104 protein-coding genes, 5 tRNA genes and 1 pseudogene (1 of these 110 cut by a window edge) are annotated in these 115,343 nt (G+C 61.2%); 58 read left to right on the top strand and 52 right to left on the bottom strand.

Translation table 11 applies throughout. The features are described from left to right. Positions 1–305: 305 nt before the first annotated feature. On the top strand, positions 306–1,544 hold the full coding sequence (locus EV700_RS09740; protein ID WP_130413202.1) for an oxygenase MpaB family protein: 1,239 nt from the start codon (positions 306–308) through the stop codon (positions 1,542–1,544). Between the two features lie 80 nt (positions 1,545–1,624). Further along, entirely contained in the window at positions 1,625–2,824 is a 1,200-nt protein-coding gene (locus tag EV700_RS09735) for an acyl-CoA dehydrogenase family protein (RefSeq protein ID WP_130413200.1), read from the top strand. 4 nt (positions 2,825–2,828) lie between these two features. Here EV700_RS09735 and EV700_RS09730 read toward each other — a convergent pair whose 3' ends face one another. Next, entirely contained in the window at positions 2,829–3,431 is a 603-nt protein-coding gene (locus EV700_RS09730; protein ID WP_130413198.1) for a pseudouridine synthase, read from the bottom strand. Between the two features lie 157 nt (positions 3,432–3,588). Here EV700_RS09730 and icd point away from each other — a divergent pair, with 157 nt between their 5' ends. The 3 genes from icd to clpA all read left to right on the top strand — a co-directional run bounded on the left by icd (position 3,589) and on the right by clpA (position 7,715). After that, the gene (gene icd / locus EV700_RS09725) at positions 3,589–4,851 is read left to right on the top strand and encodes an NADP-dependent isocitrate dehydrogenase (RefSeq protein ID WP_130413196.1); all 1,263 of its coding nucleotides are present in this window, start codon (positions 3,589–3,591) and stop codon (positions 4,849–4,851) included. Between the two features lie 179 nt (positions 4,852–5,030). Continuing rightward, on the top strand, positions 5,031–5,399 hold the full coding sequence (gene clpS / locus EV700_RS09720) for an ATP-dependent Clp protease adapter ClpS (protein ID WP_130413193.1): 369 nt from the start codon (positions 5,031–5,033) through the stop codon (positions 5,397–5,399). Positions 5,400–5,423: 24 nt separating this feature from the next. After that, entirely contained in the window at positions 5,424–7,715 is a 2,292-nt protein-coding gene (gene clpA / locus EV700_RS09715; RefSeq protein ID WP_130413191.1) for an ATP-dependent Clp protease ATP-binding subunit ClpA, read from the top strand. Between the two features lie 91 nt (positions 7,716–7,806). Here clpA and infA read toward each other — a convergent pair whose 3' ends face one another. Next, a complete protein-coding gene (infA, locus tag EV700_RS09710) occupies positions 7,807–8,028 on the bottom strand; it encodes a translation initiation factor IF-1 (RefSeq protein WP_130413189.1) in 222 nt (73 codons plus the stop codon). Positions 8,029–8,150: 122 nt separating this feature from the next. Continuing rightward, complete coding sequence (locus EV700_RS09705; protein ID WP_130413187.1) at positions 8,151–9,293, bottom strand: alpha/beta fold hydrolase; 1,143 nt, start codon at positions 9,291–9,293, stop codon at positions 8,151–8,153. A gap of 216 nt (positions 9,294–9,509) precedes the next feature. Between EV700_RS09705 and trhO the strand changes: the two genes are divergently transcribed. After that, positions 9,510–10,409 carry an oxygen-dependent tRNA uridine(34) hydroxylase TrhO gene (trhO, locus tag EV700_RS09700; protein WP_130413185.1) on the top strand — a complete coding sequence of 300 codons (900 nt, stop codon included), beginning with the start codon at positions 9,510–9,512 and terminating at the stop codon, positions 10,407–10,409. Here trhO and EV700_RS09695 read toward each other — a convergent pair. The 5 genes from EV700_RS09695 to EV700_RS09675 form a co-directional block, all read right to left on the bottom strand. Then, a complete protein-coding gene (locus tag EV700_RS09695) occupies positions 10,400–11,065 on the bottom strand; it encodes a glutathione S-transferase family protein (RefSeq protein ID WP_130413183.1) in 666 nt (221 codons plus the stop codon). The genes trhO and EV700_RS09695 overlap by 10 nt on opposite strands. A gap of 48 nt (positions 11,066–11,113) precedes the next feature. Continuing rightward, positions 11,114–11,716 carry a DUF924 family protein gene (locus EV700_RS09690; RefSeq protein WP_130413181.1) on the bottom strand — a complete coding sequence of 201 codons (603 nt, stop codon included), beginning with the start codon at positions 11,714–11,716 and terminating at the stop codon, positions 11,114–11,116. Between the two features lie 12 nt (positions 11,717–11,728). Continuing rightward, entirely contained in the window at positions 11,729–12,220 is a 492-nt protein-coding gene (locus EV700_RS09685) for an SRPBCC family protein (RefSeq protein WP_130413179.1), read from the bottom strand. Between the two features lie 104 nt (positions 12,221–12,324). Next, the gene (locus EV700_RS09680; protein WP_130413177.1) at positions 12,325–13,578 is read right to left on the bottom strand and encodes an alkane 1-monooxygenase; all 1,254 of its coding nucleotides are present in this window, start codon (positions 13,576–13,578) and stop codon (positions 12,325–12,327) included. A 467-nt stretch (positions 13,579–14,045) separates the two neighbouring features. Then, a complete protein-coding gene (locus EV700_RS09675) occupies positions 14,046–15,089 on the bottom strand; it encodes an RNA methyltransferase (protein ID WP_130413175.1) in 1,044 nt (347 codons plus the stop codon). A gap of 252 nt (positions 15,090–15,341) precedes the next feature. Here EV700_RS09675 and EV700_RS09670 point away from each other — a divergent pair, with 252 nt between their 5' ends. Both EV700_RS09670 and EV700_RS09665 read left to right on the top strand, forming a co-directional pair. Next, positions 15,342–15,833, top strand: a complete 492-nt coding sequence (locus EV700_RS09670; protein WP_130413173.1) for a hypothetical protein — start codon at positions 15,342–15,344, stop codon at positions 15,831–15,833. 190 nt (positions 15,834–16,023) lie between these two features. Continuing rightward, positions 16,024–16,455 carry a hypothetical protein gene (locus EV700_RS09665; RefSeq protein WP_130413171.1) on the top strand — a complete coding sequence of 144 codons (432 nt, stop codon included), beginning with the start codon at positions 16,024–16,026 and terminating at the stop codon, positions 16,453–16,455. 129 nt (positions 16,456–16,584) lie between these two features. Here the strand turns inward: EV700_RS09665 and EV700_RS09660 are convergent, their stop codons facing one another. After that, positions 16,585–17,838, bottom strand: a complete 1,254-nt coding sequence (locus EV700_RS09660; protein WP_130413169.1) for an alkane 1-monooxygenase — start codon at positions 17,836–17,838, stop codon at positions 16,585–16,587. 166 nt (positions 17,839–18,004) lie between these two features. Between EV700_RS09660 and EV700_RS09655 the strand changes: the two genes are divergently transcribed. From EV700_RS09655 to EV700_RS09645, 3 genes are all read left to right on the top strand, one after another. Further along, the gene (locus tag EV700_RS09655) at positions 18,005–18,922 is read left to right on the top strand and encodes an AraC family transcriptional regulator (RefSeq protein WP_130413167.1); all 918 of its coding nucleotides are present in this window, start codon (positions 18,005–18,007) and stop codon (positions 18,920–18,922) included. Between the two features lie 91 nt (positions 18,923–19,013). Continuing rightward, positions 19,014–19,241, top strand: coding sequence for a hypothetical protein (locus tag EV700_RS09650; RefSeq protein WP_130413165.1), 228 nt, complete (start codon positions 19,014–19,016; stop codon positions 19,239–19,241). 15 nt (positions 19,242–19,256) lie between these two features. Continuing rightward, the gene (locus EV700_RS09645) at positions 19,257–20,417 is read left to right on the top strand and encodes a hypothetical protein (protein ID WP_130413163.1); all 1,161 of its coding nucleotides are present in this window, start codon (positions 19,257–19,259) and stop codon (positions 20,415–20,417) included. Positions 20,418–20,459: 42 nt separating this feature from the next. Here EV700_RS09645 and EV700_RS09640 read toward each other — a convergent pair whose 3' ends face one another. The 12 genes from EV700_RS09640 to ade form a co-directional block, all read right to left on the bottom strand. Further along, entirely contained in the window at positions 20,460–21,764 is a 1,305-nt protein-coding gene (locus tag EV700_RS09640) for a DUF58 domain-containing protein (protein ID WP_130413161.1), read from the bottom strand. Positions 21,765–21,773: 9 nt separating this feature from the next. Then, positions 21,774–22,784, bottom strand: coding sequence for an AAA family ATPase (locus EV700_RS09635; protein ID WP_130413159.1), 1,011 nt, complete (start codon positions 22,782–22,784; stop codon positions 21,774–21,776). After that, positions 22,781–23,929, bottom strand: coding sequence for a DUF4350 domain-containing protein (locus EV700_RS09630; protein WP_130413157.1), 1,149 nt, complete (start codon positions 23,927–23,929; stop codon positions 22,781–22,783). The genes EV700_RS09635 and EV700_RS09630 overlap by 4 nt, the downstream gene beginning before the upstream one ends. Next, positions 23,926–24,693, bottom strand: coding sequence for a hypothetical protein (locus EV700_RS09625; protein WP_130413155.1), 768 nt, complete (start codon positions 24,691–24,693; stop codon positions 23,926–23,928). Before EV700_RS09625 ends, EV700_RS09630 begins: the two co-directional genes overlap by 4 nt. Beyond that, a complete protein-coding gene (locus tag EV700_RS09620; protein WP_130413153.1) occupies positions 24,690–25,448 on the bottom strand; it encodes a hypothetical protein in 759 nt (252 codons plus the stop codon). The genes EV700_RS09625 and EV700_RS09620 overlap by 4 nt, the downstream gene beginning before the upstream one ends. Further along, positions 25,448–26,392: a stage II sporulation protein M gene (locus EV700_RS09615; RefSeq protein ID WP_130413151.1), complete on the bottom strand. Its 945-nt coding sequence runs from the start codon at positions 26,390–26,392 to the stop codon at positions 25,448–25,450. The genes EV700_RS09620 and EV700_RS09615 overlap by 1 nt, the downstream gene beginning before the upstream one ends. After that, the gene (locus EV700_RS09610) at positions 26,389–27,078 is read right to left on the bottom strand and encodes an RDD family protein (RefSeq protein WP_130413149.1); all 690 of its coding nucleotides are present in this window, start codon (positions 27,076–27,078) and stop codon (positions 26,389–26,391) included. Before EV700_RS09610 ends, EV700_RS09615 begins: the two co-directional genes overlap by 4 nt. 64 nt (positions 27,079–27,142) lie before the next feature. Next, positions 27,143–28,084 carry an XdhC family protein gene (locus tag EV700_RS09605; protein ID WP_130413147.1) on the bottom strand — a complete coding sequence of 314 codons (942 nt, stop codon included), beginning with the start codon at positions 28,082–28,084 and terminating at the stop codon, positions 27,143–27,145. Further along, positions 28,077–28,550, bottom strand: coding sequence for a hypothetical protein (locus EV700_RS09600; RefSeq protein ID WP_130413145.1), 474 nt, complete (start codon positions 28,548–28,550; stop codon positions 28,077–28,079). The genes EV700_RS09605 and EV700_RS09600 overlap by 8 nt, the downstream gene beginning before the upstream one ends. Continuing rightward, a complete protein-coding gene (locus EV700_RS09595; RefSeq protein WP_130413143.1) occupies positions 28,547–30,805 on the bottom strand; it encodes a molybdopterin cofactor-binding domain-containing protein in 2,259 nt (752 codons plus the stop codon). The genes EV700_RS09600 and EV700_RS09595 overlap by 4 nt, the downstream gene beginning before the upstream one ends. After that, a complete protein-coding gene (locus tag EV700_RS09590; protein ID WP_130413141.1) occupies positions 30,795–32,189 on the bottom strand; it encodes an FAD binding domain-containing protein in 1,395 nt (464 codons plus the stop codon). The genes EV700_RS09595 and EV700_RS09590 overlap by 11 nt, the downstream gene beginning before the upstream one ends. Further along, positions 32,180–33,838 (bottom strand): adenine deaminase, encoded by a 1,659-nt coding sequence (gene ade / locus EV700_RS09585; RefSeq protein ID WP_130413139.1) that lies wholly within the window; start codon positions 33,836–33,838, stop codon positions 32,180–32,182. Before ade ends, EV700_RS09590 begins: the two co-directional genes overlap by 10 nt. A 306-nt stretch (positions 33,839–34,144) precedes the next feature. Between ade and EV700_RS09580 the strand changes: the two genes are divergently transcribed. Beyond that, the gene (locus tag EV700_RS09580) at positions 34,145–34,885 is read left to right on the top strand and encodes a DUF599 domain-containing protein (protein WP_165391411.1); all 741 of its coding nucleotides are present in this window, start codon (positions 34,145–34,147) and stop codon (positions 34,883–34,885) included. 9 nt (positions 34,886–34,894) lie between these two features. On the opposite strand, the gene pstA is transcribed toward EV700_RS09580, so the two are convergent. From pstA to EV700_RS09550, 6 genes are all read right to left on the bottom strand, one after another. Next, positions 34,895–35,743, bottom strand: coding sequence for a phosphate ABC transporter permease PstA (gene pstA, locus EV700_RS09575; protein ID WP_130413135.1), 849 nt, complete (start codon positions 35,741–35,743; stop codon positions 34,895–34,897). Continuing rightward, a complete protein-coding gene (gene pstC, locus EV700_RS09570) occupies positions 35,740–36,714 on the bottom strand; it encodes a phosphate ABC transporter permease subunit PstC (protein WP_130413664.1) in 975 nt (324 codons plus the stop codon). Before pstC ends, pstA begins: the two co-directional genes overlap by 4 nt. A gap of 77 nt (positions 36,715–36,791) precedes the next feature. Then, positions 36,792–37,826: a phosphate ABC transporter substrate-binding protein PstS gene (gene pstS, locus EV700_RS09565; RefSeq protein WP_130413133.1), complete on the bottom strand. Its 1,035-nt coding sequence runs from the start codon at positions 37,824–37,826 to the stop codon at positions 36,792–36,794. 404 nt (positions 37,827–38,230) lie between these two features. Beyond that, on the bottom strand, positions 38,231–39,619 hold the full coding sequence (locus EV700_RS09560; protein WP_130413131.1) for an FAD-dependent oxidoreductase: 1,389 nt from the start codon (positions 39,617–39,619) through the stop codon (positions 38,231–38,233). Next, positions 39,616–39,876: a 4Fe-4S dicluster domain-containing protein gene (locus EV700_RS09555; protein ID WP_130413129.1), complete on the bottom strand. Its 261-nt coding sequence runs from the start codon at positions 39,874–39,876 to the stop codon at positions 39,616–39,618. Before EV700_RS09555 ends, EV700_RS09560 begins: the two co-directional genes overlap by 4 nt. Position 39,877: 1 nt before the next feature. Beyond that, on the bottom strand, positions 39,878–42,064 hold the full coding sequence (locus EV700_RS09550; protein WP_130413127.1) for a molybdopterin-dependent oxidoreductase: 2,187 nt from the start codon (positions 42,062–42,064) through the stop codon (positions 39,878–39,880). A 136-nt stretch (positions 42,065–42,200) separates the two neighbouring features. On the opposite strand from EV700_RS09550, the gene EV700_RS09545 reads away from it, so the two are divergent. The 3 genes from EV700_RS09545 to EV700_RS09535 all read left to right on the top strand — a co-directional run bounded on the left by EV700_RS09545 (position 42,201) and on the right by EV700_RS09535 (position 43,947). Then, positions 42,201–42,824 carry a TetR/AcrR family transcriptional regulator gene (locus tag EV700_RS09545; RefSeq protein WP_130413125.1) on the top strand — a complete coding sequence of 208 codons (624 nt, stop codon included), beginning with the start codon at positions 42,201–42,203 and terminating at the stop codon, positions 42,822–42,824. A 117-nt stretch (positions 42,825–42,941) separates the two neighbouring features. Beyond that, a complete protein-coding gene (locus EV700_RS09540; protein ID WP_130413123.1) occupies positions 42,942–43,139 on the top strand; it encodes a hypothetical protein in 198 nt (65 codons plus the stop codon). 1 nt (position 43,140) lies between these two features. Further along, positions 43,141–43,947 carry a hypothetical protein gene (locus EV700_RS09535; RefSeq protein ID WP_130413121.1) on the top strand — a complete coding sequence of 269 codons (807 nt, stop codon included), beginning with the start codon at positions 43,141–43,143 and terminating at the stop codon, positions 43,945–43,947. Between the two features lie 198 nt (positions 43,948–44,145). Here EV700_RS09535 and EV700_RS09530 read toward each other — a convergent pair whose 3' ends face one another. Then, on the bottom strand, positions 44,146–45,207 hold the full coding sequence (locus tag EV700_RS09530) for an MBL fold metallo-hydrolase (RefSeq protein WP_130413119.1): 1,062 nt from the start codon (positions 45,205–45,207) through the stop codon (positions 44,146–44,148). Positions 45,208–45,393: 186 nt separating this feature from the next. Between EV700_RS09530 and EV700_RS09525 the strand changes: the two genes are divergently transcribed. The 3 genes from EV700_RS09525 (at position 45,394) to EV700_RS17220 (ending at position 48,186) form a co-directional block, all read left to right on the top strand. Beyond that, positions 45,394–45,705, top strand: a complete 312-nt coding sequence (locus tag EV700_RS09525; RefSeq protein ID WP_130413117.1) for a helix-turn-helix domain-containing protein — start codon at positions 45,394–45,396, stop codon at positions 45,703–45,705. Between the two features lie 7 nt (positions 45,706–45,712). Beyond that, entirely contained in the window at positions 45,713–46,939 is a 1,227-nt protein-coding gene (locus tag EV700_RS09520; RefSeq protein ID WP_130413115.1) for a type II toxin-antitoxin system HipA family toxin, read from the top strand. Positions 46,940–47,094: 155 nt separating this feature from the next. After that, entirely contained in the window at positions 47,095–48,186 is a 1,092-nt protein-coding gene (locus EV700_RS17220; RefSeq protein WP_130413113.1) for a hypothetical protein, read from the top strand. 65 nt (positions 48,187–48,251) lie between these two features. Here EV700_RS17220 and EV700_RS09510 read toward each other — a convergent pair whose 3' ends face one another. Then, positions 48,252–48,905, bottom strand: coding sequence for a response regulator (locus tag EV700_RS09510; protein ID WP_130413111.1), 654 nt, complete (start codon positions 48,903–48,905; stop codon positions 48,252–48,254). Next, the gene (locus EV700_RS09505) at positions 48,902–51,085 is read right to left on the bottom strand and encodes an ATP-binding protein (RefSeq protein ID WP_130413109.1); all 2,184 of its coding nucleotides are present in this window, start codon (positions 51,083–51,085) and stop codon (positions 48,902–48,904) included. Before EV700_RS09505 ends, EV700_RS09510 begins: the two co-directional genes overlap by 4 nt. A gap of 232 nt (positions 51,086–51,317) precedes the next feature. Here EV700_RS09505 and EV700_RS09500 point away from each other — a divergent pair, with 232 nt between their 5' ends. From EV700_RS09500 to EV700_RS09455, 10 genes are all read left to right on the top strand, one after another. Further along, a complete protein-coding gene (locus tag EV700_RS09500) occupies positions 51,318–52,310 on the top strand; it encodes a sulfate ABC transporter substrate-binding protein (protein WP_130413107.1) in 993 nt (330 codons plus the stop codon). Between the two features lie 24 nt (positions 52,311–52,334). Next, positions 52,335–52,886, top strand: coding sequence for an RBBP9/YdeN family alpha/beta hydrolase (locus EV700_RS09495; protein ID WP_130413105.1), 552 nt, complete (start codon positions 52,335–52,337; stop codon positions 52,884–52,886). 105 nt (positions 52,887–52,991) lie between these two features. Beyond that, positions 52,992–53,813 (top strand): sulfate ABC transporter permease subunit CysT, encoded by an 822-nt coding sequence (gene cysT / locus EV700_RS09490; RefSeq protein ID WP_130413103.1) that lies wholly within the window; start codon positions 52,992–52,994, stop codon positions 53,811–53,813. Beyond that, complete coding sequence (gene cysW, locus EV700_RS09485) at positions 53,814–54,695, top strand: sulfate ABC transporter permease subunit CysW (protein WP_130413101.1); 882 nt, start codon at positions 53,814–53,816, stop codon at positions 54,693–54,695. 11 nt (positions 54,696–54,706) lie between these two features. Next, positions 54,707–55,771, top strand: a complete 1,065-nt coding sequence (locus EV700_RS09480) for a sulfate/molybdate ABC transporter ATP-binding protein (protein ID WP_130413099.1) — start codon at positions 54,707–54,709, stop codon at positions 55,769–55,771. 243 nt (positions 55,772–56,014) lie between these two features. Then, entirely contained in the window at positions 56,015–57,277 is a 1,263-nt protein-coding gene (locus EV700_RS09475) for a sensor histidine kinase (protein ID WP_130413097.1), read from the top strand. Next, the gene (locus tag EV700_RS09470) at positions 57,270–57,713 is read left to right on the top strand and encodes a response regulator (protein WP_130413095.1); all 444 of its coding nucleotides are present in this window, start codon (positions 57,270–57,272) and stop codon (positions 57,711–57,713) included. The genes EV700_RS09475 and EV700_RS09470 overlap by 8 nt, the downstream gene beginning before the upstream one ends. A gap of 15 nt (positions 57,714–57,728) precedes the next feature. Continuing rightward, positions 57,729–59,810, top strand: coding sequence for a putative bifunctional diguanylate cyclase/phosphodiesterase (locus tag EV700_RS09465; RefSeq protein WP_130413093.1), 2,082 nt, complete (start codon positions 57,729–57,731; stop codon positions 59,808–59,810). Between the two features lie 93 nt (positions 59,811–59,903). Beyond that, the gene (locus EV700_RS09460) at positions 59,904–60,482 is read left to right on the top strand and encodes a porin family protein (RefSeq protein WP_165391410.1); all 579 of its coding nucleotides are present in this window, start codon (positions 59,904–59,906) and stop codon (positions 60,480–60,482) included. Positions 60,483–60,716: 234 nt separating this feature from the next. Next, positions 60,717–63,332: a bifunctional aconitate hydratase 2/2-methylisocitrate dehydratase gene (locus tag EV700_RS09455; RefSeq protein WP_130413089.1), complete on the top strand. Its 2,616-nt coding sequence runs from the start codon at positions 60,717–60,719 to the stop codon at positions 63,330–63,332. A 99-nt stretch (positions 63,333–63,431) separates the two neighbouring features. Here EV700_RS09455 and EV700_RS09450 read toward each other — a convergent pair whose 3' ends face one another. After that, on the bottom strand, positions 63,432–64,013 hold the full coding sequence (locus EV700_RS09450; RefSeq protein ID WP_207224628.1) for a hypothetical protein: 582 nt from the start codon (positions 64,011–64,013) through the stop codon (positions 63,432–63,434). A gap of 261 nt (positions 64,014–64,274) precedes the next feature. Here EV700_RS09450 and EV700_RS09445 point away from each other — a divergent pair, with 261 nt between their 5' ends. The 3 genes from EV700_RS09445 to EV700_RS09435 all read left to right on the top strand — a co-directional run bounded on the left by EV700_RS09445 (position 64,275) and on the right by EV700_RS09435 (position 67,220). After that, on the top strand, positions 64,275–64,817 hold the full coding sequence (locus EV700_RS09445) for a hypothetical protein (protein ID WP_242610235.1): 543 nt from the start codon (positions 64,275–64,277) through the stop codon (positions 64,815–64,817). A 214-nt stretch (positions 64,818–65,031) separates the two neighbouring features. Next, positions 65,032–65,913: a MaoC/PaaZ C-terminal domain-containing protein gene (locus tag EV700_RS09440; RefSeq protein WP_165391409.1), complete on the top strand. Its 882-nt coding sequence runs from the start codon at positions 65,032–65,034 to the stop codon at positions 65,911–65,913. Next, positions 65,913–67,220, top strand: a complete 1,308-nt coding sequence (locus EV700_RS09435; protein WP_130413085.1) for a thiolase family protein — start codon at positions 65,913–65,915, stop codon at positions 67,218–67,220. Before EV700_RS09440 ends, EV700_RS09435 begins: the two co-directional genes overlap by 1 nt. Before the next feature lie 51 nt (positions 67,221–67,271). Here the strand turns inward: EV700_RS09435 and EV700_RS09430 are convergent, their stop codons facing one another. Next, positions 67,272–68,351: a tetratricopeptide repeat protein gene (locus EV700_RS09430; RefSeq protein WP_130413083.1), complete on the bottom strand. Its 1,080-nt coding sequence runs from the start codon at positions 68,349–68,351 to the stop codon at positions 67,272–67,274. Between the two features lie 272 nt (positions 68,352–68,623). Between EV700_RS09430 and EV700_RS09425 the strand changes: the two genes are divergently transcribed. The 12 genes from EV700_RS09425 to pal all read left to right on the top strand — a co-directional run bounded on the left by EV700_RS09425 (position 68,624) and on the right by pal (position 77,304). Then, positions 68,624–68,884: a VF530 family protein gene (locus tag EV700_RS09425; protein WP_130413081.1), complete on the top strand. Its 261-nt coding sequence runs from the start codon at positions 68,624–68,626 to the stop codon at positions 68,882–68,884. Positions 68,885–68,938: 54 nt separating this feature from the next. Next, positions 68,939–69,184, top strand: a complete 246-nt coding sequence (locus EV700_RS09420) for an RNA recognition motif domain-containing protein (RefSeq protein ID WP_130413079.1) — start codon at positions 68,939–68,941, stop codon at positions 69,182–69,184. Beyond that, positions 69,185–69,703, top strand: coding sequence for a crossover junction endodeoxyribonuclease RuvC (gene ruvC, locus EV700_RS09415; RefSeq protein WP_130413077.1), 519 nt, complete (start codon positions 69,185–69,187; stop codon positions 69,701–69,703). Between the two features lie 111 nt (positions 69,704–69,814). Continuing rightward, the gene (locus EV700_RS09410) at positions 69,815–70,969 is read left to right on the top strand and encodes an iron-containing alcohol dehydrogenase (protein ID WP_130413075.1); all 1,155 of its coding nucleotides are present in this window, start codon (positions 69,815–69,817) and stop codon (positions 70,967–70,969) included. Further along, entirely contained in the window at positions 70,966–71,565 is a 600-nt protein-coding gene (ruvA, locus tag EV700_RS09405) for a Holliday junction branch migration protein RuvA (RefSeq protein ID WP_130413073.1), read from the top strand. The genes EV700_RS09410 and ruvA overlap by 4 nt, the downstream gene beginning before the upstream one ends. Positions 71,566–71,595: 30 nt before the next feature. Further along, entirely contained in the window at positions 71,596–72,624 is a 1,029-nt protein-coding gene (ruvB, locus tag EV700_RS09400) for a Holliday junction branch migration DNA helicase RuvB (RefSeq protein ID WP_130413071.1), read from the top strand. After that, positions 72,621–73,013: a tol-pal system-associated acyl-CoA thioesterase gene (gene ybgC, locus EV700_RS09395; protein WP_130413069.1), complete on the top strand. Its 393-nt coding sequence runs from the start codon at positions 72,621–72,623 to the stop codon at positions 73,011–73,013. The genes ruvB and ybgC overlap by 4 nt, the downstream gene beginning before the upstream one ends. Before the next feature lie 5 nt (positions 73,014–73,018). Beyond that, positions 73,019–73,693, top strand: a complete 675-nt coding sequence (gene tolQ, locus EV700_RS09390) for a protein TolQ (protein ID WP_130413067.1) — start codon at positions 73,019–73,021, stop codon at positions 73,691–73,693. Next, positions 73,693–74,127 (top strand): protein TolR, encoded by a 435-nt coding sequence (tolR, locus tag EV700_RS09385; RefSeq protein ID WP_130413065.1) that lies wholly within the window; start codon positions 73,693–73,695, stop codon positions 74,125–74,127. Before tolQ ends, tolR begins: the two co-directional genes overlap by 1 nt. Continuing rightward, positions 74,124–75,302 (top strand): cell envelope integrity protein TolA, encoded by a 1,179-nt coding sequence (gene tolA, locus EV700_RS17215; protein ID WP_130413063.1) that lies wholly within the window; start codon positions 74,124–74,126, stop codon positions 75,300–75,302. Before tolR ends, tolA begins: the two co-directional genes overlap by 4 nt. Before the next feature lie 4 nt (positions 75,303–75,306). Continuing rightward, positions 75,307–76,575 carry a Tol-Pal system beta propeller repeat protein TolB gene (gene tolB / locus EV700_RS09375; RefSeq protein ID WP_130413061.1) on the top strand — a complete coding sequence of 423 codons (1,269 nt, stop codon included), beginning with the start codon at positions 75,307–75,309 and terminating at the stop codon, positions 76,573–76,575. A gap of 33 nt (positions 76,576–76,608) precedes the next feature. Further along, positions 76,609–77,304, top strand: coding sequence for a peptidoglycan-associated lipoprotein Pal (gene pal, locus EV700_RS09370; protein ID WP_423201217.1), 696 nt, complete (start codon positions 76,609–76,611; stop codon positions 77,302–77,304). Between the two features lie 72 nt (positions 77,305–77,376). Here pal and EV700_RS09365 read toward each other — a convergent pair whose 3' ends face one another. Together EV700_RS09365 and EV700_RS09360 are read right to left on the bottom strand one after the other, a co-directional pair. Next, the gene (locus EV700_RS09365) at positions 77,377–78,597 is read right to left on the bottom strand and encodes an argininosuccinate synthase (RefSeq protein ID WP_130413059.1); all 1,221 of its coding nucleotides are present in this window, start codon (positions 78,595–78,597) and stop codon (positions 77,377–77,379) included. Between the two features lie 77 nt (positions 78,598–78,674). Continuing rightward, entirely contained in the window at positions 78,675–79,970 is a 1,296-nt protein-coding gene (locus tag EV700_RS09360) for a GGDEF domain-containing protein (protein ID WP_165391408.1), read from the bottom strand. A 177-nt stretch (positions 79,971–80,147) separates the two neighbouring features. Here EV700_RS09360 and pyrC point away from each other — a divergent pair, with 177 nt between their 5' ends. Together pyrC and rnt are read left to right on the top strand one after the other, a co-directional pair. Further along, complete coding sequence (pyrC, locus tag EV700_RS09355; RefSeq protein ID WP_130413656.1) at positions 80,148–81,182, top strand: dihydroorotase; 1,035 nt, start codon at positions 80,148–80,150, stop codon at positions 81,180–81,182. After that, positions 81,179–81,790, top strand: coding sequence for a ribonuclease T (gene rnt / locus EV700_RS09350; protein ID WP_130413055.1), 612 nt, complete (start codon positions 81,179–81,181; stop codon positions 81,788–81,790). Before pyrC ends, rnt begins: the two co-directional genes overlap by 4 nt. A 29-nt stretch (positions 81,791–81,819) precedes the next feature. On the opposite strand, the gene EV700_RS09345 is transcribed toward rnt, so the two are convergent. From EV700_RS09345 to nadA, 5 genes are all read right to left on the bottom strand, one after another. Beyond that, positions 81,820–82,029, bottom strand: coding sequence for a PA3496 family putative envelope integrity protein (locus EV700_RS09345; RefSeq protein WP_130413053.1), 210 nt, complete (start codon positions 82,027–82,029; stop codon positions 81,820–81,822). A gap of 189 nt (positions 82,030–82,218) precedes the next feature. Beyond that, positions 82,219–82,294, bottom strand: a tRNA-His gene (locus EV700_RS09340). 54 nt (positions 82,295–82,348) lie between these two features. Beyond that, positions 82,349–82,425, bottom strand: a tRNA-Arg gene (locus EV700_RS09335). A gap of 18 nt (positions 82,426–82,443) precedes the next feature. Further along, a tRNA-Pro gene (locus tag EV700_RS09330) sits at positions 82,444–82,520 on the bottom strand. A gap of 94 nt (positions 82,521–82,614) precedes the next feature. Beyond that, positions 82,615–83,670: a quinolinate synthase NadA gene (gene nadA / locus EV700_RS09325; RefSeq protein WP_130413051.1), complete on the bottom strand. Its 1,056-nt coding sequence runs from the start codon at positions 83,668–83,670 to the stop codon at positions 82,615–82,617. Between the two features lie 144 nt (positions 83,671–83,814). On the opposite strand from nadA, the gene putA reads away from it, so the two are divergent. From putA to EV700_RS09305, 4 genes are all read left to right on the top strand, one after another. Continuing rightward, entirely contained in the window at positions 83,815–86,916 is a 3,102-nt protein-coding gene (gene putA / locus EV700_RS09320; protein WP_165391407.1) for a bifunctional proline dehydrogenase/L-glutamate gamma-semialdehyde dehydrogenase PutA, read from the top strand. A gap of 108 nt (positions 86,917–87,024) precedes the next feature. Continuing rightward, entirely contained in the window at positions 87,025–88,566 is a 1,542-nt protein-coding gene (locus tag EV700_RS09315) for a DUF4118 domain-containing protein (RefSeq protein WP_207224626.1), read from the top strand. Then, the gene (gene kdpE, locus EV700_RS09310) at positions 88,563–89,249 is read left to right on the top strand and encodes a two-component system response regulator KdpE (RefSeq protein ID WP_130413044.1); all 687 of its coding nucleotides are present in this window, start codon (positions 88,563–88,565) and stop codon (positions 89,247–89,249) included. Before EV700_RS09315 ends, kdpE begins: the two co-directional genes overlap by 4 nt. A gap of 31 nt (positions 89,250–89,280) precedes the next feature. Beyond that, positions 89,281–91,158, top strand: a complete 1,878-nt coding sequence (locus EV700_RS09305) for a potassium transporter Kup (protein ID WP_130413042.1) — start codon at positions 89,281–89,283, stop codon at positions 91,156–91,158. A 3-nt stretch (positions 91,159–91,161) separates the two neighbouring features. Here EV700_RS09305 and EV700_RS17210 read toward each other — a convergent pair whose 3' ends face one another. Then, complete coding sequence (locus EV700_RS17210; RefSeq protein WP_130413040.1) at positions 91,162–91,866, bottom strand: energy transducer TonB; 705 nt, start codon at positions 91,864–91,866, stop codon at positions 91,162–91,164. 118 nt (positions 91,867–91,984) lie between these two features. On the opposite strand from EV700_RS17210, the gene EV700_RS09295 reads away from it, so the two are divergent. The 4 genes from EV700_RS09295 (at position 91,985) to EV700_RS09280 (ending at position 94,186) form a co-directional block, all read left to right on the top strand. After that, positions 91,985–92,060 (top strand) — tRNA-Ala (locus EV700_RS09295). A gap of 5 nt (positions 92,061–92,065) precedes the next feature. Continuing rightward, positions 92,066–92,141 (top strand) — tRNA-Glu (locus tag EV700_RS09290). 140 nt (positions 92,142–92,281) lie between these two features. Next, complete coding sequence (locus EV700_RS09285; protein ID WP_130413654.1) at positions 92,282–92,719, top strand: HIT domain-containing protein; 438 nt, start codon at positions 92,282–92,284, stop codon at positions 92,717–92,719. Between the two features lie 255 nt (positions 92,720–92,974). Then, entirely contained in the window at positions 92,975–94,186 is a 1,212-nt protein-coding gene (locus tag EV700_RS09280) for an iron-containing alcohol dehydrogenase (protein WP_130413038.1), read from the top strand. A 61-nt stretch (positions 94,187–94,247) separates the two neighbouring features. On the opposite strand, the gene EV700_RS09275 is transcribed toward EV700_RS09280, so the two are convergent. The 5 genes from EV700_RS09275 to EV700_RS09255 all read right to left on the bottom strand — a co-directional run bounded on the left by EV700_RS09275 (position 94,248) and on the right by EV700_RS09255 (position 100,805). Next, positions 94,248–95,486: an oxygenase MpaB family protein gene (locus EV700_RS09275; protein ID WP_130413036.1), complete on the bottom strand. Its 1,239-nt coding sequence runs from the start codon at positions 95,484–95,486 to the stop codon at positions 94,248–94,250. Positions 95,487–95,637: 151 nt separating this feature from the next. Then, on the bottom strand, positions 95,638–96,798 hold the full coding sequence (locus tag EV700_RS09270; protein ID WP_130413034.1) for a sterol desaturase family protein: 1,161 nt from the start codon (positions 96,796–96,798) through the stop codon (positions 95,638–95,640). A 22-nt stretch (positions 96,799–96,820) separates the two neighbouring features. After that, a complete protein-coding gene (locus tag EV700_RS09265) occupies positions 96,821–97,222 on the bottom strand; it encodes a GFA family protein (RefSeq protein WP_130413032.1) in 402 nt (133 codons plus the stop codon). 151 nt (positions 97,223–97,373) lie between these two features. Further along, positions 97,374–99,557, bottom strand: coding sequence for a 3-hydroxyacyl-CoA dehydrogenase NAD-binding domain-containing protein (locus tag EV700_RS09260; RefSeq protein ID WP_130413030.1), 2,184 nt, complete (start codon positions 99,555–99,557; stop codon positions 97,374–97,376). 33 nt (positions 99,558–99,590) lie between these two features. Beyond that, the gene (locus EV700_RS09255; RefSeq protein ID WP_130413028.1) at positions 99,591–100,805 is read right to left on the bottom strand and encodes an acetyl-CoA C-acetyltransferase; all 1,215 of its coding nucleotides are present in this window, start codon (positions 100,803–100,805) and stop codon (positions 99,591–99,593) included. 318 nt (positions 100,806–101,123) lie between these two features. Here EV700_RS09255 and EV700_RS09250 point away from each other — a divergent pair, with 318 nt between their 5' ends. Continuing rightward, positions 101,124–102,506: an adenylate/guanylate cyclase domain-containing protein gene (locus EV700_RS09250; protein WP_130413026.1), complete on the top strand. Its 1,383-nt coding sequence runs from the start codon at positions 101,124–101,126 to the stop codon at positions 102,504–102,506. 63 nt (positions 102,507–102,569) lie between these two features. Here EV700_RS09250 and EV700_RS09245 read toward each other — a convergent pair whose 3' ends face one another. From EV700_RS09245 to EV700_RS09235, 3 genes are read right to left on the bottom strand one after another with little or no spacing between them, the layout of a single operon-like run. After that, positions 102,570–102,902: an Hpt domain-containing protein gene (locus EV700_RS09245; RefSeq protein WP_165391406.1), complete on the bottom strand. Its 333-nt coding sequence runs from the start codon at positions 102,900–102,902 to the stop codon at positions 102,570–102,572. A 29-nt stretch (positions 102,903–102,931) separates the two neighbouring features. After that, positions 102,932–104,608, bottom strand: coding sequence for a PP2C family protein-serine/threonine phosphatase (locus EV700_RS09240; protein WP_242610233.1), 1,677 nt, complete (start codon positions 104,606–104,608; stop codon positions 102,932–102,934). A gap of 14 nt (positions 104,609–104,622) precedes the next feature. Further along, positions 104,623–104,928, bottom strand: coding sequence for an STAS domain-containing protein (locus tag EV700_RS09235; RefSeq protein WP_130413020.1), 306 nt, complete (start codon positions 104,926–104,928; stop codon positions 104,623–104,625). A gap of 318 nt (positions 104,929–105,246) precedes the next feature. Between EV700_RS09235 and EV700_RS09230 the strand changes: the two genes are divergently transcribed. Further along, positions 105,247–106,440, top strand: coding sequence for a patatin-like phospholipase family protein (locus EV700_RS09230; protein WP_130413018.1), 1,194 nt, complete (start codon positions 105,247–105,249; stop codon positions 106,438–106,440). A gap of 79 nt (positions 106,441–106,519) precedes the next feature. Here the strand turns inward: EV700_RS09230 and EV700_RS09225 are convergent, their stop codons facing one another. Both EV700_RS09225 and EV700_RS09220 read right to left on the bottom strand, forming a co-directional pair. Beyond that, complete coding sequence (locus tag EV700_RS09225) at positions 106,520–107,062, bottom strand: response regulator transcription factor (RefSeq protein WP_130413016.1); 543 nt, start codon at positions 107,060–107,062, stop codon at positions 106,520–106,522. Then, positions 107,055–108,323, bottom strand: coding sequence for an ATP-binding protein (locus EV700_RS09220; RefSeq protein ID WP_130413014.1), 1,269 nt, complete (start codon positions 108,321–108,323; stop codon positions 107,055–107,057). Before EV700_RS09220 ends, EV700_RS09225 begins: the two co-directional genes overlap by 8 nt. Before the next feature lie 121 nt (positions 108,324–108,444). On the opposite strand from EV700_RS09220, the gene mfd reads away from it, so the two are divergent. The 3 genes and pseudogenes from mfd to thpR all read left to right on the top strand — a co-directional run bounded on the left by mfd (position 108,445) and on the right by thpR (position 114,052). Further along, entirely contained in the window at positions 108,445–111,894 is a 3,450-nt protein-coding gene (gene mfd, locus EV700_RS09215; protein ID WP_130413012.1) for a transcription-repair coupling factor, read from the top strand. 174 nt (positions 111,895–112,068) lie between these two features. Beyond that, a pseudogene (locus EV700_RS09210) lies at positions 112,069–113,253 on the top strand (PilT/PilU family type 4a pilus ATPase); the annotation flags it as partial. Between the two features lie 199 nt (positions 113,254–113,452). Beyond that, the gene (gene thpR / locus EV700_RS09205) at positions 113,453–114,052 is read left to right on the top strand and encodes an RNA 2',3'-cyclic phosphodiesterase (protein ID WP_130413008.1); all 600 of its coding nucleotides are present in this window, start codon (positions 113,453–113,455) and stop codon (positions 114,050–114,052) included. A 13-nt stretch (positions 114,053–114,065) separates the two neighbouring features. On the opposite strand, the gene EV700_RS09200 is transcribed toward thpR, so the two are convergent. Next, on the bottom strand, positions 114,066–115,118 hold the full coding sequence (locus tag EV700_RS09200) for an endonuclease (RefSeq protein WP_165391405.1): 1,053 nt from the start codon (positions 115,116–115,118) through the stop codon (positions 114,066–114,068). A gap of 58 nt (positions 115,119–115,176) precedes the next feature. After that, positions 115,177–115,343, bottom strand: partial view of a beta-N-acetylhexosaminidase gene (gene nagZ / locus EV700_RS09195; protein ID WP_130413006.1) — the final stretch only. The gene runs 847 nt beyond the window's last position; the window shows 167 of its 1,014 coding nt (coding positions 848–1,014); its start codon lies beyond the right edge, outside the window — the gene reads right to left on this strand; its stop codon occupies positions 115,177–115,179.

The following is a 115,343-nucleotide window of genomic DNA, read 5'->3' as shown; positions in this document are numbered from 1 at the left end:
TTGGAAAAAGCCTTGGCGGATTGACATGCCCAAACATCATCGCCCGGCGTTGTGGGATGCATTATAGAAGAGGGTTTCGTAGTGCTAGTATTCTAATGCGATCAAATAACATACTATTTTTAGTCAAACTCTTGACATTTTGTGTAGAGTTTTAGCACTAAAGACACATGCCTATTATGGCGATTGTGTCAACTGTCCGACAGGATAGGCGATTTCCGCTTTAAAAATGATCACAAATACGAATTGAATGCGAATACTTTTTCACATTAAGGTCAGGCCATCCTGAATCACCCGGAAATGCCGTCATGACCGCTATTGCTCATCCCCGACCCACACCCCAGCGGGTGCGCCCATTCGAAAAAACCCGCGTCAAGACGCCGGGCTGGTTGAAGCTGATTCTGGGGCGTGAGCTGGCGCCGACACGGGCCGAGTATGACCGGGTGGTGGATGCGCTCTGGGATGGCGATCCTGCCATGGACAAGATGCTGGACTGGATGTACGCCTCGGATCCCGCACTGGCGCGCCGCCAGTTCAAGCAGGCGATGGAAGAGGGGATCGAGCGGGTGGAGAATGCCCCCGAAGCCTTGAAAACCTTCTTCCGCACAGTTGAAACTCCGCCTGCCTGGGTTGACCGGCAGTTACTGGATGAGGGCATGCGCTTCATTCACGGAACCGGGCTGGCATCTACCTATGTGCTGCGCGATCTCGCCCTGATGGGCGGCTACCTGCTGTCCGGGTTCAACCAGTCGCTGCTGATGACCGGGGCATTGAACCGGGGAACCGCACAGCGCGTCGCCGAAACCGGGAAGTGGTGGATGGATTGCACCACGCCCGGCGGTCTGGAACGTTTTGGCGAAGGCTTCAAGACCACGCTGCATGTACGGCTGGTGCATGCACTGGTGCGTCGCAACCTGGCGGCGCGACCGGACTGGGACAGCGCCAAGTGGGGATTGCCGGTGAGCCAGATCGACATGGTCGCCACCTATCTGGGATTCAGCGCCGTGATGCTGGGCGGCTTGCGCAAACTGGGCCTGCCGGTCACCCCGCGCGAATCCAAGGCCGTGATGCATTTGTGGAGCTATGCCTGCTGGCTGATGGGTGTCGAGGAAAAATGGCTGGTGTTTTCCGAGCGCGACGCGATCGTGCTGCTGAACCATACCTTCATGACCCAGAGCAAGCCGGATGACACCAGCCGCGAAATGGCGATAGCCTTGGCCAACGAACCGCTGGAACGCCACTTTCCCAGTTTCCAGGCATTACGCCGCCGGCTTTATTATCACCAGCATCTCAGCGTCAGCCGCTTTTTCCTGGGCCCCGACAAGATGGCGCAGCTGGGCTTGCCCGAAAACATCCTGCCGTGGTATCCCTGGCTCACGCTGTTGCCCCGTTTCGCCACCTACAGCCTGCGTCACTGGTTGCCGGGCCAACGCGCCGAACAGGAACGCCGTGGCCGGCGGGAGCAGGAAGACGCGCTGGCTTCGTTGTTCGGCGACAAAACCCACGGCGTCATCCAGCCCGGCGCCAATCATCCCGCCCATACCTGAGTGGCGGGCGGCCAACCTGAACCCTGTCGGGGATCCGTGTGATCCCCGAATCCTTTTCTGACCCACGAGGCCCGCTGTTCATGGATTTTTCGCTGTCTCCCGAAATCGAGGATTACCGCCTCCGCGTCCGCGACTTTGTCGCCCGTCATGTCATGCCGCTGGAAAAAGACCCCCACGCATTCGATGAACACGAAAACATCCGTGAAGATATTGTGGCGCAGGTACGGGCGCTGGCTCGCGAACAGGGGCTGTGGGCTTTCCAGATGCCGAAAGAACGAGGCGGGGCCGGGGTTGGCGTGGTCGGCATGGCCGCCATCTATGAAGAGGCGGCCCGTTCGCCGTTCGGACCGGTGATGATCAACGCCGCGCCGCCCGATGACGGCAACATGATGCTGTTGAACCGCATCCTGCCGAATGAAGCCATGAAGCAGCGCTGGTTGCAGCCGATTATCGATGGCAAGGTGCGTTCCGCTTTCGCCATGACCGAACCCAAGGGGTGCGGCTCCGACCCGTCGCTGACCTACACCACCGCCACAAGGCAAGGCGACAAGTGGATCATCAACGGCCGGAAATGGTTCATTACCGGCGCGGATGGAGCACAGCATTTCATCCTGTTGGCGCGAACGGGCGAGGATGACCGCAAGGGACTCACCGCTTTCCTGTTCGATGCCTCACAGCCGGGCTGGCGCATCGAGCGCCGCATTCCGATCATGGGGCCGGAAGAACACGGCGGCCACTGTGAACTGGTGTTCGAAGGGCTGGAAATTCCGGACGAGAACCGGCTGCTCAACGTTGGCGACGGCCTGAAAGTCACGCAAATCCGCCTGGGCGTGGCGAGGCTGACCCACTGCATGCGCTGGCTGGGCCTGGCCAAGCGCTGCATGGAGGAAGCCGCCGGTCATGTATCGGAACGGATGAGTTTTGGTCAGCCGCTGGCAGGGCATGAAGGCGTGCAGTGGATGTTGGGTGATGTCGCCAAGGACATCCACATCGGCCGGCTGCTGACGATGCAGGCGGCCTGGAAACTGGATCAGGGCGATTTTGCCCGCAGCGAGATTTCAATCGCCAAGATTCACGTCGCCGACACCCTGCACAAAGCGGCCGATACCGCCATCCAGTTACTGGGCGCTCGCGGCTACTCGAAGGACACCATCGTGGAATGGATCTACCGCTATGCGCGGCAGGCGCGACTGGTGGACGGAGCCAGTGAAGTCCACAAGATGGTCATTTCACGCTCCTATCTGGCCGAAGGGCCGGAATTCTTCCACTGGGGCGTGTGAAACCTCACCGGCCGGAATAACGTCTTCCGGCCGGTCTGCCACGCAGAGTTGCCGACGACGGGGCAGCAGGGACATCAACGCTTCGCCACTCGCCCGGCTGCAGATCAGCCAGCGCCCAGTCACCGATCCTGACCCGCACCAGCCGCAAGGTCGGAAAACCCACCGCCGCGGTCATCCGGCGCACCTGCCGGTTCCGTCCCTCGCTGATGACCAGTTCGACCCAGCTGGTGGGAATTGCCGCCCGATACCGGACCGGCGGATTGCGCGGCCACAGCAACGGTTCCGTCAGCTTGCAAGCCGCGGCGGGACGGGTAGGGCCGTCATTCAGCATCACACCCGCCCGCAAGCGCGCCAGCGCCTCCTCAGTGATATCGCCGTCAACCTGCGCCCAATAGGTTTTGGGCAGCTTGAATTTGGGATCAGTAATGCGCGCATTCAGTGCGCCGTCCGCTGTCAACAGCAACAAGCCTTCTGAATCCATGTCCAGCCGCCCGCAAGGATGGATATCCGGGTCCGTAAAGAAATCGGCCAGCGTCGAACGCTCATCCGTCTTGCGGAACTGGGTGAGCACACCGTAGGGTTTATTGAACAGTACGAGTTCCGACATCAAAGATCATCACCTGTGTTTATGGGCACATTTCCCGAATAAATCCTTCCGGCCGTCAATTTTGCCCGACAAGGCATTAACATAGGCAGCAATCTGCGGCGCCACATCCCACGCGCCGGATTGCTCATATCAACACATACAAGGGAGTACCTGCACAATGGGTTACCAGAAGATTAAGGTCCCGGCGGATGGCGACAAAATCACCGTAAACGCCGACCTGTCCCTGAACGTCCCCAACTTTCCGATTATTCCATTTATTGAAGGCGACGGCATCGGCTTCGACATCACCCCGGTGATGATCAAGGTGGTGAACGCGGCGGTCAGCAAGAGCTACGGCAGCAAGCGCGCCATTTCGTGGATGGAAATCTATTGCGGCGAGAAAGCCACCAAGGTTTACGGCAACGACACCTGGATGCCGGAAGAGACTTTTGAGGCGCTGCGCGAATACGTTGTGAGCATCAAGGGTCCGCTGACCACGCCGGTTGGCGGCGGCATCCGTTCCCTGAACGTGGCCCTGCGCCAGGAACTGGATCTGTATGTCTGCCAGCGCCCGGTGCGCTGGTTCAAGGGCGTGCCCAGCCCGGTGCACCACCCCGAACTGACCGACATGGTCATCTTCCGCGAAAATTCCGAAGACATCTATGCCGGCATCGAGTGGAAAGCCGACAGCCCTGAAGCCATCAAGGTCATCAAGTTCCTGCGCGAGGAAATGGGCGTCAAGAAAATCCGTTTCCCCGAAGGTTGCGGCATCGGTATCAAGCCGGTTTCCCGCGAGGGCACCAAGCGGCTGGTGCGCAAGGCCATCCAGTTCGCCATCGACAATGACAAGCCCTCCGTGACCCTGGTCCACAAGGGCAACATCATGAAGTACACCGAAGGCGCCTTCAAGGAATGGGGCTACGAGTTGGCCGTGGAACGCTTCGGCGGCGAACTGATTGACGGCGGCCCGTGGGTCAAGATCAAGAATCCGAAGAACGGCAAGGACATCATCATCAAGGATGTGATTGCCGACGCCTTCCTGCAACAGATCCTGATGCGCCCGGCCGAGTACTCGGTGGTGGCGACCCTCAACCTGAACGGCGACTACATTTCCGATGCCCTGGCGGCGGAAGTGGGCGGCATCGGCATTGCGCCGGGCGCCAACATCGGCGGCTCCATCGCCATGTTTGAAGCCACGCACGGCACTGCACCGAAGTATGCCGGTCAGGACAAGGTCAATCCCGGCTCCATCATCCTGTCCGCTGAAATGATGCTGCGGCACATGGGCTGGACCGAAGCCGCCGACCTGATCATCAACGGCATGCAGGGCGCCATCAGCGCCAAGACCGTGACCTATGACTTCGAGCGCCTGATGCCCGACGCCACGCTGCTGCGTTGCTCGGAATTCGGCGATGCAATCATCCGTCACATGGAAGACTGATGTTGCCGCTGGCGGAATCCGCGTAAGATCGGCCCCTTCGGGGGCCTTTTTATTGGCGGGGATTTTCGACTGAATGTTTTATTACCGCATTTCCGCCTGAAGTCTTAAAATAACCGCTCATCCGTTCACCCTTGTCAAAGACGGCTACCAAACCCATACCTTTTTGTAGGCGCGTTGTTATGGGAAATCACTTTCCTTTTGACCTAATATCCAATCAGATGCCCGATGATGAGGCGCATGATTCCGGCGAAGGCGGCCTGGCGGTACAGCAGGCCAAACCGGCGCTCAAGATGCCACCGCTTTTCCAGGTGGTGTTGCTGAATGATGACTACACCCCGATGGATTTTGTGGTAGAAGTTCTGGAAGGGTTCTTCGGGCTGGATCGCGAACAAGCCACGCGCGTCATGCTGGCGGTTCACTACGAAGGCAAGGGGGTGGCCGGTGTCTACCCCCGCGATATTGCTGAAACCAAGGCTCAACAAGTGGTTAACCATGCCCGCGAACACGAGCATCCGCTCATGTGCCGGGTAGAACAGAAGTCCGGCTGACCGGACACACAGACAGGTGGTGAAATGCTCAGTCGCGATCTAGAAGTCTCGCTTAATCTGGCCTTCCGGGATGCCCGTTCGAAGCGCCATGAATTCATGACCGTGGAACACCTGCTGCTCGCCCTGCTCGACAACGACTCGGCGGTGAAGGTGCTCAAGGCTTGCGGCGTTGAAGTATCAGGCCTGCGTCGTGATCTGACCCAGTTTGTTGATGAAACCACCCCGAAACTCGGCGCCCGCGAGGCCGACCGCGAAACCCAGCCGACATTGGGCTTCCAGCGCGTGCTGCAACGCGCCGTGTTCCACGTGCAGTCTTCCGGCAAGAAGGAAGTGACCGGCGCCAACGTGCTGGTCGCCATTTTCTCGGAGCAGGAATCCCAAGCGGTTTACTTCCTGAAGAAACAGAATGTCAGCCGCCTGGACGTGGTCAATTTCATTTCCCACGGCATCACCAAGCAAAACGAAGAGAACAACAGCGACAGCGACGCCGGCAGCAATGACAGTCAATCCATGGATGAGGAAGGCGGCGACGCCATGCCGAAAAGCGCGCTGGGCGCGTACGCATCCAACCTGAACGACCTGGCGCGCGACGGCAAGATCGACCCGCTGGTGGGCCGTGACGCCGAAGTGGAACGCGCCGCGCAAATCCTCTGCCGTCGTCGCAAGAACAACCCGCTGCTGGTGGGTGAGCCCGGCGTCGGCAAGACCGCGATCGCCGAGGGCCTGGCCTGGCTGATTGTCAGCGGCAAGGCTCCGGAGGCGCTGCAAAAGGCCGTGGTCTACAGCCTGGACATGGGCGCGCTGCTGGCGGGCACCAAGTACCGCGGCGACTTCGAGAAGCGCTTCAAAGCGCTGTTGAACGAACTGAAGAAGCAGGAAGACGCCATCCTGTTCATTGACGAGATCCACACCATCATCGGCGCGGGCGCGGCCAGCGGCGGGGTGATGGATGCGTCGAACCTGATCAAGCCGGTGCTGGTGAACGGCAGCATGCGTTGCATGGGCTCCACCACCTATCAGGAATACCGGGGCATCTTCGAAAAGGACCGCGCGCTGTCGCGCCGCTTCCAGAAGATCGACATTCCCGAACCGACCGTGGGCGAGACTTACCAGATCCTCAAGGGCCTGAAGTCGCGCTTCGAGGAACACCACGGCGTGCGCTACACCGACAAGGCGCTGGAAGTAGCCGCCGAACTGGCTGACCGCTACATCAACGAGCGCTTCCTGCCGGATAAGGCGATTGACGTGATTGACGAGGCGGGCGCCTTCCAGCGTCTGTTGGCCCCCAGCAAGCGCAAGAAGACCATCGGCGTCGGCGAAATCGAGGACGTGGTGGCGCGCATTGCGCGCATCCCGCCGAAATCGGTGTCCGCCAACGACAAGGAATCGCTGCGTAATCTGGAACGTGACCTGAAGATGACCGTCTTCGGTCAGGATCAGGCCATCGATGCCCTGACCTCGGCGATCAAGCTGTCGCGCGCCGGTCTGAAGGCCCCGGAGAAGCCGGTCGGCTGCTTCCTGTTCGCCGGTCCCACTGGCGTCGGCAAGACCGAAGTCACCAAGCAGCTGGCCAAGATCATGGGCATCGAGCTGGTGCGCTTCGACATGTCGGAATACATGGAGCGTCATACCGTCTCGCGGCTGATCGGCGCACCTCCCGGCTATGTCGGCTTTGACCAAGGCGGCCTGCTGACCGAAGCCATCACCAAGCATCCGCACTGCGTGCTGCTGCTGGATGAAATCGAGAAGGCGCACCCGGAAGTTTTCAACCTGCTGCTGCAGGTGATGGACCACGGCACGCTGACCGACAACAACGGCCGCAAGTCCGACTTCCGCCACGTTATCCTGGTGCTGACCACCAACGCCGGGGCGGAAAGCCTGACCCGCGCCAGCATCGGCTTCACCCAGCAGGATCACACCACCGACGCGATGGAAGTGATGAAGAAGATGTTCTCGCCGGAATTCCGCAACCGGCTGGACGCCATCATCCAGTTCCATGCGCTGGATCCAATCGTGATTGCCGGGGTGGTCGACAAGTTCCTGACCGAATTGCAGGCGCAGCTGGATGACAAGCACGTGGTGCTGGACGTTGATGAAAGCGCGCGCCTGTGGCTGGCGGAACACGGCTACGACAAGCTGATGGGCGCAAGGCCGATGGCGCGGGTGATTCAGGAAAACCTGAAGAAGCCGCTGGCCGAGATCATCCTGTTTGGCGAACTGGCCGGACACGGCGGGCAGGTGCATGTCACCGTCGAAAACGGCAAGATTTCCCTGCATGTGGAAACGGCGGAACGCAAGACCGCCACGCCCGCCTGATTGCACCAAGCCCTCCACCGGAGGGCTTCAGGAGGAAATCGCAGCAACACAAAAAGCCACGCATGCGTGGCTTTTTGCTGGAACTGACTGATTAGCGGACGCGGTAAGTGATGCGGCCTTTGCTCAGGTCATAGGGGGTCATTTCGACCTTGACCTGGTCACCGGTGAGAATGCGGATGTAGTGCTTGCGCATTTTGCCGGAGATGTGGGCGGTAACAATGTGACCGTTTTCCAGTTGTACGCGGAACATCGTGTTGGGCAGGGTGTCAATCACCGTGCCGTCCATCTCGATCTGCTCTTCTTTGTTTGACATAGCAACCCTGAAGCGATTTAGAAACATGCACATGCGTGCTAGTGGGCCAATATTCTGCCTGATTTCCACTCCGATAGCAAAGAAAATGTCCGACAATAACGCTATTGACAGACATTCCCGCCTTAGTCAGAGCGCGTTCCCAGCCAGTCAGCGATCACTTTCCAGATGTTTTCCGGGGCCTTGCTGCTGTGCACCAGGCCCAGATGGCCGCCGGGAACAACGCGGAATTCCTTGTCGGTGGAGGACACGTAATCCAGCAGGGTTTCGACAGCGGCGGGGGTCACCATGTTGTCGGTCTGCCCGGCGAAGACCAGCAGTGACGCGTTGATGTCCGACAGGCGCATTTCCTTGTCGCCGATGGTCATGTAGCCCTTGGCCAGTTCGTTGTCGATCCAGATGCGCACCGACATGTCCTGCACGATGCCGCCGGGATAGGCGACCATGCCATCAAGGAAGGCGGCGGTGGTGGCGTGGTTGACCACGAACTCGCGGTCGGCCAGCTTGCCCAGCAGCTCCCAGTAACCGCGCAGGTTGCTGACCGGGTCCATCAGCTTGAAGCCGAGGGTGTTCATCCAGCCCGGCGTGTGCAGCCACTGCGGATTGAGGTTGTGGATGCGGAAACCGGTGTTCTCGCGCACCCATTCCGCCCTACGGTTCATGAACTGGTACATCTTGCCCAGCTTGCCGGAGGCATGGCTGTTGATGGGCGAACCCAGCACCATCAGGTTACGGATGTGCTTGTCCTGATTCAGCGCGGTGTAGCACAGCACGCAGATGCCACCCATGCTCCAGCCGTGCAGCGACAGGTCCTGCGAGCCGCTGTGCTCGCGCACCCGCGCGAGGAACTCGGGCATCAGCTCGCCGCAATAGGTGGCCAGGTTGTAGTGCGCGTGACGGCGACGCGGCACGCCCCAGTCGATCAGGTAAATGTCATAACCGCGCGCCTGCAGGTAGCGGATCATGCTGCGCTCGGGGAACAGGTCGTAGATGAACATGTTCACCGCCAGCGGCGGCACGATCACCAGCGGCACCGCATGACGCTCTTTTTCCACCGTCACCTTGACACCATCGAGCAGGATGCAGTCTTCCGTGAGCGGATGGTAATGGCGCAGGCGCACCAGACCGTTGTCGTGGATGACTTCGTACGGGCTGCGGCCGGCCAGCACCATTTCCTGCGGGCGCAGCAGACGGTCGGACAGGTTGCGGACAGCGCGTTGGGCTTTCTTGCGGGATGGCTTCTTGCGGGTAGCAGCGGTGTGGCTCATGCGGGATCTTCCGGCTGGTTGAACGCCGCGAATGATAGGACACTATGCATGACCTGTCAGTGGCGCAAAACCGTTTGACCGGGTGAAAAAAGTCAATTCCGGCCGCATTTCGTCGAAAGAACAGCGGTTTCCGGAATAAGCGGGGCTTCTGCTATCATGCGCGCCTTCGCGGCCCACGCCCGCGCCGTCCCTGATTATCGCCTGTCGGATACCGCCATGAGTCAAGTCGTCATTGCCGCGCTGTACCAGTTCCGCGCCGTGGAAAACCCGGCCGTCTTGCAGGAAGAACTGCGCGCCTTCTGCCGCGAACAGGGCATCCTGGGCACGCTGATCGTGGCGGGCGAGGGCATCAACGGCACCGTTTCCGGCAGTCGCGAAGGCATCAGCCGCCTGCATGAATTGCTGCTGGCGAAAGGCTTCACGCGCATGGAGTACAAGGAGTCCTTTGCCGACGAGCATCCCTTCCGCAAGCTGAAGATCAAGCTGAAGCAGGAAATCGTGACGCTGGGCGTGCCGGTGAACCCGCGCGAGCATGTCGGCACCTACCTGAGCCCGCAGGAATGGCACGACCTGATCCAGCAGCCGGACGTGCTGGTGATCGACACCCGCAACGACTATGAAGTGATGACCGGCACCTTCAAGGGCGCGATTGACCCCAAGACCCGCACCTTCGGCGAGTTTCCGGAATATGTGGCCAAGGAGCTGGCGGACGCCAAGGACAAGAAGATCGCCATGTTCTGCACCGGCGGCATCCGCTGCGAGAAATCGACCAGCTACCTGTTGCAGGAAGGCTTTCGGGAGGTGTACCACCTCAAGGGCGGTATCCTGAACTACCTGAAGGAAATCCCGGACGAGCAGAGCCTGTGGGAAGGGGAATGCTTTGTGTTTGATGGCCGGGTGGGCGTGGAGCACGGCGTCAACCCCGGCCACACCCGCATGTGTTTCGGTTGCGGACACCCGCTGCTGGAAGAGGACCTGCACAGCCCGCATTTTGAAGATGGCGTGGCCTGCGCCTGGTGCCACGACAAGACCACGGACGAACAGAAGGCGCGTTTCCGCATGCGCCAGCGCCAGCATGAACTGGCGCGGCAGCGCGGCGACAAGCCTCAGGCGTAATCGTAAGGACCGCCAGCCTTCAGCGCCCGCTGATAGGCCGGACGCGCCTGCACCTTCTTTACCCAAGCCGTAATGGCCGGGTAATTTCCCGTAGCGCGACCCGCCACCGCCGCCTCCAGCGGAAAGCTCATCTGGAAATCCGCGCCGGTCAGCTGCGACCCGGCAAACCACTCCCGCCCGCGCAGATACCCCTCAATAAAGCTCATGTTGTTGCTGATGTTCGGCCCGACAAAGGACGTCATCACCTTGTCGGCAATGCCCTTGGTCACCGGCTTCAGGAAGAACGGCACCGGCGCGCTGCGCACCTTGTCGAAGACCAGCTTCATCACGAACGGCGGCATCAGCGACCCTTCGGCGAAATGCATCCAGTAGGTGTAATCGCGGTGCTCCGGCGTACCGGGCGCGGGCAGCATTGTGTCCCTGGCATAGGTGTAGGCCAGATATTCGATGATGGCCCCGGACTCGGCGACGGTGATATCGCCATCGGTGATGACCGGCGACTTGCCCAGCGGATGCACCTTCTTCAGCTCCGGCGGCGCCAGCATGGTTTTTTTGTCGCGTTGGTAGTGCTTGATTTCGTAGGGGATGCCCAGTTCTTCCAGCATCCAGAGAATGCGTTGCGAACGGGAGTTGTTCAGGTGATGGACGATAATCATGAGGAAGCTGCCAAGGGATTGACGGTAAAAGGATGAAGCCGGCCCGGCCTAGAACGACGAGCCGGGCTCTTGCAGGAAAGCGGTTTCCTCGGGCGTGGATTCGCGGCCGAGAATGCGGTTGCGGTGCGGGAAACGCCCGAATCGCTCGATGATGTCCTGATGCCGGGTGGCGTAGGTCAGGAAGAAGGCAAAGGTTTTCATGGCCTCGGCGGGAACGGAGGAAGCCAGCTCGCGGAACAGCGCCACACTGCGCGTCTGGTCGTCGCGATCCTCGGAATGCTCCAGCGGCAGGTAGAAGAACACCCGCTCGATCGGTTTCAGCAGGCGGTCCTGCCGGGACGCCAGGCCGTCCTTGCACCACTGGCGGGCCAGCGTGTCGAATACGAAGGACTGCGGCGTGTCGCGCCAGATATTACGGCTGAACTGGTCGACCAGGATGATCAGCGCCAGGCGGCCGCGCGCATCCTGATGCCAGTCGGTCAGGTCACCATCGGCGGCGGCATAGACCAGCGACTCGAAACGATCGCGGATTTCCGCATCCAGCGCCGGGTCCTTCGACCACCACAACCCGGCCTGACGGTTGGCAACCACGGTATCGTCGCCCTGCGGGCCAAACCAGAAATCGAGTATTCCTTCGTATGAAGCGGTCATGACGGCAATCCTTTAAGCTTTGGAACACGGCGAGGCGGGGTGGAAGAGGACCGGCTGCCCGGAACGACGGGATTCACACCAGGTTTTCAGGGCCAGCAGCCGCTTGTCGGTCTGTTTCTGCAACCACCAGCCCGCCAGATATTCGGTCAGCCAAGGAAGCATCCACTTCTTAAGGGTGAGCACATACTTGAAGCGGGCGAAAGTGATGCCGTTGCGGTCCTCGAACAGCCAGCTGCCGGCAAAGCGGTCGATGAAGAAAGGGCCGCTGACCATCTTCACCGACGTGGACTGGGTGGAAACCTGAATGTATTCGAGCACCAGATTGAAACCGGAACGATCGCGCACCCGCAGTTGCTGGCCAACGCGGATACCGTCCTGCGGAACCGCCAGACTCATGGACGGCGCGGCGGCGTCCCAGCGGGCATACTCGTCCAGCGCCTGGGCCACCTGATAAACCTCGTCGCGCGGGGCATGAATGAACTGTTTGCTTTCCACCACAGCCATGATGTTGCCTGTCAAAACCGATAATCATCCTCAATACCATACCGGCCCCCGGAAAGCAAAAACCCCGCCGGGAAGGGCGGGGTTTCCGTGCAATGCAGGGCGGATCAGGCGGCGGCCTTTTCACCCTGGGTGATGGCCAGCGTTTCCGCCGTTTCGGCCTCCACAGCCTTGGGGCCATACTTCGCAATCAATTCTTCACGACGCTCCGGGTCGAAGTTGATGCGGCTCATGTCACCCTTGTAGTGTTCCACCACCTTCGGGTCCATCAGTGCGAACCACCAGGACGGGAAGTAGGCGGGCAGCAGCATGGACGCATAACCACCCGGCAATTGCGGTGTGCCTTCAAAGTGGCGCAGCGACTGGAAGCTGCGGGTCGGGTAGGCGTGGTGGTCGCTGTGACGCTGCAGTTGGTACAGCACCAGGTTGGTGATGACGTAGTTGCTGTTCCAGCTGTGTTCCGGCTGGGTGCGCTCGTACTTGCCGTTGGCGTCCTTCTGGCGCAGCAGGCCGTAGTGCTCGATGTAGTTCACCACTTCCAGCAGGCTGGCGCCGTAAGCGCCCTGGGCGACCAGGAAGGGAACCGCGCGCGGACCGCTGATGACCACGTTGGCGGCCACGAAACCGGCGGTGATCGCCCAGCCTTGCAGCAGTTCGTTCTCCAGGCTCCAGAAGCTCTTGCCCTTGCGTTCCAGACGCGCCTTCTCGATTTCCACGGCCGACTTGAAGCCGCCGATGACGGTGCGCGGCAGGAACTTCCAGAAGCTTTCGCCCATGCGGCTGGACGCCGGATCTTCCGGGGTGGAGACGCGCTTGTGGTGACCGAAGTTATGTTCCACGGCGAAGTGGGTATAGAAGGTCGGGGCCAGGGCGAGCATGGCGCCGATGCGGTTGTGGCGCTCGTGCTTGTGGCCGAGTTCGTGGCCGGTGACGATGGCGATGCCGTTCAGCGCGCCCACCGACATGGTGAGGCCGATGCGATCCATCATCGGGACGTTCTTGCGGGTGGCGAGGTAGCAGCCCAGCGCGGTCATGATGTACTGCGACGGAATGAAGGCCTTGGTGATCAGGTTGTAATACTTGTCTTTTTCCATTTCCCGGATGGCTTCATCGGGCGGGTTGCTGGCGTCTTCACCGATCCAGCGGTCCAGGGCGGGAATGACGCCGTGCACCAGCGCCGGGCCGGTCCAGGCAAGGGCGCGCAGTTTCTTGGGGGCGACGGCATAGGCGGCCAGGGCGGCGATGCCGACCACGGGCAGGGCGGGACTGAGCAGCCATTTGTAGCGCTTGGGGTCTTTCCACTTGGATGTGCCTTTCTGGCTGGCCTGTTGCAGGAGGTCGTCAGGGGTTTTGGCGTTCATTGTCTGGCACCTGTTCATTTGTATTTACCGTATGGCCATATTGCTACTGGGGTGGGCGGGTGAACAGTTGCAGGAATCCGGGAAAATGTGTCAGGAATCCGACATTGGGCAATGTCACGGTTTAAGGTGAATCACTTTCGATCAATGTGGTTTTTTTGGGTGGGAATTGAGCGTTTTGGGGGTGAGGGGTGTTTGGTTTGAGGGGGTCGCCTGCGGCGGGCCCTACTTTTTTCTTGGAAAAAGTAGGCAAAACCGTGTCCTTCGCCAATAACTCGCATTCCTTCCGTTCGCTGTTGATCCGCCTCCACTCCTTCACTTCGTTTCCTTGCATGTGGCTCGGACAATTGGCTGCGGACGGCGAGGGTGGTCGTGAATAAGGGTTGGGGGTGATAGGGAAAGTTGGGTTTGGTTTGATTTGGTTGGGCTAGGTGGGGGTGGTCGTTGGGCTTGTGGCGAGGCCACTGCGGCTATTCGCTTTGGGTGAGGGGGATGCGGGGTTTGCGGGGGGTGTCGATGGCGCGGGCGCGGAGTTGGCCGCAGCCGCCGTCTACATCCTGTCCGGCGCTGTTGCGGACTTTGGTGAGGATGCCGCGGCTGTTGAGGTGGCGGACGATTTCGACGATGCGTTCGCCGCTGGGGCGTTGGTAGTGGTCGCCTTCGAGGCTGTTGAAGGGGATGAGGTTGATGACGGCGTATTTGCCCCGGTAAAGGTCGGCGAGGGCTTCAAGTTCTTCCTGGCCGTCGTTGATGTCCTTGAGCAGGGTCCATTGCACCTGGATGGGGTAGCCGACGCGGCGGGCGTAGTCTTCGCTGAGTTCGGCGAGGTCGCGGGGGCTGATTTTCGGGGCCTTGGGCAGCAGGTGTTCGCGCAGGTCGGCTTTGGTGGTGTGCAGCGACAGGGCGAGGGCGGGTTTGACGCGCAGGGTGGGCAGGCGTTCGAAGACGCGCAGGTCGCCGACGGTGGAGAAGACCAGGTTCTTGTGGCCGATGCCGCCGTAGGTGCCCAGCAAGTCGATGGCTTCGAGGACGTTGTCGAGGTTGTGCGCGGGTTCGCCCATGCCCATGAACACCACTTTTTTGACCGGGCGCAGGCGGCGGGCCTGTACGACCTGGGCGACGATTTCGAGGCTGCTGACCTGGCGCAACAGTCCGCTTTTGCCGGTCATGCAGAAGCGGCAGGCGACGGCGCATCCCACCTGGCTGGAAACGCAGACGCCGTCTCGCGGCAGCAGTACGCTTTCAATCATCTGGCCGTCGGGCAGGTCGACCAACAGCCGGGCGGAGCCGTCGGCGCCGGGGTGTTGCGAGCGGATGCGGGCAAGGTTGTCGAGGTCGGCGGTGAGTTGCGGCAGGGCGTTGCGGACGCTGAGCGGCAGGAAATGCTGGGCCTCGCGGCGGCTGGTGCCGGTGCTGAGCGGTTTGCCCTGTATCCATGAGCGGATGATCCGTTCGCGGTGGACGGGCAGGGCGCCGAGGTCGGCGAGGCGCTGATGGAGGTGGGTTAGTTGCATGGGGGCGGATGGTAGCATTGGGGGTGGGGGAAGGGGAATTGGTCGCTTGGTAGCTGCGAATGGTGCAATGGCTTGTAACAACCTGGGCCGGGGCGGAATCGAGGAACCGATTGTCGGAACTTCCGTTTACTGATAGCTTAAAGTCAATTTAAATCAGTGGCTTGCCACAGTACGGCCAAAATTAGACGCCGTTTATGGAAAAATCAAGGACCGGATTTGGTTTAGATATCAAATTTCACATGGAGATCAATAATGCAACGGGTACCTATGGGTCGAAGCTGCCTCAATCCTCGGCTTGCAAATAACTTTCTAGATACATGTGCATTTGATCCAAAATATTCGCCGGAGCATGAGGCGGCCCAGAAAATACGAATACTCGGCAATACAAGAGAAGTGGTTCTGGCACTTGCGCATTCTAATCAACGTGAAATTGATCATCCGAATACTCCTGTTGATGTTAAAACTGCTGCCAAAAATATGATCTTCACAAACCCGACAGGTCTTACTCAAGCAGAACAAACACGCAAAGAACTAGCTCAAGCCATTCTAACAGGCAATGGTCACGCTCAAAAATATGCTGCTGATGCTGCTCATGTTTTTGAAGCAGGAAAATACGGTGGGTACTTCATAACAACCGACGAACGTATTCTAAATAAAAGGGTTGAGTTGAAAATTGCCACAAATGCAAACATTTTGCGACCAAGCGAGTGGCTCAAGCTATTTCACGATAATGCAAGTGTCTAATTTTCGCTCCAGTGGGATAACACAACAGCCACTTATGGAGCATTTATTGATGGACCTGGGGGCAATTTCAGGTGTATTTTTTTGTTGGGTGTTAGTGCTTTACGCAATTTTTACTAATTCTGATTATAGAGCACTAGCCGAACATGAAAAGTGCTAAACGACTCGAATCTGGGCGATAAGGAGATTAAACATGAATTTCGGCTTGAAGTCCATTGCACTAATGGTTTCCTTGTTCTCGACCACAATAGTTTTTGCAGATAAGACTATCGAATGTGAGCGTTACAAAGTATTAAATAATAAAAAGACAGAGGGCCGTGTATTTAGATTAAATCTTGCAGCAGAGCAGCCAACTTTGCGTTATATGAAAGTATCTGGCTCTGATTGGTTTCTGCCGTCAGAATCTTTGCTTCAAATACTTTGGAAATCCCCTGACGAACTAAGGGTTGTGGCTGAATGGAAAGCGCAGGACTATGGCGTCAATAAGGAGCGTTGGAGTCCAATATATATCTTGGATATCGACTTCGGAAAGCCAGATTTTCGCGATGCAAGCTACGGTGGACTTGCTGATTTTTCTGAAATCATTTCATCGCCTTGGAAACAGGAATGTAAACGAACTGATTGAAAAAATGCTAACGAGACCATAATTGGGTAAGCCCCCAATTTACCATAACTAAAAAGATCCCATAAAAAAACCGCCCCGACTAGAACGCCGGGACGGCACAAACCAAAACCCAATTATCCTTAAGAAGGCTTACGCCGCCTCCTTCTCCCCAACCTCCGCCGTCACCTCCGGCACTTCCTCCAACTCAATCGCCGGACGCCCGTACTTCGCCAGAATCTCCTCCCGACGCTCCGGATCAATATTCGCCTTCGTAATATCCCCATCGTAGTGCGCCAACACCCGCTTATCCATAATCTTGTACCACAGCGACGGAATGTAGGCCGGCAACAACATGCTGGCATAACCCGCCGGCAACTGCGGCGCATCCTCAAAATGCCGCAACGCCTGGAAACTGCGGCTGGGATGCGCATGGTGATCACTGTGACGCTGCAACTGATACAGGAACAGATTGGTCACCACATTATTATTGTTCCAGCTATGCTGCGGCGACACCCGCACATACTTGCCGTTCGCCAGCTTCTCGCGCTTCAGGCCATAGTGCTCCACATAATTGATCACCTCCAGCAGACTGGCGCCATAAGCCCCCTGAGCCACCAGGAACGGAATGGCGCGCGGCCCGAACAACGCGGTGGACGCACCCAGCAGACCGGCGCTCATCGCCCAGCCCTGCAGCAGCTCGTTGTCCAGCGACCAGAAACCCTTGCCCTTGCGCGCCAGACGCTCCTTCTCGATCTGCACCGCCGACTTGTAACCGCCAATCACCGTGCGCGGCAGGAACTTCCAGAAGCTTTCGCCCAGACGGCTGGACGCCGGATCTTCCGGGGTGGCGGCGCGCTTGTGGTGACCGAAATTGTGCTCCACGGCAAAGTGGGTGTAGCCGGTGGGGGCGAGGGCGGCCATCGCCAGCAGGCGGCTGGTGCGGTCGTGCTTGTGGCCCAGTTCGTGGGCGGTGTTGATGGCGATGCCGTTGATGACGCCGACGGTGGCGGCGATGCCCAGACGGTCGGCCAGCGGCACGTTCTTGCGGGTGGCCAGCCAGGTGCCCAGCAGCGTGCAGGCATACTGGGTGGGCAGGAAGGACAGCACCACGCGGTGGTAATACTTGTCGTTTTCCAGATCCTTGACGGCGGATTCCGGGGGATTGGTCTTGTCCGCGCCCACCAGACGGTCAATGGCGGGAATGATGGCGTGAATCAGCGCCGGGCCGGTCCAGGCCAGGGCACGCAGCTTCTTCGGGGCAATGGCGTAGGCGGCCAGGGCGGCTGTGCCAATGACCGGAACCGCCGGGCTGAGCATCCAGAGATAACGTTTGCCGTCACGCCATTGCTTAGCGGTGGCATTGCTGGCAGCATTCAGAAGATCATCCGGTGTCTTGGCATTCATGGCGGGTACCTGTGATTTAGCTTGTAGGACAATCTTGCAGGCAATCCGCCGCCCTGAACAGTGGCCGGAATCCATAAAACTATCGCGGAAATCCGACATTGACCAATGTCACATTGGCTTATAAATTTCAGGGTTTTCCGACCAATAAGAGAAAAACAGCCGTCCCATGGATGCCCTGAGCCACATTCTTGACGATATCCACCTGCGCGGCGCGGAATACCTCTACGTCAACGGGCAGGGGGCGTGGAACTTTGCGCTGCAAGGCAGCCCGGCTTTTCATATCGTGCTGAACGGGCCGGTGAAGCTGCTGTTGCCGGGTCATGACGAGCATCTGCTGGAAACCGGCGATATCGCCTTCATCCCGGCGGGCAAGGAACACCATATCCGCCATCCTGACGCGGCGGAGCTGTCCGATTACTGGCTGATGAACGATTTCAACGGTCATTGCAACGAGCCGCTGGCGGTGGGCAACGGTCAGCCGCGCAACCTGATCCTGTCGGTGCGCTGCCTGCTGGACTCGGACATGGGTCGGCCGCTGCTGTCGTCGCTGCCGCCGTGCATGGTGATCCGGCAGGGGCTGGAGGGCAGCGGGCCGGAGTGGCTGAAGATCGGCCTGAACTTCCTGGCGCTGGAGGCGGAGCTGTACCGGCCCGGCCGCGATACGCTGATCAACCGCCTGATCGGCATGTTCCTGATTGAATGCGTGCGCGATTATGTGGAGCAGTTGCCGGAGGAAGCCAACAACTGGCTGAGCGCGATGCGCGATCCTTATCTGTCGCCCGCACTGAGCGCCATCCACGCGCAACCGGCGCATCCGTGGACGGTGGCCGATCTGGCCGGGCTGGCTTGCCTGTCGCGCTCGGCCTTCCACGAGCGCTTTAACGACATTATCGGCATGCCGCCGCTGGCCTACCTGACCGAACACCGGCTGCGGCTGGCCGCTTGGCATCTGGCGCAGCAGGACATCGGCATCAACCGCATCAGCGAGCGGGTGGGCTACAGTTCCGAGACGGCCTTCAGTCAAGCCTTCCGCCGCCAGTACGGCATTTCCCCCAGCCAGTACCGCAAGCAGAAAATGGCTTGATCGACGGGCGATTGGGCCGCTAAAGCCATTGTTTTTCGTGGGGATTGCCCCCATTATCCGCGTCATCCCCCTCCAGACTGGAAACTCTCCGATGAGCTACGACATCGCGCTGCAGCGACTGGCCGCAACACTCAAAACCACCACTGCCGAACTGGCCGGGCTGGAAAGCCTGACCCCCGAGCAGGTGGACCAGCTGAACACCATCATGGTGAACGCCCTGCACCAGCAACACGAAGCCATGAAGGAAGCCATTGATCGCGGACTCGATCACGTGCCGTCGCTGCTGCGCGGCGCCGTCAAGAAAATTGTGCGCGGTTAAGCGGAGAAAGACCCCATGAGCAAACTCGATACCCGCGCCGAACTGATCAAGCTGTCGCGCATGACGCAAGTGACCGAGGCCGATCTGGCCTTTCTGGAAGATGTGCCGCTGCCCGCGCTGATCAAGGTGCGCGAGCTGGCCAGCGACCGCGTGTTCAGCGACGGCCGCAAGCTGTTCCAGAACCTGGCTTCGGCCAGCAAGCTGATGCCGAACGGGCTGACGGCGATGATTGCCGAGAAGGCTTTCGGGCCGATGCTGTGCGCGCGCGTGGCCGGGGAAATGCCCTGGCAGCGTGCGGTGGACCTGTCGCAGAAGATGAGCATTCCCTTCCTGGCGGAAGTGACGATGGCGATCGACCCGAAGCGGGTGCGCGAGATCATCCGCAACATGCCGGTGAACCACCTGAAGGCGGTGGCGAAGGAACTGGTGCGGCGCGGCGAATACCTGGTGCTGGGCGGCTTCGTCAACTTCATGATGGAAGCGCAGATGCGCGCCATCATCGGCGAGATTTCCGAGAAGGACCTGCTGCACATCGGTTTCTTCATGGACGGCAAGCACCAGATCAGCGAGATCATCCGCATGCTGCCGGAAAACCGCCTGCGCGTGCTGGTCGGTGAGATGCAGAACCACAAGGAGCTGTGGCCGGAGGCGCTGGCGCTGATGGTGCACATGGAAGACGAGCTGAAGCGGCAGATGGGCGACATCGCCGTGGAACAGAACCCCGGCATGCTGGACGACCTGACCGATACCGTGTTCAGCCTGGACCTGTGGAAGGACGCCTTGCCGTTGTTCGCCTGCATGTCGCCGGGCACGCAGTTCCACCTGATCAATGTGGCCGCCATGTCGCGCCGCGATGTGCTGGAAGCCGTGGCCGTGAATACCGATATCTACGGCTTGTGGGGCACGCTGCTGCCGCTGGTGGAATACATGTCGGTGTCGCAACGGCAGACGCTGGGGGAAATCGTGGCCGGCAAGGGCGAGTTCTTCCTGCAAACCGTGATTCGCGCCGCCGCCGCCCATGACATGTGGGCGCCGCTGCTGGATGTGGTCCGCTACCTGTCTGATAACGTCAAGGATGCCGCCACGGCAGTGCTGCAACGTGAACTGGCGGATGCTCCGGCTGTCGCCGAGAAGGTTCGGGCGCAGGCGGCGGAACGGGGACTGGCAATTCCTTGAGTGCGCGGGCGGCGTTGTGCGGGTTGAACCCGGCAACGCCGCTTACAGCCGTCCGCTCCGCTTGACTTCCAGATAGCGATTGACCAACCCGACCGCCAGACGGCGGGGTTCGGTATCCAGCACCAGCACCCCGGCATGGCGCAAACCGCTCAACTGCCGTTCCCGCAAGGCCAGATAATCTTCCGCCGCCGCCCGTGTAAAGGCATCGTCAACACTCGCGGGCGGCTGTTCGTGCAAGTCAGTGAAAACCTGTTCCCGCAACGTCGCCAGCAAAACCAGATGACGGCGGCCCAGCACCCGGCAGGCTTCCAGCAGATCGGGGCCATCTTCATCGCGCACATTGGTCAGGATGACGATCAGCGAACGCTTGCGCAGGCGCTTGCCCAGATCCTGCACCGCGCGCAGGAAGTCCGGGGTGCTGTCGGTCGGCTCCAGATCAAACACCCGGTTCATGATTTCCTTGACGACATGGCCGCCCTTGGCGGGCGCCAGATACCGGTCGGAACCGGCGAAGGTCATCAAACCGACGGCATCGCCCTGACGACTGACGGCGTGGGCCAGCAACAGCAAGGCGTTCAGGGTCTGATCGAAATGGGAGAGGCTGCCGTCCTGCGCGCGCATGCGGAAGCCGGTATCCAGCAACAGCAAGACCTGCTGGTCGCGTTCATCCTGATATTCGCGGGAAATGAGCTTGCGCAGGCGTGAGGTGGCTTTCCAGTCCACTTGCCGCAGCGAGTCGCCTTCCCGGTATTCCCGCAGCTGGTGGAACTCCAGCCCCTCGCCGCGCCGGGGACGCAGGCGGATACCCAGTTGCGACAGACGGTTGTCCGTGGCCAGCAGGGCATAGCGGGCGACTTCCGAGAAATTGGGATAGACGCGGAACGGGGAGCTGACGCTTATACGCCGGGTCTGCTGCAACAGGCCAAGACGGCCGGGCAAGCGCAACTCGACGATGTCCAGCGTACGTTCGCCGCGCACCAGGCTGCGGGCGCGGTATTGCACGCGCAGTTTCTGCCCCGGCCGCAGGTCAAGCGCGGCGGGCATGCCTTCGCCTTCCATGTCCGGTGTCAGATGGTCGAACACTTCCAGACGCACCGGCAGCTTGCCGGTGCAGGCCACCGTCAACTCAACCGGCTGCCAGACAGACAAGGGCCAGGCGGCCGGGATCGTCCGCTTCAGGCGGGGGCTGGGCGTCGCCAGCAGCGCCAGCGCTTCCAGCAACGTCATGACGCCCAGCACCACCGGCGCCAGCAGCCATAACGTCAGCCAGGCCTTGTCGAAGATGACGGGAACGCCCAGGACGCCCCATCCGGCCAATAGCCCCAGCAAACGACGGGTCGGTTGCATGCGTCTGGCCTACTGGCGCGGCGCGGGAACGGATTGCAGGATGGCCTTGATCACGTCGTCCGCGCTCTGACCTTCCATTTCCAGTTCCGGCGACAGCACCAGCCGGTGACGCAACGCCGGTTCGGCGAGGCGCTTCACATCATCCGGAATGACAAAATCACGGCCTTCGAGCAGGGCGGCGGCGCGGGCGGCGCGCAGCAGGGCGATGCCGCCGCGCGGCCCGGCCCCGACCGAGATGCCGGGCCAGTCGCGGGTGGCGCGCACAATGTGGGCGGCGTAATCGCGGATGCTGTCATCAATGCGGATTTGCGCGACCAGCTGCTGTACGGCCTGGATGTCTTCCGGCGACAACAGCGTTTGAAGGGAGTCAAAATCGAGGGTGTCGCCCATCTTGCCGCGAGTCACCAGCGTCAGCAGGCGCTGCTCTTCATTCAGGGTGGGGTAACCGATCACGACCTTCAGCAGGAAGCGGTCCAGCTGCGCTTCCGGCAGGGGGTAGGTGCCTTCCTGTTCAATCGGGTTCTGGGTGGCCATGACCAGAAAGGGTCGGGGCAGCTGATGGGCCTGACCGTCGATGGTGACCTGGTATTCCTGCATGGCTTCCAGCAGCGCCGCCTGGGTCTTGGCGGGTGCGCGGTTGATTTCATCCGCCAGCACCAGATGCGCGAAAACCGGGCCGCGACGGATATGGAACTGCTCGCTCTTCAGGTCATACAGCGCGTGGCCGGTGACGTCGCTGGGCATCAGGTCGGGGGTGAACTGGATGCGGTTGAACGTGCCGCCGATGGTGCGGGAAAGGGCACGCACCAGCAGCGTCTTGCCCAGGCCGGGCACGCCTTCCACCAGCACATGGCCGCTGGCCAGCAGGGCGATCAGCACCTGCTCGACCGCCTCCTTCTGGCCGACCAGCGCCTTGCTGATTTCGTGGCGCATGGCCTGCACCTTGGCGCCGGCCGACTTCAGGGGCGAGGCCGTATCTTGGCCGACGGCGGGCTGGGAGGGAAAGGTAGGGTCGCTCATGTCAGTTTCCGGAGTTGATGAAGGACGCGCATATCCTGTACGAAGCGCGCAAGATCGTGGGTTGGGGCGTCGGCCAGCGCCTGACGCAAGGCCGGGGAATCCAGGCCGGTAAACAGGGTCAATTCTTCGATCAGGTCGCCGTCGGTCAGGCTGCGCCATTGCGGGTGACGACGGAAGATATGCCGCCGCAGGCTTTGACGCACGGCGTTATAGAGGCGTTGATGGCGACCGGCGTACCACAGGTAACGGCCAGCGGCCTGCAGGTGCTCCGCCAGTCGGCGGCGGGGCTGGTCGGGTGACGGCAGCAAGGGGCCGAAACGGCTGTTGCCGTACCAGATCAGCGCCAGCGCCAGGACAAACACGCTGATAATGAGCGGCCAGGCCCAATCCCAGAACAACTCCAGAATGCCGCGCGCGTGGCCGCCGTAGACGATTTGCGCCTCGCCCTCATGACTGGCGGGACCGAACAACCGCAAGAACAGGGCGGCGTTGTCCTTCCAGGTAATCGCCTGATTGGTAAACAGCCCGGTTTCCGTCACCACCACAATGCGCCCGTCGCCCAGACGATATTCCAGCACATGAATGCCGTTGCCGTCTTCCAGCGCCCGCAGCGCCTTGCCGGTCGTGTCTTCCAGCACCAGCCTGCCCTGGAAGCCGGCTTCCAGCCAGCCGTCGTCGGCGTTTCCGGACAGCAGGCGACGGTCGTTGCTGTAATCCGGAAGGGAATGCTCGGCGGCCTCCAGTTCCTGGTCATGCATGACCACGCCCAGCGCGGGCAGCAACGGATCCTGCACTTGTCCTTCCTCATCCCCCAGCAACCGCGCCGGCAGGATGAGACGGTTGCCCTGACGCACCCAGGCCAGCAGCGGCGCAATCGCCTTGTCCGGCAGGGAGGCGGAGGACAGCGACAGGAACAGCACACCCGGCTTGGCGGGCGCGGCGGCAATTTCCGGCTGGTAGCGCACGGTGAACCCGCGCTTTTCCAATAACCGTCCGGCCGCCAGATAGGGGTTACGGGTGGCTTCTTCCGTCCATTGCGGCGGCGATTGCACCGGTTTCAACTCGAACAGGAAGGCGCCGGCGGCAATGAGGATGAGTACAGCGGCAATGGCCAGCCACCCGGACGGGGAAAGCCTGATTTTCATGCCTTCACCCCGCGTCGGAAATGGCGGCGGTAGGTATTGCTCAACGGCGCCAGGTCGGAAGGCTCCTGATGCGCCCAGGCCAGCGCCTGCCAGGCGCGCACCAGCTCACTGAATGCCTCGTTGACCTCAACGGTCTGATGACGGCGCACCAGCGCCAGATTCTCGCTTTCGGTGGCGGCGGGCGGCAGGCCCAGTGAAGCGGCGGCGCCGCGATACAACAGACTGAGCGCCTGACGGCGGCTGCCGGTCTGCCAGGCCTGTTCAGCGGCCTGCACGATGTCGTCCGGCAAGGGGAGGCTGTCCTCGGGTGCTTCGTCGATACGGGCGACAAAAGGCTCCATCGCGGCATTCGCGGGCGAGCGCCGCAGCAGACCCAGCCAGCGCTGGCGGTAACGATACGCCAGCACCAGCACGATCAGCGCCAGGATCACCAGCGCGTGACTGAAGATCCAGACAAAGAAATCCGCCAGCCGCTTCAGCCACGGACCGGCATTGGCGTTCTTTTTCTTTTCGGGTTCGGACTTCCAGTCCTTGAACCAGTCGTGACGGAACTTGAGTTCCTGCACGGTTTCGCGATGGGAAAAATCGGGGCCGTCCATGACCGCCTTGATGTCCGCTGCCGCAGGAGCGGCATCCGGTGCGTGTGCAAGGCCATCGGTGCGGGAGGCCGGTGCTGGGCCGGTATCCGCATTTTCCATGTCCGCCGCGAAGGCGGGAGCCGCCAGCAGGCACGACAGGATGATTGCCGACAGGAGGCGGTTCATCGCGTCTCTCCCGTCAGGCGGTCGGCCAATTGCCGGAACGCGATTTCAATATCCCAAGCCTCAAGGTCGGTGCGACGGTTGAGGTAGAGCAGGAACGCGGCGGCGACATAAAAGGGCTCCACCAGCGTCACCGCCAGCCCATACATCAGCACCATCAGATCGCGCTTCCAGTCGCCGGCGGTCGCCTGCACGAAGTCGTCGACGATGCTCAGATCCTGAAACGTCGGGGCAAACCACACCACCAGGCTCAGCAGGCCGCACAGGATCGACAATTCCGCCGCCATGAATATCTGGATCAGCCAGCGCGACCGGCCGGTCTGGTTATAGCGGATGGTGGCGATGCGGGATTCCAGCGCCGCGCCCGTCAGATCTTCCAGCAGCCGGACCGGCAGCACATAACCCCGGCTCAGACTGAAACGGCGGATGGTCAGCGCGCCGAAGAGACCGCAACGGGGAAAGGTTTCCATCGCGGTCAGGCATTCACGCACGCCGGGACGGCCGCCGAAAACCGCCCGGCTGAGTATCCACAAGGCCAGATAGTCAAACAGCGGCTTCAGCCACCACAACAGGGCGATGCCCAGCAGACGGCCGGTCAGGTGCTCCAGCAGCACCATCAGCGCCACCATCGGCAGCATCAGCAACAGCCATACGCGATAGACGGACAGCCAGTTCTGCTGCAACAGGCGCACGCCCAGATCGTCGGCCTCGAAAGGATGCCGGGGGCGGATCACCAGATTGAGCTGATCAATACGCATCAGGATTTCCTTCCCGCCAGCGACAGCCAGGCCGTTACGCCGGTCCAGGCCACGGCGGCGACCGCATACTTGACCTGGGCGGAAACCAGCGGGCTGGAAGACCAGAAGCCTTCCACGCCCGCCGCCACCAGGAACAGCAGCGCCGCCCCGTACATGATGCGCACGGCATCGCGGCCACGCAGGATCAGGGCATCCTTGCGGGAATGACGGCCGGGAGCGACCAGCCCCAGCGCCAGCATCAGCCCGGCCATACCGGACAGCACGATGGCGGTCAGCTCGAACGCACCGTGGGTGGCGACAAAGGAGAGGAAGGTCTGGTCGTAGCCGATGCGGATGAGATGGCCGCCGACCGCGCCGATCTGGATGGCGTTGAACAGCAGGAAGAACAGGCTGCCGATGCCGCCGAACAAGCCGCCCGCAAAGGTCTGGAATCCGATGCCGGTATTGTGCTGGATGTAGTAGCCGAACATCATGAAATGGCTGTCATTGGGCCGGGAGCCGATCAGCTTCTTGCCCGGCTCGTACATGGATTCGAACATGTGCACCTGTTCGGCGGACATGACGCTGTAAATCAGCTCCGGGTGTTGCTGGATGGCCGCCGCCATGCCCAGCAACGGCCCGTAAAAGAAGAGGGCCGCCAGCCAGAACAACCCGGCATGCTGCCGCACCAGCACCGGAAAGCCCCGGCTGAGGAAATCCAGGAACGACGCCCACAGCCCGCCCTGGTGGCGGTAAAGATGCTGTTGTCCCGCCAGCACCAGCGTGTTCAGGTGTTCCACCATCGCCAGCGGGTAGTGCCGGTCGCGGGCCAGCGCCAGATGCGCGCAAATCTCGCGATAGCGGGCCGGAAAATCCGGGTCCCGGGCGGTGCGGCGATCGATCAGGAAGGTTTCGAACTGTTTCCAGCGGCTTTCGTAACGGCGGGTGAACTCTTGCGGTGTCATCGCTTGCCCGCCAGATAGTTCGCCATTCCCAGCACCCGCTCCAGCCCGGACTGGCCGGTTGCGCCGGTCAACGGCTTCAGCCGGTCGGACAGCTCGATCTGCCGCTGCATCGACAACTTGCCCGCGCGCTCGGCGAAATTGATCAGGCTGCGCTGTTCCTCGGGCGTCAGGCGGACGGGCGGCTCAATCGGCTTGCGCTCGGGCAACTCGCCGAAGACCTGCGGCTTTTGCCGCCAGACCACCACCGTATCGGCCGCCAGATCGCCCAGCCGCTGGAAACGGGCGGTATGCAGCAGCGAGAACACCGCGAAACCGTAGAAAAAGGGGAGGAAATCGGCGAAGCGCAGCAGGTTGCGGATCATCGAGGCGCGCCAGCCGACCGGCAGGCCGGAAGCCTCGACCACGGTCAGGCCCATCATCCGCTTGCCGGGAGTTGAACCGCCGCCATAGACCTCGAACAGAACCGGATACAGCCATTCCATCAGGAAGAAAATGATCAGCAGCAAGCCCAGACCAATGTTGCCCAGCTTGCCCAGCACCGTGGCGCAGGCAATCATCACCACGCCGCGAACGGCCATGTCGATGCCGAACGCCAGACTGCGCGGAACCATGCCCGCCAGGTGCAGCGACAGGCGCACGCCTTCCGGGGTTTCGACAATCAACAGCGAATCCAGCATGTCTCTCATGGGGAAAATCCGGCTCCGGGGCGTCCTTGGTTCTGGCTTTTATTCGTTATAAATCAGCCGTCGATTATGCGTGAACAAAAGCGGTTTGCCCATGCCTGAACGCGACGAGTTCCGCCGCAATGCTGACAGCAATCTCTTCCGGCGTGGCGCTATGGATGGGCAGGCCCATCGGGGCGTGAAAATGCGGCGGCCGAACGCGGTCGCCCGCCAGCGCCCGCAACTTGGCCGGGCTGCCCAGCAAGCCCAGATAACCCACGCGATGGTAAAACAGCGCGTCCAGCGCCGCGTGGTCGCGAACATGGCTGTGGGTCATGATCGCCACGCACACGGACGGGCCTTCCGGAATCAATGCCGCCAGTGACTCATAGGCGCAACGATGCTTATCATGGGCGAAACCATTGCTTTCAAAAACGGGAATACGCGGGCGTTCCTCAACGACGACTACCCGGAAATCCAGCCAGGCCAGCAACCGGGACAAGGCCAGGCTGACATGGCCGCCGCCCACCAGCCAGACCTCATGGCTGGCGCCGGCGCGATGACTGTAGCGCCAGTTTTCACCCTCGGATAAATAGCTGGACAATGCCTCTTCCGATAACCGCCAGCCGGCGGGCGACAGTTCCCAGCTACGGGAACGACCCTGCGCCAGATCCGCCAGCAAACGGTCAATTTCCGGTAAGGATTGCAGCGACAGCATCGTCATGACGACCGTCTGCTCGCCGCCGCAGATCATGCCGGAACTGTCCGGAACATCCGGCCGGTGGCGAAACACCCGCCGCTGCGGGACCGGGTTGCCCGCCGCAAGGGCAAGGCTGCACTCGTGCACCAGCGTCGATTCCACCCGACCGCCGCCAATGGTGCCCGCCAACGGCCCGTCAACGCCCACCGCCATGACGGCGCCCGGTTTCCCCGGCGAGCTGCCGCGACTGTCAGCCACCGCCAACAAGCTGCAACGTCCACCCCGGGCCAGATGATCGCGCACGGCCCGCCACACGTCGATTTCAGCCAAACCACACCTCACTGAGCGCGTAATAAACCGCCATCACAGCGGAAAAGGAAGCGCTGCCGGTCAAGCGCCAGCGCAGAGGCAGCCGGTTCTGGATCAGGTAATTTGCGGTCAGCGCCACCGGCATGTTCAGCGCGAACGAGGTGAAGCCAATGGTCAGCAAACCGGCATCGAAGGGATGCGGTCGACCGCTCAGCCAGCGGATAAAAAGGGCGTGCCGGGCAATCCACAGCGGATTGAACCAGAGCCAAGCCAGCGCGGCGCGCTGCAGGCGCGGGCCGAAGCCCTGCGGGTTCGGCCGCGATCGCTCCAGCCAGCCGAAATATCCCCGGATTTCAGGCGCATAGAGCAGGGCGCCGATCAGGAAGATACCCACGGCGCGCATGGGCTGGACATGACCGGTAATCAACGTCGCCGCCAGGTCGCCGCCGCCATAGATCAGCCCGGCGCGCCACATTTCCGCCCTCATACGGGCTCATCCGGATACAGCCACGTGAAAATCCGCTCCGACGACATGGGCGTGCGGTATTCCGGCCGGACATCGGGGCGCAGGCTGCTCATGGCATCCAGCAAGGCGAAATACGCGCCGAGGCCATAGATCAACGGCGGCTCGCCGACCGCCTTGCTGTTGAGGACACCGGGCGGGTTGTCCGCATCTTCCAGCAGCACCACGTCCATCTCGGGAGCCGACCTCAGATCGGGAATCTTGTAGGAGGCGAGGGAATCGCTCAGCAGGCGACCCTGCGCGTCATGACGGATGTCCTCGCTGGTCATCCAGCCGATACCCTGGACCACGGCGCCTTCAATCTGGCCGCGATCGGTCTGCTCATCCAGACTTTGACCGCAGTCATGAACGACCGAGACACGATCAATCCGGCCGGTGCCGCGCAGGGCATCCACCGTGCCTTCAATCAAGGCCGCGCCATAAACGTGATAGGCAAAGGGCTTGCCGGTATTGGAAGCGTGGTTGAAAGACAGGCCGGGCGTGGCGTAATGCGCCAGGGCCGACAGGCTGACCCGGCGCGCATAGGCTTCCGCCACCAGGGATTCCCAGCTGAGCGCCAGCTCCTGGTCCGCCGTGGAAATCCAGTTCTCGGCAAAGGTCACGGACTCAACCGGTACACCCAGCATGGAGGCCGCCACGGGGGCCAACCCCCGGCGAATGGTCAGGCAGGCCTGGTGCGCGGCCTCGCCGTTCAGGTCCGCGCCGGTGCTGGCGGCGGTGGGGGAAACATTGGCGACACGCAGGGTGCTGGTGGTTTCCACGTGGATGCGATCCCGTGTCAAACCCAGCGTATGCGCCACGACGGCGCGGATCTTGTCGTGCACCCCCTGACCCATCTCTACCGCACCGGTGGTGACGCTGACCGAGCCGTCAGCATAAACATGCGCCAGCGCCTCCGCCTGGTTGAGCAGGGTGGCGGTAAAGCCGATGCCGAAACAGACCGGGATCAGCGCCATGCCCCGGCGGTAACGCGGATTGACGGCGTTCCAGGCTTCAATGTCACGGCGATGTTCTTCGGGCCGGAACCGGTTTTCCAGCGCCTGCCAGCACGCCCGGGCGCGAACCCGGTCCGGCTGCATGCCATAAGGCAGGGTGTCGCCGTCACGCAACAGATTGCGTTGTTGCAGGACATGCGGCGACAGTTGCAGGGCCCGCGCGGCTTCGCGGATGGCCGCTTCCAGCACAAAGACGGCCTGCGGCGCGCCAAAACCGCGAAAGGCGGTATTGGAGGGCAGGTTGGTGCGGCAACTGGCCGCCGTGACCCGTACATTCGGAATGAAGTAGGCGCTGGCGGCGTGAAACAGCGAACGCTCCAGAATGGCGGTGGAGAGGTCGGCGCTGCAACCCGCGTTCTGGTAGAGGAATGCTTCATAGGCCAGGAAACGGCCGTCGGCGTCCACGCCCAGCCGGTAGTCCGCCGAGTAGGGGTGACGCTTGCCGGTGATGCGCATGTCCTCGCGCCGGTCGGGCCGGATGCGCACCGGCCGCTTCAGCTTCCACGCCGCCAGGGCGGCGAGGCAGGCCCAGAGCGTGGCCTGATCCTCCTTGCCGCCGAAGCCGCCGCCCAAACGGGCGACTTCGATTTCCACCCGGTGCATCGGCAAGCCGGTGACCGCCGCCACCGCTTTCTGCACCACACTGGGCGACTGCGTGGCGGAATGCACGTGCAAACCGCCGTCATCGCGCGGCAACGCCAGCGCGCATTGTGTTTCCAGATAGACATGTTCGGCGGAACCGATCTCGACCCGACCGGCGACGACAGCGTGGCATCGCGACCAGACCTCATCCGGCCGCCCCAGGGCGAAGGTGCGCGGCGGCTGGATCAGCGCACCGGCGGCAAAAGCCTCGCGCGCGTCAAAAAGGGCGGGCCGGGGTTCCCAGTCGGCGCTGACCCGCTGTGCTCCGCGCCGGGCCGCCTCTGCGGATTCGGCGATCACCAGCGCATAGGGCTGCCCCACGCACACCACGACTTTATCAGCCAGCAAGGGCTCATCGTGGAAGAGGTTGCCGATGTCATTGAGGCCGGGAATATCCGCCGCTGTCAGCACCGCCACCACACCCGGCTCCGCACAGGCAGCGGTCGTTTCCACCCGGCCAAACGCGGCATGGGCCAGCGGTGAAACCGCCACCGCCGCGTGCAGGCCGCCGGCAGGCAAGGGCAGATCGCCGGTAAATTGCGCCAGGCCGCGCGCCAACAGTGCCTGGGAATCAGGAGTCATGCAGGCAATCCTCCACCGACAGTTCCGGATACAGCCCGGCGACATGCGCCGCCAGCAGATGCTTCAGCAAGCGCCGCTTGTAGGCGGCGGAGCCCCGCACATCATCAATCGGGGAGATTTCCGCATCCAGCCGCCGCATGGCCTCCCGAACCATTGTCACCGAGACCGGCTTGCCGCCAAGGAAGGCGGAAGTCCCGGCCAGCAACCGGGGGAAGGGCGCAACGCCGCCTGCGCTGAACCGGACTTCTCCCAAACATCCGGGCAAGCCGCCGGTCACACTGAAGGCGGAATTGACCGTCGCAATATCGTCCAGCTCACGCTTGGCGACTTTTTCAAGATGCAGAACGGTCTGGCCATCGCGATTACGCGGAATCCGTACCGCCGTGAGGATTTCGTGAGGTCGGAGCGCTGTCAGATGATAGCCCCGGTAAAAATCGGCCAGACGGCAATAACGCTCGTCGGCCCCCGAAGCCAGCACCAGCTCCGCATCCAGAGCCAGCAACGCCACCGCCAGATCCGCCACTGGCGACGCATTCACCAAGTTGCCGCCGACCGTGGCCTGGTGACGGATGGAAGGGGACGCAAACCGGGTCAGGAAAAGCGACAGCGGGGCCCAGGCCTCCCGAATCAGCGCATCCTGCTGCAGTTCATGAATGGTGACCGCCGCGCCGATGACAATCACGTCCTCGTGCGCCTGGATGCGGCGTAACGAAGGCACGTGATGAATACGGACAGCAGGGCGCCTGTCCTCGCCATAAGCGTGCTGCACGCCATGATCGGTATTGCCCGCCCATACGGCAAAGGTAACTGAAGCGGGCAGCGCTTCCGCGACTTGCGCCTTCAGTTGCCGGGACGCCAGCGCCACGCCATCCGTCAGCAAGCCGGCCTCGACCGCTTCCGCGAGCGTCCGGGGGCGCGACGGGAATTGGCTGTCCAGTGCGTGACAGGACCGCCGGATAGCGGCGTAACCGGTGCAACGGCACAGATTGCCTTCCGCAGCGCCGACCGTCGGTCCGCCTTCCAGCAGCGCGGCCGTCAGGGCCACCGTCAGTCCCGGCGTACAGTAGCCGCATTGCACCGCACCTTGCTGCACCAAAGCCCGCTGCACCGGCGTTAGTTCAGCCCCGTTAAGACCTTCCGGGGTAATCACATGACAACCATCCAGCTGCGCGGTGGAAATCAGGCAGCTGTTGACCGCGCGGTATCGCGGCTGCGTCTGTCCCGGTTCGATTTCACCCACCAGCACCAGACAACTGCCGCAATCGCCGGTGCCGCAGCCCGGCTTGGCGGCGGTCAGTGTCAGCTTTTCCCGCAGAAAATCAAGCAGCGGAATCGGTTTTTCCGGCAGGGATATATCCGTATTATCATTTATAATCAGTAACATACCACATCCGAAAAGGCAAATTTCCCGCCATCAAACAACCCCCGATCACTCAGCTTCAGTTCCGGGATCACCAGCAAAGCCATGAAGGACAAGGTCATGAACGGAGCACGCAAGCTGCAACCCAGTTGCGTGCGCGCCTGGTGCGTCAATGACGAATAATGGGCCGCGACCGCATTCCCTTCGCCATCGCTCATCAAACCGGCCAGCGGCAGCGGCAGCAGATCCGTGCGACCGGCATTTGCCAGGACCAGACCGCCGCGGGCGTCAATCACGGTATTGATCGCCAGCGCCAGGCTTTCGGCATCGCAACCGACCGCGACAATATTGTGCGAATCATGCGCCACGCTGGACGCCAGCGCGCCGCATTTCAGCCCGAAGCCGCGAATCAGGGCGAGGGCGGGCGGAGCAGGGTGGTAGCGGTTGATCACGGCCAGCAACAAAACATCCTCCGTCACGGATGGCGCGACATATCTATCGACGGTATTCATCGTTATTTGCAGTGAACGCGTCAACAACTGGCCGTCTTCAGCGCCGATCACCCGGCAACTTACCTGTCCGCTGCCGGTTCCGGCGGCAATCCGCAGCTGCTCTGACTCGACCCGTTGCGCCGCAAAGCGATTGACCGGCCGGCATGGATAACGCTGTAAACAGCATTCACCGTTCTCCGCCGCTATAACGCCATTCAGCCAGGTTGATAACACATTGAAATCACGAACATTTTCCAGCAAGGCCGCGTTCATGGCGTCGCCCACGCGCATTTCCCCCAGATCCAGCGGATAAAACCGTCGTGGCGTCAGGCAGGCAGCTTCCAGCACCGAAAATACGTCGTGACCGTGCCGGACAGCCCGCATGGCCAGTTTGTTGATATGTCCCTGGGAAAGATCGTCAGGATGGCGGTCGTCGCTGCAGAACATGATTTTGCCGGGGTAGCGGCCGATCAAGGGATGCAGCGCTTCGAAATTGCGCGCGGCCGAGCCTTCGCGGATCAGGATGGCCATGCCGTTAGCGAGTTTTTCCTCGGCTTCGGCCAGCGTGGCGCATTCGTGGTCGGTATGAATCCCGGCCGCCGCATAAGCCGCAGCTTCAGCACCCAGCAAACCCGGCGCATGACCATCCACAGGCTTGTGCCGCAAGGCCGCCGCCGTAATCTTCGCCATCAGGTGCGGTTCCCGCGCCAGCACGCCGGGGAAATTCATCACTTCCGACAGATAACCGACACCCGGCGTATCCAGCAATGCCTCGACTTCATGCGCTTCCAGCACAGCGCCGGCGGTCTCGAACGGCGTGGCCGGAACACAGCTGGGCGCGCCCAACAGCACATGAAAGGGCGTCTGCCTGACGTTTTCCAGCATCCACAGCACGCCGTCATTACCCAGGATATTGGCGATTTCATGCGGATCGGACACCGTGGCCACCGTACCGTGACGCACCGCCAGGCGCGCAAACTCGGCGGGCGGCAGCAGGCTGCTTTCCAGATGGATGTGGGCGTCAATAAATCCGGGAATCAGGTATGGCCGTTCGCGGTCTTCCGGCCCCAATGACCGAATCGCGGTGATTACACCGTTTTCCCAGCAAACCTCGGCAACACCGATGCTGCGCCGGTCGATATCCACCACGTTAACGGTCAGGCTGCCGCTGTTGTCTGTCATCACATGTCTCAGTGAATGGCTATTCATCTCCTGATTGTAATGCCCGCACAAAGAGTATTGCCATTGATTACGGCGTTTGACGCGGGCGTTGCGGAGGACCAGGCGCAATCCGTAATGTAATTTTAATTACGTAACCGTAATGCATAATTTCAAGAAGAAAAGCATGTCTGAGCCACCCTCCAGGTCGCTGTAATAGTATTATTTAACATAATATACATTATGCGACATTATTGTTTCCGGCGGATGTGGCTTGAATTACACTGTACGAAGCGCTTTCAGACGGATTGGCTGCTGCCTGCTGCAACCATGACAACCACCCTCGAATCCGGGATGATCATGACCGATAACTTCCAGCTTACGAATGCATTTGCCTGGCTATCCATCCTGGGCTCCGGACTGATCGTTCTGGGCTATGAATGGTGGTTCCGTGAATCATCGAAACTCCATCCCTTGCGGTTTGCCCGGACCGCGCATGCCCATGTCCGGGCGCAATGGGTTCAATCCCTGATGCGGCAACCCGGCAACGAATTGCTGGCTATCCAGACCATACGCAACTCGGTCATGTCATCATCGATTATCGCTTCGACGGCGATCCTGACGCTCATGGGTACGGTTTCGCTGCTTACCCAAGCTTCACCCGGTTCCTTGCGCCACCAGAACGGCGACCTGCTGCAGGTGCTAACGCCGGGATCGATTCTGGCGGGCCTGTTGATCGCCATCCTGCTGATGACCTTTGTGCTGTCCACCATGGCCGTCAGGTTCTTTAACCACGCGGGTTACCTGATGACCACCCTGTCAACGGATACAAACCGGGAGTCGCTGATCATCGTGGCTTCACGTTACATGGTGCGCGCCGGAAATCATTACAGCCAGGCCATGCGCACCTTGTTCTGGCTGTCCCCGGTCGCTGCCGGCCTGATCAGCATCTGGCTGGTTGCACCAACATCCTTGGTCCTGATCCGGGTCCTGTCCTGGTTCGATCATGCCCAAGAACCCCTGGATGGTCTTCTGAAATCCCCGGACGGACAATTCCCCGGCGCGGATTGAACCGCCGCGCTAACGCCTGCCTGCAAATACCGTTCGAGCCAGAATGTTGATTGCCACCACATAGACCGTGATCAGCGCTGCCCCGGCCCAGGCCAGCCTTTGCCAGTTCTCGTATGGACTCATGGCATATTGAAAAATCACCACCGGCAAATTCGCCATGGGCTGACTCAGGTCGTGCGAATAAAACTGATTGTTCAAGGCGGTAAACAATAGCGGCGCTGTCTCCCCGCTGATACGCGCCACAGAGAGCAGGATGCCGGTAATGATTCCGTTTCGTGCGGCGGGAACGCATATTTTCATGATGACCTGACGCCGGGATGAGCCCAACGCCAGTCCGCCCTCGCGCAGTATGTCCGGCACCAGCAACAGCATGTTTTCCGTTGTCCGGACAATAATGGGCAACGCTATCACGGCCAGGGCGACAATTCCGGCCCATCCCGAGAAATGACGGAACGGTACCACCATGATCATGTAGACAAATACACCGATTACAATGGAAGGCGCTGAAAGCAGGATGTCATTAACGAATCGGATGACCATGGCCGGCTTTGCCTTCCTGCCATATTCCGCCAGATAGATACCGGTGATGACCCCGATCGGCGACGCAATCAAGGCCGCCGCCCCCACCATGATGAAGCTCCCGATGATGGCATTATAGAGCCCTCCCTCCGCCTCCGGCGGCGGCGTCATTTGCGTCAGCAAGGCCCAGTTGAATGCCCCCAGACCACGGTTCACGACAGTAAACAGAATCCAGAACGGCAGCAGCAATCCAAGCAACGTGATCAGGGTGGCAAGGCCGATCGCACAGCGATTGATCATTTTGCGGCGGAAGGTCCACCAGGAAGAAGGAACTATCATTGGTGCCGGTTTCCCAAGCTGATCAGTGCGCGCGCCAGCACCAGAACGATGAAGGCGATGACAAAAAGGACAAAGGCAAGTGTGATCAGCGCCGACGCGTGCAAGGGGTCGGAAGCCTCGGCAAATTCGTTGGCGATGACGGAGGCGATACTGTTTCCGGAATTGAATAGCCCGATATCAATGTTATTGGCGTTGCCGATCATGAAAGTCACCGCCATGGTTTCGCCCAGCGCCCTCCCCAACCCCAGCATGACGCCGCCGGTGATCGCCACCTTGGTATAGGGCAGCACGATGTCCCACATCACTTCCCAGGTGTTGGCTCCCAGCCCGTAGCCTGCTTCTTTCAGCGTTGGCGGCACCACCGCGAACACTTCCCTCATGACTGCCGTAATGAAGGGCACGATCATGACCGCCAGTATCAATGACGCAGGCAACAGTCCGATACCGATTGGCGGTCCTTGCATGAGCGCCCCCAATCCCCAGACGTGGCCAAGCCAATGACTCAGCCAGGGCTGCACGTGACTGGCCAGCAAAGGAGCCAGCACAAACAATCCCCACATTCCGTAAATGATGCTGGGAATCCCGGCCAGCAGTTCGATGACGCCATTGAGAGCGCCGCGCAATCGCTGCGGGCAGAGTTCGGTCAGGAAAAAGGCAATGAAGAAGCTGACCGGAACAGCGATAAGCAAGGCTATGAACGAGGTGACCAGCGTACCGTAGATTGCCGGTAACGCGCCAAAGCTGCCGCTGACCGGATTCCAGTCACGACCTGAAAGGAACGACCAGCCGAATTGATGAAAAACCGGCAAGGCCCCAACGGCCAGGGTCGCCATGATGGCCCCGAGAAGCATCAAGACCAGCAACGCGGTCATCAAGGTTCCGCGCCGAAAAAGAGGATCCAGCCATGCTTCACGTCGAGCCGCACGGATGATTCGTTTTGAAGGGGAAAGCGCACTGGGTCTGGACTGCATGAAAGTCATCGCCGGATATCAAGGCCTGCATGAAATGGCTCCGGTCAGGACGAACCTGACCGGAGCTACGGGCGGATTTACTTCCAGACCGGCGCGCCGGCCAGGTCGTGAACCTCCGTTTTCCAGCTGGTTTCAATCAGCTTGACGACATTTTCGGGCATCGGGACATAATCCAGCTGCGCAGCCTGGGCGCCGCCTTTGCGGAACGACCAGTCAAAAAACTTCATGACTTGCTGGGTATTGGCGCCCTTCTCCGCCTTCTTTTGCAGCAGGACAAAGGTTGCGCCGGTGATCGGCCAACTGGTGGCGCCCGGTTCGTTGGTCAGCACCTCATAGAAAGCCGGCGCATGGGCCCAGTCGGCATACGCTGCCGCGGCCTGGAAGGTCTTGTCATCCGGAAGCACATAGGCCCCGGCCTTGTTCTGCATTTGCGTATAGGCCATCTTGGCAGTCTTGGCGTAGGCGTATTCGACATAGCCGATCGCCCCATCAATCCGCTGCACATAGGATGCAACCCCGGCGTTGGCCTTACCGGCAACGCCTTCCGGCCATGACACCGCCGTGCTGCTGCCGACCTTGGACTTCCACTCTTCACTGACCTTGGACAGATAATTGGTGAAGATGAACGTCGTGCCGGAGCCGTCGGCGCGGCGCACGACAACAATATTTTGCTCCGGCAGCTTCAGGGTGGGATTCAGGGCGGCAATTGCCGGATCATTCCATTGCTTGATCTTGCCCAGATAGATGTCCGCCAACACCGGACCGGTCATACGCATTTGACCGGGACCAATGCCGCTGAGGTTAACCACCGGCACAACACCGCCCATGATTGCCGGAAACTGGGTCAGACCCTTGGCCTCAAGATCTTCCTTGGTCAATGGCATATCGGATGCGCCGAAATCGACGGTCTTTTCGGTGATCTGCTTGATGCCGCCTCCTGACCCGATCGCCTGATAGTTAAGGCCTACGCCATTCTCCTTCTTGTAGGAATCCGCCCATTTGGCAAAGATCGGGTAAGCAAACGTTGAACCGGCGCCGGTGATATCGGCATGGACAGCAGAACAAGCAATGGCCGACATCAAAGCGGCGGAATTCAAGAACAGGTTGCGCATGGGGGAAGCCTCGGCAGTGATTAAATTACCGGCGGCATGCTGAGAAAATTTGATGACGTTTCTGTGACGAAAACATGATAGTTATGTCATATACCCGCTATATATACAGATTAAAAACAATTCGATAACAAACAACTTGAAAAATGCATTCATGGCAGCGTCTAATGCTGCGATCGACTTTGACCCTCTTTATTTGAGTAGCAATACATGGAATCACTTACACTTCGGCAGCGACTTGCCCGCCTGTTATGTCAGCGTTACGGCCACAAACTCCTTGAAGGACTTCGTTATCGAAATCCGGCCGGACAAATTTGCTATTCCCTGATTTGCCAGCGCTGCGGCGAATTCAACAAAACGGTTATTGAAGACCCCTCACCGGACTCTACCTGCACACCCGAATTGAACTAGACCAGCATATCCGCCACGCGCGTCCGTTTCACCCTGGGGCGACCTTGTAAGCGCCCTGCCTGAATCTCCCGATCGTCCAGCCGCCGCCAGCCCGCCAGATTCACATACTCCGGCTGGCATTCACGCATACGCCGTTCCACAGTCGCTGCATCTAACGTGCTTGTTCTGGGGAAGCTTCCGGCGTCCGCATCCGCCAGCAAGGCGCGCACCGTATCGCGGGCGCATTTCTTGTTGGTGCCGATGATGCCGCGCGGCCCGCGTTTGATCCAGCCGGTCACATAGTGTCCGGGCATGACTTCGCCATCCCTCAAAACCCGTCCATCCAGGCTGGGAACTACGCCGCGAACCGCATCAAACGGCAATCCGGGCACGGCAACCCCCTTGAAACCGTTGGCGCGCAACACCAGACCGCAATCCAGCATTTCCACCTGATCGGTGGCCTTGGCCAGCCATTGGCCGTGGTTATCCCGTTCCAGCCGATTCCGGACGATTTGCAGGCCTCTGACACCGTCTTCACCCTGGATTTCCAACGGAGAAGCCATGAATTTCAACAGGATACGACGATCATGGCCTTGGGTCGGACGCTCTGAAAACCGCTTCAGCGTGGCGATCTTCCGACGGGAGGAATCATCCATAACTTCTTGAAAAATCTCATTTTCCAAGCCGGAGTCACCACAATCCACGCCGATATCAATCCCCGGCAATTCCCCCAATTCTTCCAGTTCGGGATTATTGAACGCCCCCTGAAACGCCGACCGACGACCCAAGACGACCACTTCGCGGATACGACTGTAGCGCAAGGCTTCCAGCGCATGATCGGCAATATCCGTCTTCGCCAGCACATCCGGTGACAGACTCAGAATCCGCGCCACATCCATCGCCACATTGCCGTTGCCGATAATCACCGCCCGTTCCGACGACAGATCCACCGCCAGATCGCGGTAATCCGGATGCCCGTTGTACCAGGCCACGAACTCCCGCGCCGACAGCGAACCCGGCAGGTCTTCACCCGGAATGCCCAGCGCCGCATCGCCGGACGCACCGACGGCATAAATGACGGCGTCGTACCATTCGCCCAGTTCCGCCACAGATACATGCTTGCCCAGTTCAACATTACCGAAGTAACGGAATCCCGGCCGCGCGGCGATATCCTCATACACCTGCTGCACGCGTTTCTTGTCGGGATGATCCGGCGCGACGCCATACCGCACCAACCCCCACGGCACCGGCAGACGCTCGAACACATCCACTTCCACCGGCCGCTTCACCAGATGCTGCAAGCGCCCCTCGAGAAAGGTGCCGCCCGCGCCCTCCAGCAAATGCCCGGCGGCGTACATCCCGGCCGGTCCGGCCCCGACAATGGCCACGCGCAAGGGACGGCTCATGGCTTTCTCCGGAAATGCGCGGCGTTGAGTTCACGATAATGCGTCCACTGTTCCGGCAAGCGCGAGGCTTCGTGGATGGCGCCCACCGGACAGGCTGCGACACAGGCTTCGCAATCAATGCAGCGGTCGGGATCGATGAACAACTGCTCGGCGCGGTCGAAGGCGGCATCGTCCGGCAAGGGCGCAATGCATTGCGCCGGACACACTTCCACGCAGGAATAATCGGCCACACAGGGCGCGGCAATCACATAGGGCATGTCAGGCTTCCTCGGCGGCGGCAGTCAGAGTGGCGGTTTCAGTGGCTTCGGCAACCCGTTCGGCGCGGATCTTCACCCCGAACAGGTGCGACATGCCGGACAGCGGATCGAGCCCGGCGGCGCGGGTATCCATCAGGTCGTTGACGCTGACGCCGCCCTCGCGGTTTGCATTGGCCCAACCACCCTGCCCTTTATGCCCCCAACCGTGCGGCACGGCCACCACACCCCGGCTCATTTCGTCCGTCACCAGCACCGGCAGTTCAATGGCGCCCCACGGCGACACCAGCCGCACCCGGCCCCGGTTCACCAGCCCCAGCGCGGCGGCATCCTCCGGATGGATGCGCGCCGCGTGTATCGGACGCGCGGCGCGCAAGGCGGGTGGATTGTGCATCCACGAGTTTTCCGAGCGCAGTTCACGCAGGCCGATCAGGTACAGCGGGTAATCGGTATCGGCTTTCCGAGTCAGCAACCTACGCACTTCGGCGCGGATTTCCGGATGATCCAGATGCACCTTGCGGTCACGGTGACGCACGACCTTGTGCAATTGACCGGTTGTCGGCCGTTCCGCCAGCTTGATGCCATGCGGATAGCGTTGCCGCAATGAATCCAGATTCAGCCCGTCCGGGCGCAGTCCCCAGCGGTCACCCGCAAACCCCAGGCGGATCAGGCTGTCCAGCATCAGGCGCGGCGTCGGCCCCAAGCCTTTCTCCCGCGCCCGCGACACCACGTTACGCACGCGCTCCGGCAACAGGCTGCGCGCCAGTTCCTCATAAACTTGCCACTCATGCCGGGCTTCCCCGGCGGGCGGCACCACCGCCGCCGTGGCCTGCATGAAGGGCTGCACATACAGCCCCATGCTGAAGATGGGAAAATCCTCGCGCTCGTACATGGCGGTGCCGGGCAGTATGTAATCGGCGTGGGCGTTGGTTTCGTTGCGGTAGAGGTCGATCGACACCATCAGGTCCAGCCGGGGCAGCACCTCCGCCAGCCTGTGGCCACCGGGCGTGGACAGCACCGGATTGCCCGCCGACACGAACAGCGCCCTCACCTGCCCCTTGCCCGGCGTGGAGATTTCCGCCGCCATGTTCGCCGCCGGTTCCATGCCCATCACTTCCGGAAAGCCGCCGATGCGCGTGCGCCATTTGCCGTAGGACATCAGCGGCCCCACCAGCTTCAATAATGGAATGGGCGGATTGCCGAACACCCAGCCGCCCGGACGATCGAGATTGCCCGCCACCAGGTTGACCGCGTCCAGCAGGAAATTGGCCAGCGTCGGATGGCTGCCCAGACAAGTACCAAGACGGCTGTAGACGACCGCACGCTTCTGCGAGAGTTGACGCGCCAGATCGCGCACCACGGTGGCGGGAATGCCGGTATGGATGGCGGTGTCCTCGGGCGGAAAGGCGGCGGTCAGTTCGCGCAGCCCCTTCGCCCCGGTGGCCTGCGTCGCCAGCGCCCGCTGGTCGGCCAGACCTTCGGCAAACAGCACATGCAGCAGCGACAGCAACAACCAGGCATCGGCATCGGGCGTAATCGGCTGCCATTCGAACTCACGGGCGGTCTCGGTGCGGCGTGGGTCGATCACCAGCACCCGCCCACCGCGTTCGGTCACGGCGTGCAGCTTGTCCATCATGCGCGGCATGTTCACCAGGCTGCCGTGCGACACCGCCGGATTCGCCCCCAGGATCACCACCAGTTCCGCCGCCTCGATATCCGGCACCGGCACGGTAAACAGGCTGCCGTACAGCAGGTGGCTGGCGACAAAGCGGCTGTTGGTGTCCTGCGTGCCCGGCCCGAAGAAATGGCGGATGCGCAGCGCCTTGAGAAAGACATTCATCCACAGTGCGTGACTGTAGTTGAGCGCCGCCGGGTTGCCACCGTAGACGGCAATGCCGTCGCCGCCGTGCTGGCGGTAGATACGGCGCAGGCGTTCGCCAATGTCGCTCATGGCCTCGTCCCAGCTGACGCGGGTGAAACGGCCGTCGGGCTGGCGTTTCAGCGGGTAGAGCACACGGTCGGGGTCGTTCTGCACCTGCGTATAGGCGATGCCCTTGGGGCAGGCAAAGCCCTGCGACAGCGGGTGGTCGCGGTCGGGCCGCAGGCTGACCAGCCGCTGGTTGTCGACGGTAGCGACCATGCCGCAGAAGGGTTCACAGATGCGGCAATAGGTAATGACTTCCTGGCTCATGGCGGGGTTCTCGTGACTCACTGTCCGGGTGCGGGCGGAAGCAGGACCACCCTGCCCGTTCTTGTGCGTCCCATGTTAACCTGAGCAAATGCTCAGTTGTACTCGGATGCCGGAAATTACGGCCTGGTTGGGATTGATGAAGCATCAAGTGTTTGATCTGGAACCGAAAAAGCGCCCGCGTCAGGGCCGTTCGCAAGCCACCTGGGATGCCATGCTGGATGCGACGGCTCAGCTTCTGTGCGAGCGCGGCTATCACGGGCTGACCACGAATCATGTGGCGGAGTTGTCGGGGGTGAGCATCGGTACGGTGTACGAGTATTTCCCGGGGAAGGATGCGTTGGTGGCGGAGGTGGTGGAACGCTGCATCCGCAAGCAGTTGGCGGGGATGCTGGCGATTGCGCAGGAGATCATCCCCCTGCCCGGCCGCGAGGGCGTGCGGTTTGCGGTGGATGCGGCGTACCGGCTGTTGTTGCGGGACAAGGCGTTGATCCGGGTGATGCTGTTTGAGGTGCCGTATACGCGCGAGCTGGAGTCGTTCCAGAATCTGGGGTCGATGTTGTTGCGGGTGGCGGTGACGTCGAACCGGGAGGCGGCGCCGCATTACCGGGTGTTTTCGTCGCCGGCGTCGTTGTTCTTGATGAATACGCTGATGGGCGGGACGTTGTTGCAGGTGGTGTTGGGGCCGCCGGCAGGGATTGCGGTGGAGGAGATTTTGGGGGAGTTGACGGAGCGGTTGATTGAGTGGACGGTGGCGGAGTGAGGGGCGCTGGCTCATCTTGCGATCGCTGACCGGAGCTGGCCAGGCAAATGTTGTTGATTCCTGAGAAAATTTGATGCATTATTGACCGACGAGGGTTTATCTTTGTAGGTGTTTCTTATGGGAATTTTATTTGGCCTTTTAGGGCTGTCGCCCTCAGATGATGAAAGGAAAGTCATGGAAACCGTCAAGAAATCATACTCATCACTTAGAGTTGTGGGCAGGGGTACTGTTGTTATAAATCCAGCAGATGTTATAAAGGACGATAATTTCAAAGTTTACTATAAAAAGGCCGCAGAAATAGTTAAAGAAAAATAAAATGTTTGCCTTCTTAATTCTGCCAGTATTGGTTAGTGGATTCATAGCATGCCACATCCACCCGGTTAACTATTACAAGCTTCACCGTTATGAAGGTCAATACCTTTACTTAATGAGTGCTCGCTATGGAATTAGAGCACTATTCGCGTCGTCCTTCTTGGCTCTACTCGTCAATAAATATGCACCAGCAGAGGTTAGTATTTTTTCATGGAGTGTCAGTCTAAACATATTATCTTTAATTGATGAACTACTGCTGTCCACAGAAGCTTTCAAGCCCGACCAAGCGAAACAACTGTCTTGGATTATAATTCTTTCTTTGATGATTATTTGTTTTCCATGGGTTTGGAAAACAGCCGCCTTTGCTAAGCTAATGATAAAATATAAAACAACGAAAACAGATCATATTAGAATATATATTATATCGAGCATTTTGAAAGATAGCCCTCTCGATGATCTACTATTTAAGGCGTCGATCAATAAGGACATGCTGGTAATGTTATCGCTTTCTGACAGAAAGGTTTATGTTGGTAAGGTTATATCAATGGGGGAGCCTAATGAAAACAAAGGAGCAGATCAAGAAATTTGCATAATCCCTGTAATGAGCGGGTATCGTGATAAAGATAATTTGACGATTAATTTCACCACGGAATACAATGATATTGAGAAGGAAATTTTTATCACTATTTCACAAGACAAAATCAGCTATGCGACTGAGTTTATTTTTGATGCTCACGTCCAATTCAAAAGTCAAGACAAAAAAGGGATGCAGCAATTCAAGATCGAGAACAAGCGAAAACGTTTGGTTTGACCACACGGGGTTGTAAGGGTTCAAACACGAAAAGTTAATCATTCACCCTCCTTCTCATGCCATTAATCCATTGCAACCCCGGCACCAGCCCAAAGTCCTGCACATTCCTCGTTACTAATACCCCTGAAACGCAACGCCGTCGCAGCAATCAACAGATCATGCGTGCCATATGCGGAATTCAATCAACCAAAATAACACTCATTCTTTGTCTATCGTTGGTAATGGCGGCACACGCGGAACATCTTCAGGCATTGGTTCATTGTTCTCCCGCAGCGGGAAATCCGAAAAGCTGCCCGCCAGCAAACCATCCTGCTTTTCAAGCCAAACCCCCAACCCCTGCGCATTCAACCGCAAATCCATCCCCAACAACCGCTCCAATTCTTCATCGCCTTGCCCGCACCCATGCTCCCGCGCCTTGCCAAACAGATAAGCTCTCATCCCCTCCACAAGCCGCGCCTCCAACCCCTCAGCCCCGCCCGCCGCCCTCGCCGCCAAGGCCAGCGCCACATAATCATCTACCATCCCCAGCAACCGCTCCCCCAAGCCCTGCGGATTCTCCACCACCCCGTAATGCGTCAGGTACATCCGCTCCGGCTGCAACGCCAGCAACCGCCTAATCGACGCCTTCAACGCCTCCGGCTCAAACTGCACTGGCGTCGTCGTCGGGATCAGGAACGGCCCCTTCTCCGTCGTCAGCGCCGGATACGCCAGCCCGAAGGTATCCCCGGTAAACACCCCCTTCGACAACGGATCAAACACACAGAAGTGATGCCGCGCATGCCCCGGCGTATCCACGAACACCAGCTTGCGATCCCCCAGCAACGCCTCGCTGTTATCTTCCATGGCGCGCACCCGCGACGCCTCCACCGGAATGATGTCGCCATACACCTTCGCGAATTCCGCCTCGCCATACACCGCAATCGCGCCCGCCTTCAGCTTGCCCGGCTCAATTAGATGCCGCGCGCCCTTGGGATGCACCAGCAGGGTCGCTTGCGGCAGAGACTGCATCAGTCCGCCCACGCCCCCGGCGTGGTCCAGATGCACATGCGTGGGAATCACATACTTCACCTGTTCCGGCCGAATGCCGCGCTGCGCCAGCACCGCCAGGATACGCGGCACGCTGTTATTGGTGCCGGTTTCAATCAGCGCGTATTCCTCACCGCCTTGCACCAGATAGCAGGCCACCAGTTCGTCGCGCACCATGCCGGATTCAATGCGGGTAATACCGTGGCCAAGGTCGAGGGTGGGTTGGAAAGGCATGGTCGTTCATCCAGTCAAGAGTTTGTGAGGCGCCGTTACGAAAATATCGGCATCGGGTTACGCCCAGTGTATGCCAAAGCACGGGTGGGTTGCGGTGAAATCCGTTCCTCATCCGGAAAAAGTGACCCGAATATTAAAAGACAATATAATGATCCTTAAATCCACTTTTAATTCACAAAAGACAAAATGTTAGACCTTATTCTGGCCACGCCCGCCGAAATCTGTAGCGATCTGGGTAGCCGCCTGCGCGAGCAGCGTCTGGCGCAGGCGCTGACCCAGACGGACCTGGCCTTGCGCGCCGGTGTCTCGGCGGGAACGGTCAAGAATCTGGAGGGCAAGGGGCAGTCGTCGCTGGAATCGCTGATCCGCATTGTCGTGGCCCTGGGCCTCACCAACCAGCTGCAAACCCTGTTCACCCTGCAAACCGACTCGATTGCCGCGCTGGCACGGGCCGAAAAGGCCAAGCGCCAACGCGCGCCGCGCCGTAACCCTGCCTGAGGCCGCCATGCGTTTGCTGAATGTCTTTTATACGGGTTGGGGCGAACAGTGGCTGTTGGGCCAACTGGCGGACGATGGCCGGAAGCTGCTTTTCGAATATTCGCCGGAAGCCCTGCGTCAGGGGCTGGAACTGTCGCCGCTGCACCTGAAGCTGCGCGCCGGCGCCTACCGCGATTTTCCGCAACACCTGTACCGGTTGCCCGGACTGATGGCCGATGCCCTGCCGGACGGCTGGGGCTTGCTGCTGATGGACCGGCTATTCCGGCAACGCGGCCTGCGCACAACCAGCTTGTCGCCGCTGGATCGTCTGGCCTTCATTGGCGACCGCGCCATGGGCGCGCTGGTGTTCCGGCCCTCGGACGATACGCCGCCGGAACCGTCGGATCTGACCTTGCTGGCGCTGGCCCAAGAGGCGCAACAGATTGTCAGCGGCAAGGACAGTGACGCGCTGGCGCAACTGGCGCGTCTGGGCGGATCGCCGCAGGGCGCACGACCGAAGGTGCTGGTCAACCATGATCCGGACAGCGGCATCATCAGCACCTCGGAGACCGGATCAGGTCAACCGTGGCTGATCAAGTTCCAGGCGGGCGGCGAGCACAAGGAGGCCTGCGCGCTGGAAAACCTTTACGCCCGGCTGGCGCGGGATTGCGGGCTTGAAATGCCTGAAACCCGGTACTTTGATCTGGGCCGCTCGCTGGCGGCCTTCGGCACCGCCCGCTTCGACCGGCAGGACGGTTGGCGGGTGCCGACCCATACGCTGGCCAGCGCCCTGCACGCCGACTTCCGGCTGCCCTCCTCGGTGGACTACACCACCTTCCTGCGCGCAACCCGGGCCTTCACCCGGGATGAACGCGAAGTGGGCAAGGCCTTTGAGCGGGCGGTTTTCAACGTGATTTTCCACAACCGGGACGATCATGGCCGCAATCTGGCGTTCTGCCTGGGGCGGGATCGGCGCTGGCGGCTGGCCCCCGCATATGACCTGACGTGGAGCGACGGCCCCGGCGGCGAACATCAAATGGATGTCTGCGGCGAAGGGCTGACGCCGGGCAGGCCGCATCTGTTGCGTCTGGCCGGGGAAGGCGGACTGGATACGGTCTGGGCGGCAAACGTCATCGAGCGCATGGCTTCCGTGGCCGGGACTTTCCGCGAGCGGGCCAAGTCCGAGCCGATCCGCGCCGCGACGGTGCAAACGGTGTGGAAATCGGTTGCGGCCTGCCGGGATCGGATGAAGTAAGTGTATCGCCTGCGCCCAGCCCCCCCATCCCGGGGGTATCCGCCCCACCCCTCCCTTCCTACACTCCCCTATACCCCCACGGGCCTCGCGCCCGTCTTCAGGGCGGCCGGCTGTCCGCAACGGCGCCCTCTTTTTCGATGTCACGGAGACCGATCATGCCCGACAACAAGAATCTTCTGGCCGCCGCCATTGCCGCCGCCCTGGCCACCCTCGTCACCGGCTGCGTGTCCAATGCCGCCAAGTCCGGCGGCGGCGAAAGCTCCGCCCCGGTCGCCGCTGCGCAGGGCGCGGCCCCGGCCCCGACAACCGCCGCACCCGTCAACAGCTCCGGGATTTCCGTGCCCGTCACCGCCGTCAACCCGGAAGACCTGCTGGACTACAACAAGACCATCGTGGTGCCCACGGCCTACGTCAAGTTCGTGGTTGACGGCAAGGTGGGGGTTTCCAAGCAGGGCAGCGCCTTGTCCACCATCGGCGGCGGCAGCGCCAATTCAGTGAAGGCCAGCGCCAAATACCACCTCAGCGGCTTCGACAAAGCCTTGGCCCAGTCCATCGCCAAAAAGGCCTATGACGATTTCGTGGGTCAGTTGCGCGCCGCCGGCTATACCGTGCTGACCTACAATGACATCAAGGGTCGGGACTACATGCAGGGCATCGCGCTGGCCAAGACCGACGCCAAGTGGGGCTTGCCGGTGGAATCGCCGGTAGGCAGTTCCGACACGCTGCTGGTGGCCGCGCCCAGCGATGAGCAGCAAATCAAGATCGGCTTTACCGGCCCCTTTTCCGAGTTCATCAGCCTGGGCAAGCCGAAAATCAAGGACGCCACCATCCTGATCCCGACCTACACCATCGTTGCTCCGCAGATCTGGGGGGAAACCGGCGCCACCTACTCCACCATCTCCGCTGGTATCCAGACCGCGCCAGGCATGAACCTGCAAGCCGCCGCCGTGACCTGGATGGGCAAGCCGAAGACACGGATGATGCGCGGCATTCCCGGTGTGGCCACGAAGGCGCCGGTGCTGAACATCACGACCAATGCTGGCACGCTCAGCAAGACCGACACCACCTCCAATGCCGCCAACGCACTCAGCAAGGGACTGTCGTTGCTGTCCGGCGCGGGCAGCATTACCTCCAACAGCGCGGACTATACCTTCACCGTCAATCCGGCGGCCTACACCAGCGGGGCGATGAAGGGCATCAGCGCCTTCAATGCCGAAGTGGCCAGGGTGGCGCGCGAGGCAAAATGAGCCCGAGGGTCCTTCCATGAAAAGGGCGGCTTGAAGCCGCCCATTTTCATTGCCGCCGTTTCCGTTTACTTGCGGATCAGCCCCAGTCGCGAGGCAGTCAGGCTGGCTTCGGCGCGCGAGGAAATGCCTAATTTTCGATAAATATCCTTCACGTAGCCGCGCGTGGTATGCGGGGAAATGCCCAGGCTGGACGAGGCTTCCCCGACGCTGAGGCCGTTAGCGATCAGGATCAGCACTTCCTTCTCGCGCGCAGTCAGCTTGCCGGTTTCAGGGTTTTCGCGCAGGCGGTCCTGCTGTACGAAGAAATCCATCATCCGCCGCGCCACGCTGGGGGAAATCGGCGGCACGCCGTCACGAATTCCGGCCAGCGCCCGTTCAATCTCGTCGTCGCCCTGATCCTTGAGCAGATAACCCCCCGCCCCGGCGCGCAGGGCACTGAAGATGTGGCTGTCGTCGTCGTAGATGGTGGCCACCACCACCCTGATGTCGCGGCCCGGCAGCAGTTCGGGAATCAGCTCCACGCCGTTGCCGTCGGGCAGGCCCAGATCCAGGATGACCATGCCGAAATGCTCGCGCGCCAGCAACTTGCGCGCAGCCGCCAGCGTGTGCGCCTGTCGCACGGCGCGCCCGGCCCCGAAAGCGGCCTGCACCCGCGCCGCCAGCCAGTCGGCGGTTTCCTTTACGTCCTCAACAATCAATACCGGATCGCTGTCTGTCATGTCGCTTCCCCTTGTCCTTCCGTCCGTCCCGATACCGCCACCGGAATGCGGATTTCCACGCGGCAACCGCCTTCGGCCGCCTGCCGCCATTCCACCTCGCCGCCCAGCTCGTCGGCGCGCGAGTGGATGATGTGATGCCCGCGCCCGCCCAGCTCCAGCTGCGCCGGATCGAAGCGGCCGTTATCACTGACCGTCAGGCACAGCCAGTCCTCGTCCAGCGTCATCGTCAATTGCACTTCGCTTGCCCCGGAATGCTTGATAGCGTTGGTGATGCATTCGCGCACCATGCGCTTCAGGTTGGCGTACTGCCGCGCCGACAGCATCACCCCCGACCAGTCTTGCGACGGCATGACGAAACCGATCCCGGCGCGTTGCAGGCGCTCGTTGGCTTCTTCACGCATCAGCTGCGCCGCCTCGGTCAGAGTGACGCTGCGTTCGTCCAGCGTCGCCAGCATCTGCCGCAAATCGCGGATGGCCAGCCGCGCTTCCTCGCGCATGCCCGCCTCCTGCCGTCCGTGCAGAATCGACAACAGCCGCGCGCCCAGGTCGTCGTGCAGGTCGCGCTTGATACGGTCGCGTTCCAGCCGCGCCCCCTGCTGCCGAGCGGCCAGGGCATCGCGGGCGTGCCGGGCGATGCCGTACAGCTCGCGGGCCGTATCCAGATCGTCACGATTGAACAAACGGCCGCCGCGCTCGCAGTACGACAGCATCACATGCCGTCCGTCCTCGATGTCCGGCAGGCACAGCAACAAGCCGTTGTCCGCCACCATGAAGTCGCGCTCGCCGTCGCGCCGCTCCATCGCCAGCGGACTGAAAATGCTGCGCACCACGTCCGGCCAGTGCGCGCACAAGGCCTCATCCGTCGGCAGGTCGAACAGGCGGCGGATGGCGCCCGCCTGCAATTGCCGCGTCACATTACCGCGCTGCAGCAGGCGTTCCACCAGCCATTGCCGCAACGGGAAATACAGCCAGCCCGCCACCCCCACCGCCAGGCTCAGCGCCATCCAGCCGTCGGTGCGCAGGAACCAGACAGCAATGCCGTCCACCAGCAACACCAGGATGCCGCCGAACAGCCAGCTCCACGCCGCCAACCACCAGTGTTCCAGCCGGAACAGGCGGTAGCGGCTGATCCCGGCCGCCAGTCCCAGATATACGATCAGGAAGACGCCAGAAGACAGGCTTTGCGGCACCGGCGTCGTCACGCCCAGCATCAACGGCACCACCTGCAAGGCCACAAACGCACCGCTGCCCAGCATGAACGACAGCAACAGCCAGCGCAGCGCCATGCGTGATACCGGATCGCGCCGCGACAGCCGCCACTGCTGCCAAGCGCAGCCCGATGCCATCAAAAAGATCACCAGCAGCCACAGGTAAAAACCGTCGCTAAAGGTTTCGGACACCTGCCGGATGTCCGCCACCCAGGCCAGCAGGCCCAGCAGCAGCGCCAACGCGGCCACCGGCTGGCGGCCCAGTGGCCGGGGGTAACTCCACAGCAGCGCCAGCATGGCGCAATCAAACAGCAGCGCGCCGCCGTGATTGATGATCGAAAGCAGCCGGAACAACTCCGGCTCCATCAGCAGTTCGCGCGAGCTGTAGATACTGGCCGACCAGGTGCCCGCCGCGAAACCCGCCGCCGTCAGCAGCAGCAGGTTGACCACGCGCTGGCGCGGCCGGAACACCCAGATGCCGCAGCCGATGCCCAGCGCGATCAAGCCGAATCCCAGCTGCAGCCAGAAGATGGCGGGAATATCCGCCGGTCCGCGCGGCCGCATGATCACCGGCAGCTCACGACCGTCCTGCAACACCAGTTTCGCCCGGCCGCTGCGCCATTCGGCCAGCAGCGGCGTCTGGATATGCATCAACGCGTTGTAGGCGCTGATGCGGTCCAGAAAATCCGGCTCTTCCACAATCAGCCACGACGGCAAGGGTCGCAAACGGCCGTCGGCTTGTCGCAAGCCCGCCACGGCGACGGGTCGGGCCAGGGTTTCGGCGCTGACCAGCAGCACATCCCCCTCGGCCTGAAAGCGGAAGCCCGCCCAGGGTTGCAGCAGCATCACCCGCACCAGCCCGAACACCGCCAGCGCCAGCAGAAAGGCCAGGATAAAGCCGCGCGAGGCGGGCGACAGGCCCTGCTTCAACGCGGGCGCGGCGGGGGCGGATTCAGGTTCAACCGGGGTCATGGACAGTTCCGTTGCGCGGATGGTCAATGCTGACAGGATGGCAAATCCCGAAGCACCCCGCAAACCGGGGGGTGGCGCCGGATTGCCGGAAGCTTGGCGACATTGCTGCGTTCTTTTATTCTTTTCAGGAACTAACATATGAATACAAAGTATTTTTAATTATTTAGCAGGATATCTACATTGTCCTCAAGCGGTCGTTACGACCCCACCTGTTGATCTTGAGGATTTTTGAATGAACAAGACCTTGCTGGCATTTGCCCTGACCCTCGGCCTGGCCGCTCCGGTGCTCGCCGATGTTTCCCTGCTGAACGTTTCCTACGACCCGACCCGCGAACTGTATCAGGACTACAACGCCGCTTTCGCCAAATACTGGAAAACCAAGACCGGCGAAACCGTCACCTTCAAGCAATCCCACGGCGGCTCCGGCAAACAGGCGCGCGCCGTGATCGACGGTCTGGAAGCCGATGTGGTGACCTTGGCGCTGGCCGGCGACATCGACCAGATCGCCAACCGCGGCATCATCGACCCGAACTGGCAGAAGCGTCTGGGCAACAGCGCTTCGCCCTACACCTCCACCATCGTTTTTCTGGTGCGCAAGGGCAACCCGAAAAAGATTCTCGACTGGGGCGATGTGGTTCGTCCCGGCGTGGAAGTGATTACTCCGAACCCGAAAACCTCCGGCGGTGCGCGCTGGAATTATCTGGCGGCCTGGGGTTATGCCCTGCGCCAGCCCGGCGCCAACGCCGACAAGGCCCAGGCCTTCGTGAAGAAGCTGTACAAGAACGTCAAGGTGCTGGATTCCGGCGCGCGCGGCTCCACCACCACCTTTGTGGAGCGCGGCATTGGCGATGTGCTGCTGGCCTGGGAAAACGAAGCCTATCTGGCGGTGAAGGAACTGGGGCCGGACAAGTTTGAAATTGTCACCCCCAGCGTTTCCATCCTGGCCGAACCGCCGGTCAGCGTAGTCGACAAGTACGCAAAGAAGCACGGCACCACCAAGGTCGCTCAGGCGTACCTGCAATACCTGTATTCGCCGGAAGCCCAGGAAATTGCCGCCAAGAATTACTACCGCCCCACCGACCCGGCTGTCGCTGCCCGCTACAAGCAGCAATTCGCACCCGTGAAGCTGTTCACCATCAAGGATTTCGGCGGTTGGACAGCGGCGCAGGACGCCCACTTTGCCGACGGCGGCATCTTCGACCAGATCTATCAACCGGGCAAGTAAGCCCGCATTCAACGGGAGCACACCATGAGCACCATTCTGATGATTCCGGGACTGCACGGCAGCGAGCCTGAACACTGGCAGTCCTGGTGGGAACGGCAGGACCCGTCGGTTATCCGCGTCCACCAGCAGAACTGGGATCATGGTGAGCTCTCGCGCTGGTCGGCGCGTGTCCGCGAGGCCATTCTGGCCGCGCCGGACCAGGTCTGGCTGGTGGCGCACAGCTTTGGCTGCCTCGCTACCGTCAACGCCGCCGCCGATCTGGGCGACAAGGTAGCAGGCGCTTTTCTGGTGGCGCCCGCCGACCCCGACCGCTTCGGCATCCACCCGTCCCGGCTGGAAAAACGGTTGCCCTTCCCGTCCATGCTGGTTGCCAGCACCACGGACCCCTACCTGATGCTGGACAAGGCTTTCCTGCTGTCACGCCATTGGGGCAGCCAGTTCATCAATCTGGGGAACGTCGGCCACATCAATGTCGCTTCCGGGTACGGCCCGTGGCCCAAGGGTCGCCGCCTGTTCGACCTGTTTCGCTCGCAATTCGAAATGATCGAGCCGGCTTCGTGGAAGATTTCCGCCTGAAGCCGGCCTTTAATAACCAAAAGTAATTTCATTCTTCCAAGAAAGTATTTTTGGTTATCCCTGACTCGACCTAGACTGCCCTCCTTCATTTCCGTGGATACACCGATGAAACGACGTGTCTTGCCGGGTCTGCCGCTGACCCTGGGCTACACCCTGACCTATCTGACGCTGGTGGTGCTGATTCCGCTCAGCGCGGTCTTCCTGAAAACCGCGACATTGGACATGGCGCATTTCTGGGAAGTGATCACCGCACCACGCGTCGTCGCTTCCTACAAGCTGACTTTCGGCGCTTCATTGCTGGCTGCGCTGATCAATACCGTTTTCGGCCTGATCCTGGCCTGGGTGCTGGTGCGCTACACCTTTCCCGGCAAGAAACTGGTCGATTCGCTGATCGACCTGCCGTTCGCACTGCCCACGGCTGTCGCCGGTATTGCCCTGACCGCGCTTTATGCCCCCAACGGCTGGATCGGCAGCCTGCTGGAACCGCTGGGCATCAAGATTGCCTTCACCCCGATCGGCGTGCTGGTGGCGCTGATCTTTATCGGCCTGCCCTTCGTGGTGCGCACGGTGCAACCGGTGCTGGAAGATATCGACAGCGAACTGGAAGAAGCCGCCGCCAGCCTCGGCGCGAACCGCTGGCAGACCTTCACCAAGGTGTTGCTGCCGATCATTTCCCCGGCGCTGCTGACCGGCTTCGCGCTGGCCTTCGCCCGCGCGGTCGGCGAATACGGTTCGGTGATCTTCATCGCGGGCAACATTCCGCTGGTCTCGGAAATTACGCCGCTGATGATCATCAGCAAGCTGGAGCAGTACGACTACGCCGGAGCGACCGCCATCGCCACCGTCATGCTGGTGATTTCCTTCATCCTGCTGCTGGTCATCAACGGGCTGCAGGCCTGGACCAAGAAAACCCGGGAGGCCGTGTAAATGGGAGCCGCCATCGGAGCGCGCCACACCGTGGGCGCTTACAGCAACAAGATCGCCACCCGCGAGCCCGCCTGGATCAAGGCCTTGCTGATCACGCTCGGCCTGGGCTTTTTCGCCCTGTTCCTGCTGCTGCCGCTGATTGCGGTGTTCGCGGAAGCGCTGCGCAAGGGCTGGGAAGTCTACCTGGCGTCGCTGGTGGAAGCCGACGCACTGTCCGCCATCAAGCTGACGCTGCTGATCGCCGTCATCGCCGTACCGCTGAACCTGGTGTTCGGGGTCATGGCCGCCTGGGCCATCGCCAAGTTCGACTTTCGCGGCAAAAGCCTGCTGATTACCCTGATCGACCTGCCGTTCTCGGTCTCGCCGGTGGTGGCGGGCCTGATCTACGTGCTGGTGTTCGGTAGCCAGGGCTGGTTCGGCGACTGGCTGTTCGACCACGACGTCAAGATCATCTTCGCCGTGCCCGGCATGGTGCTGGCCACCGTCTTCGTCACCTTCCCCTTCGTGGCGCGTGAGCTGATCCCGCTGATGGAAGCGCAGGGCCGCGACGAGGAAGAGGCCGCCGTGGTGCTGGGGGCGTCGGGCTGGCAGACCTTCTGGCATGTCACGCTGCCGAACATCAAATGGGGCCTGGTCTACGGCGTGGTGCTGTGCAATGCACGGGCGATGGGCGAGTTCGGCGCGGTGTCGGTGGTCTCGGGGCATATCCGCGGCGAGACCAACACCATGCCGCTGCACGTCGAGATCCTCTACAACGAATACAACTTCGCCGCCGCTTTCGCCGTGGCCTCCCTGCTGGCCTTGCTGGCGCTGCTGACGATGGTGATCAAGGTCTTCATCGAATGGCAGGTCAACCGTCAGGCCCAACCGGACTCCGAATGAGGTGATGCATCATGAGCATTGAAGTCAAGAATATCTCCAAGCGTTTCGGCGATTTCGTCGCCCTCGACAACATCAGCCTGGAATTCCCCAGCGGCGAACTGGTGGCGCTGCTCGGCCCCTCCGGCTGCGGCAAGACCACGCTGCTGCGCATCATCGCCGGTCTGGAAAGCGCCGATGCCGGCCAGGTATTCCTGGATGGCGAGAACGCCTCCGACGCCCACGTGCGCGAACGGCAGGTCGGTTTCGTGTTCCAGCATTACGCGCTGTTCCGGCACATGAGCGTCTTCGACAACGTTGCCTTCGGCCTGCGGATGAAGCCGAAGAACATCCGTCCGAAAGAAGCGGAAATCCGCAAAAAGGTCATGGATTTGCTGAAGCTGGTGCAACTGGACTGGCTGGCCGACCGCTACCCGTCGCAGTTGTCCGGGGGGCAGCGCCAGCGTATAGCCCTCGCCCGCGCTCTGGCGGTAGAGCCTCGCGTGCTGTTGCTGGACGAACCTTTCGGCGCGCTGGACGCCAAGGTGCGTAAGGAACTGCGCCGCTGGCTGCGCCAGTTGCATGACGAACTGCACATCACCAGTATTTTCGTCACCCACGATCAGGAAGAAGCCCTGGAGGTCGCCGACCGCGTAGTGCTGATGAATCACGGCCACGTCGAGCAACTGGGTGCGCCGGACGAGGTCTACGAACATCCGGCCACGCCCTTCGTCTACGGTTTCCTGGGCAACGTCAACCTGTTCCACGGCCGCATCCACGGGGAAACGCTGCAAACCGGCGATGCCGTGCTGCCAATTCCCGGCCACGATCTGAACCACGGCGACGATGTGGTCGGCTTTGTCCGGCCGCACGATCTGGAAATCATCACCGCCCCCGACGGATCCGCCACCGGCATTCCCGCGACCGTGAACCGGGTACTGGCGTTTGGCGCGAATGTGCGAGTCGAGCTGACCGGCGCGGATGAAAAACCGCATGAAGTCGAACTGACGCGCGGGCAACGCGAATCGCTGCAATTGCAAAGCGGCCAATCGGTGATCCTGCGGCCGATCCGGGTCAAGGTCTTCGACAAGGCCGGCTGAGCCATCGCCCGCCACGCCCGGACCCGCCCGATGCCATACATCCGGCGGGTCTTTTTTTAGACCGGAAACGGCTTTTCATGCCAGAATGGAAGAACAGCGGCCGGCATTCGTCCCCCGTCAACAACACTTTATCCATTGATCACAAATTATTCATTGAAAAACAGATTCATGCCGCTACACTAAAGTCAATTTGACAAATAAACATATCTGAAGCCCCGGCCCGGATATGCTGGGAAATTCGACATGGAAGCTGAACGAATTCCGCTGTTTGCCCCGGACTTCCGGGCGTTGTTCGAGACCTGTCCCGGGCTCTATCTGATACTCGATACCGATCTGCGCATTGTCGCTGTCAGCAATGCCTACCTGGCCGCCACCATGACACGGCGCGAGGCCATTCTCGGGCGACTGCTCTTCGACGTTTTTCCCGACAACCCTGATGACCCGACCGCCGACGGTACACGCAATCTGCTGGCCTCCTTGCAGCGGGTCATGCAGACCGGGGCTGCCGACACCATGCCCATCCAGAAATACGACATCCGCCGCCCCGACGATCAGGGCGGCGGCTTTGAAGTCCGCTACTGGAGCCCGGTGAACTCCCCGGTCTTCGACGACGCCGGACGCCTAAGGCATTTGCTGCATTGCGTCACCGATGTCACCGAGTTTGTCCGCTTGCAGGAAGCAGGCCTGCGCCACGAGGCCTCCGCCGCCAGCCTGCGTCACCAGAATGACCAGCTGGCCATTGAAATCTTTCATCGTGCCCAGGACATCGCCAGGGCCAACCATCAGCTTCACCGCCTGAACGAAGAATTGGCGGCCTCGAACAGCGAGCTGGAAAGCTTCACCTACTCGGTCTCGCACGACCTGCGCGCGCCGCTGCGCGCCATCGACGGCTTCGCCCGCATGCTGTCCGAACGGGCCGCCGACCGGCTGGATGCCGAGGATCACCGCTTGCTGGAAGTCGTCCGCAAAAGCAGCAAGACCATGGGACAACTCATCGACGACCTGCTGCATCTCTCACGGCTGGGACGCGCCCCGCTGCAAAAGCACTCCATTGACATGCAGGCGCTGGTGGAAGAGGTCTGGCGCGAGATGCCGCCATTCAGCGGCGACATCCGGTTTGACGCCCTGCCCGCGACCGAGGGTGATCGGACGTTGCTCCGCCAGGTCTGGATCAACCTGTTGTCCAACGCGGTCAAATTCAGCAGCAAGTCCGAGCAACCCGCCATCACCGTATCCGCCGAATCCTCCGCGCACGAAGTCCGTTACCAGGTGCGGGACAACGGCGCCGGCTTTGACAGCCGCTACCTGGCCAAGCTGTTCAATGTCTTCCAGCGGCTGCATTCAGCCGACGAATATCCCGGCACCGGCGTCGGCCTTGCCATTGTCGCCCGCGTCATCTCCAGGCACGGCGGCCGCGTCTGGGCCGAGGGCGAGCCCGGCAAGGGCGCCTGTTTCCATTTTGCACTGCCCGCGGGGCAAACCGGCAAGGAGGCTGAACATGAATAACCTGTTCTCGATGGATGTGCTGCTGGTGGAAGACAGCCCGCTGGATGCCGAACTGACCATGGACGCCCTGCGCCGCCAACGGCTGGCCAACCGCATCGTCTGGGCCAAGGACGGCGCGGAGGCGCTGGATTACCTGTATTGCCGGGGCGACTACGCCGAGCGCGATCCGGTTCCGCCGCGACTGGTGCTGCTGGACCTGAAAATGCCGAAGGTTGACGGCCGCGAGGTGCTGGCCATCATGAAGAACGATTCGCGGCTGCACCGGATTCCGGTCGTGATGCTGACCTCCTCGGCCGAAGAAAGCGACCTGGTCGAGTCCTACGGCCTGGGCGTCAACAGTTATGTGGTCAAACCGGTGGACTTTGACGTGTTCGCCGCCGAAATCGGCAAGCTGGGGCTCTACTGGCTGCTGATCAACCGTTCCCCCACCCCCTGACGGAGACCCCGGATCATGGAAGAAGTTCGCATCCTGCTGCTGGAAGACATGGCATTTGACGCCGAACTGGTACAGGCCAACCTGCGCCAGGCCGGCATTGGCGGCGACATCCGGCGCGTACTGGATGAAGCTGCATTCCGGGAGGCCCTGGCCGCCTTCCGGCCCGATGTCATCCTCGCCGATTACCATGTCCCGGGCTTCGGCGGGCTGGAGGCGCTGCATATCCGCAATGAGCTCGCGCCCGCGACGCCCTACATTTTTGTCACCGGCTCCCTGGGGGAAGAAAAGGCGGTCGAAACCCTGCGCGAAGGGGCGACCGATTTCGTGCTGAAGGACCGCATGGCGCGATTGGGCAGCGCCGTCGGGCGGGCGCTCGCGGATGCCCGCCGTCAGGCGGAGCTGGAAGCCGAGCGGGTGCTGCACAACACCATCCTGAACACCGCGCAAGCCATGATCGTGGCTCTGGATGAACACGGTCACGTGCTGCACGCCAACGCCGCCGCCGCCGTCATCGCCGGTCGTCCGGCGGCGGACATCACCGGCCAGCCGTTCTGGGAGTGTTTTGTCGACTCCGCCGATATGCCGGCCACCCGCCTGCGCATCACGGCCATCGCCGAGGAAGTGCTGGAGGCCGAAACCTCCTGGCGGATGGTCAGCCGGCTTGGCCGTGTCGTGGTCTGGACCGCCGCCGCACTGCAAGCCGATCGTCATCCCGAAGCCCGGCTGGTGCTGTGCGGTATCGACATCACCGACCAGCAACGCGCGCAGGAAAAGGCGTACTACCTTGATCACTTCGACGCCGCCACCGGCCTGCCCAACCGCCGCCTTTTCCAACTGCAGCTGCAACAGTATTGCGATCAACACGGTCCCGGATCCAACGGCCGCATTGTCACCATGATTGTCGGCCTGGACCGGATTCAGGCCATTCGCGACAGCTACGACGACGCCGTGATCCAGAAACTGCTGGCGGAAACCGTGCAGCGACTGCGCACCTGGCAAGTCCATCATGAACTTCTGGCCCGGATCGACGATCTCAGCTTCGCTCTGGCCTTTGAAATTGAACACGAAAAAGAATTGGAGCAAACCATCCCCTTCGTGCTCAACCAATTGCATGAGCCGATCGAGATCGACGGCACGTCGTGGGTACTGCCCTGCCACGCCGGCATCAGCCTGTCCCGCCCGGACCTGACCGCCTTCCTGCTGGTGCGTGAAGCCGAAGCGGCGCTGCATGACGCCCAGGCTCGCCACCTCCCCTTTGTCATTTACAACGCCCATCTGTCCAAAAAGGCCCGCGAGCGCCTGCTGCTGGAAACGGAGCTGCACCAGATTCCGCTCCATCCGGAACAGCTGACGGTGTATTTCCAGCCGCAGGTCGATGCCCGCACGCACCGCCTGATCGGGCTGGAGGCGCTGGTGCGCTGGCGCCACCCGCGGCTGGGGCTGATCCTGCCCGGCCGTTTCGTTCCGATCGCCGAATCCGCCGGGCTGATGCCCGATCTGGGCCGGGAAATCATCCGCATCACCTGCCGCCAGATTCAGGACTGGCAAGAAGCGGGACTGACGGTGCCCCCGGTCGCGGTCAATATCTCCGCCGACGAATTTGCCTCGCCCGGTCTGGTCGAACGCGTGGAACACGCCCTGCTCGAATTCGACATCGCCCCGCAAACGCTGGAATTGGAACTGACCGAATCGGCCAGCATGCAGAACCCCGAGGCCACCATCGCCATCATGAACCGGCTGTGCGACCTGGGCGTGCGCCTGTCCATCGACGACTTTGGCACCGGCTACTCCAACCTCAGCTACCTGAAGCGCTTCCCTGTCAGCCGCCTGAAGCTGGATCAGGCTTTCGTCCGCGACATCCTCACCGACAACCACGACCTGGCCATCTCCCAGGCCATCATCGCCATGGCGCACCAGTTGCGGCTGGAAGTGGTCGCCGAGGGAGTGGAAAACGTCGCGCAATTGAAATTGCTTTCGCAAGCGCGCTGCGACTTCATCCAGGGCTACCTGTTCAGCACGCCGCAACCCGGAGAGGTTTGCCGGCGCTGGCTGCGGGAAGGCATGGTGTCGCCGACCACGCCGGTGCTGCCGGATTGACGCACCCCGGCCGGAATTTGGCTTTTACCGCGACTGCGGTATGATCGGATTGTTACGGAAATTGCTTTTTCAATCATGATCACAGGAGTCAACATGATCAAACAACTCGGGCTGGCCTTGGTTGCCTGCACCTCCCTGGCTGCATATGCCGACGTAGGCGACAGCTATTTCGGCGTGGACCTGATGAAAGCGGACTATCAGGAAGACGGCATGTCGGAGTCGGTTTCCCCCAAGCTGATCCAGGTAAAATTCGGATCCGAGTTTGCCAGCGGCGTCGGCGCCGAATTCCGCATCGGCACCGGCATCAATGAAGGTGAAGGCGGGCCGATGAAGGTTGTCACGCCCTTCGGCACGGCCACAGCTACCGCCAAAGTCAACATCGACCTGTTGGCGGGTGCTTACCTGCGCGGCGATCTGCCATTTACCGATCAGTTCCATGTTTACGGGCTGGCGGGTATTACCAGCATCAAGACAACCGCGGATGTGAATGTGCTGTCCCCGATCCCCGGGACGAACAGCGCCTCCAGCACCGGCACCGAGTTCTCCTACGGCGCGGGTCTGGCCTTCAAGCCCGCGGATGACGTCAGCCTGACGGCGGAATACATGATGCTGGTGGATAACGGCGATGTGCAGATCAGCTCATTCAACATCGGCTTCGCCAAGAATTTCTGATCCCGGACCCAACCACCTTACGGGCGGGATCCGTTAACGCCGGAGACCCCGCCTCATCCAGTGCATTGTCTTGCCGAATAACGACTATACCGTTTGCGATATAGCGCTCTTCCTTAACATTTCCCCGCATTTCGGCTAGTATTCCGCCCACCGTTTTTCGCCGTCCCACGCCGGTGTGCCCATTGCATCACCAGCCGGAGCGGAACACCCCCGTTTGACCAAGAGGAAACCACCGTGCTCGAAGCCTATCGCCAACATGTCGCCGAACGCGCCGCCCAAGGCGTCCCCCCGAAGCCGCTTGATGACAAGCAAACCGCCGACCTGGTTGCCTTGCTGAAGAACCCGCCGAAGGGCGAAGAAGCCTTCCTGGTCGACCTGCTGGAAAACCGCGTTCCCGCCGGTGTGGATCCCGCCGCTTATGTGAAGGCCGCCTTCCTGGCCGCCGTCGCCAAGGGCGAAGCCACCTCCCCGTTGGTGACCGCCAAGCGCGCCGTCTACCTGCTGGGCACCATGCTGGGCGGCTACAACGTCGAACCGCTGGTTTCCCTGCTGGACAACGCCGAGTTGGCCGCCGACGCCGCCACCGCGCTGAAGTCCACCCTGCTGATGTTCGATTCCTTCCATGACGTGGAAGAAAAGGCCAAGGCCGGCAACGCCCACGCCAAGGCCGTGATGCAGTCCTGGGCCGATGCCGAATGGTTCACCAACCGTCCGGAAGTCCCGACCGAAATCAAGCTGACCGTGTTCAAGGTCACCGGCGAGACCAACACCGACGACCTGTCCCCCGCCCAGGACGCCTGGAGCCGCCCGGACATCCCGCTGCACGCTAACGCCATGCTGAAGAACACACGTGACGGCATCACCCCGGAAGAACATACCGTCAAGGGTCCGATCAAGCAGATCGAAGCCATCAAGGCCAAGGGCAACATGGTCGCCTATGTCGGCGACGTGGTCGGCACCGGCTCCAGCCGCAAGTCCGCCACCAACTCGGTGCTGTGGTTCTTTGGCACCGACATCCCGCACATCCCGAACAAGCGTGACGGCGGCGTCTGCATCGGCTCCAAGATCGCCCCGATCTTCTTCAACACCATGGAAGACGCCGGCGCGCTGCCGATCGAACTGGACGTGTCGCAGATGAATATGGGCGACGAAATCGTCCTGACCATCAATCATGAGACCGCCGAAGTCACCGCCACCAAGAACGGCGCCGAAATCGCCAAGGCCCCGTTGAAGACCCCCGTGCTGCTGGACGAAGTCCGCGCCGGCGGCCGCATCAACCTGATCATCGGCCGCAGCCTGACCTCCAAGGCGCGCGAGTCGCTGGGCCTGCCCGCCTCCACCCTGTTCCGCCTGCCGCAACAGCCCGCCGACACCGGCAAGGGCTACACCCAGGCCCAGAAGATGGTCGGTCGCGCCTGCGGCCTGCCGGAAGGCACCGGCATCCGTCCGGGCACCTACTGCGAACCGAAGATGACCACCGTCGGCTCCCAGGACACCACCGGCCCGATGACCCGTGACGAACTGAAGGATCTGGCCTGCCTCGGCTTCTCCGCCGGTCTGGTCATGCAGTCCTTCTGCCACACCGCCGCCTATCCGAAGCCGGTGGACGTGCAGACCCACCACACCCTGCCGGACTTCATCATGAACCGCGGCGGCGTGGCCCTGCGTCCGGGCGACGGCATCATCCACTCCTGGCTGAACCGCATGCTGCTGCCGGACACCGTCGGCACCGGCGGCGACTCGCACACCCGTTTCCCGATCGGCATTTCCTTCCCGGCCGGTTCCGGCCTGGTCGCGTTTGCCGCCGCCACCGGCGTCATGCCGCTGGACATGCCGGAATCGGTGCTGGTCCGCTTCAAGGGCAAGATGCAACCCGGCATCACCCTGCGTGACCTGGTGCACGCCATTCCCTACGCCGCCATCCAGCGCGGTGAGCTGACCATCGAGAAGAAGGGCAAGAAGAACGTCTTCAACGGCCGCATCCTCGAAATCGAAGGTCTGGAAGACCTGACCGTGGAACAGGCTTTCGAACTGTCCGACGCCTCCGCCGAGCGTTCCGCCGCCGGTTGCTCCATCACCCTGAGCGAAGCCTCGGTGAAGGAATACCTGACCTCCAACATCACCATGCTGAAGTGGATGATCTCGGAAGGTTACGGCGACGCCCGCACCATCGCCCGCCGTATCGAAGCAATGGAAGCCTGGCTGGCCAACCCGAGCCTGCTGCGCGCCGACAAGGACGCCGAATACGCCGCCGTGTACGAGATCGACCTGAACGAGATCAAGGAACCGATCCTGTGCTGCCCGAACGATCCGGACGACGCCAAGCCCCTGTCGCAAGTGGCCGGCGCCAAGATCGACGAAGTGTTCATCGGCTCCTGCATGACCAACATCGGTCACTTCCGCGCCGCCGGCAAGCTGCTGGAGAAGGTGGAAGGCGGTTCGCTGAGCACCCGCCTGTGGCTGGCCCCGCCCACCAAGATGGACCAGCACCAGCTGATGGACGAAGGCTACTACAACATCTACGGCCGCGCCGGTGCGCGTACGGAAATGCCGGGCTGCTCGCTGTGCATGGGCAACCAGGCCCGTGTGGCCCCGAACACCACCTGCGTGTCGACCTCTACGCGTAACTTCCCGAACCGTCTGGGTCAGGGTTCCAACGTGTACCTGGCGTCCGCCGAGCTGGCTTCCGTGGCCGCCGTGCTGGGCAAGCTGCCGACCGTCGCGGAGTACATGCAGTACGCCGAGAAGATCAACAGCATGTCTGGTGACATCTACCGCTACCTGAACTTCGACCGCATGGGCGAGTACACCGCCAAGGCCGACAAGATCAATGTGGCGCAGTTGACCTGAGCTTCGGCTGAGGTTGATGGATAAAAATAACCCCCGCGTATGCGGGGGTTATTTTTTGGGGTGAGGCGGCATCAAACCGCCGAATGCAGCACCGCTGCGTCAGTTCGGCGACAGCTTCCGCACCATCCACGACGTAAACTTCTGGAATGTCGACGCGTCACTGACCTTGCAACGCGGATCCGTCTTCTGCAACGCCGTAATCACATGCTGGGGGATCGGCAGCTTCTCGCAACCGTGACTGTCCTCGCAGATCATGTCCCATTCCGGCTTGGCGGCGGCATGACAGGCAAAGCAGTTCTTCTTGAACCGGTTGTTCACTTCCATGAAGCCGCGCTTGCGGATTTTCGAGCCATTGGCATCCACGTCCAACTCAAAAAACTCCCAATCGCGCGTGACCGGGCTGAATCCCGGCTCCCGCTTCACCATCACTTCGGTCGGTACCAATTGCACCACGGAACCCGGCGGATAGACGCCGCCGCTCGTGGACTTGGCCACCGCTAGCGTCGCATCCAGATTGCCGTTCAGGCTGTCCACGAAGAAACCGCGCACCGGCGTCATTTCCTGAAGGCAGCGAAACGATTTCTCGGTCACATCCACTGTGGCGGCTGCCATCACCTGCGGGATGGAAAGCGCCAGCAACAGGGGCAGGCTCAGTCGGGTCATATGGGAATTCAGGCTCATGTTATTTCCGGGAGATGTGAAAGATACGCATCTTAGATACTCTGGATCAGCCAATGTTACATCGGCCCGCAATTCCACCGCGACTGGCACGCCGGTTCCTCTCTCCGACACGATTGCGATCTTGAAGGGTGTGAACAGAAAACAGCCATTGGCATGACATATTTGCGAATGTATGTGATCCGGCAGCCAATCTTCTTTAGTATCAGGGTTCGTGCAAGGCTGCACATCTACAGACATTATTCAAGAAAAGGACAAATCTCGATGAAGAAGACCGTAGCAATCATCGCTTTCAGTGCGGTACTGGGAACACTCCAGGGTTGCGCAACCCCGGCATCCATCCAGGGGATGACTGCCCCTCGCGCCAGCACCAGCCAATCAGACCTGGCCAACAGTATCTCGGTGACTGAAGTCAGCGGCGGCAAGAAGACCAATCCGCTGTGGACATCCCAAATCTCCTCGACAGATTTCGATGCCGCCCTCAAGGCTTCCCTGAAATCAGCCGGACTGCTGAGTACCGACAAGGGCCGCTATACGCTCAGCGCGACCCTCGTGGCGCTGGAGCAACCGGCTTTCGGTCTGGACATGACCGTGACATCGCACGTGATGTATACGCTGACTGATACCGTGACGGGCCGCAAACTACTGGAAGAAACCATCGTCGCTCCTCACACCGCAACGGTCGGAGAAGCTTTCGTCGCCGTGAAACGACTGCGCCTGGCCAATGAGGGTTCGGTTCGCCAGAACATCGACAAGCTGATCACGCGGATTGAAACGTTGAAGGTCGACGGCGTCAGCGTCAAGTAACGTCCCGTCACTCTCACCCCGCTGTCCCGAGCCCCGGCCTTTCAGACCGGGGCTCGGCTTTTCTATATTCCGCTCATCGGCCATGCAGGCTTGGCGTGTCGAACCTGCGGGCAGCGTTGATCACCCCCTTGTACTCTTGTCCGCATCTCCCATACCATTCCCGTACATTCCGGACGATGATCCAACTTTTGAAAACCTCAGGAAATTCCGCGCCATGACCGTGAGCATTCCCGTCCGTCTCGTGACCGAACATACCGCCACCATTTCCGCCATGCTGCTGGGCGGCGCCCGTTCCGTGCTGCCTTTCGTCAAGAAAAGCCAAGGCGGCGTGCGCATCAACCGCCGCCTGAACGCCCCTTCGGCCGAACTGGTCGAAGCCTTCAACGCCTGGTCTGGCGTAGCGCGACCCACCGGCGACCTGCCGCCGGCGCTGCTGGTGGCGCAAACGGCGTTGTCGGTAGTATCGGAGCTGACGGCGCAATGCCCGTATCCGCTGCTGGGCGTGCTGAACCAGGGTTTGCGCATCGTTATCCACGAGCGCCTGCCCATTGGCGGCAAGCTCAACCTGTCCGGCGAACTGGTCGATGCCTCGGATGACGGTTATCGCGCCCGCATTCATTCGCATGTCGAAGTCGGCATCGAGAGCAACCCCTGGGCGGTCAGCATTGACGCCTATGCCGCCGTCGTGCTGAAGAAGCGCCCGGATGGCAGCAGCAGCGAGCGCGTCGAGCCGCAATGGGAAACCATCGGCCACTGGCAGGCGGGCGACGATGAAGGCGTGAAGTTCTTCCTGCTGACCGGTGACTTCAACCCCATCCACACCCTGCCCGCCGTTGCCCGCCGCACCCGCTTCAAGGGCTGCATCATGCACGGCTACGGCGCGTTCTCGCAGATCTACGCCGCGCTGGAAAACCACGGCCTCCCCATCAGTGATATTGAAACGCGTTTCGTGAAGCCGCTGCCGCTGCCCAGCCCGCCGTTGTTGATCCAGATTGCCCGCGAAGCCAATAAAGAAGGCCGCTTGCCCTTCCGCCTGACGGATGCCTCCGGCAACCTCTATCAGGTGGGCAGCTTTATCGCCGGGGAGAACGCGTGATGACCATGATTGCCTACGATCGTCTGCCGGTGCTGGTGGAAGGTGTCCGCACTCCCTTCCTGGACAGCGCCGGGGCTTACTCGCCGCTGATGAGCTACGAACTGGGGGCCAAGGCCATTGCCGGTCTCGTTCAGAAATCCGCTGTCGACACCGGCAAGCTGGGCCTGGTGGTGATGGGCACAGTGCTGCACGAGATCAACACCACCAATGTCGCCCGCGAGTGCATGCTGGCGGCGGGCCTGCCCAGCACCATTCCGGCCTATACCGTGGCCATGGCGGGTATTTCGCCCAGCGTCGGCGTCGCCAATATCTGCGACATGATCGCGCTGGGCCGCATGGACATGGGCATTGCCGGCGGCACCGAGAACTTCTCGGATGTGCCGGTGCGCCTGTCGCAGAACGTACGCCGCAGCCTGATGAAAATCCGCCAGAGCCGTTCCACCCGCGACCGGCTGGCGGTGCTGGGTTCATTGCGGCCGCGCGACCTGCTGCTGGATGTCCCCACCAGCTCCGACTTCACCACCAAGCTGACCATGGGCGAAGCCTGCGAGGCGATGGTGCGCAAGTTCGGCATGACCCGCGAGGCCAGCGACGCCTTTGCCGCCGCCAGTCATGCCCGCGCCGTCGCTGCCACTGATGCCGGGTTCTATCGCGAACAGATCCTGCCGGTAACCGTGGCTGGCATGACCGTGACCGAGGACAACACCGCCCGCCGCGATACCACCCCGGAAACGCTGGCGCGGCTGAAGCCGGTGTTTGACCGGGAAAGCGGCATCATCACCGCAGGCAACTCTTCGCGCTTCTCCGATGGCGCGGGCGCGGTACTGTTGTCCAGCATGGGTGCGGCCCGCGCCGCCGGGCATGCCGTCAAGGCGGTGATCCGCGATTACCAGTTCGCCGGCGTGGACAGCCTGGAACAGGAAATGCTGCTCGGCCCGGCCATGACCATCCCCCGCCTGCTGCAACGAAACGGCCTGAATTTCGCGGATGTCGACGCCTGGGAAATCCACGAAGCCTTCGCCACGCAGGTGCTGATCAACCGCGCCTGTCTGGCGTCGGAAGCCTTTGTCGCGGAGCGTTTCGGAACCGGGTTCCCGCATGGCGAGATTCCGCTGGAAAAGCTGAATATCTGTGGCGGGTCGCTATCGATGGGCAATCCCTTTGCCGCCACCGGCGTGCGCCTGCTGATGACGGCGGCGCAACGGCTGCTGCGCTTCAACCAGCGTTATGCAGTAATTTCCACTTGCGCGGGCGGCGGTCTGGGCGCGGCGTTCCTGCTGGAAAATCCGGACTTCGTGAAGGCGTGACGCAGAAGGAAAAACCTCCGGTCAAGGACCGGAGGTTTTGGCGGAAACCGTTCAGCCGGCATCCTGTTGACTGAGAGCATCGGCGCGCTGCTGGGCCTTTTCCGCCTCGCTGCTGCGACCCATATCGTGGTAAATCCCCGCCAGATTGGAAAAGGCGGTTCCCAATTCGGCATTGTCGGAGCCCTGCGTTTTTTCTCGGACCTTGATCGAACGTAACAGCGATTGCTCGGCCTCGGCCAACTTCCCTTCCGACTGATATACCAGCCCCAGGTTATTCAGGGCCGTCGCCAGTTCCGTCTCTTCCCCCGCTGCAAGCTCCTGGATCCCGATGGCGCGCTTGTACAGGGACTCCGCCTGGGCATAATCCTCCAGATGATCATAGACCGACGCCAGGCTGACCATGGTAAAGGCCAAATCGGTGTCCGTCGGTTTCAGAATGCCTTCGTGCAGCTTCAGCGCACGCTTCAACATCGGCTCGGCCTTGGCGTAATCTCCCTGTCGATCATACAGGCGTCCCAGGCTGCGCAAGGTATTCGGCAACGCGGGATCGCCCGCCTTCAGTGCATATTCCCGAATCGACAGGGCGCGGACATACATGGTTTCAGCCTGAGCGTCATCACCCTTGCCGGCATAGAGTCCCCCCAGGTTATGCAACGTATCCGCTACTTCCGGATGGTTGGTTCCCTGTTCTTTTTCGCGGATGGCCAGCGCCTCCTTGAACAGCGGTTCGCCCTTGTCGTAAGCCTCCTGGTCGCGGTACAGCACCGCCAGGTTATCCATGACCGTCGCCTTTTCGATTGCCCGCACCATGGGATTCGCCCGCGCGATAGCCAGGGCCTGCACATAAAGGGGTTCGGCCCGGGCCACATCGCCATGGCTGTCATAGCGCAAGGCGATGTTGTTCAGGCAGGTCACCATTTGCGGATCGTTCGGCAGCAGCGTCTTGCGCGCCACTTCCAGTTCTTTCTCGCTGATCGGCACGGACTGTTCATAATGGCCTGAGTCCGACAGACGTTGGGCCTGTTCATCCAGGGCATCCCAGGTTTCCAGATTCAGCTTGCTCTTGCCCAGAATGGTGACCAGAAAAGAGATGGCAATAATGCCGGCAAAGATTTTGGCGAGTGTTTTCATTCGGTTTCCTGATTATCCCTTCCCGGCAATACCGCGGAACGGATGATGATGTCCATGTGCATGGCGACGTGTGTCCATTCCGGAACGTTGGCGGGAATATTCCCTTATCGGCGGGCGCGATTGACGACGCCAAACGCCCCGGCGATTCTGGCGGAGGTTGGCCCACAGGGCAAGTTCTGCCAAAATGCCGGCGACATCGCCGGACGCCGTAGCCGCCCGTCCTCCTTCTTGTTACGCTGCCTGCTGACAACCTTGCCCGGAAAACGCCTTTCATGCCCCAGGATCCGCTCAACGGCCTTACCCTTGAAACCCTGCTCAACCGCCTGGTCGAACTCTACGGCTGGGAGGAAATGGCCCGCTACGTCAATATCCGTTGCTTCAGCCACGACCCCAGCCTCAAGTCCAGCCTGACCTTCCTGCGCCGCACCCCTTGGGCGCGCGCCGAAGTCGAAGCGCTTTACCGCCGCTTCGGTCACGAAGACTGGCTGCAATTGGAGCAGGAACGCCAACAAGCGGCGGGGAAGCCTGTCTAAAGCTGCAGCCAGCCCGTACAATAGCGCTTCAGCAACCTGCCTTCCGGAACGCCCATGAAAATCCTCGCCCGCAACCTCTCGCGCGAAACCACCGAAGCAGAACTGCGCGCGATGTTTGAAGCCTTCGGGCTGGTGGAAGCCTGCACCGTGGTCATGGACAAGGAAACCGGCAAATCCAAGGGCTTTGCCTTCATCGAAATGCCCAAGCACATGGACGCCAAGACCGCGATCAAGCGGTTGAACAATACCAGCGTCAAGGGCAGCACCATTCGCGTCAAGTCGGCGGAACCGGCGCAATAAATGACCGTCATCATCGGGATTGACCCCGGCTCGCGCCTGACCGGCTACGGCATCATCCGCAAGACCGGCAGCAAGCTGGAGTTCATCGACGCGGGCACCATCCGCACCGAAACCGAGGAAATGCCGCTGCGCCTGAAGCGCATTTATGAAGGCCTGAAACGCGTCATCGACTTCTACCAGCCGACCGAGGCCTCGGTCGAACAGGTCTTCCTCGCCCGTAATCCCGACTCGGCGCTGAAGCTCGGCCAGGCGCGCGGCGCGGCGGTCACCGCGCTAATGATGCACGAGGTCGCGGTTTGGGAATACAGCGCCCGACAGATCAAGCAGGCCGTGGTCGGGGTCGGTTCGGCCGAAAAGGAACAGGTGCAGGCGATGGTGACGCGGCTGCTCAATATCCCGGTCATTCCCCAGGCCGACGCCGCCGACGCCCTGGCTGCCGCCCTCTGCCACGCCTATACCAATCAGGTGCTGCTGCGCATCGGCGCCACGGCCATCCGCAGCGGCCGATCACGACGTTAGAAAATGCACTTAAAGCATTACCTGAATTGAAATGTATCCAAATATGTAGTATAGCAATATCATTGCCATACCTTGCTCCTTCAACCTATACCCATTTTAATGAAGGCCGTCATGCTTAACTTTGACTTCTACAATCCGACCCGCGTCATTTTCGGCGATGACCGCATTGCCGAGTTGCCCAAGCGCATTCCGCATGAGGCGCGGATACTGATTCTTTACGGCAACAGCGCCCGCAACACCGGGACTCTGGATGAAGTGCTGGACTCGCTGGTGGGACATGAAGTTTTTGAATTCGGCGGTATCGAGCCCAATCCTTCTTACGAAATGCTGATCAAGGCTGTGGAAGTGGTCAAGGCCGAGAAGATCGATTTCCTGCTGGCGGTTGGCGGCGGCTCGGTCATCGACGGCGCGAAGTTCGTGGCGGCGGCTGCCTGTTATGAAAGCGGCGATCCGCTCGACCTGCTGACCCGGCGCGCGCGTATCCTCAACGCCCTGCCGCTGGGCGTGGTGCTGACCCTGGCGGCGACCGGCTCCGAATCGAACAACGGTGCGGTCATCACCCACCTGGCCACACACACCAAGCATACCTTGATGAGCGAACGCCTCTATCCGGTGTTCGCCATCCTCGACCCCACCAAGACCTTTACCCTCGACGCCCGCCAGATCGGCAACGGCGTCGTCGACGCCTTCGTGCACATTACCGAACAGTACCTGACTTATCCGGTGAACTCACCGGTGCAGGACCGCATCGCCGAAGGCCTGCTGCTGACCCTGATTGAACAGGGCCCGATGGCGCTGGCCTCCGGCCGCGACTACGACGTGCGCGCCAACCTGATGTGGACCGCGTCGCTGGCCCTGAACGGCCTGATCGGCGCCGGGGTGCCGCATGACTGGGCCACGCACATGATCGGTCACGAGCTGACCGCGCTCTACAATATTGACCATGCCCGCACGCTGGCCATCGTCCTGCCGTCCATGCTGAAGGTGCGCAAGGAAGCCAAGCACGCCAAGCTGGTGCAATATGCCGAGCGCGTCTGGGGCCTGACCGAAGGCGAGGAAGACCAGCGCATCCGCTATGCGCTGGCCCGCACCAGCAAGTTCTTCGAATCGATGGGCCTGCCCACCAAGCTGTCCGCCTACAACCTGGGGCAGGATGCGGTGGAAGCCGTGCTGAAACAACTGGAAGCGCACAACATGACGGCGCTGGGCGAGAAACGCGATGTGACGCTGGACATCAGCCGCAAGGTGCTGGAGGGCGCCCTGTGATCGGACGGCTGCAGGGTACCGTCATTGACCTGAGCGCGCCGCATGCCCTGATCGACTGTCACGGCGTCGGCTATGAAGTGGAAATGCCGCTGCCCGCCTACTGCCAGCTGCAGGTCGGCAAGCCGGCCACCGTCTGGACCCATCTGGTGGTGCGCGAGGACGCCCATCTGCTGTTCGGTTTCTCGGGCAAGGAAGAACGGCTGCTGTTCCGCCTGTTGCTGAAAGTCAGCGGCATCGGCCCGAAACTGGCGCTCAGCCTGCTGTCGGGCATGGAGCCGGCGATGTTCCTGCTCTGTATCGAGCGGGAAGATATCGCCACCCTCACCCGCATTCCCGGCGTCGGCAAGAAGACCGCCGAGCGCCTGCTGATCGAGTTGCGCGACCGCATCAAGGAACTGACGCCCGCCGCCCATGCCGTCCCGCAAAGCCGCCTGACGCTCAGCACCGAGCTGACGCCGGTGGCCGAAGCGGAACAGGCGCTGATCTCCTTGGGCTACAAGCCCGCCGAGGCGCAGAAAGCCGTCGCCAATGTCAAAAACCTGCACGAAAACACCGCCGACCTGATACGCGCCGCGCTGAAAGCAATGGTAAAGTAACGCCTTTGCAAATCCGGATTCTAGCCCCGCATTATGGAACGTCTGATCGCGCCGCAGGCCCAACGCCAGGAAGAAGTATTTGACCGCGCCATCCGCCCGACCAGCCTGGCGGACTACATCGGCCAACCCAAGGTGCGCGAGCAGATGGAGATTTTCATCCACGCCGCGCGCTCACGCGGCGAAGCCCTCGACCACACCCTGATCTTCGGCCCGCCCGGCCTCGGCAAGACCACGCTCGCCAATATCATCGCCCGCGAAATGGAAGGCGAGCTCAAGTCCACCAGCGGCCCGGTGCTGGAAAAGGCCGGCGACCTCGCGGCGCTGCTGACCAACCTTGAAGCCGGCGATGTGCTGTTCATTGACGAAATCCACCGCCTGTCACCGGTCATCGAGGAAATCCTCTATCCGGCCATGGAAGATTACCAGCTCGACATCATGATCGGCGAAGGCCCCGCCGCCCGTTCGATCAAACTCGACTTGCCGCCGTTCACGCTGGTTGCCGCCACCACCCGCGCCGGTTTGCTGACCTCGCCGCTGCGCGACCGCTTCGGCATTGTGCAACGGCTGGAGTTCTACAGCGTCGCCGACCTCACCCGCATCGTCACCCGCTCCTCCAGCCTGCTGAACGTGCCGATGGAGCCGCAGGGCGCGGAAGAAATCGCCCGCCGCAGCCGCGGCACGCCGCGTATCGCCAACCGCCTGCTGCGCCGCGTGCGCGATTATGCGGAAGTGAAGGCGGACGGCGTCATCACCGGCCCGGTGGCCGCCGCCGCGCTGGACATGCTCGATGTCGACCGTATCGGCCTCGACGGCCTCGACCGCCGTTACCTGCTGACACTGATGGAGAAGTTCGGCGGCGGCCCCGCCGGGGTGGAGTCGCTGGCCGCCGCGCTGGCCGAGGACGGCGGCACGCTGGAAGATGTTGTCGAGCCGTACCTGATCCAGCAGGGTTTTGTCATGCGCACCGCGCGCGGCCGCATCGCCACGCCGCAGGCCTGGCTGCAATTCGGCCTGACCATGCCCGAATCCCTGAAACAAGCCCTGGGCGGCGCGGCATGACTCCGTTCCGCCTGCCGGTCCGCGTCTATATCGAGGATACCGACGCCGCCGGTATCGTCTATTACGTCAACTACCTGAAGTTCATGGAGCGGGCGCGCACCGAGCTCCTGCGCCACATCGGTTTCGGGCATTATTTACATCATACTGACTACCTGTTCGTGGTGCGCTCGGCTAACATCCGCTACCGCCGCCCGGCCAGGATGGATGACACGCTGGAAGTCACCGCCGCCATTCTCCGTCGCGGCCGCGCCTCAATGGAATTCCACCAGACTGTCGAACGAAACGGCGAGCTTCTGTGTGAAGGTGAACTTATGATTGCCTGTGTCGACGCCATCCACCTGAAACCCCGCGCCCTGCCGGCGCGCCTGACCGACCTGTTACCGGACTGAACTTCATGGCTGTCAAAGAATCCCTCTCGATCCTCGGACTGGTCGCCCATGCCAGCATTCCCGTGCAACTGGTGATGCTGGCGCTGGCGGCCGCCTCGGTATACTCGTGGGCGCTGATCATCCGCTACCGCCGCGTGCACAAGCTGGCCCGGCAGGAGCACGCCCGTTTTGAAGAGGCCTTCTGGTCCGGCAATGACTTGGGCGCGCTTTACCAGAAAAGCCAGCAAAATGCCGAGCGTCAAGGCTCCGAAGCCGTGTTCCACGCCGGATTCAAGGAATTCATCCGTCTGCGTCAGAAAGGCCTGTCCGCCGATGCGCAAATGCAGGGCGTCACCCGCGCCATGCGCGTGACCCTGATGCAGGAACAGAAGCGGCTGGAAGGCGACCTGTCGGTGCTGGCCAGCATCGGCTCCAGCGCCCCGTATGTCGGTCTGTTCGGCACCGTCTGGGGCATCATGACTTCCTTTATCGGTCTGGCCAGCGTCGAGCACGCCACCTTGTCGGTGGTGGCTCCCGGCATCGCCGAAGCGCTGATCGCCACCGCCATCGGCCTGTTCGCCGCCATTCCCGCCGTGCTGGCCTTCAACCACTTCATTTCCAGCAGCGACGACATCAACAACCTCTACACCATCTTTGCCGACGAGTTCTCCGGCATCCTGCACCGGGAAAGCCATACCTGATGGAACCGAGCCCTTTCGAGCGTCCGCGCCGACGCCTGATGTCCGACATGAACGTCGTGCCGTATATCGACGTCATGCTGGTGCTGGTGGTGATCTTCATGGTGACCGCGCCGATGCTGACGCAGGGGCTGAAGGTCGAACTGCCCGAAGCGGCCGCCGACACCATCAATATCGACAGCGAAGAGCCGGTGGTGATTACCGTCAAGGCAGACGGCGGCTACTGGCTGAAACAGGGCAGCAAGGCGGACAAGCGCCTTTCGTTGCAGGACATGATCCAGGCCCTGCACGCCGTTGAACAGGCCCAGCCGAAGGTACAGATCCTCTTGAATGCCGACACCCGCGTCGATTACGGCAAGGTGGTGAAACTGATGGCGGCGCTGCAACAGGCCGGGCTGACCCGGGTCGGCCTGCTGACCGACTCCCCGGAACCATGAACAGGGACTGGCGCACGCTGATCCGGCAACCCCTGACGCTGTCGCTGCTGCTGCACGGCGGCCTGGCGTTATCGCTGCTGGTTTTTGCCCGTCATCTGGTGCCGGAACTGCCACCCGCACCCTCTGTCCTGAAAACCACGTTGGTCAGCCGTGCGGCGGTCGCACCGCAAGCCGCTCCCCAGCCTGCCTCGGCCGCGCCTCTTCCCGAACCGGCGCAGCCGGAACCGGTCAAGCCGGTGGAGCCGCCCCAAAAGCCGAAAGCGGAAGAAAAACCGAAGCCATCCGTTCCGGTCAAAAAAGAACCGCCGAAACCGGCGGAGCCGGTTCACAAGGAAAGGCCGAAGACGGAAAAGCCGGTCAAGGAACCGGTATTGCCCAAAGGCAAAGGCGAAAAGCCAGAGCCGCCCAAGCCGGAGAAAAAGCATCCGGAAACCAGACCGGACCCGAAGCCCGCGCCTGTGAAGGAACATCCAAAAGCCGTAGAAAAGCCGAAGCCGGAAGATAAGCCCGCCAAAGACAAGGCCGTCCCGAAAAAGACCGAAAAGGCCAAGGAGCCGGAGAAACCAAAGCCGCCGGAACCGACCAAAAAGCCCGAAAAGACTCCGGAGAAAAAGCCGGAACCGGGCAAGGCTCCGGAAAAGGTCCCTGAAAAGGACAAGACCAAACCCGAGAAGAAAGCCCTCGAGCCGAAAAAGCTGCAACCGGTTTTTGACACCAGCGAATTCGACAAGGAAATGCAGTCCGTCCAGGGCCAATTGAAATCCCAGGAACGCGACCGCCTGAAAAAGGCCGCCGAAGCAAACGCCAAGGCGGAAGCCGACCGTCTGGCCGCCGAACGCGCCGCCGAGGAACAACGACTGGCGGACCAGAAGCGCGCCCGCGAACTGGCCGCCCTGGTCGAGAAATACAAAAAGCAGATTGAAGACCGCATCTATGCGCGCTTGAATCTACCGCCGCAGTCGACGCCCGGACAGTTCACGGAAGTGCGGATCATCGTCATTCCCGGTGGCGAGGTCATCAACATCCTGAAACTGAAGGGCAGCGGCAACGAGGCTTTTGATGACAGCGTCATGGCCGCCATCCGCAAGGCCAGTCCCTTGCCGGTGCCCGCCGACGCCCAGGTTTTCAATGAAAACTTCCGTACATTTTCCATGCGTATCCGCAATAAGGATTGAACCGATGAAACGCACCGGCCTGCTCCTGTTATTGCTCAGCCTGACCGGCCTCGCCCGCGCCGAGCTGATGCTGGAAATCAGCAAGTCCAGCAATAACAGCCAACCTATTGCCGTGGTTCCGTTCGGGCAGGACAACCGCCCCGACAATCTGGCCGCCATCATTCGCAGCGATCTGGCGCAGACGGGCCTGTTCCGTCCGGCCGCCACCCTGCCCGCCGAGCCGACCACCGCCAGTGAAGTCAGTTATCCGGTCTGGCAGGCGGCGCACTTGAACCATATCGTCGTCGGCAAGATTATCCCGGTCGCACCGGACAACTACACCATCCAGTTCGAACTGCTCAGCAGCGACCAGCAAAAACGTGTGCTGGGTGAAACCCTGAACAACATCCCGGCCTCACGCTGGCGCGAGGCCGCGCATTTCATCAGCGACCGCATCTTCCAGCAACTGACCGGTCGCCCCGGCGCCTTCAGTACACGCATTGCCTATGTGCTGCAATACAAGCGCGACGGCCAGACCCGCTACCGGCTGGAAATCGCCGATGCCGACGGCCACCGGCCGCAAACCGTACTTGATTCGCCGGAGCCGCTGCTGTCGCCCGCCTGGTCCCCGGATGGCAAGAAGCTGGCTTATGTCTCTTTTGAAAGCCGCAAGCCCGCCATCATCGTGCAGAACCTGCTGACGCAGGAGCGGCTGGTGCTGGCGCGTTTCAAGGGGCTGAACGGCGCGCCCGCCTGGTCCCCGGACGGCTCACGGATGGCGCTGACCCTGTCACAGGACGGCAATCCGGAAATCTACCTGATGAGTCTGGTTGACAGAAAACTGACACGACTTACGCAGGATAACGCCATTGATACCGAAGCCCGCTGGGCGCCGGACGGACAATCGCTAATCTTTACGTCAGATCGCGGCGGCAGTCCGCAGATCTATCGCCTGGATATCGCCTCACGCGAAGTGAAGCGGCTGACCTTTGACGGCAACTTCAACGCCCGGGGCGCCATCAGCCCCGACGGCCGGTATCTGGCGATGGTGCATCGCGAGCGCGGCCAGACCTTCCAGATCGCTATCCAGGATCTGGAAAGCGGCGCGGTCAGTACGCTGACCAGCACGCCGCTGGATGAATCGCCCAGCTTCGCCCCGAACAGCCAGATGCTGGTCTATGCCAGCCGCAGCGGCAATAAGGGTGTCCTGGGCATCATGTCGCTGGACGGCCAATTCAAAATGACCTTGCCCGCTTCCGACGGGCAAGTCCGTGAACCCGCCTGGTCACCCTGAGTGACGGCAAACCCGAGGACGATGAACATGCAATTGCCCCCTTCCAAGATTTCCCTGCTGGCCGTGTGCATGGCTGCTGCCCTGGCTACCGGTTGCGCCAGCACCGCCAAGAAACCCGTGGCCGTGACCGAACCGGCGGCAACCGCTACCCAGCCCGCCGACAATCAGCCCAAGCCCGCCACCGAAGGCGCGCAAACCGGCGCGCTGAATAACGGCGGCGGATTGAACAGCCAGGGCATGGCCGGTGACAACACCGCCAGCGGTGGCTCTGCCTCCACGTCCGGTAGCGGCCCCGCCGGCGGCTCCACCGGCAGCGCTACGGCGGGATCGGGCGATACGACAGGCTCCGGCGCGGACAACGGCAACACCGCCGCCGCGTCGCTGTCCGACCGTCTGGTCAATTTTGACTTTGACAGCTCGGACATCCGTCAGGAAGACTACCCCACCCTGCTGGCTCACGCCCGCTACCTGCAACAAAACCCGCAAGCCAAGGTGACGCTGGAAGGCCATGCCGACGAGCGCGGCACGCGGGAATACAACATGGCGCTGGGTGAGCGCCGCGCCAAGGCCGTCGAGGCTTTCCTGGGCGTCAATGGCGCGCGCAGCAACCAGCTGGATTCGGTCAGCTTCGGCAAGGAAAAGCCGCTGAACGATGGTCATGACGAAGCCGCCTGGGCGGAAAATCGCCGCGTCGAACTCAACTACGAAGCCGGCGCACCCAAGCCCTAAGCCCGTCTTGCAGCCATAAAAAAGCCTTCCCCGTGACCGGGGAAGGCTTTTTTATTGACGACGACCGCTGGATCAGATCAGCTTGCGGCCCTTGCCGGCGGCAATGCGCAGGCGCAGGCCGTTCAGGCGGATAAAGCCCTCGGCATCCTTCTGGTTATACGCGCCGCGATCATCTTCAAAGGTAGCGATATTGGCATCGAAGATGGAATCGTCGGACTTGCGGCCGGCGATGTAGACATTGCCCTTATACAGCTTGGCGCGTACGACGCCGTTCACGTACTGCTGCGACTCGTCGATCATGGTCTGCAGCATCAGGCGTTCCGGGCTCCACCAGTAACCGTTGTAGATCAGGCTGGCGTAACGCGGCATCAGTTCGTCCTTCAGATGGGCCACTTCGCGGTCCAGCGTGATGGATTCGATGGCGCGGTGGGCCTTCAGCATGATGGTGCCGCCCGGGGTTTCGTACGCGCCGCGGCTCTTCATGCCGACATAGCGGTTTTCCACCAGGTCAAGACGACCGATGCCATGCTTGCCGCCCAACTGGTTCAGCGTCGCCAGCACCGTGGCCGGGCTCATTTCCACGCCGTCGATGGCGACGATGTCGCCCTTGCGGTAGGTCAGCTCAATGTACTGGGGTGCATCCGGCGCTTTTTCGGGGCTGACGGTCCAGCGCCACATGTCTTCTTCCGGCTCCCAGTACGGATCTTCCAGGCCGCCGCCCTCGTAGGAGATATGCAGCAGGTTGGCGTCCATCGAGTACGGCGACTTCTTGCCTGCCTTGTTGAAGTCGATCGGAATATTATGCTGGGCGGCATAGTTCATCAGCGATTCGCGGGAATTCAGGTCCCACTCGCGCCACGGCGCAATCACCTTGATGCCCGGGGTCAGCGCATAGGCGCCCAGCTCGAAACGGACCTGATCATTGCCCTTGCCGGTCGCGCCGTGGGAAATGGCGTCGCCGCCCACTTCCTTGGCGATTTCCACCAGACGCTTGGCGATCAGCGGACGGGCGATGGAAGTGCCCAGCAGGTATTCGCCTTCATAGACGGCGTTGGCGCGGAACATCGGATAGACGAAATCACGCACGAACTCTTCGCGCAGGTCGTCAATGTAGATTTCCTTGACGCCCATGGCCAGCGCCTTGGCGCGCGCCGGTTCCAATTCCTCGCCCTGACCGATATCGGCGGTGAAGGTCACGACTTCGCAGCCGTAGGTTTCCTGGAGCCAGCGGAGAATGATGGAGGTATCAAGGCCGCCCGAGTAGGCCAGCACAACCTTCTTGATCTGGGACATGGAATCAGCATCCTGTGAGGAGACGGGAAAACGGCGGGTATTCTACGTCAGACGCGCCGTCTTGTCCCATGCCGATTTCACTCCGGATGCGCGGAAGAACGGGACTTCAGCAAATGGAAAGCACGAATGCGGTGACGACCGGCACGCTTGGCGGCATACACCCCTTCATCAGCCTGATCGATCAGGGTCGAAATGCTGTTATCACTGCCCGGCACCAGCGTCGACAGGCCGATACTGACCGAAAGAAACTTGGCCACCTTTGAACCGCGATGGGGAATCTGCAGGGCGTCAATGGCGTCCCGCACTTCCTGCGCCACCGCCATGGCGCCCTCTTGATCGGTGTTCGGCAGCAATAACACAAACTCTTCGCCGCCATAGCGGGCCGCCATGTCCGACGGGCGGCGCACCAGCGACTTCAGGGTCTTGCCGACCGCGCGCAGGGCGTTATCGCCTTCCAGATGGCCATAGGTGTCGTTATAGGGCTTGAAATGGTCAACATCGACAAACACCAGCGAAACCGGTTGCTGCTCGCGCTCGGCCACCGCCCATTCCCGCGCCAGGGTTTCATTGAAATAGCGGCGGTTGGCCAGCGTTGTCAGGCCGTCCTCGCGCGACAGGCGGGCCATTTCCTGACTGAGCAGGTTCAACTGCTGCTTTTCGATATCCAGCAGACGCTCCTGCAGGAAGGCCTGGCGGTCGCGGTGATCCAGCATCCAGGCAATCGCCACGCCCATGACATTGGACAGCCCGGCGTACTGGGCAAACATCACGATATCCAGGCTGAGGCCGCCAAAATGGATCAGCAGCAACGAGGTCAGGCTGGCCCCGACGCCGATGGCGATATTGGTCAGCAGCGGCAGCGTGCTCAGGATATATACAATCATGTACAGGTAAATGACGATGTACGTGGATTGCTGGTTGAGGTAAGGACTGAGGAAGGCTGCACCGGTAACCGTGAGGCCTACCAGGCCCAGATAGCAGCTCAGGCCGACCGTATAGCCGTACCAACGATGCAGCGCCGGCTTGCGGGCGGACAGGGTGACGGCCGACATCACCAACGCCCCGCCCAGATAGATGCCCGTCCACAGGATCAGATCGAAGTTGCCGGTAACGGTCGACGACATCATCTTGACGTATTCAAAGGTCAGGATGCCGATGAACAGGTAAAAAACAGCCACGCGCAGGGTATTGGCGCGCATGACATTGCGGGCGCGGGCCAGCATGTGCTCGCGGTAGGCGCGCTCCATCATCGGCGAAAAACGCTTGCGACGGCGGCCGGCATCGGTCAGTAATTCGGCCAGGGCGCTGCGGGCTTCACCCAGCGGATCAGCGGACGGGGCGTCGCCGGGAAGCGGCTCGCCGGGGATAGGCATTATTGTTTTTCCCAAGGGGGTTTGCATGCTGCGATGCTGCCATTCCCCACCGGTGCGGGCAAGCCCTGACGGTCGGTTAACCGCTTTTTTTCCCCGACCGCCAAAGCCCGTCCTTCAATTCGCCCCCCGCTTCCAGTACCATTCCGCATCCTTTTCGGGAGCGCCCCCATGACCGCCATCCAGACCCTTACCCTCACCCGCCCCGACGACTGGCACATCCACCTGCGGGATGGCGACAAGCTGGCCGATACGGTGCGCGACGTGGCCCGTTACTTCGGCCGCGCCATCTGCATGCCGAATCTGGTGCCCCCGGTAAAGACCACTGCCGAGGCGCTGGGCTATTACGAACGCATCCGGGCCGTTCGTCCCGCCGGATCGTCCTTCGAACCGCTGATGGTGTTGTACCTGACCGACCAGACCGATCCGGCGGAAATCGCCGCGGCGAAGGCCTCGGGCAAGGTGGTGGCGGCAAAGCTTTACCCGGCGGGAGCCACCACCAACTCCCATGCCGGTGTCACCGCCATCGAGAAGATTTATCCGGTGATCGAGCAAATGGCGGCGCACGGCATGCCGTTGCTGGTGCATGGCGAAGTCACCCATGACAGCATCGATATCTTCGATCGCGAAAAGGTGTTCATCGACACCATCCTGTCGCCGCTGGTACAGCGCTTCCCCGCCCTGCGCGTGGTGCTGGAACACATCACCACCGCCGATGCGGTGGCGTTTGTGGAATCGGCCGGTCCGAACGTGGCGGCGACCATCACCGCTCACCACCTGATGTTCAACCGCAACCACATGCTGGTTGGCGGCATCCGTCCGCACCTGTTCTGCCTGCCGATCCTGAAGCGCAACGTGCACCAGGAAGCCCTGCAGCGCGCCGCCGTTTCCGGCAACCCGCGCTTCTTCCTCGGCACCGACAGCGCCCCGCACGCCATCAGCGCCAAGGAGGCCGCCTGCGGCTGCGCCGGGTCATACACCGCGCATGCCGCCCTGGAACTTTACGCCGAGGTATTTGAGCAACTGGGGGCGCTGGACAAGCTGGAAGGCTTCGCCAGTTTCCACGGCCCGGATTTCTACCGCCTGCCGCGCAACCGCGATACCGTGACGTTGTTGAAGGAAAGCTGGGAAGTGCCGGAAGCCCTGCCCTTCGGCCCGACCTCGGTGGTGCCGATCCGCGCCGGTGCGACAATCAGCTGGAAAGTACGGGCATGAGCGACATTCACCCGCTTAGCCAGCGTTTTCGAGGTTTCATGCCGGTGGTGGTGGATGTCGAAACCGGCGGCTTTCATGCCGCCACCGACGCCCTGCTGGAAATCGCCTTTGTCCCCCTGACCCTGGACAAGAACGGGCAGCTGCACGCGTTACCGTCGCTGCACGCCCATATCGAACCCTTTGCAGGCGCGGTGCTGAACCCGGCGGCGCTGGCTTTCACCGGCATCGACCCGTTCAACCCGTTACGCGGGGCCGAACCGGAAGGTGAAGCACTGAAGCGCATCTTTGCGGAATTGAAAAAACTGCAACGCAACCATCACTGCAAACGCTGCATTCTGGTGGGGCATAACGCCCATTTCGATCTGGGATTTTTGCAGGCGGCGGTAGATCGCCAGAACCTGAAGAACAGCAGCCCGTTCCACCCGTTTTCGGTGTTTGATACGGTGACGCTGGCGGGAATGGCTTATGGCCAGACGGTGCTGGCAAAAGCGTGCGAAAGCGCTGAAATTGACTTCAGCAACGAGGACGCGCACTCGGCGCTGTATGATGCGGAAAAGACGGCGGACCTGTTCTGCAGGATCGTCAATCGCTGGCCGGTGGGCGCGTAACACCCACCAGCCCGCCACTCAGGACGCGACTATTCGTCCTCGTCTTCAAGGTCGTAGTCGTAGTCCTTCAGCTTGCGCTCCAGACGACGCTCCTCAAGAATGTCGTCGATCACCCGCCGCTTCAGCAGGGAATTCTTGACGCTGGCAGCCTTGGCGACATCGTCGCCCTCAAAATCGCCGCCCTCATCATCAATGAAGGCATCGTCCAGTTCGAAATCTTCGGATTTACCGTTTGACATAGCCACCTCAACTTACGCAAGGTTGCGCTATTTACATGAATAATAGCCGATTGTAAAGGGGATACGTCACACATTCGACGAAATGACCGTTTCGGACGGATTGATGATACAAAAATGGCAAATATCCGGGTCAACCGGTGCATGCATGGAATTAAACGAGGAATATCAACGGGAACAACCGGAGGGGAATGGGGTGGACGATGGGACTCGAACCCACGACGACAGGAATCACAATCCTGGACTCTACCAACTGAGCTACGTCCACCACAAAGGTACAGCAACAACACGAACTGGCAACTGGCAACTGGCAACTGGCAACTGGCGCGCCCGGCAGGGCTCGAACCTGCGACCCTCGGCTTAGAAGGCCGATGCTCTATCCAGCTGAGCTACGAGCGCAAGGATCTTTCACTAAGTTGGTCGGGGCGGTGGGATTCGAACTCACGACCCTCTGGTCCCAAACCAGATGCGCTACCAGACTGCGCTACGCCCCGACTATCAAAGCTGCACTTGTTGCCAAATGCGAGGGCGCATGATACGCAGCGGGTCCCGGGGAGTCAATCCCCTTTTTACTAGACGCCTGTTTTTTCAACGCTTTCCAGCGGCGAAGTCCAGCATGCGCTGCAACGGCACCACGGCTTGCGGGATGATTGCCGGATCGACATGCACTTCCTGGCCGCCGTTCTCCAGCACCGCCAGCAGGTTTTCGAGTTCGTTCATCGCCATCCACGGGCAATGTGCGCAGGAACGGCAGGTGGCGCCGCTACCGGCGGTCGGGGCTTCAATGAACTCCTTCTCCGGGCTGAGCTGCTGCATCTTGTAGAAGATGCCGCGATCAGTGGCGACAATGAAACGCTGGTTGGGCAGCGTTTGCGAGGCCTTGATCAGCTGCGAGGTGGAACCGACGGCGTCGGCGATATCCACCACCGCTTCCGGCGATTCGGGATGCACCAGCACCGCCGCATCGGGATAGACCTGCTTCAGGTCAAGCACGCCGCGCGCCTTGAACTCCTCGTGGACGATGCAGGCGCCGTCCCACAGCAACATGTCGGCCCCGGTGACCTTCTGCACATAACTGCCCAGATGCTTGTCCGGCGCCCAGATAATCTTCTCGCCCTTGCCCGCCAGATAATCGATCACATCCACCGCGATGCTGGAGGTCACCACCCAGTCCGCGCGCGCTTTGACGGCGGCGGACGTATTGGCGTAAACCACGACCGTGTAATCCGGATGGGCGTCGCAGAAGGCGGTGAATTCGTCTACCGGGCAACCCAGGTCCAGCGAGCAGGTCGCTTCCAACGTCGGCATCAGCACGCGCTTTTCCGGGTTGAGGATTTTCGCGGTCTCACCCATGAACTTGACCCCGGCCACCAGCAGCGTCGAGGCCGGATGCCTGGTGCCGAAACGGGCCATTTCCAGCGAGTCGGAGACACAGCCGCCGGTTTCCTCGGCCAGCGCCTGCAAGTCATGCGAGGTGTAGTAATGCGCCACCAGCACGGCGTCGCGCTCTTTCAGCAACTGCTTGATGCGCGTGCGCAGCTCCTCCTTGCGCTCCGGCGAAATGACCGGCTCGTGCGGGGTATGCAGATGATCGAGGTAGTCCTTCACCAGCGCCTTGGCGGCATTGTCAATCAGGTTGTTCATGGCGGTAACGCATGCTCGGAAACGCGGAGGGGCGATTTTACCCTGTTCACGGCCCCGAACGCGATTATTTCCCGGCGCGGGCGTTTACAGGGCCGACATAGCAACCTTTACTTAGTACAAACCCCGGCCTGAAGGATGCCTGCCATGATCCCACTGCGCGACCTGCCCGAATTCCCCTGTGATTTCCGCGCCCTGCGCGACAGCTGGCTGGCGGACGAGGCCCTGGTGCTGACCGCGCTGATGAATGATTGCGGACTGGATGCCGAGCGCAAGGCCGAGGTGGCGGCGCTGGCGGAAAGGCTGGTCAGGCAGGCGCGCGGTGCAGAGTATCCGGCCTTTCAGGACTTCATCCAGGCCTACCGCATAGACAGCCACGAAGGCCGCACGCTGCTGACCCTGGCGGAATCGTTGCTGCGCATTCCGGATGCCGCTTCCCGCAACGAACTGATCAACAGCCTGCTGCCTGAGGCCGACTGGGATCATGGCGAGGGCGGGGAACACGGCAAGCTGGTGGGTCTGGCGGGAAAATGGCTGGCGCGCGCCCGGCGCTTTGTCGAGGATGAAAGCTTTCCCGACCGCTGGAGCCGGATGCTGCTCCGGCTGGGCAACAGCGTGATGCGGACAGCGCTGGGGAACGGGATCGCGTTGATGGCGCGGCAATTTGTCATGGCGGAAACGCTGCCGGAAGCGATCGCGGCCCGGCGCCCGGGTTACCGCTATTCCTTTGACTGCCTGGGCGAAGCGGCGCAGACCCCGGAGGAAGCCCGTTTCTACCTGCAATCCTACCAGCAGGCGCTGGAACATCTGGCCAATCATCAGCCGCACCACCTGCCGGTGCTGGAGCGGGACGGTATATCAATCAAGCTGTCGGCGCTGCATCCCCGGCTGGAACTGGCGCGCTGGGCCGATCTGGAGCGCGAACTGCTGCCGGAACTGACCCGGCTGGTGCTGTTTGCCGCCGAAGCCGGGATTCCGGTGACGATTGACGCCGAGGAATGCGAACGGCTGGAACTGGTGCTGTGCCTGTTTGCCGCCCTGCGTACCGATACGGCCCTGGGCGACTACGAAGGGCTGGGCCTGGCGGTGCAGGCCTATCAGAAGCGCGCGCCGGCGGTGATCGACTGGCTGGGGGAGCTGGCCGGACGTACGGGGAAACGCATCCCGGTGCGGCTGGTGAAAGGCGCTTACTGGGATACCGAGATCCGCCGCGCCCAGCAGCAAGGGTTGGAAGACTATCCGGTCTTTACCCGGAAGATCCATACCGATGTCTGTTACCTGGCCTGCGCGCGCCGCCTGCTGAAATCGCCGGACAAGTTCTGGCCCCAATTCGCCACACATAATGCCCATACCCTCGCCTGGCTGGACACCGTGGCCCGGCAACACGGGCAGATATTTGAGGTGCAGCGTCTGTGCGGCATGGCCGACACCCTGCACGAGGCTTTCCGGCAGATCACGGACCGGCCGCTGCGCATTTATGCCCCGATCGGCGATTTCAATACGCTGTTACCCTATCTGGTGCGCCGCCTGCTTGAGAATGGAAGCTCACAATCCTTTGTAAATCAGTTGGCTAACGCACATATTGAAAGTGAAATATTATGCAAGGATCCGGTGGAAACCGTGGCCGCCGACCGGATCCGCCCGCATCCGAAAATCCCGCTTCCCGCCGACTTGTTCCTGCCGCGCCTGAACAGCGCCGGCCTGAGTCCGGCCGACGTTGAAAGCCTGCACCGGCTGAAAGCCGGACTGGCGGACTTCCGTTTCAGCTCCTGGCAAGCCGGCTTGCCGCCGGACGCAGCCGCTGACGGCATACTGGCGACGCCGCGTCACAGCCCCGCCGACCGTCATCGCTTGCTGGGCGCTGTCCACGGCATGAACGAAGGCGATGTCGATCAGGCCTACCGTCAGGTGCGACAGGCATTTCCCGACTGGACACGCACCCCGGTCAGCCGTCGTGCTGACTGTTTGCGCACCCTGGCGGTCAAGCTGGAGGAGCATCGCACCGAATTGCTGTACCTGTTGATGATGGAAGGCGGCAAGGTGCTGGCCGATGCCTGGAGCGAATGGCGCGAAGCCGTGGATCTGTGCCGTTATTATGCCGATTGCGCCGAAACCCTGATGGCTCCCAGACCGTTGCCCGGCATCGCCGGTGAGGTCAACACCCTGAACTGGGCCGGACGCGGGGTTTTCCTGTGCATCAGTCCCTGGAACTTCCCGCTGGCCATCTTTCTGGGTCAGGTTGCGGCGGCGCTGGTGACCGGTAACACGGTGCTCTGCAAGCCCGCCAGCCAGACCAGCCTGATCGCGGCGCGGGTCGTGGCGCTGCTGCACGACGCCGGAATTCCGCACGAGGCGTTGCACGCCATCTACGGGGCGGGCCGGGATTTGGGTAATGCCCTGACCGACCATCCCGCTCTGGCGGGGATTGTCTTCACCGGTTCGACCGCCACCGCGCGGCACCTGAACCTGCAATTGGCGCGGCGGCCCGGACCGCTGGTCCCCTTGATCGCCGAAACCGGCGGCCTCAACGCCATGATCGCTGACAGCAGCGCCCTGCCCGAGCAACTGACCATCGACATCCTGCAATCCGCCTTCAACAGCGCCGGGCAACGCTGTTCGGCGCTGCGTATCCTGTGGTTGCAGGAAGACCTGAAAAATCCGCTGCTCGACCGGCTGGAAGGCGCGCTGAAAAGCTGGCGGACCGGCGCACCGACACTGCTGGCCAGCGACATGGGGCCGCTGATCGACACGGCGGCACTGGCGCAACTGCAGCATCACTGCACGGTCACCGGCCACAAGGCGCTGTGGAAAGCCGCCGGAACGCTGACCGATGCGGCGGAGGGCCATTATTTCCCGCCGCACGCCTTCCTGCTGCACCCGATGGATTTACCCGATCAGGAAGTGTTCGGGCCGGTGCTGCATATCGCCACCTGGAAAGCAGGAGAACTGGACAAGGTGATCGGCCGCATCAATGCCTCCGGCTACGGGCTGACGCTGGGAATGCATTCGCGGATACCGGCGCATATCCGGCAGGTGCAGGAACAAGCCAGGGTCGGCAACCTGTATATCAACCGCAACCAGATCGGCGCGGTGGTGGAAAGCCAGCCGTTCGGCGGCGAAGGCCTGTCCGGCACCGGCTTCAAGGCGGGCGGCCCGCACTACCTGATGCGTTTCTGCGTGGAGCGCACCGTCACCGAAAACCTGACCGCGACCGGGCTGAATCCGCAGTTGATGACGCTGGAGCCCTGAAACTTGATCGCGGCCAACTTTTACACCTTTTTTACCTGCCGGACTTTATCTTTAGCCTGAAGCGATGACGCCCACGTGCGTTTCCCGCATCGCGGAGGGCAAATGATCATGGATTCTTCCACGGATATCCGGCAAAACGGCGGTTATGGCGTGACAACCGGCGCCTGTGCGCTGACAGCGGCGGGCGGCGTCTTCCTGCAACCGTATCTGGATCTGGTCAACATCGTCATGCTGTTCCTGCTGGTGGTGCTGATCGCCGCCACGCGCTACGGGCGCGGTCCGGCCGTACTGGCCGCCCTGCTGGGTGTCGCCCTGTTCGATTTCTTCCTGGTGCCGCCGCACTTGTCCTTTGCCGTTTCTGACGCCCAGTACCTGATCACCTTTGCCGTGATGCTGGCGGTCGCCCTGACCACGGCGCATCTGGCCGCGAACCTGCGCCAGCAAGCCCGGACGTCGGCCCGGAAGGAACGGCAGACCCGCCTGCTCTATGAACTGGCTCGTGAACTGGCCGGGGCGCTGACCATCGCTCAGGCGGCCGATGCCGTGCAGCGCTTCCTCAGGGATCTGGGACTGGAGGCGGCGCTGATGCTGCCCGATGACAACGATGTCCTCCATGTCCTGCCGCTATCGGAGGGTGCGATGGTACACGTGGACATGAATCTGGCCGGAACCGCCTATCGCCAGAACGAACAGGTGACGCTGGACCGCCTGGAGGTCTTTGGCGAGGCCTCCGCCTATTTCCCGCTGAAAGCACCGATGCGGGTCCGGGGAGTGCTGGCCGTCCATGCCACGACCGACAGCCTGAGCGGCTTGCCGGAACACCGGACATTACTGATGACGGCGGCCTCGCTGACCGCCATTGCGCTGGAGCGCCTGCATTACGTGGATGTCGCCCAGAGCACCCAGCTCGAGATCCAGTCCGAACGGCTGCGCAGCTCGATACTCTCCGCCCTCTCGCACGATATCCGCACGCCGCTGACCGCGCTGGTGGGGCTTGCCGACTCCCTGACGCTGACCGCGCCGCCGTTGCCGGCGTCCGCTCATGAGACCGCGGCCGCGATTGCCGAGCAGGCGGGCCAGTTGCATCGTCTCGTGGAGAACCTGCTGGACATGGCCCGGCTCAACGCCGGTGATCTGCGGCTGCGCAAGGAATGGTGCCTGATCGAGGATGTGATCGGTTCCAGCCTGAAATTGCTGCATCACACCTTGGAACCTTACGACATCCGGATCGAACTGCCCGCCACGCTGCCGCTGGTCGAGTTCGACGCCGTGCTGATTGAGCGCGTTCTGGGCAATCTGCTGGAAAACGCCGCCAAGTATTCGCCGCCGGGCAGTCGCATCACCCTTGAAGTCAGCACAACCGCCGGGGCGCTGGAGGTATCCGTCTGCGATACCGGCCCCGGATTGCCGGCGGGGCTGAAGTCCGAGGACCTGTTCCGTCTCTTCGTCCGCGGCGAGGAGGAATCGGCCATCCCGGGAGCAGGCTTGGGCCTGGCCATCTGCAAGACCATCATCGAGGCCCACGGCGGCGCGATCCAGGCCTGCAACCCGAGCGGCGGCGGCGCCTGCTTCCGCTTCAGCCTGCCGCTGGGTGCCGCACCCGAACTGGATGACGAAGCGATTGTGCTGGCCCGGAGGGAGGCATCATGACCGACCACGCCCCGCTGATCCTGATTGTCGAAGACGAGCGGCAAATCCGGCGTTTCATCCGTTCCGCGCTGGAATCCGAGGGCTGCGCGGTGCGGGAAAATGATCGCGGCCGCCCGGGCCTGCTGGACGCGGTTGCCGTCAAACCCGATCTGGTGCTGCTGGATCTGGGCCTGCCGGATATCGACGGCGTCGAGTTCATCCGCGACTTGCGCTCCTGGAGTTCCGCGCCGGTGATTGTCGTGTCGGCGCGCAGCGATGAACGGGAAAAAATTCTGGCGCTGGATGCCGGTGCGGATGATTACCTGACCAAGCCCTTTGGCGTCGGCGAACTGCTGGCCCGGGTGCGGGCGCTGCTGCGCCGTCGCAACGCCGCCCACAACAGCCCGATCATGCAGTTTGGCGAGGTCACGGTGGATCTGGCGCGGCGGCAGGTCAGTCGCGCCAACGCCGAAGTGCATCTGACGCCCATCGAATACCGCCTGCTGACCACCCTGCTCGCCAGTGATGGCAAGGTCCTGACCCACCGCCATCTTTTGCGCGAGGTCTGGGGATCGGCCTATGTCGAAAGCAACCATTACCTGCGCATTTACATGGGTCACCTGCGCCAGAAACTGGAACCCGACCCCGCCCGGCCACGGCACTTCCTGACGGAAACCGGTATCGGCTACCGCTTCCAGCCCTGAAACCTGACATCCCCACCCTTCCGGAGACATCATGACTGCATCCACCAGCCGCCACCGGCTGCCCTTGCTGGCCCTGACCGCCCTCGGCGTCGTATACGGCGACATCGGCACCAGCCCGCTTTACGCACTGAAGGAAGTCTTCGCCGGCGCGCAACACGCGGTTCCGATCACCCATGCCCATATCCTCGGCGTGCTGTCCGTGATTTTCTGGTCGCTGATCGGCGTGGTATCCCTCAAATACGTCAGTTTCGTCATGCGCGCCGACAACCGCGGCGAAGGCGGCATCATGGCGCTGATGGCCCTGGTGCTGCGCGGCGCCCGCGACAAGCCTTATGCGCCCGTGCTGATGCTGGCCGGCCTGTTCGGCGCCGCCCTCTTTTACGGGGATGGTGCGATCACGCCCGCCATTTCGGTGCTGTCCGCGATGGAAGGCCTGGAGATCGGCACCCCGGCGTTCAAACCTTATATCGTGCCGCTGACGATTGCCGTGCTCGCCCTCCTGTTCGCCTTCCAGAAGCATGGCACTGCGCGGGTCGGCAGTCTGTTCGGCCCTGTCGTAGTGGTCTGGTTCGCCACGCTGGGCGCGCTGGGCGTCAACGGAATCGCCGCCAACCCGGAAGTCCTGCAGGCGCTGAACCCCCGTCATGCCCTGGGCTTTTTCCAGGCCGAACCGACCATCGCCTTCCTGTCGCTGGGCGCGGTGTTCCTGACGCTGACCGGCGCGGAAGCGTTGTACGCCGACATGGGCCATTTCGGGCGCAAGCCCGTGCAACTGGCCTGGTTCGGGCTGGTATTACCCTCGCTGACGCTGAACTATTTCGGCCAGGGGGCGCTGCTGCTGGCCAATCCGGCGGCCATCGACAATCCTTTCTATCGCCTGGCACCCGAATGGGCCATTTATCCGCTGGTCGGCCTGGCCACCCTCGCCACGGTAATCGCCTCGCAGGCCGTCATCTCGGGCGTGTACTCCATTACGCATCAGGCCATGCAGCTGGGTTATGTTCCCCGCGTTGCGGTGCAACACACCTCGGATCGCGAAGCCGGGCAGATTTATCTGCCCGGCATCAATTGGCTGTTGTTCCTGGCGGTGGTTGCGCTGGTGCTGGGCTTTGAATCTTCCACCCGGCTGGCCGCCGCCTACGGGATCGCCGTCTGCGGCACCATGATCATCACAACCCTGCTGACCTTTGTGGTGATGCGCCACATCTGGGGCTGGGGCCTGGCGGCATCCCTGCTCGTATCCGGACTGTTCATGACGGTTGACCTGGCGTTCCTGGCGGCCAATATCACCAAGATCGCCGACGGCGGCTGGCTGCCGCTGGTGCTGGGAGGAGGACTGTTTGTGCTGATGACCAGCTGGAAGCGGGGGCAGGCCTTGTTGCGGGCGCGACTGGATACCGAGGCGCTGCCGCTGGCCGACTTTATCGACCAGGTGGCGGATCACGTGCCGACCACCGTGCCGGGGACCGCCATCTTTTTGACCCCGCAACCGGCCGCCGCACCGCACGCCCTGTTGCACAGCCTGAAGCATTACAAAAGTCTGCATGAACGCATCATCATCCTGACCGTGGCAACGCTGGACATTCCCTATGCCGCGCCACAGCAGCCGTTGACGGTAGAACGTCTTAACGATCGCTTTTACCGCGTCGTCATCCGTCATGGCTTCATGGAGGAAACGGACCTGCCCGCGATCCTGCCGCTGTGCTCCCGTCAGGGACTGGAACTGGACCTGATGGACTGCACCTTCTTTCTGGGGCGGGAAACGCTATTGCCGCAACGGGGATCAGCCATGGCTTACTGGCGGGAGTTGCTGTTTGCGGCGATGTTCCGCAATGCAGGGAATGCCGCCGCCCACTTCCACCTGCCGCCCAACCGGGTGGTGGAAGTGGGAGCGCAGATCGCCCTGTGAAGATCAGCGCACGGCGGTCAGGCGGAACTCCAGCGGCACCTGCACCCACTCCGCCACCGGGGCCTCGCCGCGCCGGGCAGGCCGGAAGCGCCATTGCGCCGAGACCACCTGCACCGCCGCCCGGTCCAGCCGGGTGAAACCCGACGATTGCGCCAGACGGACCTCGCCCGGACGGCCTTCCGCCGTGACCAGAACCCGCAACACCACCACGCCGCTTTCCCCGCGCATCCGCGACAAGCCGGGATACTCGGGCAGCGGGTTATCGGCCGTTCCGGGCTGGAAATACGGTAATACGAGTGCTTCACTACCGCCGGACACTGTTCCGGCAGGGGCACCGGACCCTGCCGGAGCCGACTCGCCAGTAGCGGCAGCCGACGGCATATCGCGGCTGGCGGGCGCAACCGGTTCCGGGGAAGCTGGCGTTTCCGGCAACGGCGACGTGTGTTGATCCAGCGGCGACGGACCGCTTGTGCGCGCCGGCACAGGCTGTAGCCTGCTTTCAAACGGCGGTCGGCGACTGCTCCCCGGTGCGCGCGCGGAAACAGCAGGCGACGACAGCAGCGCCGCGCTGCCCGCCTGCCGGACATCCAGATGCCAGGCGGGTACCTTGCGCCCGTCCGTCCCCGGGGAAGGGAATCCCAATAACAACAGGGAATGCGCGGCCAGCGACAGGATCAACGCCAGAACCAGGGGGGAAGGACGTGACATCGGCGGACAAATAACCGGACATGAATAAATAGCGGACAATCATAGCATGGACATGGCGGATTGATTTGACAGGCGCGGTTTAGGTGCCTAGAATCCGCGCCCACGACGTACAGTGTTTGGGGCTATAGCTCAGCTGGGAGAGCGCTACAATGGCATTGTAGAGGTCAGCGGTTCGATCCCGCTTAGCTCCACCAAATACGTCCCCATCGTCTAGAGGCCTAGGACATCGCCCTTTCACGGCGGTAACCGGGGTTCGAATCCCCGTGGGGACGCCAGATCAAGAACCCGCATTACAGCGGGTTTTTTGTCGTCTGGGGGACAGGAAAGCTTTCAATCGGCGTGTGGCGGCCGCAATAGGCAGACGCGATTGGCGGTGGTATATTTGCGCTGCATTTTTTGGGGCTATTTCCATACCATGTTTACGCTGCATCCACGTTTGGCAGAAGATACTCTCCCCTTGGGCGACTTCCCGTTGTGCACCTGTCGGCTGATGAACGACATGCACTACCCCTGGCTGGTGCTGGTGCCGCGCGTGCCCGGCGTCCGCGAAATCTTCGAATTGTCCGTCCGCGACCAGCAGCAGTTGCTGCGTGAATCGTCGTGGATCAGCGAGCAACTGTCGAAATATTTCCGTGCCGAGAAGATCAACATCGCCGCCTTGGGCAACCAAGTGCCGCAGCTGCACGTGCATCATGTGGTGCGCTACAGCAACGACGCCGCCTGGCCGGGTCCGGTCTGGGGCAAGCACCCGTCCATGCCCTACACCGCCGAAAACCTCAACTTCATGCGGGAAACGCTGATGCTGGCCCTGCGCGGCCGCGAAGGCGTGCCGTTTGACTGGAAGCTGAGCTGATCCCGCTTCCCGGGTGTTCTGAAAAAGCAGGCTTTGGCCTGCTTTTTTTATGCCCGCCGTTTATGTCACCCTGATCCCTCAATTGTGTTTCACGGCCAACTTGTACGATCGTGCTTGTTACCGCGTCCGCCATTTGATAGCGTCGACAATCATCGTGATAAACGCGGCGTCGGGAAACCGTTAATGTGCTGACAATGTACATTAACAACTCTTCCTATCCTGCTATTTTTAAACATAATACAAGGTCAAACCGGCATGTCCCATCTCACCACCGTCCTCAAATCCAAAGCCAAGCTCGCCGCCCTCAAGCTGGCCGTCACCGTGCTGCCCGCGCCGCGCCCGATCGTGCTGATGGGCCCGGATTCGGCGCTGCAATTGTGCGGCACCGTCTCGCACATGGGCGTCAGGAAGGTGTTGATCGTCACCGACGCCGTGCTGCACAAGCTGGGCGTGATTGATCCGGTTACCGCCCGGCTGAAGGAATACGGTGTCGAGACCGCCATCTTCACCGGCGTTACCCCCGATCCGACCGTGAGCGTGGTGGAAAAAGGCCTGAGCATGCTGCGCAATGAGCGTTGTGACGCCGTGCTGGCGCTGGGCGGCGGCTCGTCCATCGACGCCGCCAAGGTGATGGCGCTGGCCGCCGGCAACAGCAAGCAGCCGCGCGACCTGATCGGCATCCTCAAGGCGCGCAAGCCGTCGCTGCCGCTGTTCGTCATTCCCTCCACCACCGGCACCGGCTCGGAAGTGTCGATCGGCGCGGTCATTTCCGACGACCAGACCCACCAGAAAGGCATCGTTATCGATCCGCGCGTGGTGCCGGTAGCCACCGCGCTCGATCCGGTGATCATGAAAGGTATGCCGCGCTCGATTACCGCCGACACCGGCATTGACGCCCTTACCCACGCCGTCGAAGCCTGGGTGGCGGAGTTCGCCAACGAAGACACCGATTTCTTCGCCGGAGCCGCGGTACGCATGATCTTCAACCACCTGCCGGTGGCCTACGCCGACGGCAACAACCTGGAAGCGCGCGAGGCGATGGCGCTGGCCTCGCACTACGCCGGACTGGCGATGAACAAGGCCGGGCTGGGTTACGTGCACGGTATCGCCCACCAGCTGGGCGCGCATTACGGCATTCCGCACGGTCGCGCCAATTCCATCGTGCTGCCGCATGTGCTCGACTTCAACCGCGATGTCTCCGCCGCGCGTCTGGCGAAGCTGGCGCGGCTGAGCGGCATCAGCACCAGCCAGAGCGACGCCCAGGCCGCCGACACCTTCATCAGCCATGTCCGCAGCCTGCTGACCGACCTGAACATCGACACCCGCGTCCCCAACATGAATGCCGCCGACTTCCCGGACATGATCGCCGCCGCCTTCACCGAAGTGCACGGCACCTACGCTGTACCGAAGTACATGCAATACGACGATGCGCTGCATATCCTGCAAACCCTGAAAAACGCGTCCTGATCGCGTCGCCCTCAAACAAAAGGCCCCGAAAATCGGGGCCTTTTGTTTTGCGGAGCATGGATTAACGGGTGAACTGTTCCACCGCCTTGTATTCCGCCCCGCGCTGTCCCAGATGCAGCCGCAGCCAGCGGTCCGCCGAGCGCTGCGCCTGCCGGTCGCGGAAATCATCGGCCCAGCGGCTGTGACGACGGATCGTTTCCAGCCCGAACACCAGCGGGAACTGCGCCAACGGCGCCAGCCCCCATAGACCCGGACTCGGCAGGCGATGATGGCGGAAGGTATGGCGCGGCAGATAGAACCAGGTCATGCCCAGTTCCAGCCAGTAATCCAGTTTTTTGCGCAGGAAGGTGAAGCCGGAATCCTCATCTCCGGGCGCGAACGAGTTGATATAGGAATGCGCCAGCTGACGCCCGTCTTCCCCGGCATGCTTCGGCCCCTTGATGAAGGAAGCCAGCAACAGGCTCAATCCTTCCTCCACGGTTGAGGGATACCACTTCGGCTGAACTCCCATGATGTGGCCGACATAACGCCAGAAATGCATCATCGCCTCGATCTCGCGGCGGCTGGCGCGATAGCCCATTGCCTGCAGGCCGATACCGGGCGCAATGCTGCCCGCAATCAAGGTCAGCAAGGCATCACCCTGACTGATCGGCATACCCCAAGCCTCCAGATTCCATTTCGGATGACGCAGCAGCCCCTTGCGCACGAAAACATGCATCAGCCGCACCTTCATCGCCGTGCGCACGCCGATACCGCCCGGCCGCATGCCGCCCGGTGACGAGACATCGCGCCAGAATCCGGCAGTTTCCAGAAAGCGCCGGTTTGCCGACTCGCCCGCATAGGCGCCGGTGAACACCAGCGGCTTGGTCACCGAGTTTTCCTGATAGGCGTCCAGCGTGATCGCCCCGAGAAAACCGTACAGTTGCGGGCCGTAGCGACGGAATACCCGAGCGCCCAGTTCCACCTGCGCCCAGTCGACCCACGCCGGGTCTTTTTCCGCTTCGGCAAACAGGGTTTTCAGACTGTCGGGGGCATCCGGCACCGCCTGCGCGCCCTGTTCCAGCGCCCGCTCGACCATCGCCCGCCCGGCGGCCTGCCCCTGCTTCAGGTAAACCTCTTCCACGAAGCGCTCGGCGACCGGGTCGGCATCGTAATAGGATTCGGCCCAGGTGCGGATCACCTCGTCCGGCAATGTCGGCTCCTGACGCATCAGCACGCGCGCCAGACGCACCCGCCAGACATTGACCGGCTTGCGGATATTCTCGAAATACTGGAACTCGGTGGGGATGGGCCGGGACATGCTGCTACTCCGTCAACAGAGCTGATTGTCGTTATGTTCCAAGCAGTGTCAGGGCTAACTTACAAAGTGTCAATTAAATTTGGATGATTGTCCGGAAAACAAAAAGGCAGGGAGAATTCCCTGCCTTTTTGAGTAGATCACGGCCAGTTCGTCACTTGCCGCTGTTATCCCCCGCCGAACTTCCTTCCGGCTTCCAGGTAAACGGAAACTTCAACTGCTTTAGAAAGCCGTTCGGCACGTAATCGCCCAGCACGCCGTAATCGGAAGGCCACTTGCGGTCCGATTTCACCGCCGTCCCGAACAGATGGTCGAGAAAGGCGAAATGCGCGGCGTAATTCCGGTCCAGCGCTTCCACGTCCTGCGAGTGGTGCCAGTGATGGAAATTCGGCGTTACGATCAGGTATTTCAACGGCCCCAGACTGACCTTGACGTTGGCATGATTGAACACCGCCTGGAAACCCACCACCACGATATAGGCATCAATCACATCCTTGGAAAAGCCCAGCACGAAGACTGGCGCCAGCACCAGCACGCGGGTGATCAGCAGCTCCAGGATGTGTTGCCGCGACCCGGCCAGCCAGTCCATGCTCTTGACGCTGTGATGCACGGCGTGCAAGCGCCACAGCAGCGGCACCTCGTGATAGGCGCGATGCGTCCAGTACTGCACCAGATCGGCCACCAGGATGATCAGGAACAGCGCCACCCAGAACGGCAGCCCCTGCACCCAGCCCTGGATGCCGTCCTTCACCGCCCAGCCGAACATGCCCTGCAATACATGGTTGGTCACCAGGAGCACCAGACCAACGCCCAGATGGTTGACCATGAAGTGCTGCAGGTCGGTTTGCCATTCCGGCCGGAACACAGCTTGCGGGCGATGCGGAAACAGTTTCTCGATCAGCACGAAAATCACCGTCGATTTCAGCAGGTCCAGGATCAGCCAGTCGAGACCGATATAGGGCGTGTTATCCGCAAACTCCCCCACCGGCACCCGGTGGCCGCCCATCATCGCCGCCAGGATGATCAGGAAGAACGCCGACCCGGACAGCCAGCGCGCCCGGTCCAGCACGATGTTGAACAGGGCGATGCCGCCGCCGCTCATCAGGCTCCAGAACAGGATGTGGCGCAGCAATTCGACATCGTAGACGTGACGCAATTCCGGCGTGGTCAGATAGGCCGGAAAGTGGAAGGCCAGCACCCCCAGGAAGGACAGGATGCCCAGGCCAAGGGCAATGACGCCGGACACCATGCCGACGCCGCGCGGCAGGTGGCCGCTACTTTCGGACAGGCGGTTGAGTTTGTCGAGTTCACGCATGCGGATCGTCCCTGAGTGGTTGTTATTGGGGTTTCATGGCGCTGTAGCGCGGCAGGTCGTCGGCCACGGTTTCCCAGTCGGCCTTGGAGTCGATGTAGATATGATAGGCGTTTTCGCAGCGGAACGGCGTCTCGATGGTGCCGAGGCGCAGGCGGATCACGCCCGGCAAGTCATCCCGGGCGCTGTACAGCGGGCTGCCGCATTGGCTGCAAAAGACGCGGGCCTTGTGTGGCACGGCGCGGAATTCCTTCAGCAGTTCACGGCCCTGGACAATACGGAAACGCTCGGCCGGAACCGGGCTGACGGCGACGTAAGCCGAGCCCTGGGCCTTGCGGCACATGGAACAGTGGCACATCGAGATTTCCTCGATCTGCCCGTGATATTCGTAACGGATGCCGTTGCAGAGACAGCTGCCGGTCAGCATGGCGGATTTCCCCGGAAAAATGTCCGCAAAACTTAACACAGCCGCCGTGCGTACCGGTAACCGGATTCGCCCCGGACGGTTGGTGATCGCCCATGAAAAAACCCGCGCCGTTGCCGACGCGGGTTTCCTGACCTTCAGGCGGAAACGTTCCTTATTGGAAAGTCTCGCCCTTTTCAGCCATGTCGCGCAGCAGCTTCGGCGGCGTGAAACGCGCACCGTGCTTGGCCGCCAGTTCATCAGCGCGGCGGACAAACTCCTTCACGCCGATGAAGTTGATGTACTGCAACTGACCACCGGTCCACGGCGCCATGCCGATCCCGAAGATGGAACCGATGTTGGCATCCGCCACCGAACGCAGCACGCCTTCTTCGTAGCAGCGCGCCGCTTCGATCGACTGGCGGTACAGCAGGCGCTCTTGCAGCTCGGCAAAGTCGGCCGGGCTGGGTTGCGCCTTGTCGGCCTTCATGAAGGCCTTGAACAGTTCCGGCCAGATGAACTTCTTGCCGTCAGCAGGATACTCGTAGAAGCCCGCGCCGTCCTTCTTGCCCGGACGCTTGAACTCGTTGAGCATCTTGTCGATCACCGGCACGGCGGCATCCACCGGCAGCGGTGGCAGGCCTTCGGCAGCCAGATCCTTTTCGGTTTGCAGGCGGACCTTGCGGGTCAACTCCAGGTTAACTTCATCCAGCACGGCCAGCGGGCCAACCGGCATGCCCGCTTGCGCGGCGGCTTGCTCGATGGAGATGGGGTTCCAGCCTTCGGCCAGCATGTTCACGCCTTCCATGCAGAAGGTGCCGAACACGCGGCTGGTGAAGAAACCACGGCTGTCGTTGACGACAATCGGGGTCTTCTTGATCTGCAACACGTAGTCAAAGGCCTTGGCCAGCGCTTCGTCGCCGGTTTCCTTGCCCATGATGATTTCCACCAGCGGCATCTTGTCGACGGGCGAGAAGAAATGCAGGCCGATGTAGTTCTTGGCGTTGCGCGAGGCTTCGGCCAGACCGGTAATCGGCAGCGTCGAGGTGTTGGAGGCCATCACCAGTTCGGCACCACAGGCGGCTTCGGCGCGCTTGGTGACGTCGGCCTTGATCTTGCGGTCTTCGAACACGGCTTCGATCACCAGGTCGGCACCGGCCAGCAGGCTGTAATCCGTGGTCGGGGTGATCAGCGCCAGCTTCTCGGCGGCGGCTTCCTTGGTCATCTGACCCTTGGAGACACGCTTTTCCAGCAGCTTCTGGGTGTAGGCCTTGCCACGCTCGGCGGCTTCCTGGGCAGCGTCAATCAGCACCACTTCAATGCCCGACATGGCGGAGACATAGGCAATGCCCTGACCCATCATGCCCGCGCCGAGGATACCGACCTTCTTGCTCTTCCACTCGGGGTAAGTCGTCTTGGAAGGACGCGAACCGCCGCCATTGATCTTCTGCAGGTCGAAGAAAAAGGCCTTGATCATGTTCTTCGAGTGCTTGCCGACGGCCAGCTTGGTGAAGTAACGGCCTTCAATCTTCAGGGCGCTGTCGAAGTCGACCTGCGCGCCTTCGACGGCGGCGCACATGATCGCCTTCGGCGCGGGATAGTTGTCCTGAGCGCCCTTCAGCTGCTTGCGCAGGTTGGAGGGGAACGCGGGCAGGTTCATCGCCAGCGCCGGGGTGCTGGGGGTGCCGCCGGGCATCTTGTAACCCTTCACATCCCAGGCTTGCTGGGCGGCCGGGTTGGCCAGAATCCAGGCGCGGGCCTTGGCGATCATCTCTTCCGGGGTTTCGGCGATTTCGTCGATGATGCCGGCGGACAGCGCCTTGGCGGGCTTCATGCGCTGGCCTTGCATCAGCACGTTCATCAGGCCGTTCTGGATACCCAGCATGCGGATGATGCGGGTGACGCCGCCGCCGCCGGGCAGAAGGCCCAGGCTGACTTCCGGCAGACCGAACTCGGCCTTCGGGTTGTTCAGGGCGATACGGCGATGGCAGGCCAGGGCGATTTCCAGGCCGCCGCCCAAGGCGGTGCCGTTCAGGGCGGCCACGACGGGCTTGCCCAGGGTTTCCAGCACACGCAGCTGGCGCTTGATCTCGGTGACACCGGCTTCAAACTGGGCGGCATGTTCGGGACCGGCCTGGATCAGCGTCTTCAGGTCGCCGCCGGCAAAGAAGGTCTTCTTGGCGGAAGTAACGATGACGCCCTTGATGTCGGCCTTCTCGGCTTGCAGGCGGGCGACGGTGTCGGCCATCGAGCGGGTGTACAGCTCGTTCATGGTGTTGGCGGACGAGGTCGGGTCGTCCAGGGTCAGGGTGACGATATTGTCCGCGTCTTTTTCCCAACGGATAGCTGTCTGGGTCATGGTGTTATCTCTCTGAATACTCTAGGCCGGGGCTCAAACGCGTTCGATGATGGTGGCGATACCCATGCCACCGCCCACGCACAGGGTGCACAGCGCGCGCTTCAGGCCGCGACGCTCCAGCTCGTCCAGGGCGATCTGCACGATCATACAGCCGGTCGCGCCCAGCGGGTGACCCATGGCGATGGAGCCGCCGTTGACGTTGACGATGTCGTCTTTGATACCCATGTCCTTCATGAAGCGCATGGCCACCGAGGCGAAGGCTTCATTGATTTCCCACAGGTCGATGTCCTTGGCTTCCAGACCGGCCTTGGCCAGCGCCTTGCGGGCGGCGGGAGCCGGACCGGTCAGCATGATGGTCGGATCAGCACCGGACACGGCGGTGGCGATGATCTTGGCGCGCGGCTTCAGGCCCAGCTTCTTGCCGGTGGCTTCGTTGCCGATCAGCATCAGCGCCGCGCCGTCAACGATGCCGGAGGAATTGCCCGGCGTGTGCACGTGGTTGATCTTTTCAACCCAGTGGTATTTTTGCAGCGCCACGGCGTTGAAGCCGCCCATCTCGCCCATCATGGCGAAGGAAGGATTCAGACCGGCCAGGCCTTCCAGCGTGGAATTGGCCTTGATGAACTCGTCTTCGGCCAGGATGGTCAGGCCATTGATGTCCTTGACCGGCACCACGGACTTCTTGAACCAGCCTTCGGCGCGGGCCTTGGCGGCGCGCTGCTGCGATTGCAGGGCAAAGCCGTCGATATCAGCGCGGCTGAAGCCTTCGATGGTGGCGATCAGGTCGGCGCCGATGCCTTGCGGCACAAAACCGGTTTCGAGGTTGGTTTCCGGGTCCATCGCCCAGGCGCCGCCATCGGAACCCATCGGCAGACGGGACATCGATTCGACGCCGCCGACTACGACCAGATCTTCAAAACCGGAGCGCACCTTCATCGCGCCCAGGTTGACCGCTTCCAGACCGGAAGCGCAGAATCGGTTCAGCTGCACACCGGCGGTGGTGTCGTTCCAGCCGGCCTTCAGGGCGGCAGTCTTGGCGACGTCAGCACCTTGGTCGCCGACCGGGGTCACACAACCCAGCACCACGTCGTCAATGTAATTCTTGATTTCCGCGCCGTTGCGTTCTTCCAGCGCGTGCATCAGGCCCACCACCAGGTCAACCGGTTTCACCGTGTGCAGGGAGCCGTCTTTCTTGCCCTTGCCACGCGGCGTCCGCACGCCGTCATATATATAAGCTTCTGTTGTCATCCGTTGTACCTCGCAGGGGGTGGGTTGGGACAGGCTCGCCCAAGTTTTTGGACGAGCGTATTGCAAGTCGCGCAATTATTACCAAGCAGCTGCTTGCTTGGCAAGTAAAAAATGCAGCCAATCTATTGCCGGTTGTTTCTGTAGCACTTGGGTAATAAATCAAAATCAATAACTTGACCTCAATGTAAGGGGTGTTTATCTTTGAGGAGAAATTGACACTGGAAGTCGTATTGCTCCTTAAGTCACCGGCCGGATCAACAACAGGCCGCTGATGATGAATTTGCTGCCCGCACTATTTTAATAATCAGAGTCTTAGGCATGGCTGAACCCGCGCAACCGCTACATCAACTGCTGGAACTCGGTGCCAAACACACCCGGATGCTGGCGTTTATTGTTGCCGCGTGCATTTTTGCCACCGGGGTTTTCAGCAATATTTATCCGATTCGCTCCGCCATCTTCATTCCGCTTGCCTTGGTCATCCCCTTCAGCCAGACATGGCTTCATCGCAGGCTCCAGAAATCCGTTCCGACACAGGCATTGGCCATCACGCTGCTGCTGGATGGCCTGGTAACCGGATTCGGCATTGCCGCGCTGCAATACGCCCTGGTTCCGATGCTGGTTTTCGTCGCCATGCTCAATGCCACGGTGCTGTCATTCGGCAATATGTTCCTGTGGATATTCACCGGCTTTTTCTGCCTGCTGGGTGCGCTTTTCGGCGGCATGCTGTTTGGTATCAGTCATCACCCGATTGACACCCCGTTGGCGGTCAATCTGGTTTCGCTGATTGGCGCGGCGCTCTATTTCGGCTTTTCCTCGTTCCACTCGCGCCAGCAATCGCGCGCCCTGCTGATCGCCAAGAACCAGATCCTGCAGCAACAGGAAGAGCACTTCCAGACTTCGCGCAAGCTGATCAAATACCTGCCGCCGCAAGTCTGGGAATCCATCTTCACCGGCAAGCGCGACGCCCGCCTGCAGACCCAGCGCAAGAAGCTGACCATTTTCTTCTCGGACATCAAGGACTTCACCGAAACCTCGGATGAAATGCCCCCCGATGCCCTGACGGAAATGCTCAACACCTATTTCGAGCACATGTCGCGCATCGCCCTGCGCTATGGCGGCACCATCGACAAGTTCATCGGCGACGCCATCCTGATTTTTTATGGCGATCCTACCTCGCGCGGCGCCAAGGAGGATGCCCTCGCCTGTGTATCCATGGCCGTGGAAATGCGTCGTGAAATGCAGATTCTGCGTCAAAAGTGGCAGAGCATGGGCATCGAGCGTCCGCTGCATGTGCGCATGGGTATCACCACCGGTTACTGCCATGTCGGCAACTTCGGTTCGGAAAGCCGGATGAGCTACACCATCATCGGCCGCGATGCCAACCTGGCCGCCCGCCTGCAAAGCGTCGCTTCACCGGACGAGATCCTGATTTCCCATGAAAGCTACATGCTGGTTCGGGACAAAATCATGTGCAAGGAAAAAGGAGCTGTCACGCTGCGTGGCATCGCCAAGCCTGTGCAGGTTTGGGAAGTGGTGGACTTCACCTCGGACACCCAGGAAAGCAGCAACTGGATTGAACATGAGCTGAATGGCTTTGCGATGCACATGGATATCAACAAGATCCGCAACTATGACAAGGAACGGGTCCTCAAGGCCCTGGATTCGGCTTCCCAGAAACTGAAGAACACGCCCATCATCTAGTCGGCGGCGGGCAATAAAAAACCGGCTGAATGCCGGTTTTTTATTGCCTCAGTCATCTGTCAATCATGCAATCATCTGGGTCAGTTCACGCTTCACGTGTCCGAACTCGGCTTCAACCTGCCCGATCAGTTCCTCACATCCCGACAGATTACCGGCTTTTGCGTTGTGTTCCACTTTCTCACACAATGCTGAAAGCTGATTTGCTCCCAGATTGGCGCTGGCGCCTTTCAGACTGTGGGCAGCTTGACGGCCGGCATCATTGTCGCCTTCGCTATAGGCCTTGCGCATGAGCCCAAGGCGCAATACCGCATCCTGAAGATAAGTTTCCACCAGTACGCGAAACTCGTCTTCCAGCACTTCCTTTAACTCTTTCAACTGGAGAGCATCAAGATGCACGACCATTTCTCCTGACTCGTTTATGGTTGTTATAGCCAGTTCCACTCGAACTCGACGCGCACACAGTTCCCGGGAGCGACAAACTCCATCTTGCGGCACAGCGATTCAATCAGCCGGATACCGCGCCCGTAATAGTGCGTGATACCGCCATCACCGGAGGCGCCCCGACCACCCATGAACCCGGCGCCGGTATCTGTCACCTCCAGAATCAGCACACCGCCCTTTTCATTGGGGTCATGACTCATGTTGAAGCGGATCGCGCCTTCTTCAAGATCATTGAGCCGCTCATGGCGCAAGGAGTAGTAGGTTGCAAATCCGTCGGCATTGCTCTTCAGGGCGGAATCCAGACGCAGGATGCCATGCTCAAGGGCATTGGAATACAGTTCGGCCAGAATGGTATTCAGCGTATTTGTGTAGGGCTTCAGGCCCGGTACCTGTATCAGGAAATGGGTCAACAAGGGCACCGGGTCAAACAGACGCAGCGACTCGGTACCGAACTCGCAACTGAACGACCAGTCCGCCAGACCGCGATGCACCATGCGCGGCTTGATCGACAACGGTTGATCCAGCGCCAGTGTCGGCGCGTCCTGCATGCGCACTTCGATCAGGGTGTGATCGTCGTTCTGCTCTTCATCGACAACAGCGAATTCCTTCACCCGCGACAGGATACGGTCGAACACACTGCCTTCAGGTTCGGCCTCCTTGAAAACCTCCACCAGGCGGTCCAGACCGAACATGTCGCCATCCTTGCCCTGCGTTTCAATCAGGCCGTCGGACCACAGGTAGATGACATCATCCGGATCCATCTCGTAGATGTTCGGTTCATAGCGGAACTGCGAAGCGCCCAGGATACCCAGTGGCAAGTGCTTGGATGCGATCGGCTTTACCGCCCCGGTGCGCTCATTGAAAATGACGCCTTCCGGCAAGCCGCCCGCCCAGACTTCAATGCTGCGGTTGCGGAAGCTGAGCTGCACTGCCGTGGCGCAACAGAATACCCCGATCGGCAGGATGCTCTTCAGCTTGCCGTTAACTTCACGCAGTACATCCTCCAAGGCAAAACCCTTGGATACCATACCGTGAAAGACTTCAGCCAACGGCAACGCACCAATGGCGGCGGGCAAGCCATGACCGGTAAAATCGCCCAGCAGCACCAGCAGGTCGCCGTTGGGCTGGCGGGCCGCCAGCACCACGTCGCCATTGAAGATGGCCTTGGGGGAAATCAGGTAGCGGATATTCGGGGAATTAAGCACCCCGTAATGGGCAATCTTGTCGAAGATGCTCTTGGCGGCAATCTGCTCCTGTACCAGGTGTTCCCGCTGGCGCTGGATTTCGGTATGCAGGCGGCGCATGCGCGAAAAGGCATGTATCTTGGCCTTGATCACCACCGGGTTATACGGTTTGCTGAGGAAGTCATCGCCACCGGCTTCCAGACACTCGGCCAGGTCGCTGGCTTCATTCAGCGAGGTCAGGAAAATGATGGGAACCAGGTCCTCGCCGGCAATCTGGCGGACGCGGCGTGCCGCCTCGATACCGTTCAGGTTCGGCATCATCACATCCAGCAGCAGTATATCGGGACGCTGTTCCTCAAAAAGGCGCACAGCCTCCTCGCCATCCACCGCCAGGGTGACATCATGCCCCAAGCGCTTGATGAGGTTGGCGAGTATCAGGCGGTCACTCGGATTATCTTCGGCAATAAGCAGACGCAAGGCGGCTATTCCTGTTACTGGATCGTGAACAGCTGTTCAAAATTGGAGATGGCCAGGATTTTCTTGACGTCGGCATTGCAGTTGACAATACGAACGTTGGAAATATCGCCGCCGGCGTGGTCACGCAGCAGCAGCAGCATGCCGAGCGCGGAACTGTCCAGGTAGGTCGTATCCTTGAGGTCGACCACGAAAGTCACCATGTCATGCGGAGCCTGTTCATAGGCTCCCCGGAATTCCTGGTGGGTACTAAAGTCAAAGCGGCCCTTGATTTTAATTATCAGCTCCTTGCCATCTGCGGAGCTTGCCGTCAGTACTGCCATTATGCCCACTCCCTCACATTCGTATCATATGGAACACAGGTCATTCTTGTTCTTATTCATTGTAGCGGGGCTTCCGTAAATGCAAACCCCTACTTTGACCGATTCTAGTCAGAATTGGCCGCAGACAACAGTGACCCGCGCCAAAAATCACCAATCCCTTCCGGCTTTTTACATTGTTTGCACATTACTTATCCTTGCAAGCATGCCCTTTTCGCCGCCGCTCATCCATGATGCGGGATGGCCGCCAGTTTCGGGGTCAGGCTCGCCATTCACAGGCGAGCAACTACACTCATAAAAAACAAGACTTCGGTTCATTCTATGACGGACGGCACGGTTCCTACTATCGGCCTGGTGCTTTCGGGCGGCGGCGCCCGGGCGGCTTATCAGGTCGGGGTGCTCAAGGCGATCAGCGAATTGCTGCCGCCGGTCTGCTACAACCCCTTCCCGGTCATTTGCGGCACTTCCGCTGGCGGCCTGAACGCTGCCGGACTGGCGTGTCATGGTGACTGTCTGCAAGAGGCGGTCGCCCACCTGGAGTCGGTCTGGACCAATTTCCGCTGTCATCAGGTCTATCGCACGGACTGGCCTGGCGTTCTGAAATGCGCGCTGCAGTTCCTGTGGACCCTGTCTTTCGGACGCATGAAGAACAACTTGCCGGTCTCGTTGCTGGACAATCGCCCGCTGCGGGACTTGCTGGGCCGGGAACTTGCGCTGGGGAGGATCGGTGAAATCATCGAGGCCGGCTATCTGAAGGCGATCAGCATTACCGCTTCCGGCTACACCAGCGGCGAATCGGTCAGCTTCTTCCAGGGCAGTCACGAGCTGGAGGGCTGGAAGCGCGCCCGGCGGGTCGGTGTAAAAACCCATATCGGTATTGATCACCTGCTGGCATCCGCCGCCATCCCCTTGCTGTTTCCCGCCGTTCACATCAATCGCGAGTATTTTGGCGACGGCGCGCTGCGGCAGCTGGCGCCGATCAGCCCGGCGTTGCATCTGGGGGCGGAAAAAGTCCTGATCGTCGGCGTCAGCAGCGATGGCGAAAAACAGCAGCGCGAGAAAACCACCCAATACCCCAGCATCGCGCAAATCGTCGCCAATATCCTGAACAGCTCTTTTATTGACAGCCTGGAGTCGGACATTGAGCGATTGATGCGCATCAACCGCACCATCAGCCATATTCCGGATGAAACCCGCGCCCAGAATGTGACCCTGAAACATGTGGACGTACTGGTGATTTCCCCCGCCAGCCGCACGCTGGACCGTATCGCCATGCGCCATGCCCGTTACCTGCCCAAGAGCATCCGCACCTTTGTACGCGGCTCGGGCGCCACCAAGCGCAGCGGATCGGGCGTGCTGAGTTACCTGTTGTTTGAAGCGCCTTATTGCCAGGAACTGATCCAGTTGGGCTATGACGACGCCATGATGAAAAAAGGGGAACTGAAAGCGTTCTTGCACCTGCCGGGCAATGAGACCGACAACATCCTGCTGTTTCCAAGGTCCGGGGCGGCCTAGGAGCGACATCCCTGTCTGCATGAGACAGGCTCATCTTAAGCCCGGGCGACACGCTGCGCCATGCGGCATAGTGTCGCAGTCAGGCGCGCACCGGGTATTTGGCCAGCTTCCGCTGCAGGGTGCGACGATGCATTTTCAGTGCGCGCGCCGTCGCCGAGATATTCCCTTCATGCTCTTGCAGGACCTTGTGGATATGCTCCCACTCCAGACGATCCACCGACATCGGATCTTCCGGCACTTCCAGCCCGGTTTGTCCTTCGATACGGCCGAAAGCCGTGATGATCTCGTCAGCCGTCGCCGGCTTTGCCAGATAATGCACCGCGCCCAACTTGATGGCCTCCACCGCCGTGGCAATGCTGGCATAACCGGTCAGCACCACAATCCGGGTCTGGTCATCCAGCTCGTGCAGCGCCTTGACCAGTTCCAGACCGGAAGCTCCCGGCATGCGCAGGTCCACCACGGCGAATTCCGGTGGATTGGCTTTCGCCAACTGCACGCCCGCATCCACCGAGTCCGCCGCAATGACATCGTAACCCCGTCGACTCATGGCGCGTTGCAGCACCTGCCGGAAGGTTTCATCATCGTCAACCAGCAACAATAACGGCTTGCTCAATTCATCCATCAGCTTGCCCCTCGCGCAACGGGATAATCACCGTCAATCGTGTTCCACCGCCTTCGCGGGCGGCCACCCGCACCTCACCACCATGCCGTTCGACCGTAGCGTTTGACAATAAAAGGCCAATGCCCATGCCAGCGGAGGCCTCAGCGCTGACCGTGCGCTGACCGGCGTCGCGCAGCAAGGACTCCGGGAAACCCGGTCCCCGATCCGCGATCTCGAGGCAGGCAGCTCCCTCCCGGATCACGGCGCGAAGCGAGACCTGGCCGGGTGAGGCATCGGCAGCATTATCCAGCAGGTTCAGGAGCGCCTGCTCCAACTGGCGATCAACCCGGAACCCCGCCTTCTCGGGCAAAGGTGCGGCTTGCCAATCCACCCTGACCGCCGGATGCAGCAGGCTGAAATCACGCAGGATGCGGTGCACGAAATCGTTCACTGTCATCCAACGGGCCTCGGCCTGACCATGCCTGACTTCCTGCACCAACCGCGACAACGCCTCCTTGCATAAACAGATTTGCTGCTGCATCAGGCGGATGTCGGGCTTGAACGCTTCGGGTACATCCTGCTCCAAATCCGCCATCACCACCGCCATTGTCGCCAAAGGAGTGCCCAATTCATGCGCCGTCCCGGCCGCGAGGGTTCCCAGGGCCAGAATCTGCTCCTGCCGAAGATACTGCTCGCGCATGTTGCGCAAGGCCTGCAGGCTTTGCCGCAATCGGGCGGACAGATAGGCAACAAATCCGGCGATCAGACAGGCGCTGATGATGAAGCTGACCCACATGCCGAACAGATGCAGCGACAGCCGGCTGGTCATGGCGGAGGGCGGATCCGCCAAAGGAATGCTGCTGTCCATCAGACTGCCGTAGAGAAAGACCGTCAGGATCACCAGCCCGCAGGTATACGCCGGCGGCAGCATGACCGCCGCAATCGCAAGCGGCACCAGAAACAGCGACACGAAAGGATTGAAGGATCCGCCGGTAAAATAGAGCATCACCGCCAGCGCCAGCGTATCGAAGGATAGCTGCAACGCCAGATGATCATCCCGGAACTCGCCGGGACGGCGGTTGGCCAAAAACCACATGGAGCCGCTGTTGAATGCCACTTGCGCCAGCAGCACCAGGAATAACGGTTCGAGCGGCAAAGCCATGCCCAGATACAAATGAACCACGCCGACCGCCACCGACTGCCCGGCGATGGCCAGCCAGCGCAAGCCGATCAGCACGGCCAGCGGGGTTTGCAGCAACAGGCGCAAGGATGAGGCAGGCATGGGCGATCGCAACGGGACAAAAGCAGGTTTGGCGATGATGCGTTGACGTTCCCCCCGGCGTCAAATCCGTTACAATCGCCCGCGACAAAATGCCGCATCCCTGTTTCCGGATCCTCCCGCCATGACTACTGCCCTGCCCGCCGCCCTGACTCCGTTGCCTACCGGTCCGCAAGACCGCAAGACCTGGGCGGCCCTTGCCGGAGCCGGTATGGGCCTGGCTATCGCCGAGGCGGTGCGCCAGTGGCAAGGACCGGTGCTGCTGGTGACGTCAGACAGCCAGCGCGCCGCCCGCCTGGAGGAAGAAGTACGATTCTTCAGCGGCGACAGCCTGCCGGTACAGCATTTCCCGGATTGGGAGACCCTGCCCTACGACCAATTGTCTCCCCACCAGGACATCATTTCAGACCGCCTGCGTGTGCTGGCGGGGATGACGACGCTGCAACGAGGCCTGGTCATCACCAGCATTTCCACCCTCGCCCAGCGCCTGGCGCCCGCCTCGTGGCTGGCAGCGCAAAGCTTCAGCCTCAAACGCGGCCAGCGCTTCGATCTGGACCAGACCCGCCAGCAACTGGAGGCCGTGGGCTATCACGCGGTGGAAACCGTCTACGAACATGGCGAATACGCCGTGCGCGGCAGCCTGATGGACATCTTCCCGATGGGGGCCTCCGCACCGGTGCGGATTGAATTGTTCGACGATGAAATTGAAAGCCTGCGCCTGTTCAGCCCGGATACCCAGCGCACCACGGAGAGTATCGACCGGCTCGAATTGCTGCCCGCCCGCGAATACCCCTTCGACAAGAGCGCCATCCGCCGTTTCAAGGATCAGTGGGCCGACAGCTTTGACAGCGAACCCAAGCAATGTCCGGTCTATCGCGATGTCAGCAGCGGGCTGGCGTCCGCCGGGATCGAGTACTACCTGCCGCTGTTCTTCGAGAGCACCGCCGGATTGCTGGATTACCTGCCCGCCAACGCCTTGCTGGTCATGGAGTCCACGGTTCCGGGACAGCTGGCGCATTTCTGGCAGGAGATCGGCAATCGCTACGAAGAACGCCGTCATGACCGAATCATGCCGATCCTGCCGCCAGACCGCTTGTTTCTGCGTGAAAACGAACTGTTTGCGGCCATCAACCGCTTCGCGCGGCTGAACCTGAACGCCTTGGCGGAATCTGAAAAGCCGGGCATGACCAACCTGCCCTTTGCCGAACCGCCCGCCCTGCCGGTCGATGCCCGCAGCGACCAGCCGCTGGCCGCCTTGTCCGCCTATCTGGCCACGCAACCGCGCGTGCTGCTGTGTGCAGAAAGCGCCGGTCGTCGCGAAAACCTGCTGGAACTGTTGAAACCCTTGGCGCAGAAACCGCAGATGGTTTCAGGGTGGAACGAATTCGCCGGTTCTGATCTACCGTTCGCCCTGACCGTGGCTCCGCTGGAGCACGGCTTATGCCTGCCGGGACTGGTCGTCATTGCCGAGTCGCAACTGTTTGGACAGCGCGTGCTGCAACGTCGCCGGCGCAAGGCCGTCAATGGCGAAGCGGCGGCCGAACTGGCCATCCGCAGCCTGAGCGAGCTGACGCCGGGATCACCGGTGGTGCATATTGATCACGGCGTCGGGCGTTACCACGGGTTGGTCACGCTGGACATGGATGGCGAAACCCAGGAGTTCCTGCTGCTGGAGTACGCCAACAACGCCAAGCTGTATGTGCCGGTCGCCAGTCTGCACCTGATTGCCCGCTATACCGGCGCCGATGACGCCCATGCGCCGCTGCACCGCCTCGGCACTGAAAACTGGGCGCGTGAAAAGCGCAAGGCTGCCGAGCAGATTCACGACGTTGCGGCCGAACTGCTCAATATCAGCGCGCGCCGCGCCGCCCGTCCCGGATACGCGTTCAAGGTCGAGGAACAGGAATACGCCCGCTTCGCCGCCGGTTTCCCGTTCGAGGAAACCGCCGACCAGTCAAACGCCATTCTCTCCACCATCACCGACATGCGCGCTCCGCGACCGATGGATCGCCTGGTCTGCGGCGATGTCGGCTTCGGCAAGACCGAAGTCGCCATGCGCGCCGCTTTCGTCGCCATCCAGGATGGAAAACAGGTAGCCGTGCTGGTGCCGACCACGCTGCTGGCCCAGCAACACTACGAAAATTTCCGCGACCGGTTTGCCGACTGGCCGGTACGCATTGAGGTGCTGTCGCGCTTCCGCACCGCCAAGGAGCAGCAAGCCGCCCTGGATTCCTTGGAAGAAGGCAAAATCGACATCATCATCGGCACCCACAAACTGCTGCAGGACTCGGTGCAGTTCAAGCGGCTGGGACTGATGATCGTGGATGAAGAACACCGGTTCGGCGTGCGTCACAAGGAGGCATTGAAGAACCGGCGCGCCGAGGTGGATATGCTCACCCTGACCGCGACCCCCATTCCCCGGACGCTGAACATGGCGCTGTCCGGACTGCGCGACCTCTCCATCATCGCCACCCCGCCCGCCAAGCGTCTGGCGGTGAAGACCTTCGTGCATGAACACACCCCGGCCATCGTCAAGGAAGCCATCCTCCGCGAGCTGCTGCGCGGCGGTCAGGCTTATTACCTCCACAACGATGTCGCCACCATCGAAAAATGCGCCGCCGACCTGCAAGGGCTGATTCCTGAAGCCCGGATCGGCATCGCCCACGGCCAGATGCGCGAACGTGAGCTGGAACAGGTGATGCAGCAGTTCTATCACAAGCAGTTCAACGTGCTGGTCTGCTCCACCATTATCGAAACCGGCATCGACATTCCTTCCGCCAACACCATCCTCATGGAACGCGCGGATAAGCTCGGGCTGGCGCAGTTGCACCAGCTGCGCGGCCGTGTCGGGCGCTCGCACCATCAGGCCTACGCCTATCTGCTGACGCCGCACAAAAAAGCCATGACCCCGGACGCCGAAAAGCGGCTGGAAGCCATTCAGCGCGCCGGAGAGCTGGGCGCCGGTTTTGCCCTGGCCAGTGAAGACCTGGAAATCCGCGGTGCGGGTGAGCTGCTGGGCGAGGAGCAAAGCGGCAACGTGCATGCCGTCGGCTTCACGTTGTACATGGAAATGCTGGAACGCGCCGTCAAGGCCATCAAGGCGGGCAAGACACCGAATCTTGACCAGCCGCTGGAACTGACCGCCGAGGTCAACCTGCGTATCTCGGCGCTGATTCCCGACGACTACCTGCCGGATGTCCACAACCGGCTGCTGATGTACAAACGCATCAGTCACGCCGAAACGGCGGACGCCATGGATGAACTGCAAATCGAAATGATCGACCGCTTCGGCCTGCTGCCCGAACCGACCAAAAACCTGTTCAACGCCCACCGTCTGAAGCTGCAGGCCGCCGCGCTGGGCATCCGCAAGATCGACGCCGGTCCGCAAGGGGGACGTCTTGAGTTCGCCAAGGACACCAAGGTTCAGCCCGTCACCATCATCAAGCTGCTGCAAAGCCAACCCGCGCAATTCCGCATGGATGGCGGCGACAAGCTCAAATTCAGCGCCAACCTGACCGAACCGGAAAAACGGCTGGCGTATGTGGCGGAACTGCTCAAAAAACTGGGTGGCTGAATTTGCATCAAAATCCGGCCGGGAGACGATAATCAGCGCGGATTTTCTGATATACCGTGAACCAGCGCCTTAACGCACCCGGCGCCGGTTCGCTATCATTTGCGCCTTGGTCGCACTTGAACGGCCGGATTCTATCGACACGCCCCACAGGCCACGAAACAAGAAGAAAACAGCATGTCCACACCGATGTTGACCGAAGAACAAGCCCACGCGTTCATGATGCGCCTGCTGACCCGCATGAGTCAGGCCGGCGGCTCTGACCTGTTCATTTCCAATGACTTTCCGCCCAGCATGAAAGCCAATGGCGAAATGCAGCCGATGAGCAGCCAGAAGCTGACGCCGGAACTGACCAGCAGCCTGGCCAACGCCATCATGAATCCGAAGCAGCGCGAAGAGTTTGCGCGCGAAATGGAGTGCAACTTCGCCATCAACGTCCCGGATGTGTCGCGTTTCCGCGTCAATGTCTTTGTGCAGCAGCAAAGCGTCGGCATGGTGATCCGGACCATTTCCTCGGAAATCCCGACGTTTGAAAAGCTGTTCCTGCCGGAAGTGCTGAAAGAACTGATCATGCACAAGCGCGGTCTGGTGCTGGTCGTCGGCGGCACCGGCTCCGGCAAGTCCACCTCGCTGGCGGCCATGATCGACCACCGCAACGCCACCTCCAAGGGTCACATCATTACGGTGGAAGATCCGGTGGAATATGTCCACAAGCCCAAGCAATCACTCATTACCCACCGTGAAGTCGGCGTTGATACCCACAGCTGGCATCACGCGCTGAAGAACACCTTGCGTCAGGCCCCCGACGTCATCCTGATCGGGGAAATCCGCGACGCCGAAACCATGGAACACGCCATCGCTTTCGCCGAAACCGGCCACCTGTGCCTGGGCACGCTGCATGCGAACAACACCAACCAGACCTTCGACCGGATCATCAACTTTTTCCCCGACGAACGCCGCAACCAGCTGCTGATGGACCTCTCCGCCAATTTGCGCGGCATTGTCTCGCAACGCCTGGTGCGCACCGAGGACGGCAAGGGCCGTCGCGCCGCCATCGAAATCCTGCTGAACACGCAAATGGTGTCCGAGCTGATCTTCAAGGGTGAGTTCCATGAAATCAAACCGATCATGGAGAAATCCCGTGAACTCGGCATGCGCACCTTCGACTGGGCCCTGTTCGATCTCTATAACGCAGGCGTGATTTCATACGAAGAGGCTATCCGCAACGCCGACTCCGCCAACCAGTTGCGTCTCAATATCAAGCTGAAGAGTCAGCGCGGTGAACCCAAGACCGCTGTCGCCTCGTCATCCCTAACCTTTGACAACTCGACCGCCGAAGAAATGGATGCCAAACGCAAGGAAGAGCTGGAACAGCAGAAGATCAACAAGTGGATGATGGAAAAGAAACTGGCGGCCATGAAACTGGAACAGGACAAGCAGAACAACCAGGGTTAACCAACGCCTCAAAAGGGAGCCGCTTGTCCAAACAGACGGCTCCCACTTCACCGGATTCCTGCCCTATAATCCGGAATCCGCTTTTGTCAGGACACGGAAATCCGCCATGCCCGATCTGCAGAGTCCGCCGGCCCGCAAGCGCTTTTTCCTGGCGCTGCCCATCCCCACCCCCATACGAATCACTTTAAGTCACATTCAAAAACCGCTGCAATCCATTGATTTACCAGTCAAATGGCAGACAGGAAAACTGATGCACCTGACCCTGGCCTTTCTGGGAGAAATGGACGAAACCCATGTAGAGCCGCTGACAGCCATCCTCCATCAGATTGGACAGGCGACACCGCGATTCCATCTGGAGCTGGAGGCGCTGGGGGCTTTCCCATCCTACGGCCACCCCCGAATCCTCTGGATGGGCGTTCAGCCGTCGCGTGAACTGGTACGCGTGCAGAAAGCGTTGACAGCAGCGCTTGCAACCGCCGGATATGTGTCCGAACCGCAGGATTATTATCCGCACATCACACTGGGACGTTGCGCCCACGACCTGACCCGGGAAAGCAAACAACGCCTACAGGCGGCCTTATCAAAACCTGCCGCCATGCAAGGCGAGTCACGCTGGGAAGTTGACCGCATTCATCTTTATGAAAGCCGCACCGATGAGTTCGGCTTGCACTACACGCCGCTAAGCGGGGTCATGCTGAACGCTTGACCCCGCCCGGGCCTCACTCCTTACGGCAGATCGAAGCGCACGGAATGCCGTCGCCATTGCCATCAATGGCGGTATTGCCGCATTGCCGCAGCTGGAACATGGCTTCCTCACAGCTGCTCATTTTCGAACAGGACTTGATCGGCTTGCACGAGAAACCGCCGGATGGGTGTTTCACGCCGGAAGTCACTTCCGGTGGTGCCGCAACAGGCGCGGTCGGCGCTGCCGGCGAAGCAGTTACGCCCTGAGAGGCGGTTTCCGCAGGTTTGCCTGTCCGGATGCTTTCCGGGGTTTCCCCATAATGGCTGATGAACGGGTTGTCCTGTCCTTGTATTTTCGCAATTCGGCGGTTGCGTTCCTGTTCCCAGTCGTCCGGCGGATCCATCCGGTTCCAAGCTTCATACAGCTTGCGATCCTGATCGGACAATTTGAAGCCGTAGGTCTTTTCCATGTAAAACATGGTCCGGGCGATTTCACCCTTGTCATATTCCGGCGGCTCGACACGGCGTATGGACTCATCGATTTCAATCGTACAAGCGCCATATTCCCGCTTTTCACCGGGTACTTCGCCCCAGTTGTAATTGGAGCGGTCGCCGTTCACTTCGCCGATAGCCGGATAAAGGTTGTTCAGATCGTTATGGGCGGTGGTGAACAGCGGATCCTTTTCCTCGCAGCATTTTCTCCCTGACATCTTGCTGCCGCACACTTTTTCGGGTTCGCGCCAACATTGACGGAAATTGCCGAACTGGTGCGCGGGCATCACATGCTCGGCCTCAATGCGGGAAGCCCGTTCGGGATTCTTGCGCGGCTTGTAACCGCAACTCTCCTCGTTCACTTTCCGAGACTTCGCGTCAAACTCGCAACCACAGTAGAAAGTCAGTGCATGTCCCTGATAAATTTGGGAATAGAGAATCTTTTTGGCCTGATCGAATGTGGCGGGGGTATGCGGCAGATTGCCCGGTGCCGTAATGATTGCCGGATCGGTTTCACCGGAAACCAGATGCCTCAGATCGTCCAGACTGCAGGCTTGCAAAAAAAGACAAAGCAACACTATCCAGTAGCGCTTCATGGCGGCGGAATCCTTGATGGGCAAAACGGAAGCCCCGGCCAAAGCCGGGGATGTAATGTCAGGCGGAAATCAGGTTGCGGATACTTTCTTCCGCAGCGATCCATTGCGGATGTCGCGGCAGCTCATTCCAGGCCACCCGGCTGCGACCCTTCAGCGCGGCAAAGCGCGCCTGATCCGGCAGCGGCCTGCCTTCACGGGACTCCAGCACCTGAATGGCGGCTTCGG

The sequence above is a fragment of the Fluviicoccus keumensis genome, from assembly GCF_004217445.1.
GTDB classification, from domain to species: domain Bacteria; phylum Pseudomonadota; class Gammaproteobacteria; order Pseudomonadales; family Moraxellaceae; genus Fluviicoccus; species Fluviicoccus keumensis.
The sequence above is the reverse complement of the archived record's forward strand: the minus strand, read 5'-3'. Positions and strand labels throughout refer to the sequence as shown.

Excerpts from the sequence above, each read along its gene's own strand:
- EV700_RS09740 (WP_130413202.1), top strand. The coding sequence starts at position 306 with ATGACCGCTATTGCTCATCCCCGACCCACACCCCAGCGGGTGCGCCCA.
- EV700_RS09735 (WP_130413200.1), top strand. The coding sequence starts at position 1,625 with ATGGATTTTTCGCTGTCTCCCGAAATCGAGGATTACCGCCTCCGCGTC.
- EV700_RS09730 (WP_130413198.1), bottom strand. The coding sequence starts at position 3,431 with ATGTCGGAACTCGTACTGTTCAATAAACCCTACGGTGTGCTCACCCAG.
- icd (WP_130413196.1), top strand. The coding sequence starts at position 3,589 with ATGGGTTACCAGAAGATTAAGGTCCCGGCGGATGGCGACAAAATCACC.
- clpS (WP_130413193.1), top strand. The coding sequence starts at position 5,031 with ATGGGAAATCACTTTCCTTTTGACCTAATATCCAATCAGATGCCCGAT.
- clpA (WP_130413191.1), top strand. The coding sequence starts at position 5,424 with ATGCTCAGTCGCGATCTAGAAGTCTCGCTTAATCTGGCCTTCCGGGAT.
- infA (WP_130413189.1), bottom strand. The coding sequence starts at position 8,028 with ATGTCAAACAAAGAAGAGCAGATCGAGATGGACGGCACGGTGATTGAC.
- EV700_RS09705 (WP_130413187.1), bottom strand. The coding sequence starts at position 9,293 with ATGAGCCACACCGCTGCTACCCGCAAGAAGCCATCCCGCAAGAAAGCC.
- trhO (WP_130413185.1), top strand. The coding sequence starts at position 9,510 with ATGAGTCAAGTCGTCATTGCCGCGCTGTACCAGTTCCGCGCCGTGGAA.
- EV700_RS09695 (WP_130413183.1), bottom strand. The coding sequence starts at position 11,065 with ATGATTATCGTCCATCACCTGAACAACTCCCGTTCGCAACGCATTCTC.
- EV700_RS09690 (WP_130413181.1), bottom strand. The coding sequence starts at position 11,716 with ATGACCGCTTCATACGAAGGAATACTCGATTTCTGGTTTGGCCCGCAG.
- EV700_RS09685 (WP_130413179.1), bottom strand. The coding sequence starts at position 12,220 with ATGGCTGTGGTGGAAAGCAAACAGTTCATTCATGCCCCGCGCGACGAG.
- EV700_RS09680 (WP_130413177.1), bottom strand. The coding sequence starts at position 13,578 with ATGAACGCCAAAACCCCTGACGACCTCCTGCAACAGGCCAGCCAGAAA.
- EV700_RS09675 (WP_130413175.1), bottom strand. The coding sequence starts at position 15,089 with ATGCAACTAACCCACCTCCATCAGCGCCTCGCCGACCTCGGCGCCCTG.
- EV700_RS09670 (WP_130413173.1), top strand. The coding sequence starts at position 15,342 with ATGCAACGGGTACCTATGGGTCGAAGCTGCCTCAATCCTCGGCTTGCA.
- EV700_RS09665 (WP_130413171.1), top strand. The coding sequence starts at position 16,024 with ATGAATTTCGGCTTGAAGTCCATTGCACTAATGGTTTCCTTGTTCTCG.
- EV700_RS09660 (WP_130413169.1), bottom strand. The coding sequence starts at position 17,838 with ATGAATGCCAAGACACCGGATGATCTTCTGAATGCTGCCAGCAATGCC.
- EV700_RS09655 (WP_130413167.1), top strand. The coding sequence starts at position 18,005 with ATGGATGCCCTGAGCCACATTCTTGACGATATCCACCTGCGCGGCGCG.
- EV700_RS09650 (WP_130413165.1), top strand. The coding sequence starts at position 19,014 with ATGAGCTACGACATCGCGCTGCAGCGACTGGCCGCAACACTCAAAACC.
- EV700_RS09645 (WP_130413163.1), top strand. The coding sequence starts at position 19,257 with ATGAGCAAACTCGATACCCGCGCCGAACTGATCAAGCTGTCGCGCATG.
- EV700_RS09640 (WP_130413161.1), bottom strand. The coding sequence starts at position 21,764 with ATGCAACCGACCCGTCGTTTGCTGGGGCTATTGGCCGGATGGGGCGTC.
- EV700_RS09635 (WP_130413159.1), bottom strand. The coding sequence starts at position 22,784 with ATGAGCGACCCTACCTTTCCCTCCCAGCCCGCCGTCGGCCAAGATACG.
- EV700_RS09630 (WP_130413157.1), bottom strand. The coding sequence starts at position 23,929 with ATGAAAATCAGGCTTTCCCCGTCCGGGTGGCTGGCCATTGCCGCTGTA.
- EV700_RS09625 (WP_130413155.1), bottom strand. The coding sequence starts at position 24,693 with ATGAACCGCCTCCTGTCGGCAATCATCCTGTCGTGCCTGCTGGCGGCT.
- EV700_RS09620 (WP_130413153.1), bottom strand. The coding sequence starts at position 25,448 with ATGCGTATTGATCAGCTCAATCTGGTGATCCGCCCCCGGCATCCTTTC.
- EV700_RS09615 (WP_130413151.1), bottom strand. The coding sequence starts at position 26,392 with ATGACACCGCAAGAGTTCACCCGCCGTTACGAAAGCCGCTGGAAACAG.
- EV700_RS09610 (WP_130413149.1), bottom strand. The coding sequence starts at position 27,078 with ATGAGAGACATGCTGGATTCGCTGTTGATTGTCGAAACCCCGGAAGGC.
- EV700_RS09600 (WP_130413145.1), bottom strand. The coding sequence starts at position 28,550 with ATGAGGGCGGAAATGTGGCGCGCCGGGCTGATCTATGGCGGCGGCGAC.
- EV700_RS09595 (WP_130413143.1), bottom strand. The coding sequence starts at position 30,805 with ATGACTCCTGATTCCCAGGCACTGTTGGCGCGCGGCCTGGCGCAATTT.
- EV700_RS09590 (WP_130413141.1), bottom strand. The coding sequence starts at position 32,189 with ATGTTACTGATTATAAATGATAATACGGATATATCCCTGCCGGAAAAA.
- ade (WP_130413139.1), bottom strand. The coding sequence starts at position 33,838 with ATGACAGACAACAGCGGCAGCCTGACCGTTAACGTGGTGGATATCGAC.
- EV700_RS09580 (WP_165391411.1), top strand. The coding sequence starts at position 34,145 with ATGACAACCACCCTCGAATCCGGGATGATCATGACCGATAACTTCCAG.
- pstA (WP_130413135.1), bottom strand. The coding sequence starts at position 35,743 with ATGATAGTTCCTTCTTCCTGGTGGACCTTCCGCCGCAAAATGATCAAT.
- pstC (WP_130413664.1), bottom strand. The coding sequence starts at position 36,714 with ATGCAGTCCAGACCCAGTGCGCTTTCCCCTTCAAAACGAATCATCCGT.
- pstS (WP_130413133.1), bottom strand. The coding sequence starts at position 37,826 with ATGCGCAACCTGTTCTTGAATTCCGCCGCTTTGATGTCGGCCATTGCT.
- EV700_RS09560 (WP_130413131.1), bottom strand. The coding sequence starts at position 39,619 with ATGAGCCGTCCCTTGCGCGTGGCCATTGTCGGGGCCGGACCGGCCGGG.
- EV700_RS09555 (WP_130413129.1), bottom strand. The coding sequence starts at position 39,876 with ATGCCCTATGTGATTGCCGCGCCCTGTGTGGCCGATTATTCCTGCGTG.
- EV700_RS09550 (WP_130413127.1), bottom strand. The coding sequence starts at position 42,064 with ATGAGCCAGGAAGTCATTACCTATTGCCGCATCTGTGAACCCTTCTGC.
- EV700_RS09545 (WP_130413125.1), top strand. The coding sequence starts at position 42,201 with ATGAAGCATCAAGTGTTTGATCTGGAACCGAAAAAGCGCCCGCGTCAG.
- EV700_RS09540 (WP_130413123.1), top strand. The coding sequence starts at position 42,942 with ATGGGAATTTTATTTGGCCTTTTAGGGCTGTCGCCCTCAGATGATGAA.
- EV700_RS09535 (WP_130413121.1), top strand. The coding sequence starts at position 43,141 with ATGTTTGCCTTCTTAATTCTGCCAGTATTGGTTAGTGGATTCATAGCA.
- EV700_RS09530 (WP_130413119.1), bottom strand. The coding sequence starts at position 45,207 with ATGCCTTTCCAACCCACCCTCGACCTTGGCCACGGTATTACCCGCATT.
- EV700_RS09525 (WP_130413117.1), top strand. The coding sequence starts at position 45,394 with ATGTTAGACCTTATTCTGGCCACGCCCGCCGAAATCTGTAGCGATCTG.
- EV700_RS09520 (WP_130413115.1), top strand. The coding sequence starts at position 45,713 with ATGCGTTTGCTGAATGTCTTTTATACGGGTTGGGGCGAACAGTGGCTG.
- EV700_RS17220 (WP_130413113.1), top strand. The coding sequence starts at position 47,095 with ATGCCCGACAACAAGAATCTTCTGGCCGCCGCCATTGCCGCCGCCCTG.
- EV700_RS09510 (WP_130413111.1), bottom strand. The coding sequence starts at position 48,905 with ATGACAGACAGCGATCCGGTATTGATTGTTGAGGACGTAAAGGAAACC.
- EV700_RS09505 (WP_130413109.1), bottom strand. The coding sequence starts at position 51,085 with ATGACCCCGGTTGAACCTGAATCCGCCCCCGCCGCGCCCGCGTTGAAG.
- EV700_RS09500 (WP_130413107.1), top strand. The coding sequence starts at position 51,318 with ATGAACAAGACCTTGCTGGCATTTGCCCTGACCCTCGGCCTGGCCGCT.
- EV700_RS09495 (WP_130413105.1), top strand. The coding sequence starts at position 52,335 with ATGAGCACCATTCTGATGATTCCGGGACTGCACGGCAGCGAGCCTGAA.
- cysT (WP_130413103.1), top strand. The coding sequence starts at position 52,992 with ATGAAACGACGTGTCTTGCCGGGTCTGCCGCTGACCCTGGGCTACACC.
- cysW (WP_130413101.1), top strand. The coding sequence starts at position 53,814 with ATGGGAGCCGCCATCGGAGCGCGCCACACCGTGGGCGCTTACAGCAAC.
- EV700_RS09480 (WP_130413099.1), top strand. The coding sequence starts at position 54,707 with ATGAGCATTGAAGTCAAGAATATCTCCAAGCGTTTCGGCGATTTCGTC.
- EV700_RS09475 (WP_130413097.1), top strand. The coding sequence starts at position 56,015 with ATGGAAGCTGAACGAATTCCGCTGTTTGCCCCGGACTTCCGGGCGTTG.
- EV700_RS09470 (WP_130413095.1), top strand. The coding sequence starts at position 57,270 with ATGAATAACCTGTTCTCGATGGATGTGCTGCTGGTGGAAGACAGCCCG.
- EV700_RS09465 (WP_130413093.1), top strand. The coding sequence starts at position 57,729 with ATGGAAGAAGTTCGCATCCTGCTGCTGGAAGACATGGCATTTGACGCC.
- EV700_RS09460 (WP_165391410.1), top strand. The coding sequence starts at position 59,904 with ATGATCAAACAACTCGGGCTGGCCTTGGTTGCCTGCACCTCCCTGGCT.
- EV700_RS09450 (WP_207224628.1), bottom strand. The coding sequence starts at position 64,013 with ATGAGCCTGAATTCCCATATGACCCGACTGAGCCTGCCCCTGTTGCTG.
- EV700_RS09445 (WP_242610235.1), top strand. The coding sequence starts at position 64,275 with ATGAAGAAGACCGTAGCAATCATCGCTTTCAGTGCGGTACTGGGAACA.
- EV700_RS09440 (WP_165391409.1), top strand. The coding sequence starts at position 65,032 with ATGACCGTGAGCATTCCCGTCCGTCTCGTGACCGAACATACCGCCACC.
- EV700_RS09435 (WP_130413085.1), top strand. The coding sequence starts at position 65,913 with ATGACCATGATTGCCTACGATCGTCTGCCGGTGCTGGTGGAAGGTGTC.
- EV700_RS09430 (WP_130413083.1), bottom strand. The coding sequence starts at position 68,351 with ATGAAAACACTCGCCAAAATCTTTGCCGGCATTATTGCCATCTCTTTT.
- EV700_RS09425 (WP_130413081.1), top strand. The coding sequence starts at position 68,624 with ATGCCCCAGGATCCGCTCAACGGCCTTACCCTTGAAACCCTGCTCAAC.
- EV700_RS09420 (WP_130413079.1), top strand. The coding sequence starts at position 68,939 with ATGAAAATCCTCGCCCGCAACCTCTCGCGCGAAACCACCGAAGCAGAA.
- ruvC (WP_130413077.1), top strand. The coding sequence starts at position 69,185 with ATGACCGTCATCATCGGGATTGACCCCGGCTCGCGCCTGACCGGCTAC.
- EV700_RS09410 (WP_130413075.1), top strand. The coding sequence starts at position 69,815 with ATGCTTAACTTTGACTTCTACAATCCGACCCGCGTCATTTTCGGCGAT.
- ybgC (WP_130413069.1), top strand. The coding sequence starts at position 72,621 with ATGACTCCGTTCCGCCTGCCGGTCCGCGTCTATATCGAGGATACCGAC.
- tolQ (WP_130413067.1), top strand. The coding sequence starts at position 73,019 with ATGGCTGTCAAAGAATCCCTCTCGATCCTCGGACTGGTCGCCCATGCC.
- tolR (WP_130413065.1), top strand. The coding sequence starts at position 73,693 with ATGGAACCGAGCCCTTTCGAGCGTCCGCGCCGACGCCTGATGTCCGAC.
- tolA (WP_130413063.1), top strand. The coding sequence starts at position 74,124 with ATGAACAGGGACTGGCGCACGCTGATCCGGCAACCCCTGACGCTGTCG.
- tolB (WP_130413061.1), top strand. The coding sequence starts at position 75,307 with ATGAAACGCACCGGCCTGCTCCTGTTATTGCTCAGCCTGACCGGCCTC.
- EV700_RS09365 (WP_130413059.1), bottom strand. The coding sequence starts at position 78,597 with ATGTCCCAGATCAAGAAGGTTGTGCTGGCCTACTCGGGCGGCCTTGAT.
- EV700_RS09360 (WP_165391408.1), bottom strand. The coding sequence starts at position 79,970 with ATGCCTATCCCCGGCGAGCCGCTTCCCGGCGACGCCCCGTCCGCTGAT.
- rnt (WP_130413055.1), top strand. The coding sequence starts at position 81,179 with ATGAGCGACATTCACCCGCTTAGCCAGCGTTTTCGAGGTTTCATGCCG.
- EV700_RS09345 (WP_130413053.1), bottom strand. The coding sequence starts at position 82,029 with ATGTCAAACGGTAAATCCGAAGATTTCGAACTGGACGATGCCTTCATT.
- nadA (WP_130413051.1), bottom strand. The coding sequence starts at position 83,670 with ATGAACAACCTGATTGACAATGCCGCCAAGGCGCTGGTGAAGGACTAC.
- putA (WP_165391407.1), top strand. The coding sequence starts at position 83,815 with ATGATCCCACTGCGCGACCTGCCCGAATTCCCCTGTGATTTCCGCGCC.
- EV700_RS09315 (WP_207224626.1), top strand. The coding sequence starts at position 87,025 with ATGGATTCTTCCACGGATATCCGGCAAAACGGCGGTTATGGCGTGACA.
- kdpE (WP_130413044.1), top strand. The coding sequence starts at position 88,563 with ATGACCGACCACGCCCCGCTGATCCTGATTGTCGAAGACGAGCGGCAA.
- EV700_RS09305 (WP_130413042.1), top strand. The coding sequence starts at position 89,281 with ATGACTGCATCCACCAGCCGCCACCGGCTGCCCTTGCTGGCCCTGACC.
- EV700_RS17210 (WP_130413040.1), bottom strand. The coding sequence starts at position 91,866 with ATGTCACGTCCTTCCCCCCTGGTTCTGGCGTTGATCCTGTCGCTGGCC.
- EV700_RS09285 (WP_130413654.1), top strand. The coding sequence starts at position 92,282 with ATGTTTACGCTGCATCCACGTTTGGCAGAAGATACTCTCCCCTTGGGC.
- EV700_RS09280 (WP_130413038.1), top strand. The coding sequence starts at position 92,975 with ATGTCCCATCTCACCACCGTCCTCAAATCCAAAGCCAAGCTCGCCGCC.
- EV700_RS09275 (WP_130413036.1), bottom strand. The coding sequence starts at position 95,486 with ATGTCCCGGCCCATCCCCACCGAGTTCCAGTATTTCGAGAATATCCGC.
- EV700_RS09270 (WP_130413034.1), bottom strand. The coding sequence starts at position 96,798 with ATGCGTGAACTCGACAAACTCAACCGCCTGTCCGAAAGTAGCGGCCAC.
- EV700_RS09265 (WP_130413032.1), bottom strand. The coding sequence starts at position 97,222 with ATGCTGACCGGCAGCTGTCTCTGCAACGGCATCCGTTACGAATATCAC.
- EV700_RS09260 (WP_130413030.1), bottom strand. The coding sequence starts at position 99,557 with ATGACCCAGACAGCTATCCGTTGGGAAAAAGACGCGGACAATATCGTC.
- EV700_RS09255 (WP_130413028.1), bottom strand. The coding sequence starts at position 100,805 with ATGACAACAGAAGCTTATATATATGACGGCGTGCGGACGCCGCGTGGC.
- EV700_RS09250 (WP_130413026.1), top strand. The coding sequence starts at position 101,124 with ATGGCTGAACCCGCGCAACCGCTACATCAACTGCTGGAACTCGGTGCC.
- EV700_RS09235 (WP_130413020.1), bottom strand. The coding sequence starts at position 104,928 with ATGGCAGTACTGACGGCAAGCTCCGCAGATGGCAAGGAGCTGATAATT.
- EV700_RS09230 (WP_130413018.1), top strand. The coding sequence starts at position 105,247 with ATGACGGACGGCACGGTTCCTACTATCGGCCTGGTGCTTTCGGGCGGC.
- EV700_RS09225 (WP_130413016.1), bottom strand. The coding sequence starts at position 107,062 with ATGGATGAATTGAGCAAGCCGTTATTGTTGCTGGTTGACGATGATGAA.
- EV700_RS09220 (WP_130413014.1), bottom strand. The coding sequence starts at position 108,323 with ATGCCTGCCTCATCCTTGCGCCTGTTGCTGCAAACCCCGCTGGCCGTG.
- mfd (WP_130413012.1), top strand. The coding sequence starts at position 108,445 with ATGACTACTGCCCTGCCCGCCGCCCTGACTCCGTTGCCTACCGGTCCG.
- thpR (WP_130413008.1), top strand. The coding sequence starts at position 113,453 with ATGCCCGATCTGCAGAGTCCGCCGGCCCGCAAGCGCTTTTTCCTGGCG.
- EV700_RS09200 (WP_165391405.1), bottom strand. The coding sequence starts at position 115,118 with ATGAAGCGCTACTGGATAGTGTTGCTTTGTCTTTTTTTGCAAGCCTGC.